This is a genomic window from Psychrobacillus sp. OK028 (assembly GCF_900103605.1).
GTDB lineage: Bacteria > Bacillota > Bacilli > Bacillales_A > Planococcaceae > Psychrobacillus.
In genome coordinates this window covers 115343-230685 of sequence record NZ_FNHY01000006.1, presented here as the reverse complement: position 1 = coordinate 230685, position 115343 = coordinate 115343, and the positions used below count along the sequence as shown (strand labels likewise).

Below are 115343 nucleotides of genomic sequence, written 5' to 3'. Positions count from 1 at the left end.
ACTTATGAAAAAGTGGAGAATTGTCCTTATAAAAATCAGTGTAGTTGCAAAAAGAAAATTTTTAAAATACATACATTGGAGAATGAAACATGAAAAAAATCTTTGGAGCAGCTGTAGCAATCCTCTTATATTCTGCAATTGTATTTTACTTTGGGTGGAGCGTTGCCACTTGGTTAGAGCTTTACTTTCCTATAAATAATTGGTTGTTCGGTATTGTTTGGGGACTAATTACTTTTGGGTATATCATTGGGAAAGTAAGTCATAAGCTACGGATCTTTAGTATCATAGGCTCTTATTGGATGGTCGTAATGGAGTATGGCATTCTCCTTTTTCCGCTTGCGGCAATATTCACATGGATTTTTCCAAAACATTTAAACCTTATAGGCTGGATAGTTACTGGTATTTTTCTCCTTATTTTTATAATAGGTACCTATTATGCATACACACCTGTTGTTCGAGAGCTTGCAATTGTAATGCCAAAAAAGGAATCTAAACTAAAATCTCTAAAGGTTGTAGTTGCATCTGATTTCCATCTTGGTCTATTGGCCAATAAGGCGCATTTAACTCGCTTTGTGAGAAAAGCAAATGCCGAAAAACCAGATTTAATATTGTTAGTAGGGGATTTGGTAGATGATGATCCAATTTGGTTTGTTCAAAAAGGCATGTCCGAAGTGATGAAACAGCTCCAGTCTACGTATGGTATATATGGGGTGCTTGGAAATCATGAATATTACGGAAAGCAAATTCCGCTTTTAGTAGAAGAGATGGAAGCATCGAATGTTCGCATGCTTTTAGATGAAACTATTTTAGTGGTAGATTCGTTCTATTTGACAGGTCGTGAAGACAAAACGAATAAAAACAGAAAGCAATTATTCGAGATAGCTCCAGAAAAAAAGGATTTACCTTGGTTTGTAATGGATCACACCCCTTCTAATTTACTGGTACCTGAGAAGGAAAAGGTTGATTTTCATGTGTCCGGTCATACACATCTCGGTCAAATGTGGCCAAATCATTTATTGACGAAAAGGATATTTGAATTAGATTATGGGTATAGAAAAAAAGGAAGTTTACATGCAATGGTATCTTCGGGATTTGGCTTTTGGGGACCACCTATAAGGATAGGCAGTCAATCGGAGCTATGGTCAGTAAACATTAAATTAGAGGATGGGGACGTATAATGGAAGCATGGATTACAGACTGGATGAATCAGTTTGGTTATCTAGGAGTATTTTTATTAATTTTAGCAGAAAATATTTTCCCGCCGATTCCTTCTGAAGTGATTTTAACACTGGGAGGATATATGACGACTACTACTAGCATGACGAAGATCGGTATTATCATTGCATCCACAGCAGGTTCTGTTATTGGAGCTGCAATTTTATACGGTATCGGTAAACTACTAGATGTAGAGCGTTTGGAGAAAATTATAAGAAAATACGGCAAGTTTCTACGATTAACGATTAAGGATATTCATAAAGCAGACGCTTGGTTCGATAAATACGGAGTCTGGGCAGTATTTTTTGGAAGATTAATACCACTTGTAAGAAGTCTAATTTCGATTCCTGCGGGGATGTCGAAAATGAATTTTGCACTATTTCTTCTATTTACGACACTTGGAACATTAATATGGAATACGGTATTAGTTTCGGTGGGGGCCGCAGTAGGAGATAACTGGGATGTAATTGTTGGATATATGGATATTTACTCCAACATTGTATACGCACTAATTGCTATTGGTGGTATTGCATTTCTTATTTGGTATTTTAAAAAACGAGATTAAGGAGATAATATGGAAATTTTAGAGTTATTAAAAGCACTTATACTTGGATTTGTAGAGGGAATGACAGAGTTCGCACCGGTTTCATCTACGGGACATATGATTATCGTGGATGATATGTGGTTGAAAACAGAGGAATTTTTAGGAATGTATTCTGCTAATACGTTTAAAATTGTTGTCCAACTAGGCTCGATTTTAGCGGTAGTCGTTGTGATGTGGAAACGCCTATTTAGTTTAGTTGGTTTGTATAAAATAGAGAGTGAACAGTCGAGTAAACAGTTCAACTTACTGCATGTAATCGTTGGAATGCTACCTGCTGTTGTTTTGGGATTTGCGTTTAAGGACTTTATTGATGATCATTTATTCGGTGTAGAAACAGTTATATATAGTCTAGTAGCAGGATCCATTTTAATGATTATTGCGGATAAATTGGGACCAAAAAATCCGAAAATAATTAGTTTAGATCAGATTACATATGCACAAGCATTTAAAGTTGGACTCGTACAATGTCTATCGTTATGGCCAGGATTCTCTCGTTCAGGTGCGACAATTTCTGGTGGTGTATTGTTCGGAATGAGCCATAAAACAGCAGCAGATTTTACATTTATAATGGCTGTACCAATTATGGCTGGAGCAAGCCTAGTATCTGTTCTGAAAAACTGGGAACATATTAATATGAATGATATGGGCTTCTATGTCGTTGGGTTTATTAGCGCGTTTGTATTCGCACTTATCTCTATCAAGTTTTTCTTGAAACTAATCTCACGTATTAAATTAATGCCATTTGCTATTTACCGGCTAGTTTTAGCAGCAGTTCTAGCGATTATCGTGTTTCTTTAAATAAGATTGCCAATTTTATAAAGTTATCCATAAAGTGATACAAAAACTATAGGAAAAAAAGCATTGCCAATCGGCAATGCTTTTTTCAAAGCTATTTTTAAGTTTGAAACTCAAGCAAATTCCGGTGATACATTATGAAATGTTCCACTTAAACTTGCGTAATAGGTTAGTCAAAATTATTGTTTTTTATTAAGAGATAGCAAATCCTTTGTTCGATTGAGTATACATGGTAAATTGGTATGATTAAAATGAATGAAATTTAAGAACTTTGTAAGTGTTTAAATGTTTAGTAATTTAATTTTTTCTTCCAGTTTAAAGAGAATAAACTAGAAGAAATAGTAATTATAAAGAGTACAATCACAATAATGAAAACGGTATAGTAAGAACCGCTCGAATCGTAAAGATAACTAAATAATGTTGTGCCGACTGCTACACCTAACGTAGAAGCTGACATAATCGTTGTATAAATTGATGCATAATCGCGTCCGCCGAATACTTCACGGATTACTACTGGAGGGAGTAAGGTAGAACCTGAGAACCCAATACCAAACAATAATGCACCAGCATAAAGCATACCAATTCCGAACGAATCAGAAATAAGCAATGCAACTACACCAATCAAGCCACCGCCAATACCAGCAAATAGAGCTACTTTTATGCCGAATTTATCATTAATTGCCCCAAGTAAGAATTTACCAGCTGTTTGACCAATCGTTACAAAAGTTACTCCAGTAGCAGCCATCGTAGCTGTAAATCCTACTGATTGCACAAAGTTTGGTACATGGAAACTAACCGTTGAAGCCAGACCAAACAATCCAGTAAATAACATAACTAAGTAAAATGCAGGAGATTTCATCGCAACCCCTTTTAAAACTCCTGTTTCAGGTGCTTTTTTTACCTTAGTAGCATTAACTTCAACTTCATCCGCACCATAAGCAGTCATATTTAGTTGTTCTGGCTTTGAACGAATGACAAAAATAGAGAATGGTAAGATTAATATTGCTACAATAATAGCTAATACTATATATGTTGAACGCCATCCAATGGACTCAATTAAGACACCTGTAACTTGAGCGAATATTGCACCACCAACTCCCATAAAAGCCATAGCGATACCTAATGAAGTTCCAACTTTTGCCTTAAACCAGTTGTTCATGATTAATGGAATAGATCCGTAAATTAAGAACGTACTACCAATACCTAATGCGATTCCCGAAATATAAAATGGAAAAACAGAATCATAAGTACCCATTAATCCAAATGCTAACGCGTTAAGAATACCGGCGATTGTTAAAATGTAACGTATATCAAATTTGTTTAATATTTTTCCTGCAAAAGGTAGTAAAATAGTAATCGTTAAATACATTAATGATGTATACAAACTAATATCAGAAACACCCACATTAAAGTCTTCAGCTACTGCACGATAAAGAATCGGTGCGCAGCTAACGATAATACCAACGCTTGCGGCATAAATAGCAGCACTCGCAACCATAATCCACCAAGCATAATGTATTTTGCCTTGCTTTTTCATATTTTCACCTCATTAAAATAGAGAAGCATTAACTATTGCTTCTCTATTTTTTATTTTTAAGTTAATAGAGTTATACAGAAATTATTGAATTGTAAATCCGCCATCAATTGGAACAATTGCACCATTCATGAATTTCGCTTCATCAGATGCTAAAAATACTGCTAAATCTGCTACTTGTTCTACTTGTCCAAATGTACGAGTTGGTACTAGATCTTTAGGAATATCTGCTAAAACATCTTTAGTTAAAGGTGTTTCAATTGTACCTGGGCAAAGGGCATTAATTTTAATGCCATAGCGAGCATATTCGGAAGATAAGTGTTTTGTATATCCAACTACAGCATGTTTCGTAGCGGTATAAGCAGCTCCACCCTTACCAGCAACAAGACCTGCAACTGAAGCAATATTTACGATTGAACCAGTACCACGTTCGATCATGCTTGGTAATACAGCATTTGAAAATTCGAAAACACTTGTTAAGTTAATATTTATCAAGAAATTCCATTGATCTAATGTTGTATTTAAAGATTTCGCGTACTTGTCGAATACACCTGCATTATTTACTAATATATCAACTGGACCAAATGTTTCTTCTGTTACTTTTACGCAATTTAAAATATCTTCGGTTTTCATAACGTTTACTGATATAGCGATAGCTTCGCCACCAAACGCTTTAATTTCTTCCGCAACGGCTTGTGCACCTTCTAAATTTAAGTCAGCTACAATTATTTTTGCGCCTTCTTTTGCAAAGCGGATAGCTTCTCCTTGCCCCATACCTGATGCTGCTCCTGTAATGATAGCTACTTTGTCTTTTAATCTCATATATGACTACTCCCTCTTAGTTTGTTCATATTTTATTCACACTTCTACAAGTTTCATGAAATGTTCACATGTCAGTGACAATTTACATCTTAAACTCGTATTGATATAATGTGAAATACTTATTAATTATCTATATATAACTTAAGGTTATAAGAGGTGAGGCTAATTATGGACTTAAATAAGTTAAAATACTTTTATATAACAGCAAAATTTGAAAATATGTCATTAGCTGCAAAAGACCTTTTGATTTCGCAGCCAGCGTTAAGCAAGGCAATTACAAACCTCGAGGCAGAGCTAGAAATGGACTTATTTTTCCGTAATGGTAAGAACATTTCATTAAATGAAAATGGCAGGTTTTTATATAAAGAAGTAGAGCGTGTTTTCACAGTAATACGTAATTTAGAGCGTGGGTTGGAAGAGAGGCGAGGTGAAGGAGATGGTAATTTATCAATTGTTACAACTCTTCCATATACATTTACAAATATCATTGATTTATTTTTTGATGATTATCCTCATGTGAAATATCAACAAGTTCCGTTATCGAAAGAAAACTTGCAACAGTTTATTGAAAATGGCAAATATGATTTGTGTATTACAACAGAGAAAATAGAACATTCGAATGTTGAGTGGGTGCCATTATTTGAAGAAGAAATTTTTTTAACTGTTCCAAAATCATACAAAGAAGCAAAAAAAGGCACAATTGACTTGACGGAAATGGGGAATATATCATTTATAGGATTAACAGACCAGTATAGTTTTCGTCAATTTACGGATCAATTTTGTAAATCAGTAGGCTATACACCTACGTATCAAGTAGAAGTAGAAGAAGCAACAACGATTTTGCAAATGGTGAAAAATGGACGTGGGGCAGCGTTTACACCTGAAACATCTGTAAATCTATATGAAGATAAAATAAAACACTTAAAAATTGAAAATGGGAAGTTTACACGTACGATTGGCTTATTAAAGCATCGGTATACATACCCGACAAAAATTTCAGAGGCATTCGTTTCGCATTGTCATAGCTATTTTCAGGATATAAAAAAAGATAATTAATATTATATTTATTCTTTCATTTTCTGTGGTGTAGTAATTCTTTTGTTTATCTTAGAGATAGGCCGTGCTAAACCCTATTGTTAAGTACGGCTTGCTTTATTGATTGCAGTGGGCATCGTACGCCTGAAAGGGAAATCAGCGATATCGTTTAAATAGAGCCTATTCTTTAAAAAAATAGAAGCACTGAGTTCTAAGGACACTTATACTTTCATAAAAAAACCCCATAAATGGGGTCTTTAAAAAAAAATTTATTTAGCTTTGTTAAAAAGTTGAACTGCTTCTTTTGATACAAAGAATTTACCATTACTTTGAACAGTTATACTTTTTAGTTCTATTTCTTTGTTGTTGACTTTAATTATATTTTTGTTTACAGGGAATTCTGCAACTTTTTTTCCTTTTGTTACAACAAGTACGGGATTTTGTTTATCAGTTTCATCAATCTTAATTGTTGCCTTATTTGATTTAAATGCTTCTGAAGCTTCCGTATACAATTCTTGGCTTAGCTTTTCCAAATCGAATCCCATAGTTGAAGCCATAATATGAGCAATTTCCGTATTATCTATTAAGCCGACAGGTTTATTTGGACCGTAAGCATATAAGAATACATCCTCACCTGTATGTCCACCAGTTGAAAATCCGATGTTTGCACGATTTGATAATAATTGCACGAAAGTTTTACCAAGGTTTTTTGACTCTAGAAGAGCTGTCTTTTCCGCTTCGGTAGGATTTTCAATACCGTAAAGTGCAGCTACTTCTAATAGATTTGATTTATCAGCATTTAACTTACTTAATGCACCTTCGAGTGTCATCGATGCTTTTTTCAAAGGATTAATATATTCGGAAACAGGAATATTAGAGTAAGTACCAGATGTGTTTACATTACCAATTGTAATTCCACTGTTCCCGTGGTCTGTAACTGCAATAACAAGCGTGTTTTTGTCCTTCTTAGCAAATTCCAATGCTTCCTTAACTGCATCATCAAATGCCAAAACATCACTAATAATACCTATTGGGTCATTTGCATGAGCTGCCCAGTCCACTTTACTTCCTTCTACCATTAAGAAGAAGCCATCTTTATCCTTTGATAACGTACTAATTGCTTTATCGGTCATTTCCGCAAGCGTTGGTTCTTCAGATCTTGTTAGTGGACGATCCATATCATATGCAAGAGCATTCGGAGCAAATGAACCCCATATTTTGTTAGATTTAGTGCTTAAAAATTCATTTCTATCTTCAACGATATCATAGCCTTTGTCATTTAATACATCTACTAGATTTTCTCCATCTTCACGGTTATTTCCTTTAGTGCCAGGCACAAGTGCTTCCAGTCCACCACCGAGTACTACATCAATTCCTTGATAGACCTGTTGTTCGGCGATATTGTCGTAATCACTACGTTGTGTTACATGTGCTGAAAATGCAGCTGGTGTAGCATGCTGAATCTCAGAAGTTGATATCAATCCAGTAGCTTTCCCACTAAGTTTAGCTCCTTCGAGTACATTCGCTACTGGTTTATATGGATTATTTGCTAATGATGGGTCAACCCCAAGTGTATTTACTATTTTAGGTAAGACGCCTACAAATTTATCATTGGTTTTATTTCCTGTTGCTAATGCAGTTCCAGCTGGTGCGGAATCAGTAATAGCAGATTCAGCAGAGTGTGTACTTACTCCGCCTGTCAGAATACTATCTATTGCAAGTGGTTCTCCCTTGTACCATTTTGCTAAGTTTGTAGCTCCAGCACTACTACCGTCCATTACTAGCATAATGACGTTTGTGCCTTTTTTGTTATCGTTTTTAGCTTCAACATGGTCACCTTGACCGTAATAACCTAGTGATCCCAAAGCCACAGCACTTGCGAGAGCGACTCCCATTACTTTTTTGTTTAATTTCATTGTGTATTCCTCCATCTCCATTTTGATAATAAAATTTGGTGAATATTTCACAATCACTTACATAAACGATTATATAGTTGTTAAGTAAATGGGATATTAAGAGAGTGTTAAACTACTAATTACTCTTAGGTTAGTAATATAAGTATGTAACACCTCTTGAAGAGTAACGTCTAATTGTAAAAAAGGGGAGTACATCATGAAAAAGGTCTTTTCACTTTATATTTTATTTATTGCACTCATATTTGGGGGGTGTCAAAACGAAGATAACTCAGCTAATACAGTCGGGGAACATAATAATGTTCCAGACTACACACCTTCATCTGAGGATGTTGAAGATATGCATGGTGAAATAAAAAATAAAGAGAGATTTGAAGAGTTTCTAAATAATGTTGAAAAAGGCAATAAGGATAGTATTAGAGTAGTTAGATATACAGAAGAAGGCGATCCGATGCTTCATGATCTTGAATATGATGGGGAAGTCATAAAATCCACAACAGACACACGAAGAGATAAATTTGGAGCAGGAAGCATTAGCAATGCAACTTGTACTTCAGCAGAGATCGTAGAAACCTCGGAAAGAACTGAATATGTTCTAGAGGGCTGCGATAATACAATAGATAATATTATTTTAGTCACTTGGAAATAGTGGGAGATGGGGTTTCCAAGAGGTTTATTTTTTTAGAATTACAATATCTATTGCTCACACAAACACAATATGTTAGATTATATAAATGAACTGAACACAATATATAGTATGTTAACGATGAAAAGGTACCTTTATGGTTTAAAAGGGAATTCGGTTAAATGCCGAAGCTGTCCCCGCAACTGTAAGTGTGGACGACTGTTGAAACAGCCACTGCGAGCAATCGTGGGAAGGCCAGCAGGAGAATGAAACACGAGCCAGTAGACCTGCCTCTTCATCGGTAAGCAACACTTTCTTCGGGGGTTGAGAGGTGGGAGCGAAGACCGCTATCTCGAACGATTGATATGTCTTGTTGTTTCCTACTTTTAAATCTTGAGCGATGGCTCAGCCGAAGACGGCTGTGACATCGCTTTTTTGTGTTATACACGTTTAAAAATAGGAGGAACTCAAATGACAATCATCTCAAACACAACGAAACAAGAAGTATTACATAATCTAATCAAAGAATTTGGGGAAGAGAAAATTGCTCCGCTTATCAAAACACATGAAAGATGGATACAAAAGCACCCCGAAGGTACAATAGCCGCTTGGTCCAAGTCAATGTCACTGGAAGCTTTAAGCTTTCTAGATGAGCAAGAAACGTACTGGACCTTTGTCGCTGCACGAATCCATTTAGCAGAAGTTTACGAACAAGTAGCTGAACGAAGAAAAACAACTGCCGATGCGGTATACACAAAATTTGCAAAAAATGTACAGGTCTTAAGTGAAAAAGGTATTTACGATAAACGACTTAAAGAAGCGTATGCCCTACCCGAACTTGAACAGCTATCAGAAATCCTCGTACAAGAAAGAGATTATTTATTTACTTATATCGGTGTAAAGACGTTGTTGGATCGCTATGTAGCAAAGGACTTTGATAAAACAATTGTCGAGTTGCCTCAGGAGCGCTGGCTAATAATTGCGATGACTCTTATGAAAGACGAACAAGAAAATCGTATACAGAAAATCAAAGAAGCCTATTGGGCAATGAGCAATCTGTACATGACGGTAGCAACACCAACACTATCTAATGCAGGAAAGCCTCATGGACAGCTTTCTAGCTGTTTTATCGACACGGTAGATGATAGTCTTCAAGGAATATACGATAGCAATACGGACGTAGCGACACTTTCTAAATTTGGTGGTGGTATCGGTGTTTATATGGGGAAAGTGCGTAGCCGTGGGTCTTCGATTAGGGGTTTTGTTGGGGCATCCAGTGGGGTACTGCCTTGGATTAAGCAGCTTAATAATACAGCGGTAAGTGTGGATCAGCTTGGTCAGCGCCAAGGAGCTGTAGCTGTTTACTTAGATGTGTGGCATAAAGATATCTTTACATTTTTAGATTTACGTTTAAATAACGGGGATGATCGCCTTCGTGCGCACGATATTTTTACAGGTGTGTGCTTGCCAGATTTATTTATGGAGAAGGTAAATGCTAGAGAAGAATGGTATTTATTTGACCCTCATGAGGTTCGTCAGCTAAAAGGCTATTCGCTAGAGGATTTTTATGATGAAAAACGGGGGGATGGATCATTCCGCCATAAATATGAAGAATGCGTAAGTGATCACCGTTTGTCTCGTGAAACAGTTCCTGCTATCGACTTGATGAAACGAATTATGCGCTCTCAGCTAGAGACAGGTGTACCGTACATGTTTTACCGCGATGAGGTCAACCGCAGCAATCCAAACAAACATGCTGGGATGATTTACAGTAGTAATCTTTGTACAGAAATCTTCCAAAATCAAAGCGCAACCACATTTGAATCGATTAAACTGGAGGACGATATCATTGTCACTCGACGTAAGCCAGGGGACTTTGTCGTATGTAATCTATCTTCTATAAATTTAGGGAAAGCAGTTCCAGCAGATGTATTGGAAAAGCTGATAAAAATACAGGTTCGAATGCTCGACAATGTGATAGACCTCAATCTGATTCCAGTTCCTCAAGCTCAGCGTACAAATTCTAGGTATAGAGGAATTGGTCTAGGAACATTTGGGTGGCATCATTTGCTTGCACTGAAGAATATTCGCTGGGAATCGGATGAAGCAGTGGAGCTTGCGGATACGTTATATGAAAAAATTGCTTACTTGACGATTAAAGCTTCGGCTGAGCTTGCAATGGAAAAAGGGGCATATCCTTTATTTGAAGGATCGGATTGGCAAACAGGAGTTTATTTTGACCAACGTCATTATGATAGTGAATCGTGGAATGAATTACGTGAGCAAGTAAGCGAAAGTGGAATACGAAATGGTTATTTAATGGCAGTGGCTCCTAATTCGTCGACGTCCATTTTAGCGGGGAGTACTGCAAGCATTGATCCGATTTTCCAAAAGTCTTACTCGGAAGAGAAGAAGGATTATAAAATTCCAGTTACAGTACCGGATTTAAATTCCGAAACTACATGGTATTACAAATCAGCGTATTTCATTGATCAGCATTGGACACTTAAACAAAACGCTGCACGTCAGCGTCACATCGACCAAGGCGTATCGTTAAATTTATATGTGCAAAATACGATTAAAGCGAAAGAATTATTAGATTTGCACTTAGATGCATGGAATAGTGGATTAAAAACAACTTATTACGTGCGTTCTACATCTGTGGAATTAGTGGAATGTGAATCATGTTCAAGCTAATGAAGACAATTATTTGTTATTTAAGCTATAGCGGAAACACAGAAGAAATAGCAGATCTACTAAAAGTGAAATTGGAAACCGATGATATCGACGTAGATATGTACTGCATTGGCTATGGAGTAGTGCCGAATTTATATGAATATGACCTTATTTTTCTCGGAACTTTTACTTGGGATAAAGGAAGTACGCCGGAGGAAATGAAGGATTTTGTAAAAGAGGTTGGAGGCAAGCCCAAAAATGTCTATATATTTGGCTCTGGTGACACACAGTTTGGCGGAGACAATCTGTTCTGTAATGCTGTAAACAAATTAGTTCGTTTTTATAACAGTGAATACCCGGGGTTAAAAATCGAGCAATCACCGAGAGGTAGCCAGGAACAGCTGGTAAGTAAATGGTTAGAAGGAGTTTTGGAGCATGCAAAAGGCAAAAACATTAGAACCTAGAAATCCAAATAAGTCGACGGGAATTTTCAACGGTCAGTCAAGTGGGATATTGAACTGGAACGATATTGCGTATCCTCACTGGCATAAGATGTACAAGCGTTTGCTAGGTAACTACTGGCAGGCAGATGAAATTAATATGTCCAATGATATTAAACAGTTCGCGAGCCTTAGTCATTCGGAGCAGGATGCTTATTTGAAAATAATTGGCTTGCTTGCAACTTTAGATGCACCACAAACACGTACCGCACTGTTATTATCGCTTTACGCAACCGACCCATCGGTTCAATCAATCATGGCAGTAATTGCCCAGCAGGAAGCGGTGCATAATGAAAGTTATTCGTATGTGCTATCTTCAGTAGTATCACTTGATCAACAAAATAAGGCATTCGAGTTTGGGAGAACAGACGAAATTTTACTCAAGCGCAATCAAAATATCGCTAAGTATTATAATAATTTCGTAGAAAAGCCTACGACAGAAAATATAGTAAAAACCTTAACGTATACAACTTTGCTAGAAGGATTATTCTTCTATTCAGGCTTTGCCTACTTCTATAATCTTGCTCGCTATAACAAGATGGTTGGGACTTCTACAATGATTAGCTATATTAACCGAGACGAGCTAGAGCATGGTAGATTTATATCTGAACTGTTTAGAGCTACTCTTTTTGAAAACCCGGAGCTGAATAACCAAGAGCTAATTGGATGGGTATACGAACAATTTAAAGAATCCGTAGAATTAGAAATAGAATGGTCGGAGTATGTACTAGCTGATATTGAAGGAATCGAACTAGATGAAATGCATGGGTATATTAAATACCGTGCCAACAAAATGCTTCGCCTTATTGGGCTGGATGAAATCTACCCAGAATATGTAGAAAATCCAATGAAATGGATACGTGCTTATGCTGATAATATCGATGGTACAAAAACAGATTTCTTTGAGCAAAAATCGCGCCAATACGTAAAAGTAAATGCAATTGATAATGGATTTGATGATCTATAAAAAGGAAAACGCATGGATGGTCGTAAACCATTCATGCGTTTTTGTTTTTGAAATATTTATGTAACATCTAACCATGAGCCTCATTTAATTTATACAGTTGCCTTGACCAAATGCGCTGTTTCTAAGCGACGTCGTATGACAACACCGAACCATGCAGCTAGTACCGCTTTAATAACCCCTACGATAATAAATGGAGCCACACCACCCATAAATGCTGCTGTCCATGTCAAGTCAGCTATGATTTTTAACCAAACTGTACCGAATACCAATGTGACAACCATACCAATTAAGTTTGCTACAATCGCATGTGTGATTGTAATGCCAAACTTTCTCATGTAGATTCCCATAATAATCGCAGATGGCAAGAATCCAACAATATAGCCACCTGTTGGTCCTACTACTATTCCTAGTCCGCCTGACATACCACTGAATACTGGCATCCCTACTGCCCCGATTAAAATATATACGATTACCGATAATACACCTAATCTCATACCTAATATGGTAACGACTAAACCGATTGCAAAAGTTTGTCCTGTGATTGGTACAAGTGGTAAAGGAATCGTCACCTGTGCGAGTATAGCAATAATTGCTGCACCAATTGCTGCTAATACGTATTGATAAGTATCACCCTTTTTCAAAATAAACAGCCCCTTCAAATGTGTTAACTCATTTCAATAAATAGGTTAACACAAAGGTGTGGAGTTGACTAGTGAATTTCCGGATTTTTTTAATGGAACAAAACACTTGATATACTTTTTACACTTGATATAATAAGTATATCAAGTGTAAAGAAAGGAGCAATTTATTTGGCAATTTGCCCCAACTTAGAATATGCATTTCAAATACTAGGGAAAAAGTGGAATGGTTTTATATTGCATTATTTATCAACAAATGAACAAATGGAGTACTCATTTAGTGAACTGAAAAAGGGTATAACAAATATTACTCCTCGCGCATTATCAAGCTGTTTACAAGAACTTATGGAGTATGGATTAGTGAGCAAAGAGGTAACGCTAAGCCCCTCTACTACTATTACCTATCGTTTAACAGATCAAGGAAGTGCATTAGTGCAAGCTTTACGACCGGTACAACAGTGGGCATACGACTATAAAAAAAGTGAAAAGGAGAATTCAAATGAAAAATAATCCAATGGCATGCGATTTAGAGACAGGTATTTGCGGAGTTACAGAAGATAATGAAACAGGTCTAATGGACTTTAGCCGTCCAAATAAAGAGGTGGAGGTATACTTTTTTAGTGATCCGATTTGTTCGCATTGTTGGGCTCTAGAACCCGAAATAGCTAAATTTACTGCAGCTTACGGCGATACGTTTAAAATGCATACAGTGATGGGTGGACTACTGCCTACTTGGGATGGTTTTGCCGATGTTAGCAATGGAATTGGTGGACCGAAGGATGTGGCAGGACACTGGCGAGAGGTAGGCGAACATTACCGTATGCCAATAGATGGTTCTTTGTGGTTGGATAATCCAGTGCACTCATCTTACCCTCCTTCACGTGTATGGAAGATCGTACAATCCGTGAAGGCGGAAGCTGCTGAAATCTTTTTACGTAAATTAAGAGAAGCGGTATTTGCCTTCAATGAGAATATTGCCGAAGAGGAAGTATTAGTACGCCTCGTTAACGAAATAGGATTAGATGGTAAAGAAATTGTAGAAAAGGCGAACAGTGAAGAGGGAGAACGCCTATTACAACAAGACTTTGAGATTGCTCAACGCTTTGGTGTTCGTGGTTTTCCAACGATTATTATAGTTAACAAAGAAAACAAGGGGGTAAAACTGGTTGGTCAACGTAGCTATGAAGATTACACTAATGGATTAATGCAAGCATTAGGACAAAAAGAATTGCTACAAGCAAATAAAGCTCCAGCATTACCAACTTTGCTATCAGATGGAAGACGATTATTCTCAAAAGAGATTGAAACCATTTATGGTATTGAACAAGTGGAAGTAGAGGGGTTTGTTCAACAATCTTTCCCGGAAAACGAAGTTAAATCAGGAACTGTCCTTGGCGAAACATATTATGTACTAGCATAGACAAATTCATAAATGAACAACAAAAAGACCGTATTACTGTGTAATGAAATACGGTCTTTTTGCATGCTAATTTAAGATTTCCACTCTAATACTTCGATGCGATTACCAAATGGGTCATGTACATATATTCGGTCTGCTCCTGGCAGGTCAGTATCTACTACAAAACTTACTTCACTTTTATACAAATGTGCCTTTAATGCATCTAAATTTTCTATTTGAAATGCGGGATGTGCTTTTTTTGCAGGTGCAAATGGTTCTTCAATACCTATATGGATTTGATAAGAGCCAAATGCAAACCAAACACCACCTCGTTTTTTAAGAAGTTCTGGCTTTTCTACTTCTGTAAAACCCAAAACTTCCCCATAAAAATTTCTTGCAGATGACTCTGAACCCTTTGGAGCAGCTAATTGAACGTGATCGATCGATTGAAATACAAATGACATCGTTAATCCCTCCCTATACTTACATTTTACTAAAAAGCTAGTGATAAGGATAATTTATAAAAGTCATCAATAAGTATAAGGAATCCTTATGAAAGCTTGCCTAATATTTTGTTAACCGTATTTTTATTGCGAGCTGTGGAGGGAATACCGAGCTTTCGCTCAAAAAATGCATTTGTAAATTTCGTTTGATGATAATTTTTAGACAGGTTAATAATCACATTTTGTTTTTTCCAAACAACAAACTCATCATCTATTAGGCTTGCAAGCATCTCTTGTTGTTCTTCAGAAATTTCCTGAACTAAAAACATCACATACACTTGCTCTTTCGAGAAGACTGGAAGTTGCACGATTTCCGCTAATTCTTCTTTAGAACGGACAGCGACGGGTATTTCAAATCCATACGATTCTCTGAGAGCTCCTTCTATAAAAGGAACATCAATATCAGGTTGTTCTACAAGTACGTTTCCTGTCTGAATATAGGTTTGTACATTTTTATAGCCCATCTCTATAAAAAGAGACTTCAATGATTTCATGTCTACTTTATTTTTAGCTCCAAGATTGATCCCACGAAGTAATATTACTGATGGCATCCTCATCACCCCTTTGCGAATCTTAATATGCAGCACATTACGTCGTCAATTTCATTCGATCAGTCAGTCACGTACCTGAGTACGCTCCTTACCTCTCACAATTATTTCTTAGTACTGCACTACATCTCAACATTCGTTTAAAATCATAAATCTCTACCTTTATATTAACCAAGCCAGAAGGTATTCGTACAGCTAAAAACTAGCACGAATAAAAACAGTACTATTAGCAAAGCATCCACTTTACCTACTGAAATCACGTGGAAGTAACTACTTCTTCGCTCTCCTGTAAAGCCTCTTGCTTCCATCGCAAATGCAGATCGCTCCGCTTTACGAACAGCACCAGCAAGCAAGGGAATGAGCACTAGACGGGTTGCGAATAGTCTTTGGATAGCGTTTTTCTTTTGGACAACTCCTCTCAACCTTTGTGCTTGTTGAATTTGAATAAACTCGTCCTTTATAACGGGCAAAAACTGAAACCCTACTAAAATGCCATAAGCTATTTTAGGGGATAATTTTAATTGCTGCATTAAACTTAATATGAAAGTAACGGGATTAGTCGTTAAGGCAAATAATAGAGACAAACTAGAAAAGGCTAAAACACGTAGGCTTAAAGATAGTGCATGATCTAACTGGATTTCTGTCACATGAACAAATCCGAATGACCAAATGATAGGACCAGTCGTTTCTTTAGCAAACACAAGTGTCGTCCAAAAATAACCGAAAGCCATGATAAAAAAAGGCAGCATGAACAAAAGCCACTTTTTCCAGTCAATTTGACTGAATAATATTTGAAGCAGAAGTACACTAACCCAAAACACAAGCGGTGTCCATGGGTCAAAGAAGAAAGCCATTGTGAACATGCAAAGAGTAATTACTACAAACTTCACCGAAGGATTCATCCTATGCAAAAGACTTCTCACGTAGCATCAGTCCTTTCGGAGGAAGTAGATGATGTTCAAGCAATAACCGATCGTTTTCCCAAACATCCTTCGCTGGAAACTTTCCGGTTAATCTACCATCATCCATCAATAAAACCGAATCTGCTAAACAATAGGCAAACTCCATATCATGTGTGACGATTAAAAAGGTAGTTCCTTCCTGAGCACGCCCATCGATCAATTGGAATAACTCAGACAAAGCCATAGCATCTTGACCTGAAGTAGGTTCATCCATCAAAATCACTTCTCTACCGTCACAAAGCATTGCGGCAATGGCAACTCTGCGCTTTTGACCGTGACTAATAGCAAAAGGATGAGAGGGGGCAATGTCCATTAGCTTTAGTCGATCCATCAGGTTATCCACATCATATCCACCGCCATATGCTACTTCGTCTTTCACATTTTTCGTTAAAAATAAAAATTCGGGAGATTGTGGAACATAGCCTAGAAACGACGGCTCTACTAAGCCACTAGCAGGTAACAATTTACATAAAGCTTTCAATAAAGTCGATTTCCCACTACCATTTGGACCAACAAGGATTGCAATCTCCCCACGCTGTAATGTAAAGGAGGTAGATTTTAAAAAATTCTTTGTTTCTATTTTAATTGCTTGAAACGAAGTCTCGGACTGCATAGAAGTCATTCTTTTTGAAAGCGCAGATACTTCCTCGCTTTCATTCAAAGGAATAATCCTATCAAAAAAATCTCCCCATAAGTATAAACGATGTTCAATCGCAACAATCGTCAGTTTACGCTTTTGTTGTAGCTGATCTAGCCATTCAATATAATGCTTAGCAGTATAAGGATCTAAATGAGCGATCGGCTCGTCTAACAGCAAAACCTCTGGCTCCATAATAAGTGCGCAGGCAGTAGCAATTTGTTGCTTTTGACCACCTGAGAGCTGTTGAATAATAGAATATCGAAATTCACTCAAATTAGTGAGTGCAAGCACTTCGGTTATTCGATTATCCATTTCTTCCCTCTTCACATGTAAATTTTCCAATGTAAAAGCGAGCTCCTCTTCCACTGTTTGCATGCAAAACTGGGCATCTGGATCCTGAAAAACAGTGGCAATTCGATGATTTATTTCCCCGGGAATGAACGAAGAACTATCCTTCCCCAAAAGCTTAATCTTACCCGTCAAAATACCATCACAATTCTCTGGATATAATCGATTACACAAATAAAGTAGGGTCGATTTACCACATCCACTTGGACCAGTTAACACAACTCTGGTTCCTTTTTGTACTGCAAAAGAAAAGTCATTTAGAATCCATTTTTCCTCATCTGGATACCGAAAGCTTACATGTTCGAAGGATATGACATTATGCACGAACATCACCTTTTTTCGGACGGGAAATAGCATATCCGCGAAGAGAACCAGTTGCCAGTAATCCATCGGCAACCGCTTTACCTCCAACACCCGCGATAAGTGCACCACTTAAAATACGTATGCCTAGCATTAATGCAACATAGCCCATACTAAAAACCGTAAACCCACCTAACAAATATCCATAGACGAAACTAAATATCGAAGATCCTATACCCGCTAGCATTAGAACCCATAGATCAAATCGTTTATACCTTGTAGCAGCAAACACTGCTTCTGCACCTAACCCTTGAATGACACCAGAAAGTATTAATCGTGGACCAACAGCATTTCCTAATAACACCTCGACAGCAGCAGCAATCGTTTCAGAAATGACAGCAGCACCAGGCTTTCGGATAATATACATACAAATTATAGACACGATAAACCAAATACCAAAAATCCACTCATACGCAATCGGTCCAATAAACCCAGCCCAAATATTACCGACATGCAGAAACAATAGATACACAATCCCAAAGACAACCGAAAACAAAGACATAAGAACAATCTCTTTTAGCTTCCATGATTTCAACATATTAGAGACCTCCATGGGAAGGGCTATTAATACTCATCGAAACGGTCATTACTAAATGCTTATATTCTTCAGAGCGAGCATTTGTAAAAGCTTCTTCATAAAAGGCAAATACTTCATGGATATCACCGTGAATACCACTTGCATAATGCATAGATTCATTAAACACACCCATTTCTTTAGCACGATCCACTTCACGATAAATGATGTCCATATAATCCGGGTTATTCATGGGATATAGAGCAAATTGCGAGGAAACATATTGCTTCGTATTATCTATGTTGGCAATTGTATCGTCCTTATCTAGATACACATCACCAGCAGAATCACCTGGGCAACCAGCAGAAAAAGTACCAGACAGAGCAATATGCTCTCCTGTTTTAGCAGCATGCAGTGTAATTGCTTTAGCCACATTGAATACATGAACTTGTTTCCCGCGAATAACCGTTGACACATCATCTGTGTGCATCCACACAGATGATATGTCCGTTTCCTTCAAGGCACCTTTAATCACCTTGATAAAATCATTTGTCATCGGATGTAGCGAAAAACGAAATCCGATAATTGGGCTCAATCCACATTCCATTTAAAAAACCTCCCTATACTTTTTCATAAAAAAAGACCACATCCGTGAAGATGCAGCCACTTATCCAATACAAAAATATTAGGGAAGTCACCGCACTTCCTCACGCAGGTATTATCCTGATCGAGTTGTAAGGGATCGTAGCAAAAAGCTCGCATCTCAGCCAAAGTGGGCACCCCTAGTGCGCAAAACGGTATGTAGTTTTTAATATGCTCAGAGTATAACGTAGCTAGTTGAAGTTGTAAATATGTTTGCAAAATTTCGTACTTTCGTCCATGCTTAATTTAACCCAACAATATGGGGAGAAACACCGGAAAGTTGGAGAGAATCACCTGAATCTAGCTGATAATTATCCGAATCTGCGAGAGAATCACCCGAATCCACCTAACAATCACCGGAACAAATAATTTAAGGAGGAAGAATTTTGGACAAAATATACATAACACGTAAATTACCGGAAGAAATCGTAGAACCGTTAAGAGAAAAATTTGAAGTACATATGTGGCATAGTGAAGAAAAAGGAATGACCTATGAGGAAATAAAAACAAATGCTAAGGACGTACAAGCTCTTTGGACAATGCTGTCTGACAATATAGACCGAGCACTTATAGAAAGTCTACCTAATCTAAAAGTAATTAGTAACTTCGGAGTAGGTTTTAACAATATTGATATAGAAGCTGCAAAAGAACATGGTATTGCCGTAACAAACACTCCGGGAGTACTAACCGAGACAACAGCAGACTTAACATTTGCTCTACTCTTAGCGACAGCTCGAAGAATCACTGAAGTAGAACAAGAAATTCGTTCAGGAAATTGGACTTCTTGGTCACCAATGCAATATACAGGTATGGATGTTTTCGGCGCAACGCTCGGTATTGTAGGTATGGGACGCATAGGAGAAGCTGTTGCAAGACGTGCGAAAGGGTTTGATATGAATGTGTTATATCATAATCGCACTAGAAAATTGGATGCGGAAGAAACATATGGTTTTACTTATGCGGAATTAGACGACTTACTAAAGAAATCTGATTTTGTCATTCTATTAACTCCGCTGACACCGGAAACAAAGGGATTAATAGGTGAGCGAGAACTGAATCTTATGAAGGAAACCTCGGCTATTATTAATGTTGCACGAGGTAGCATTGTAGACGAAAAAGCACTATACGATGCACTAGTAAACAAAAAGATTTGGGCTGCAGGGATGGATGTATTTGAACAAGAGCCTGTTCCGGTTAATCATCCACTGCTAACACTACCGAATGTAACGATGTCCCCTCATATCGGCAGTGCTAGTATACGAACTCGTCTTGCTATGATGCAAATGAACTCAAAAGATATAGAAGCAGTATTGGAAGGTAAACAACCTAAAAATCGAGTAGTCTAATACTTAAGTAGTGGTCCCTTATAGACAAGGACCACTCTTTCTTTTTTATTTAACAATTTAAAAAATCGAATTAATCTTATGGCTCAAATTTCCTCTTATAATTCTCCTTTAAACGATAAAATACGAAAAATTCAAGATTGTGCCATAGTACCTAATGAAGATATTTAAAAACACAATAAATACTATATAAATAGTACATGTAAACTATATATGTAGATATAAATATTCAGTTTTTTAAAATAATTCCCCATGTTTCTTCTTCATTCATTTGCTTCAATCCAAAAACTCTAGTAACATAAAAAACCATAAAATAGACATACCATAATTATGGAAATTTTGGTGGTGTAGGGTATTAAAAAAATGTAGGATTAAAATCTAGAAAAAAGGGTATGTAATTGGAGAGTAGGACTATATGTCTAATTTATTTTAATAGAGAAAAGGGGAAAAAAGATGAGAAAGTTATTGTTGTTTGTTTCAATGTGCACACTTTTAGTACTGGGCGCATGCAGTAGTGAATCGAGCAAAGACAGTATTGAAGTGATTAAATTTGCAGATGCAGGATGGGATAGCATTCGTGTCCACAATAGTATTGCCCAACTAATAGTTGAAGAGGGTTATGGATATAAAACCGAAGTTACAAGTGGAACTACAGCAGCGACGTTACAATCACTTGAACAGGGTGACATCAATGTTTATATGGAAATATGGACAGATAATACAAAGGAAGTTTATGAAAAAGCAATAGATAGTGGAAAAATTGTGAAGTTAGCAACTAATTTCAACGATAATTCGCAAGGACTTTATGTTCCAACTTATGTGATAGAAGGAGATGCAGAAAGAGGAATTGAAGCAGTTGCACCTGATTTAAAAACTGTACAAGACCTTGAGAAATATCCAGAGCTTTTCCAAGATCCTGAAGATAGCACCAAAGGAAGAATAATTGGTGCACCGTCTAGTTGGGTAGTAAGTGAACACTTGGAGACGAAACTTGAAACATATGGTCTTGATGCAAAATACAATTACTTAGCCCCAGGATCAGACTCTGCAATCGTAGCAGACTTAGCAGGAGCATATAAAAAGGGACAACCATGGGTAGGGTATTACTGGTCACCAACTTGGGTAACTGCAAGCTATGATTTAACATTGCTTGAGGATGAACCATATGATGAAGCAACTTGGGAAGAATCTAAAGGAACTGAATTCCCTCCAAATGATGTAGTTATAGCTGTACATAAAGATTTACCAACACAAGCAAAAAATGTTACGGATTTCTTAAGCAAATATGAAACTAGTAATGCATTAACAGAAGAAGCATTGGCTTATATGAACGAAAACGAAGTAGAACCAGATGAAGCCGCACTTTGGTGGATGAAAGAGCATGAAGACCTTTGGACAACATGGGTGTCTGAGGAAGCCGCAGAAAAAGTGAAAGCAGCTTTAAACTAATTCATGATTAAAGTAATCTATCCCAAAAAAGGTGAGGTGAAGGAGACTGTTCTTTTTGATACAGTCCAAAGTGTATGACAGAATTTCCTAATGTACGAATTCCGATTGGGGATGTAGTTGAAAATTTCATAGACTTTTTAGCTATGAATTTTGATGCGTTCTTTGATTTTATCTTTGTTATTTCTTCTTCCATGATTAAGGGGCTAGAAGCTGGTCTTCTAGCCATTCCTTGGTGGATTTTTATCATTATTATTTTTCTATTAGGCTGGTATTTTACTAATTTGTATGGAGGGCTTCTTTTTGGAGCTTTTATATTTCTTATAGGCACTTTCGATCTGTGGCCAGAAACAATGACCACTATTTCGATTGTATTAATTTCCGTAATACTTTCACTTGTTATCGGTATTCCACTAGGTGTTGGAACCGCATTTAGTAAAACGCTGTCCACGGTTATGCGACCAGTTTTAGATGCGATGCAAACAATGCCAAGCTTTGTCTATTTGATACCTGTAATTTTTTTCTTCCCATTAGGAAACGTTCCAGCAGTAATTGCTACTATCATATACGCACTTCCTCCGGTTATTAGATTGACCGAGCTAGGAATTCGTAATGTAGATAAAGAAGTAGTTGAATCCGCACAATCATTTGGTTCTTCCACATCTCAAATGCTCATGAAAGTACAACTACCTCAAGCATTACCGACTATTATGGCTGGTGTAAACCAAACGACGATGATGGCGCTATCTATGGCAGTTGTTGGATCGATGGTTGGTGCTCAAGGTCTTGGAGAACGTGTACTATATGCGATTAATCGAATCGATATTTCGCTTGGATTTGAAGCAGGAATAAGTATCGTATTTTTAGCGATTATTATTGATCGAATTACCGGTGGAATTGCAAACCGCCTTCAGAAACATAGGAGGGATGCAGCATGACAGTAAAACTCAAAGTGGAAAATGTCTCTAAAATCTTTGGACCAAGACCTAAAAAAGTCATTCCAATGGTTGAAAAGGGTGTTCCAAAGGATGAGATTCTAGCAAAGACGGGTCATACCGTGGGAGTTTATAATGCCTCTATGGAAATTATGGAAGGCGAAACATTCGTCATAATGGGACTTTCCGGGAGTGGGAAATCGACCTTAATCCGTTGCTTAAATTTACTAAACAAACCAACGTCTGGAGCTATTTATGTAGATGGAGAAAATGTAGTTGGATATAATAAAAACCAATTAAAATATTTCCGTCAGAAAAAAATTGCTATGGTATTTCAACATTTTGGCTTATTCAGCCATAGAACCGTATTAGAGAATATTGAATATGGTTTGGAAATAAGAGGAATGTCGAAAGCGGAGCGTCGTGAAATTGCCGGGAAACATTTAGAAACAGTAGGGCTCAAAGGATACGAAAATCAATACCCAGATGAATTATCTGGAGGGATGCGCCAGCGTGTAGGGATTGCTAGAGCTCTAGCAAATGATCCAGATATTTTACTAATGGATGAACCGTTTAGTGCGCTCGATCCTTTAATACGTCGTGAAATGCAATTAGAGCTGCTAGACATTCAAAATAAATTACAAAAAACAATTATTTTTATCACACATGATGTAAATGAAGCTTTTAAAATTGGTGATCGTGTAGCAGTGATGAAGGATGGAAAAGTAGAACAAGTCGGTACTCCAGAAGAAATTTTAGAGAAACCGGCAAGCAACTACATTTCAGAATTTATCCGTGATATTGATCGCTCCAAAATTTTGCAGGCTGAACATATTATGTCCAAGCCATACGGTTTAGTTTCCTTGAAGGATGGTCTTAATGTGGCTATCCAGGTTATGAGGGAAAATGGTATTTCCAGCGCATTTGTTACTGATCGCAAACGTCAAATTCAAGGGATTGTAACAGTAGACCAGGCAATTAATGGTCTGAAAGAAAAGAAGACATTACAAGAAGTCATGTCTACAGAAGTGAAAACTGTACGTCCTGACGAATATGTCCAAGACATTATCCCATTTGTCTTAGATTCCAAATATCCTATCGTAGTTACAGATGAAGATCGAACGATTAAGGGAATTATACTGCGGGTTCACGTATTAGCAAGTTTAATCAGCGAGAGTACCGACGAACAAAACGAGACACAGAAACTTTAACAAGTTTCTGTGTTTTTATGAGTGAAAAATCACTTAATTCCTAGCCTTCTTCAAGCCATGGTATAGTAATAAGGATAGAGAGGGGTGGAGAATATATTCAATTTTAATGACGAAAGTTCTATTAATAATGTAGAAATTCACGGAGAATACTCTCTGATTATAGTTATATTATCAATCATTATAGCGGTAGTGGCATCTTATACAGCCCTGTCCTTGAATAAACGTGCAAGTGAAAATAGTTTTTTTCATAAGAACTTTTGGTTATTTCTAGCCTCTCTTTGCTTGGGGTTTGGTATATGGTCCATGCATTTTGTTGGTATGAGTGCTTTTTCATTACCTGTAAGCATGAGTTACAATAATATCATGACAGTTCTTTCAATCATACCTGCGATGTTAGCGTCATTTATCGCGTTCTATTTGGCAAACCTGCCAAGACGAAACTTATGGACATATTTTTTTGCCGGAATAGCAATGGGGACTGGTATTTCTTCTATGCACTATTTAGGAATGTATGGGATGGAAATGGATGTGGTCTATACATATAACCCTATACTTTTTTTAGCATCTATTTGTATAGCGATTGTTGTCTCCGTTATTGCCGTTTACATTTTTTCAACAGTACAAAAATACGAAACGAATTATAAAGTGCAATTAATAATATCTTTAATCATAGGTTTAGCTATTTCTAGTATGCATTACACAGGAATGGCTGCTATGAATTTTTATATCCCAAAAGGATATGAAATGAATTTATCGCATTTCCATTCGACAGAAATGTATGGACTAGCGATTATTGTCACGTTAGGAATGACTATCCTATTAGGTATTTTATTGTTATCCAGTTTTATAGATCGTTTTATCGAGTATCGGGCAAATTATTATGATCCATTTACTCAATTACCGAATCGTCGTTTATTTGAAAAAAAATTGCATTCTCCTAAAGTTTTAGCTGTTTGGCATATACATGATTTGGAACATATTAATAGAGAGTTCAATTATGCTTTCGGGGATGAAGTGATTCGGAGGTTAGTATATATCTTCAAAACATTAACTCCCTCCAAAGTCGAGATTTATCGTATAGAAGGGCATCGAATTGCACTAATTGCTAGAGATGGGGATAGTGCCAAGCAGTTAAAAGGTTCATTGAAGGAAATAGCGACGGTACTTCGCAAGCCTATAATTGTGAAAGGTCATGAAGTTTACTTGTATGGAGTTTGTGCTGTCTCGGATGCAAACCAATATGAAAATACGCCAAATATATATACAAATGTCCTTGCGGTTCTAAATTACCCATCTATTACATATAATCATGATATTGTTTACTATGATTCGAGTATTCATACGTATACATTTGAACGTGAAATAGCAGATGACGTTAATCGAGCAATGAATGATGATGAGCTGTTTCTGGTGTATCAACCGAAAGTGTGTTTAAATCCGAATGAAACGGTAGGACTTGAGGCATTATTGAGATGGAATCATCCAAAGTATGGATTTCTATCACCTGCTGTGTTTGTTCCTATTTTAGAAGAATATGATCGTATGGTTAAAGTAACCGATTGGATAATAGGTCGAGTATGTCAGCAAATAGCCGATTGGAAACTAGAAAACATTTCTTTTAAACAGGTAGCCATTAATATTCCAGGTGAGTATGTTACCTCTCCGTTGCTTTTAAAGTTATTAACACAAAAATTAAATGAGTATGGTCTGGAGTCCTCACAAATAGAATTAGAAATAACGGAGAATAGCTTTGTAAAAAACATGGAAGAAGCTATGCGCGCGGTAGGAGAGTTTAGAAAAGAAGGTTTCTCGGTTGCATTAGATGACTTTGGTACTGGTGTATCTTCACTTTCTTATTTAAAGCAAATGCCCATATCGACCTTAAAAATAGATAAATCATTTATAGATGATGTACCTATCTCACCTAAAGACTCTGCTATTGTTCAGGCTATAGTTACATTAGGAGAATCATTAAATTTAAACGTAGTCATTGAAGGAGTAGAAACGAAGGAGCAAGTAAATTTCTTGAAGGGGGCTAGTAGAAAACCGATTTTTCAAGGATATTATTTTGCAAAGCCGATGCAGCCTCATGAACTTATTCAGTGGTACCGAGAAACCAGAGTGGAAGATTGAATTCTTTCTATTTCTGGTTTTTTATTGTTAAGATTTCCAATGGTTTTAGACACCGAGAGCTTGAAGTATTACTATAAAGATAGGAGGTGCTATTGAAATGTCTAGATATGAGATAGAACATAATCCTACTTCAAGTATCGATATAAAAGCTCTTATCCCGTTAATCAGTAAGGAATTTAGAAAATACTTTACAAAAAATATAAAAGCGTTATATCACTATACAAACTTAGAAGGCGCACAAGGAATTATTAGCAACAAAACCTTTTGGGCTTCCCATATAAAGTTTATGAATGACTCGAAAGAATATAGTCATGGACTAGAGATTTGTGAAAGTATCCTCCAAAAGCTTATTCAAGAATTACCAATAGGTAATCTTAGGAGAACATACTTAGAAGAAGTCTTTACAATTCTCGAGGAGCAGGATACAGATATTTTTGTTGTGTCCTTTTGTGAAAGCGGAGACCTTCTAAGCCAATGGAGAGGCTATAGTCGAAGTCAGCATGGCATTTCGATAGGTTTTGACTTTTCGGCTTTATTTGATGTTTCGTTTCATTTAAGTGAAGAGAACTTTTTCCCTCGAAAAGTAATATACGACCATAAGCTGCAGGAACGAATTATTCGTAGGATTATAAACGTGTCGCTTCTTAGCTTAGAGCTAAGCGGCCAGACGCCTAAATTTTCACCTAAGGAAGTGGCAAGAACAATTGGGTACTTTCTCCCGTTATTTAAGCACGCTACTTTTTCAGAGGAAAAAGAATGGCGAATTATTGTGACGAACTCTAAAAGCATGCCGTATCAGCATGAGCTGAAGTTCCGTGCAAGAGATAATATTATTCTGCCATTTATTGAATTAGAGACACATAACAAAGTTCTCCAAAATGACAACAGACTTCCGGTCAATCAAATCATTATAGGTCCTTCCGGAACCAACGAATTCACTGCCAGAAGTATTAACTACTATTTGAAAAATGTCGGTTATCCCACTGTGCCTATAAAACTTTCTCATATTCCTTATCGATAGAAAGAAAAGCGCAAGCTACTATGTAAGCCTCGAAAAGCGTTGGAAGAATGGCGGTAAAGGCGTCCTTAATAAATTGAAACCTTTCCGAGTGCAAAAGCGTAAAATGGATATCAAAAACAAAGGAGAAGTGTTATGTCATTTTTCAATAAAGTATTGGCGAGTATCGGAGTTGGCGGGGCTAAAGTAGACACAAAACTAGAAAAGTCAGAGTTTACTGCAGGTGAAAAGATGCAAGGTGTAGTGGAGGTCATCGGTGGAAACCTAGAGCAACAAATTGATGCAATTTATTTGACAGTAAATACAACCTATATTCGTGAATCGAATGACCGAAAACACACAGATGTAGCAGCTATCCAAAAATATAAAGTTATCGAACCTTTTACCATTGGGGCGAATGAAAAGAAAGTAATCCCCTTTTCCATGACCCTTCCTGAAGACACGCCAGTTACCTATGGAAGCACGCGTGTATGGGTTAGCACGGGACTAGATATCAAGAATAGTGTTGATCCTACAGACAAAGACTATATTACCGTCCGCCCAACAAGATTAGCTGGAGTTATTTTAGAGGCAGTAGAACAGCTTGGATTTAAATTACGAAAAGTGGAGTGCGAGAAAGCTTCATATAAGTTAGGTAGTCGCTATCCGTTTGTCCAAGAATTTGAATTTGTGCCGATAAGCGGTTTCTATAGAAAGAAACTTGATGAATTAGAAATACTATTTCTATCTCAATCCACTCACTCAGCTGAAATATTAATGCAGGTTGACCGCAGAGCAAGAGGCCTTGGGGGGCTTTTAGCAGAAGCATTGGAAATGGACGAGAAGTTCATTCGAATGAGCCTTAATTCACAAGACATACCAACTATTAAAGACAAACTAAAAAGAGCTATTGGCATTTAGCACATAATTCTTTCTAGGCGCATATAAAATAATAGCACCTCCAACTATTTTTCAATGGTTGGAGGTGTTTTGATGATAAGTGAGGAAACTGTTTATTATTTTCCACTTTTGTGAAGTGCTTCCTGGAGATGATGCACCTCCGCTTGTATTTTAGAAAATCCAATGATATTAGGCATCTCTTTTTTGGATAATATTCGCTCTTGCTCTGCTGATTTCGCTAGCGTTTCAAACACTAGAAGTATTTTAGATAAATCGCTATCCGCTAGTACAGGGCGATTTTTGTATTTAGCAGCTGAATTTAGTAAATATCCAAGGTGTTCGATGGAATGAATTGCAGGAAATAGCAAATCTAACTTTGTATTGTCTCGTGGGATTTCCCCTAATGCTGTAGAATATACAATTTGTAAATTAGATAAGTTTGTTTGCATTTTAATAAGTTCTTTTGAATAATCAGGTTTAACTAATGCTGGTTCCTGTGAGAACAGAGTAAATAGAAATTGCTGTTCACTGCGAATTGTTTTGGCCATCGTATGAGCAAGTAAACTAGCCGCACTCTTTCGATTCATTAAAAAAGCACCTATAAGTCCAATGGCACTCCCTATTAGGACATCTATTACGCGAGCAGAAGCAAAATAGGAAATATCATGAATTTTCGTAGTACTCTCAGCAAGCAGAAGAGCATTAGGTGTGATGAATAAAGCAGCAATTCCATAATTTAATACGATGGCAAGCTCTGTTAGAAAAGTGAGGAAGAAAATAGCAATTGCAATAATATAACCTTCGGGTTGAAAGTATAGAATCGATGTCGCGGTCAAAATCCCAATAATGGTCCCTAAAGATCGTTGAATTGCACGGTGGAAGGTTGCCATAATAGTTGCCCCTGATAGCACTGCTGCGCATGATAGCGTAACCCAATAGGAACGTTCAAAATCAAATGATTGTGAGATAATAGCTGCTATAAACAACACAAATCCATATCGAAAAGCATTTAAAAATACGATTGAATTTTTATCAAAAGCACCGCCTATCACAACACGTAGTGACGGTTTAGAAATAACTATTTTTCTTTGAATAACGGATATTGGCTCGCTTGCAATAATTGCAGTATCTTTAACTAAATCATGAAAAATAGTTAAATCATTAGCACTGTCACCGTCACCCTGTGGAATTTTTATTTTAGATTTAGAGTTATCAATTGACTGTGCAATGGACCTGATTGATTCACTTAGTTCTATAGGTAATAGCTGATCTCTCGATTCCATCTTTTCAATGATATGTAGAAAGATATTATTTGCCTGTTCATTTAGTAAATTAAGTCGTTTATAGGATTCTGTTACCCGCCACGGAATATAGCCAGACTGCATTATATTCCCTGCCAATTTTAATGAGGAAATAATTTTTTGTTTGGACTCATTTAATTCGTCTGTTCCAACTAGTTCTAGGAAGCTAGCTAGTTCAAGATATACTTTTTTCACGGCCATCTTTTCGGGACCATGAGGATTATTTAACCAACCAATCATCCCCATAATCCATGAAAATGCTCCACCTAAGAACACAAGTCCCGCTCGAATAGGGGCTAGTACAGGGTCAATTGGCATACCAGTACCCATTAGAAAGGTTAGTACAATGAAAATAGCAGCTGGTCCAGTTATTCTTAGTGCTCCAAACAAAAAAGTGACAAGGGCACCAATAATAGCTACTGCTATTGCAGATAAGAAGGCATAGGGTGCAAGTAACGTTCCTAGACCCATAGCAAATGATAGTCCTACTAATGCAAACAATAATTTTTTTGCTCTAAAAGCATAAGGGATATTAAAAACATATAGATAGGTCAAGCCGCCGATTCCTGCTATCAGACCGTATTCCAAGTTTCCCAATAAGAATCCGATGAGGACAGGTAGACCTGCACAAACTCCTGCAGTAAAAGCTTTTAGCCATGGAAGAGGGTTTTTATTGACGATAAACGCTTGTTTAATAGTTAAGAGTAGGGTAGCCATAACTGACTCAGTAGGTTTATTTTTCAAATGGATTCCGCCTTTTCACAGTTGCTGAAGGATTATGAAAACTAATTATACTGCTGATATGATGAAAGTTGAAATTATTGGCACTTGCTGGTTGTAGTAGATGAAATGTACAAAGTGAATAATTTATGTGTGCGTATTTTAATGAAGTAAACACTTTTTTGACATTAAACTAACCATTGGTTATAATATAACCAATGGTTAGTTTGGCGAAAGAGGGGTTTTACATTTGAAAAGTAAGATGGAGCAACGTTCAGAAGAAACGAAAAAGTTGATATTGGAATCTGCTGCAAAACTATTTGCTAAAAAAGGATATGATGCAGTTACGATAAGAGAAATTGCAAAGGATGCGGGCTGCTCACATACGACCATTTATCTATATTTTAAAGATAAGGAGACATTGCTGCACGAGCTGTCTGTGCCGTCATTGCAAGAATTGCATCACAAATTGAAGGTTATTTCAAAGGTGGATTCCTTATCAGCAGACATCAAGCTAAAAGAACTTAGTTTAGAGTATATTTCCTTTTGTTTAAAAAATCGAAGCATGTATGATGTTTTTTTCAATGCTAAGTCCTCGAGAGTGGATGAAAAGCCTGAGTTACATATCAACCAACTTCGAATTGAGATTTTTGAACTGTTGAAATCTGTTATCGAGGAAAACCTCTCCATTTCAGATGATGAACAGTTATTAGCGTTTTCTCGTATTTTTTATTACCAACTGAATGGGGTGTTAAGTACATATTCCTATCAGCATGAACCGCTAGAAGTATTAATGGAGAGATTGAAACCAACATTTAACCTAGCAATAGATATTTTACTTTTAGGCTTTCAAGAAAAATTAAAGTAAGGGGTAGTGGGGATGCAGGTAAAAAGGATTTCTGAACATATTTGGAGCTTGAAAACATGGATGATTGTTCCTATTAATGTGTGGGTTGTAGCGGATGAGGAAGGAATCACATTAGTAGATGCGGGAATGCCAATGATGACTAAAGGAATCATCAAATTTATAGAACAACATAATGGCTTATCGTTACAGAGAATTCTTTTAACGCATGGACATTCCGATCATGTAGGAGCGATAAAAGGAATTTTAAAAAAATATGAAGTCCCAGTATACGCTCATTCCATCGAAATCCCTTACATGGAAGGAGAAATTATATATCCAAAACGAAAAAAGTTGGAGAATAATCTTCCGAAAACTTTAACAAAGCCCTTATTAGAAGACGATTCTAATACATTAATGAAAATCGGGGGACTTACCCCTTATTTCACACCAGGGCATTCTCCAGGTCATGTCGTCTATTATCATGAGCAAGATCAAGTTTTATTAGCTGGAGATTTATTCACCTCTAAAAAAGGAAAACTCAAACCTCCTATGGCTGTGTTCACAGCAGATATGAAGCAAGCCTTAGCAAGTGCAAGTATTATAAAACACTTAAAACCAAAACAGCTAGAAGTATGTCACGGAAATACAGTGTACCACCCTTTTGATCAGCTAGAGGAATACGAACAAAGAAAGGAAAAAATTTTAGGGGGAAAATAGAATGCTAGTATTCCAATATATAGTGTTCGGTTTGTTTTTTATGCTGGAATTATGTGCGCTTGGTGCTTTTTCGTACTGGGGCTTCCATATGAACAAAGGAGGGTTCATCAATATCGTTATGGGAATAGGTACCCCACTACTAGTGGCAATATTTTGGGGCGCATTTATAGCTCCAAAAGCCAATTTCCCAGTGACTATTCCTATTAGAATAATCCTTCAACTGATTGTATTTGGACTTGCTACTACTGCGCTATTTGCGTCAAGTAAAGGTACCCTAGCTATTGTATTTGGTTCTATTGTTTTAATAGAAATGATTCTAATGTATTTCATAGAACTTGGATAGTGCATGATTATTTTTTGCTAGTACAAAAAGAAGGATTAATAGATATCTCATTTCGTAACCAATCGGTGTAAGAATTTCTTGATTCCATTATTGGCGTGATAACTTTTAGAAGGGGAAATTGGAAGTTATGGAGAATTAAAGGATATACAATAGACGAAAAGAGGGAATGATTATTTGGTGGAATGTTGAAATTGTTGAACAGATAATGATTTTTTTAGGATGGATTATAACTGGCATAATTGCTTTCCGTCTATATAAAACTCAATTGAAACAGCCTGTCGTATGGAAAGTAGTCTTAATTATCCTCATCGGTCTTTTTACTTTTTCTATTAATTTAGAGTATTTTGGTCGTGTAATACAAATTCCTATCCTTCCCCTTGGTGTATGGTTATTATATTTGTTCCTAAGAAAGAATAAGGAGAAATGGCAAAAGTACCGACCCTTCGCATGGTTAGGTTTTGGTGCTAATTTCATTTTATTAATATCCCTGTTAGTTGGAATACCAATAAATAATTTACTTTATCCCGGAAATGACCCAAGTATATATATTTCAAATGTGGAGGATGCATATATTATTAATACGCATCCAACGGCAAACGAAGTCTCGTTTGTTACGGAAAAATTAGTAGCCTCTCTACAAGGTGCTGAGAAAAAAGATTATTTTAGTGATAGTTGGTACAACGAGATATATTTGGAAACCCAAAAAACTGAACGTTTTCCTTATATACTGGCAAATACCTTTCCGAAATGGGGAAGCGGGATTCGTGCTACTATTTTTCTAGAGAACAATGGAAAAGGAATATTGATAACTTCACAGGAGAAGCAGCTCTATTTTCAAACGAAGCAATCTCTGTTTGAGGAGGGAAATAAGTGAAAAAAACTAAATTAATTATCTCTATGCTCATAGGAGTTATCTTACTTTCCGCATGTTTCTGGTATTACACTTCAGGTCCCACGTCCTTTCCAAATGATGAACAGTTATTTAAAGAGATGACTAATCATTTTTCATATGTTTCTAACGGCGAAATCCAAGATACCATTTTTTTAGATGACCGTCATGTATTTGTTCCTTTTATTGCAGGCGAAAAAATATATGGATTAAGTTTATGGGAGTGGAACAAGCGTAAATGGAATGCGGTTTTTGTTTCGACAAGTGGTGAAATAAAAGTTTGGAAGATCAATAGCAAGGACCCATCAACCTTCCATACTGTTTGGCATTATCCACCCCAAAACCAGGTGGATTATATGAAGCTCTACTTAATAAATGAAAGAGGATTTCAAATTAGTGGTGAGGAAGAACACTATGAACCAGGTGTGCAACTAGAGCAAAAGATAAATCTGGCTGAGAATCCATATGGAACTATGAAAATTTCGAAAGAGTGGATAACAGTCATCAATTCATTAACGGATTCTCTAACAGTACCACCGTATTATTTTGGTTGGAACACATATGATAGCTTAGATAATATTACGTATCCTGATGTAAATGATAACGGAAGTTCTTCCTGGGGCGGAGATACACATATCGAGTTTGCCGTTTACATAGAGAAATCAGAACTAGAGTAGGCGTGCAATTAATTATATTACTGTAAAAACAAATCGTGCAAGCGCTTGCATAATTGTTGCGGGAAGATTAAAATAACTCTATTAAGTTACATTTTAGGGCGGTGGAAAAATGGAGCGACAAATGGAACCTTGGTGGAAGAAAAGTGTTGTGTATCAGATATATCCTAGAAGCTTTATGGATTCGAATGGAGATGGTATTGGGGATATTCAAGGCATTATTTCTAAGTTAGATTATCTAGAAAAGTTAGGGATTGATGTTATATGGTTGAGTCCTGTCTATGATTCTCCTAATGATGACAACGGCTATGATATTCGAAACTACCGAACAATTATGGATGAATTCGGCACAATGGAAGATATGGAACAGCTAATTGAAGAAGCTAAAAATCGAGGCATTCGAATTGTCATGGATTTAGTCGTCAATCATAGTTCAGATGAGCATGAATGGTTTGTAGAATCTAGGTCTTCTAAAAATTCTAAGTACCGTGATTACTATATATGGAGAGATGGGAAAGACGGACAGCCTCCTAATAATTGGGGCTCCGTTTTCTCCGGATCTGCTTGGGAAAAAGACGAGTTGACTAATTCATATTATTTACATTTATTCTCCAAGAAGCAGCCAGATTTAAACTGGGAGCATGAGCCACTAAGAGGGGACGTGTACCAATTAATGACGTATTGGCTCGAAAAAGGGATTGGTGGCTTCCGTATGGATGTTATCAACTTTATATCGAAGGCTTTGGACCTGCCTGATGGTACAATTCATCCGAATAATTTGTATGGAGATGGAAGTCCTTACTTTATTAATGGACCGAAAATTCACCAATATCTTCGGGAGATGAACGAAAAAGTACTTAGTAAATATGATGTAGTCACAGTCGGTGAAATGCCTGGCGCGACTACTGACGATGCTCAAATATACACAAATCCGTATAACAAAGAAGTAAATATGGTATTTACATTTGAGCATATGGACTTGGATAGTGGTCCAGGTGGAAAATGGAATGTACAGCCGTTAAAGCTAGTCGACTTAAAAAGAAATTTTGAAAAGTGGCAGCTTGCACTTCATAAAGTAGGATGGAACAGCTTATATTGGAACAACCATGATCAACCGCGAGTAGTATCTCGTTTTGGTAATGATGGAGAATATCGAGAGCTTTCCGCGAAAATGTTAGCAATCTGTCTGCATATGCTTCAAGGTACCCCGTATATATACCAAGGAGAAGAGCTCGGCATGACGAATGTGGTATTCCCATTGCTTGAGGATTACCGAGACATTGAAACATTGAATATGTATAAGGAAAAAATGGAGCAGGGGATTTCTCACGAAGACATTATGTCTGGTATTTATGCAAAGGGTCGAGATAATGCCAGAACACCTATGCAATGGACATCAGAGGGTGGCTTTACGACAGGTACGCCGTGGATTCGAATGAATCCAAATACCGATGAGATAAATGTCGAACAATCAATAAATGATTCCACTTCTATTTTTTATACGTATCAAAAGCTAATACAGCTTAGAAAACAGCATGACATTATTACCCATGGAAGCTTTCAACTATTATTTGCTGATCATCCGAGCTTATTTGTTTATAAACGGCAGTCGGCTGATGAAGAATGGTTAGTAGTTACAAATTTCTCCGATCAAAGAGAGCAGCTAGAATGGAAAGACTGTGATGTGACTTCAAAATCACGAGAAATTATTATATCGAACTATGATACGCTAAATACAAATGAGAATACAGTAGAAATTCGTCCATATGAAGCCTTTGTGGTCGCATTTAAAAAGGGGATAGAGAATTGAAGAAGATACTAGGAGTAGACATTGGAGGAACTAAAATCCGATTGGGTGTCGTAAATGAACAGGGTGAAGTTCTAGTTGATAAGACTATACCAACTGTATTACCTTTATATCCATATTTAGAGGAGCAGGTTCTTGCTATGAAGAACGAAGTCCCAGACATTGCTGGAATAGGAATTGGAACTCGAGGGATGGTAGATGCGGCAACGGGTGTCATTACGTTTGAAACAGAAATGCCTGGGTGGCAAGGGACGCCAGTCAAAGCTTTGCTTGAAGCAGCAACCGGACTTCCTGTAGAGATAAACAACGATGCCAATTGTGCTGCGTTAGCAGAAGCTAGACTTGGTGCAGCAGCAGGTTCCAAACAAGTCGTTTGCTTAACAGTTGGAACAAAACTCGGTGGGGGCATAGTGCTTGATGGAAAAGTGATGAATGGAACAAATGGTGGCGGTGGCGAGGTTGGTCATTTAATCTTGTATCCAAACGGTATAGTATGTGGATGTGGCAGACCTGGCTGTAGTGAAGAGTACGTTTCTGGAACAGCTATTAAAAGACTAATTCAAGAGGGCAATGTCATCAATGCAGAAACTAATGAATTGGCGAAGCCCCATGATGTTTTCCGTTTAGCTGCAGAGGGAAACACTGGTGCAATAGCAGTTCGTGAGCGTTTCCTATCTGACTTTGCGATAGTTATCTCCAGTCTTCAAGCAGTGCTCGATATGGACTGTGTTGTTATTGGTGGAGGGGTTTCTGACTCTGCAGATTACTGGTGGGAAGAGCTTCTTGCTAAAGTAGAGCCTTTAAAGCTAAAGCCAGTTCAAGTGACCCGTGCAAAATTTGGCAATGAAGCAGGAATGCTAGGAGCAGCGATGCTTGTAATAGATTCAACCAAATAAGCTAAAAAAGTGTGCATAAATTATGCGCACTTTTTTAGAATAAATAAATAAATAATTCTACTGATTTTCGTTACAGGTGGACGCGTTTCGCGGGGTGAGCGATGAGCTATCACCGTCGCTACGCGCCGCTGTGATATCTCATCTGTCTCACTCATCCCGCTGAAGTCGCCACCTTGCACTACAATCAACGAAGCGAGTGGTACTCCCTAACTAAATTGGCCACAGCGTATTGCTTAGATGATAATATTAGGCAAAGTAAAGAAGAAATGAGGATGAAGAAGCAGCATTTCTTTTATACTAGTGGAAAAAATAGTAAGTGTTCTCTAAAAAAAGAAGCGAAATAGCGAACGAAATTGCATCTTCGTAAGCTTCCTTTTTAAATAGGAGAGTATTCTTTTCACTAATTATCAAAACCGCACTAACCTGTTTTTAAGAGTTTTAAGAGGGTGACGGACAGGCAGACGCCATAAGATTACCGGGAGAAGAGATGATAGTCGTGACGTTAGTCACGACTATCATCTCAAAAAATAATCGGTAAACATATGCAAAATGTCTATCCAAAATCCTTCGAAAACCTATAGAAACAGCATTGAAATTTTAAGACTTGGCGTCTTTTTCTCGGATTTTCTTATAATGCAGGTAGAACAGTTCACTCACCGACTTCCTTTCTTCCACATATTCTGTAACAAAGCGAATATGGATGAAGGTGGTTAGTGTGATGAAGACAATTGTATTTATCGGGAGTAATAAATATGGCACAAGTAGAGCAGCATTAACGGTTGCAAAGGAAATGGGATACGCCGTCATATTATTCACGGATAAACACAGCCATCTGGAATTTGCAGAAGTAGATCAGGCTATTCTCATAAAGGACTTGTTGAACGAGCAGCGCATAACATACGAAATATTATTGCTGCAGAAAACAGGTAAACAAATATGTGCATGTGTTAGTTTCATAGATCCGTATGTTGCATACGCAGCCCGTCTTTCCAAACTGCTAGGGTTAAAGGTCGTCTCCTTACAACCATTAAGCATAATGGAAAACAAAATAACATTAAGAGAAACAATAAAGCATCTCCCCATAACTCCTGTATATTGGATAACTCATCCAGAGGATTCCCTTCAAAATATAAATGGTAACTCCCCCCTCCCACTCCCTCTAGTGATCAAGGCACCTGTTTCAAACGGTTCCAAGGATGTGTTCATGGTTACAACGGCTGCCGAGCTGACGAAAGCCATCGGATATTTGAGAGATAAATATCCTAATAGTAGCTTACTAATAGAAGAATTTTTGGAAGGGTCCCAGTATCTCGTTGAATTGGTCGTCCACAACGGTGTACTGAAATTTATGGAGGTATTGGAGCAAGACGTTATCTACAATGGAAAGTTTATTGTCGGTGCTTATCAGTATCCTGCAATATTAGAAGAAACATTGCGTATAAACCTGATAACTCATATTTCGGACATCATGAGGGAACTAGGCTTTTCAAACGGCTCCTGTCATATGGAGCTGAAGCTAGTTCAAAATGAATGGAAGCTAATTGAGATAAATCCAAGAATGTCCGGAGGTGTCATGAACCAAATTATTGAAGAGGGTACTGGCATTAATTTGTTGAAAGAAATATTAAATACTTATTTAGGAGAAGAACCTGCATTCACCAAAACCAAGAGTAAATACGTGAACGCTACGTATTTAACTATTCAATCACGAGGCAAACTACTGAAAGTTAAAGGGAAAGAACAGGCATTAGCGCATCCAGGGGTCACATACGTTTATGTTAAACCATTGAAAGGGACAGTTCTTAAGAAACCTTATTCAATGGGTGACCGCTATGCTTGCATCATCGCAGTTTCTGAAACAGAAGCCCAAGCAAAGGAAATTGCTCAAGCTGCTGCTAAGGAAATAAAATTTTATATTGAGCCATTTTAACGAGAAAGTAGATGCCTTTTACCCGTATCTACCTTGGTATTCTTAATATGATAAGAATACCAAGGTAGGGAGGGAGTGATAAGGAATTGAACAGTGAACGAATAAGTAATCATTGTATTTGTGAAGCACTTTTCGAATTAAAAATACTCCAGGATTTATTACAAAACTCTCAAACAAAATTTTTTGGAAACCTACTCGCTAAAATAGTCGGAACTGATACTATTCCCTTCCTCCTGGTAACACAAAATGGAGAATTCTTGAGCTTACACAGTGTCATGGAGGGTATTGAAACAAAATTTTTCCGAATAGAATCGGTGGACTTAGACAATTGTTGTGCAACCATTTCATTGCTACGTCCTTTAGATATTGAAGGCAGTTTAACTAACTCTCCTTGTGATGTAGTTAAACTAGAGAAAACATCTATCTGTAAGGTTGTAGATGTCAGCTGTATCTGTGCGATACAACCGTTAGATACGGAAATGCTTAAAAGAAAAATTATCATTGAGCCAAAATGGTAATACCAAGCAAAAGGCTGTCTAATAAGTCTCGAAAATAAAACAGATGGAGAAAGATAGTCGTTTTTCTCCATCTGTTTTTGTTTTTTAGGAATTTTCTCGATAGTAGCGTACGAGGGGCTACTACTTCCAGATATTATTTTCCTCATAACACCAATTTACGAATTGTTCCAACAAACGCCCACATCTAATGAATTTTTCTGCACTAAAAAGAATAACTCCTTTTGGGAAATCTCCTTTAAGTTGAAATTTACATAAACTGAACGTTTGTCCATATACAAAGCTTTATCACTGAATTTAATAGATATATAGCTATGTAAAAAATTAAATATAAGGGAGAAAATCAATGACAACAATAGGAATGCTACATCACCGAAGGAATCCAACAACTGTTATAAAGTCTTATGCATATGCAGCAGTTGCTAAGGCGGAAGGAGTCAACTTTTTTTATTTTTCACCAGGCACCGTAAATTTTGTTAATCGAACAATACGAGGGCAAGTATATGAAAATGGAGGCTGGAAGGAAAGAATTATGCCTTTTCCGGACGTAATTTATAATGCAGGAAGTCCCGAAAAATTAGCTAAATCTAAGTTGATTATTAACAAACTAAAAAGTGAAATTCCTTTTACAACAAACTCCATAGGAAACAAGTGGAATATCAATGAACGGCTTAAGGGAGCAAAGGAATTTTCAAGCTACTTAATTCCCTCTGAAATAATAAAGAATGTAGAGGGTTTTCATAAATTCATCTCCTCCTTTCATAAGATTGTCTTTAAACCAATTGATGGAAGAAAGGGGAAGGGAATCTATTTCATCAGTAAAGTAGGAGATACCTATGTAGTGAGAAAGGACTCTCATGATGCAACATATACGAAGCAAGGGATAAATAGCTTTCTCGAAGGAAAACTGTCAGAAGGCACCTATATAGTCCAACCATATATAAATTCCACTACAAAATCTGGTCAGGTATTTGACTTTAGGCTTCATGTTCAGAAAAACGGAGATGGTAAATGGGTAGTCACGACTATTTATCCAAGGATTGCACCAAATGGTTCGATCATTGCCAATATTAATAATGGAGGGTTTACGAATTACTTAGACCCATTTCTTCAGCAGGAATTTAAGGAAGAGGCATTTAATATTAGGCGCCTGCTGGAGCACTTTTCTTTGTCATTAGCTGAACACCTAGATCAAATTCAAATGGAAAAGTACGGCGAGGTAATTGATGAAATAGGAATAGATATTGGATTAGATGAAAATCTAAAAATTTGGATCTACGAGGTGAACTGGCGCCCTGGATGTCCACCAGCCTTCTATTTAGAATTAGACGTCGTGATAAATTCGATAAAATATGCTAAATACGTTGCAGAAAATCAACTGCAAATTAGAAAGGAAATAGCAGCAGCTAAAAAAAGAAATAGTAAGGTCAAAAAGAAATTACCGATCATCGCAATAACAGGGAGTGCTGGAAAAACGACATCTAAAGCTTTTCTTGCATCTATTTTGGCTAAAAAATGGAATATTTTCGAGTCAAAGGATTATTGGAATACAACAGAGCATACAAAAAAACATGCTGAGGAAATTAATCAAACACATGAAGCAGTTGTCCTCGAATATGGGATGGCCTACCCAGGTGTTATTACAGAGCATTGTAGTATTATCCAACCTAATATTAGTGTTGTAACGAATATTGGTCTTGCACATGTTGGAAACTTTGATGGAGATATTAAAGGAGTTGCAAAGGCAAAGTCTGAGTTAATTCACGGCATGGATCAAACGGGTATTCTAGTTATCAATAAAGATGATGATAACTCAAAGCATTTGGAGACGAATCAATTTAAAGGGAAGATTATGACAGTTAGTACAAAATCACCAGCCAATTATAGAGCCTACGGTATTAAATATGTGGATAACGGCATGAGCTTTAAGATTAAGCTACAGCGACAAGAAATAGAGATGTTTATCCCTATTTTAGGGGAGCATCATGTTTATAACGCATTAAACGCTATTGCAGTTGCCGACTACTTAGGGTTTACACCAATGGAAATAAAGGCAGGTCTAATTTTTAGAAAACCACCTAGAAGGTTAACAGTTTATGATTGCAAAGATAACATAACCGTAATTGATGACACGGTTCACTCACATCCCCAAGGCGTAAAAGCTGCCATTGATGTATTAAAAAATATAGGGAAGAATCGTAACATAGCAATTATTGGTCAAATGAGAGAATTAGGAGATTTAAGAGAGCAGGAATATCGTAAGGTTGGAGATTATGTGTATGAGCAGGGGATCGATGTGTTAATCACTTACGGTTATCGGACAGAAGAAATTGGAGCACAAGCAATTGCAAGGGGCTTTCCAGCACAGCATACGTATCATTTTACAGATAAGGATAAAATGCATGAACTTTTAAAGGAAATCGTGAAGAAGAATGATACTATTTTAGTAAAAGGTGCTAGTAAAACAAATATGTTTGATACTGTTCAGTTTTTGGATAGATTCTTTAGAGAATAAATTATACCCAAGTAATAGTGCGCACATATTGCAGCACTGTTACTTGGGTTTATTACGCTTATCATAAAAGTTATTAGTATTATACAAAAAAAAGAGCACCTATAAGGTGTTCTAATTTTCGTATCCTTGTATATGGAATTCAATTTCTGATGCTGCGGTATTTGCATTCGTTTTGGCTTCTGCTAAACTACTTCCGGTTGCAATGATATATGCATATCGATGTCCCATGGATAATGGTGGCATTATAAGAGTCCCTTTTTTAGGCTTAACATAGACGGCTACTACTCCCGGAGATTTGCTTGCTCTCCCTTTTCCAGTCACTTTTTCCAGTATTCCTTTTTGGCTAGAAATAATGTACTTCGTAAATACATGTTTTTTATGTCTTGGTGTAAGGTTCGGCTGTTCTCCTACAAATAGCTTAATTGTTTCTTCGACTAAACTAAATCCATATGCTGCCTCAATCATCTTATTCATTGCTCCGCCCGATATCCTTGGGTTAATCTCGATTAGCTTCCAGCCACTTTCAGATAATCGTATCTCGAGATGCATTGCACCGTTTTCGATGTCAAAAGCAGTAACGATTGAATGAAGTACATCCTCCAATTCCTTTTTAAAATTGTCTGGCACTTCTTGTAGTACTCCGTAGCCAGTAATGATAAATCGTTTTCCTTTCGTAATTTCTTGCTCAATAATTCCAACAATATGTGCACGTTTCTTATAGATAATAGCTTCTACTAAGCATTGCTCTCCTTCAATAAACTCTTCAAGCATAATCGTTTCTTCGGGGTACTTACTGCGTAGCATTTGAATATACTTTTCTAGCTGAGCTTTACCGCGAGCTAAAAGCACATCCTTAGAACCCGTTGATTTTGGAGATTTTACGATGATGGGTAGGTTTATTTCCTGGATCAGTGACTTAGTGGAAATTATATCATCTGGAAGAATAGATATAAATTTTGGTGTGTAAGGTTTATCCGCTAAAAACTTTCGTGTCTCCTCTTTATCTTCCATAATTTTAATGGCATTGGATGAATTATAGTTTTGACAAAATTTATCGCAAAGAATAGAGGCGATATGAACAAATGGGTCGATAAAACTTACAATTGTTTTTATATCTATACCTTTGAGCAATAACTTAGAAATTTCCTCTCCCATCTCCTCTATGCTATTTGTGTTCACAGAAATCATTTTGTGAACTTCCATATATTCTTTTCTTTGCTCAAGTTGTTTCTCATTATTTGTAAAAAGAATTGTATAGTACCCCAATTTTTCAGCTGCTTTAATAGCCTCTCTACTGGAGCCTGACTTATTTGTACTTATAAAAATAATTGATTTCAAACAGTTCACTCCTTTTTTATACAGACTCTCTTTATATGTATGATTGGTCTAATTGTTGCGATGGTTGAATATCACGTAAATTATTTGAAAATTATCCAATCCACTTATAGATATCAACATATGATGAGAGTGAAGGGGGTGTTTAGAAGTATGAAAGCCCATACAGTAAGCAAAATTAGAGGAATTATTGCTGGTAAGTTAGTACAAGGAATGGATGACACGAAAATCTATTTTGGTGCCTACCGTATTAAACAAATTAAGCACAAAAATACAATTCTATTTACAAATAAAAGAATTGTTAACTGGAAAAGTCTGGAGGAGTTTTTTCCTTTAGTGCTAGCGACAGAATGGAACTATAAAGAAAATGAAATTCCTGATAATGTAACGGTCATCTATGTGGCAAATTCGGAACACGCCTATTGGACGTTTATCCATTATTATCGAAGCTTATTTGATATTCCAGTTGTCGCTATTACAGGAACCTCAGGTAAAACAACCACAAAGGAAATGATTAAGCATATTTTGTCCTTTGATCATAAAGTGACTGCTACAAATCTCACGAGTAATTCACGGACAGCCTATTTACAATATCTTTTAAAAATGGAAGAGGACACGGAAGCAGCGATATTCGAAACGGCTGTTGGTGCACCAGGAGACGTTCTAAAAGCTGGAGAATATTTCAAGCCAACCATAGGAATTATTACAAATATAGGTGCTCATCACCTTAATTATTGCAAAACGCTTGAAGGTTATATAGCTGCAAAGGGAGAAATGGTCGATATTATAGATCCTACAGGTGTACTAATTATTAACGGAGATGATATAAATACTCGGAAGATTAATGTAAAACGTTTCTCTGGAAAAATCGTCAAAGTTGGCAAGAAAAGAAATTGTCATTTTAAAGCAATGAATATTCATTACAGAAATGATGGTATGCAATTTAGTGTCCAACATAAAAACAAAAACTATCAAGTATTTGTACCAGGTTTTGGAGAGCATCAAGTATACAATGCGCTATATGCAATTGCTGCTGTTTATGAAATGGGGGTAAGTGTGACGGATGCAGCAAAACGTTTAAGGTCCTTTATAAAATATGAAAAGCAGCTTCAAGTTTTAGAAGGCATCAATGGGTCCCTCATTTTAGATGATACTTGGAGTTTGACGACGACATCTTTGCAAGCAGCGTTGAAGGTACTGAATGAGGTGGGTGCAGAGAAAAAAAAGATAGCGATAATTGGGACGATTACGGATTTAGGGTCCTGGGGTTACATTATCCATAAAGAGGCGGGAAGTATCGTTTACCAAAATGGAGTAGATTTATTAATAACAATAGGATTCCATGCCAAAATAATTGCTGACCATGCAGTGGAACTTGGGTTAAAATCACCTGTCTATAAATTTAATAATGGTACCCTCGCCTATAATTTGTTAAAAGAAATTGTGGATGATGAAACAATTATTCTTATTAAAGGTGATATGTACTCCCAAACCATTAAAGAATTAGCTTTTAAACTACGAAATAAGCCAACTTAGATTTGGAAGATTGAAGTCTAATAAATTTAAATATGCGCTGTATGGACAAACTGCCTTGCCAAAAGAAGTAGATTCTTAATATGTTACAGTATTCTACTTGAAAGGAGGGATAATAATGGGGAATATTTGTCCATGTGGAGTATCTGTAGATGCTTTTTCTGAGGATAATAATGTTAAGTTTGAAGGTCAGAACGGTACGATTGAAGGAAACTTAACGTACTTGGCAGAAGTATGTGTTACGACGCTAGCTGCTTCCACTCTGTCATTAGATTTTGAGGATACAGAAACACCAGATGAAAACAATTTCACTTTTACTGCAAACGAAATTACTTCAGTTGAATGTAAAAGAGAAGGTCAGAACTGTGTCGTAACTGTAACTGGTACAGGACTTGTGAATGGAATGGAATTTCCGTTTGAAGCTGTTTTTAGAGATCAAGTTGCGACAGCAAATGTTGATATTGTGCAAAGCTTCGAAATTACAGGATTCTTTGACCAAAATGGCGCAGCTCCAGTTGAACAAGGTTCAATTGTAGCTTTAGGCTGTCAAGAACTGTAATAGAAAAATGATTAATTAATATAGCGCTCACAAGGCAACATATTCATTCTTCATTACAAACCCAGTTTATAGCAAAGGTAAAGGAGGCCTTTTTAGCGAAATTCTTCCAACGCTTTTCTGGGTTTGGATGAAGTTTGAGTAAGTGAAAAGATGAATTTAAAGGGGGTATACAAATTGGTACTAGGTAGAGGCAGAGTCAGTCAATATAAACTATTGCAAGAAGAAAAAAAGTTGCGAAATCATCTGTTAGAAACTGTTTTATTTTCCAAACAAGCTTTATTTTCTCTTTTAAATCAGTACAATACAGTTGTCATAAAACCCACTTTTGGTCCAGGGAAAATTATCATATCAAAAGAAAATAATTGGTTTAAGATAAACTCCCTGCAGAAGGTGGTAAGAGTCAATAATAGAGAAGAAATGTACGAGTATCTAAAGCAATATGAGTTAACACAAAAATACTATGTCATTCAGCCTTTAAAATTTTCAACTCCTCTATCACAAATCCCTTGTCGTTATTTCGTTACCGTCCATCGACAAAATTCCTCTTCCAAGTGGCGTTCAGTATCTATTACGAATAGTAAAGATTCCTCTGTTTTTATTAAACTTTTCCAAAATCTATTTCTAAACAAATCTAAAAGTCTATCTGTTTTAGTAGCTAAAAAATTAGGGAATTCCTTTCCAAGCTGCAACACGATTGTAGTGGAAGTCATCTACGATTACAAAACAGGCATTTGGATTTATGATTCTATGCTCCATTTTGCCATTAGTAAATGGGATCAATATCAATACCTACGTAAATCGGTAGTTCCCAAGACAGATTTACTTACACGTTTCACGTTTAAAGACTATCTATATTTGTTTAGTGAAGTCATTATAAAGCCATGTGTAGGACAAAATGGAATTGGAGTTGTGCAAATCAAAAGAAAAGGACCACAAGTCTATGAAATCCATTCAGGTATAAGAACTATTGTAAAGAATAATTTAGATGAAACTTATAGATATCTGGAAGATACTTATCTAAACAAAAAAGATTATATAATCCAGCAAAGAGTACCACTAGCTACGATTGATAAATGTCCAATGGACGTTAGGGTCATAACGCAAAAGGATGAAGCTACCTGGAAGATAACAGGTAAAATAGTTAAATTAGCAGGGAAAAAATTCATCATAACAAACGCAGCTCAAAAGCTGCTCACTTTAGAGGAGGCAATTAAGGATTCCACTATCTTATCTAAAAGCAGTGAGCCATTAAACACTATAATAGACGGGCTTTGTCTGTCAGCATCCCAAATGCTTGATAAAAAAAATATAGATCTGAAAATTATTGGCTTTGATGTTGGTGTTACAAACCAAGGAGACATTTGGATTATTGAAGGGAATTATGTTCCTGATCTTAAAATGTTCAAGGAGTATGAAGAACAATACCAAAATATTAAAAAGCTCAGAAACAAAAATAGAAGAAAGTAAAGGAGGTATATTCTTTGAAACAACAACTTGGAAAGTGGAAACAGTACTTATTATTGAGGCAAAACCGCTTAACCGCTAATAGTATTCCAAGGACTGCTTTATACAATATGACTAACTTAAAGGATTTCGTTAATAGTTTTGATTATGCATATGTAAAACACGATACAACTGGACAGGGTAGAGCAATTTATAAAGTATATCAACTGCAGGATGGACGATATTGTTATGATGGCTATTCTATCCAAGGTGTAGCGATTAGTAAATGTGTAAAAGCATTAGAAAATTTCCATCAAATGCTACATCCATTTGAGCGTATGGGCCGAATGGGTAATTATATTGTTCAAGAGGGTGTCCTTAGTTTTACACCACAGGGACTGCCAGTGAGTCTACGAGTTCATATGCAGCTATTAAAAAAGAAATGGCTTGTTGGTGGCATCAATGCAAATATTGGAACAGAGCAAAATCTTGAAAACGGTATTCTCAACTCTCATCGAGGGAGTGCAATAATAACAGTAGATGAATTATTGTCGTCTCATTGGCAAATGGATGAAACAGAAAAGAAGCGATTAATTAAAGAAATAGGGAAAGTGGCTACTTCAGCGGCAAAAGTGATAGCTGAACACGTTCCATCGAGAGAATACGGCATAGATTTAGGACTGAACGCAGAACTTAAACCAATCATATTTGAAGTAAACAATACTCCTGGAATTGGTGGATTTGCAAAGCTTGAGGATAAATCTATATGGAGAAAAATCATTGAAAATAGGAAGCTACAAAATGGAGAATAATTTTCCAAACAGTTTGAAGGAAAGGAGGAATTAGTATGAAGCCTATACTTGTAAAGGACTTACGAAAGTTGCTGAACGGGGAACTAGTTAGTGGTTCTGACACATGGTTTGTCAGAAATGCTATTTATTATAAACGGCATGATCTGACAAAACGAAATACGCTTTTGTTTGTGAGCAGGGGTGATTCTATCAACTGGCAGGAAATAAATAATAAGGGACCAGCACTAGTAATCACAGATAAATCCCATGCAGAGCTTAAAGAAGCGATGTCCAACACAACTGTTCTAAAGGTTAGTAGTCTCGTGCAAGCATATTGGAGTTTCATGGATTACTATCGAAAACTGTTTTCAATACCTGTAGTTGCTATAACAGGTACATGTGGTAAAACAACTACAAAGGAAATGATGAAGCATATTTTAAGTATAGATAGGAATGTTCAAGCTTCCATCAGCAGTAAGAATGAGCCGCGACAATCATTACCCTACTTAACCGGCATCTCTGACCAAACAGATGCTGCAGTATTCGAGCTTGGCTTAGGAAATTCGGGTAATATCAAACATCAATGCCTAATATATCAGCCTACCATTGGAATCATTACAAATATTGGAGTACACCATTTAGACGGCTGTGGCAGTCTGGAAGGATATATTAAAGCTAAGTCAGAAATAGTTAGCGGAATAGAAAAAGACGGAACATTAATCCTAAATGCAGAAGATCTTAACACGAAAAAGGTTTCTTTACGAAAATTTAAAGGAAAGATAATTTATTTTGGGATAAGCAAGAAGGCTGATTTTAGAGCCTCCAATATAGAATTCGCAAATAATGGCATGAATTTCTCCATCCACTATTTAAACAAAAAATATAAAGCTTTCATACCGGGATATGGGGAGCACCAAGTGTATAACGCTCTTGCAGCAATTGCGGCTGTGCATGAAATGGGGCTAGATTTAGATGTTGTCATACCTCGACTAGCAACGTTCCAAAATATGTCTAGACATCTTGAGTTATCGAAGGGGATTGGAGGAAGTACAATTATAGATGATACATGGACAAATAATCCTACTTCCGTAAAAGCAGCATTAAATGTATTAGAATCCATTGGAGCAGGTAAAAATGTTATTTTAGTCTTAGGAGATATTAATCGACTAGGGAGTTTTGAAAAGAAATACCATGCGGAAATTGGAAGTCTTGTTGCCGAAAAAAATATTCATACGCTAATAACCATTGGAAGCAAGGCCGAAGAAATAGCTCGGAAAGCGTTAGCAGATGGAACGAACGCGGACGTGCATATATTCAAGGATACAGAAGGTGTAATGGAAGTCATAATACCAAAGCTGAACGAACAAGCAATATTGTTAATAAAGGGACCTATGTCCAGCCGTTCCATGATTGACTTTGCAAACAAATTAAAAAAGAATGATGAGTAAAAAAGCATTCATCGCAAGTTGCGATGAATGCTTTTATTTTAGCTTATTTTAGAACACGACGTGCAGAAACGTAATTTTGCTTCGCAAAAGTAGAATTTAAATTATCCTTAATGACGCTACCTTTAGTAGTCAGGCTTAAATACTCATTATTTCCAATGTAAATTCCTGTTTGGGTAATCTTTGTTCTACCATTATTAGTAGAGAAGAACAAAAGATCTCCCTTTTGAAGATTAGCTTTTGACACGGCTGTTCCTGCTTGTGCTTGTCTGCTAGCTAGTTTGTCCTTAACATCTATTCCTTGTTTTTTAAATACATAATACGTAAAGCCAGCACTTGTAAAAGTTAAGTTGCTTTCATTATAAGAATAGCCAAATTTTACTTTACTCATTAAACTAGTTGCGAAATTCACAACCTTATCAGCAGACTGAGTAGTAGATGTTGTTGGAGCTGAAACTGTCTCTTTAGGAGCTGGAGCAGCTACACTAGTAGTTGTACCTCCAGAGATCACACGTTTTGCAGTGATATAATGCTTAGCATAATAATCTACAAATAGAACTCGTGTTAAAACACCATTCGAATTAGGGACGATGATACGGTGATCTCCCGCATAAATCCCTACCATTGTTGGTGTACTAGATCCAATAACCCCATTAAAGAAAACTAAATCGCCTTTCTTTAAATTAGCTTTAGAAACAGTAGTACCTTTTTTCATTAATTCTCTTACGTTCGTTGTACCTAAAGTTACGCCATTTGCTTTATATACATAGTCAACAAATCCAGTCGCAGTAAAGCGTAGGGTAGATGCATTATTAGTAGTACCCATTGTTACTTTATCTTTTAAGCTATACGCTTTACTTACAATATTATCTCCTTTTGTTGCAGGGTTAGAAGGAAGTAGTGTAGGTAGAACTCGACGTGCAGTAATATAACTATCATCATAATACGGTTTGCTATCTAGATCTGTAATAACTATCTTTTGAGTAGGGTCTGCCATTTGAATTATTTTATTATCCCCTATGTACATCCCAACGTGATTTGGAACATTTCCGCCTCTGCTATCAAAGAACAGAAGATCGCCTTTTTGAAACTGATCTTTAGCAACGTACGTACCTTGCTTCATCATATAGTCTTCGTTATAAGTGGCAAGATCGACTCCATTTTTCTCGAATATGTACATCAGAAAAGTTGCACATGAGAATTTATACGGATAAGTTGGCTTATAATCTGTGTTACTGTAAGTAGCTTTACCTATTAAACTTTTTGCAGTTTGTATTAATTGGTCAGCCTTTGCTTCCACAGCGACCTGGTTGTTTTGTGGATTTAACGTAGCAGCCGAAGCTTGTATATTTTGCATATCAATAGGGGCAATGCCACCGAATGTGCTTAAACCGATAATCGCTGTTAATGTAGTTGCAACGAATTGTTTTTTCATCGTGTACCTCCTAGTTTTTTTGAGCAACTTGATTTTAGCATGCAAAAGTAAGGGAACTTTGTGGGAAAATATTCCGAAAACCTTCTACATAGCTATAATCCCTTATACTAAAGGAGTTTTGAGTGAAGTTTACAGTTTCGTTACAAATATTACGGTTATTTCTTGATGTGTCCCTTTGTCTGACACAGATTCAACACGATTCTGAATATTTTTCGAATTGTGTGACACTTTGTAGGGACCAAAAAGCCACAAAAAAAAGCTCTCACAAGGAGAGCTTCTATTTATTAATATCCTGGTTTTTTAAGAATCTTAAAGATATTATTCTTATAATCTTCCACACCTGGTTGATCAAATGGATTAATATCTAGTAAATATGCGCTGTATGCGCATGAAATCATATAGAAGTACAACAAATATCCGATATGCTCTTCGTCGATTTGCTCGATGGACAAGGAAACTTGTGGTACGCCGCCGTCTAAGTGAGCGCTAGCGGTTGCTTCATGGCAGGCGTGGTTGAATTCATGGAGTGTTAACCCACTCAAATAATTAAGCTCATCCCCATCGTTTTCTGCTTCAAACACAGTTAAATCCTGATTTGCTTTTTCTACAGTTAAAAATGTTTCGAATAACATGCGTTTTCCTTCTTGAATGTATTGACCTAATGAATGCAAATCGGTCGAATAGACAACAGATGCTGGAAAGATTCCTTTACCTTCTTTGCCTTCACTTTCTCCGAACAATTGTTTCCACCATTCTTGGATATAGCGTAGTTTTTCATCAAACGTAGCCATAATCTCAACCGGGTATCCAGCATCATACAAATGTTTGCGTATAATAGCATACTGAATAGCACCATTGGTTGTTGTATCTAATATGCTGTACTCCTGTTCTGCATTTTTAGCCCCAGCCATTAATTTTTCAATATCATATCCTGCTGCCGCGATAGGAAGTAGACCAACAGCAGTAAACACCGAATACCTTCCACCTATATCGTTTGGCACGATATAACGCTTGTATCCTTTTTCTATTGCAAGCGAAAGAAGTGCACCTTTTTCTTCATCCGTTGTTACGATAATACGAGATGTCGCCTGATCCCCATAGCGTTTTTCCATATATTGCTGCAAAAACCGAAATGCCAAAGCTGGCTCAGTTGTTTTACCAGACTTGGAAATAACATTTAATGACACATCTTTTCCATCTAAGTAAGACATTAGTTGCTTTAAATATTCACCGCTAACCATATGACCAGCAAAAATAACTTCCAAATCATCCTTTTTATCAAAAGGGGACGATAATGCTTCAATAATTGCTTTAGATCCTAAGTATGATCCACCTATTCCTATAACAACAAGCACATCCGAATGAGAGCGTACTTGCTCGGCTGTATTTTGAATATCCTGCAGAAATTCAGTGCTCATCTTACTTGGCCAATCCACCCAACCTAAAAACTCAGCACCTGTTGCTGATTTTGTATGTATTCCGTGATGAATTGACTTTAATTTACTCGTTAATTCTGGTGTTACCAGATTTGCAAAATTTCCTGAAAAATTCACTTTAATATTCATAAGCATCCCCTTTATAAACTATGTGATTAAGACTAATTTTACCATTATATATATAGAAAAACGAGGAGATGGAATAAGAAGATATAGAATAAATAAAATCCCTAAACAAAGTAGTTTTTGTTTAGGGATAGTTCCGATTTAAAAAAATTAGCGCTCACCACGATCGCTTAATGGGAATTGATTTAATCTGTTTTCCACGTCTTCAGCACGAATGGACTCACTTGTTTCACCGAAATCGGTTCCATCATAGGAGGAGTCCGATTGATTTTTCGCATATTCATCGTAAACTGTACCATAATTCTTATCTACATAAAGGAGAATTCCGCCGTTTTTGACTACGCTATAGTAGCGCTCAGATTCTTCATCCGTAAATCCCATTTGACTAAAAGCAGCACGAACAGGCTCATCACCTGTTAAAAAAGCCTTGAATTTATCTAACCAGTTACCTTCAACCGATTCCAACTCTACATCAGTTTGGCCACGAACAATCGAAAGCGATTCCTTATGATTAGTGACTACATAAATATCGTCCTCTACATAGCCTTCTAACTTTAATTCATTAATCTTATTGAGCACCTCTTGCTCTGTTTGGAAAGATCCTACAAATTTTTTATCAGCCATTCTATTTCCTCCTCGCAAATAAATTTACCCGTACTAATTATTACCCTTTCAACAGCAGATAAAACTTAGTAATATTGAGACTATTAATTGGCAAATGAATTAGCTTCATTGTTTGCTAAATTGATAAAGGTTTGTACTAAAAATGAGAAAAAACTGTTGAGCCGGATAAAATACCAAATCTCTTACTAAATCCTCGTTTTAGCCATAACATAAAAGAGAGAATAAAGAATAGAGGGGTAATCAAGTTTCTCCTTTTTGGAATATCCATAAAGCTACCTGTAGAATTAATGAATCCTTGAAATTTCTAACGTCATAACCGGTCTCATCTAAAATCTTATTCAAACGATAAATTAACGTGTTTCTGTGAAGGTATAAATCATCCGCGGTTTTTTGGATATTTAGGTTGTTAACAAAAAAAGCCTCTAGAGTAACTGCTTTATCTACATTGAAATTTTTTAATACTCTCTGAGAAAAACGTTTTGCGACAAAATCATCAACTTGGTAGATTAATGATTTTGCCTCAATTTGAGCAAATGAAACAATGTCACTCTCTAAATCACTAATTTTTAAAGTTAATTCACATTCTTTATATGACTGGTTGAATTTATCTAGTGTACTAAAAGGAAGACTATATGCCATTCTTGTAATTACATTTAATGATTTAAATAGTTGATTAATGGATTCTATTTTTAAATGGGTTTCTTTCTCGTCTATGCCAAATATGGTTATGAAAATCCTGTTAACATTCATAAAACTAACAATTCCATTTTTGCTACCAATTATTTCTTCTAAGTCTTGAATTAATGTTCGGTTTGGCACAGATCTTTCTTTTATCTGGATAATAACTGTCGTGAAAGGTGGCGTAAGATTCAAACCTAGTAAACTGAGACTTTGATCAATACTTCCATTAACTGAAGTGTGTCTGTTTAGCAGTTGTTCGATAATAATTTCTTTAGTACGTTGTTTCCATTCCAACTGTGAGTCCATAAATTCTTGTCTAATCATCAATTCAGTGGTCATTTTAACCATTTCACCAATACTACCCATTTCATTAGGATCCCCTGTAATACCTATGACACCTATGATTTGCTCCAGGAAGACAATTGGCAGATTAATACCAGGCTGGGCTCCCTCCCAATTTTCCTTTTCATTCATGTGAATAATAAGTGTTTTCTTGTTTTTTAGGACTTCCATTGCCCCTTTATGAATAGAACCTATTCTAGTTTTATCTTGCGTTGCAATAATTTTACCTTCCATATTCATAATATTAACGTTTCTATGTAACCTTTTAGATGTCTCTTTCACTATCTCGTTTGCCATTGTCTTTGTTAGCATATGCATAGATTTCCTCACCCTTTAGTCGAAGTAAACAAAAATTAGTAGGATTTCGTATATATTTTTATATGGTATAACTATAGACTAATTGAGTCAAGATTCATATAATTTTGAATACAATATGTAACCGTTTTCAGAAGGAGGGTATTATGAGAATTATTATTGCACCGGATTCATTTAAAGGGAGTTTAAGTGCAGTTGAAGCTGCAAGTTCTATCAATAGAGGTATAAAAAAAGTATTTAGTGATGCTGAAACTATTTTACTCCCTGTTGGTGATGGTGGCGAAGGAACAATGGAAACTTTAGTCGCGGCAACAGGGGGTGAAATAAGAGTGGTACCTGTCATTGGGCCTCTGGGCAATCGTATAGAAGCAGCATATGGAGTACTAGGAGACGGCGTAACCTGCGTTATTGAAATGGCATCTGCATCTGGACTACATCTAGTACCTGAAGGGCAGCTTTGCCCTCTTGAAGCAACTACGTTTGGTACAGGAGAATTGATCTTACAAGCTCTTAATGATGGATTTACCACTTTCATTATTGGGTTAGGTGGTTCTGCCACAAATGACGGAGGAAGTGGAATGTTACAGGCGCTGGGAATGCATCTTTTGGATAAACAAGGAAATGAGATTAGTAGGGGAGGAGGAGAGTTAAATAAGGTTAATCGTATTGACGTGCAATCTTTTGATAAAAGAATTAAGGAAAGTAGATTTATCATTGCTTCCGACGTTCAAAATCCATTAGTTGGTCTACAGGGAGCTTCTCATGTTTTTGGTCCTCAAAAAGGTGCCTCTGTAGAAGAGGTTGATTTCTTAGATAGTAATATGCTTGTTTGGGCGGATGTGATTGCTAAAACAACAGGAATCAAACTTCATAATCTACTAGGTGCTGGTGCAGCAGGTGGATTAGGGGGAGCGTTTCAAGCATTCTTTCCGGTTGAGATGAAACGTGGAGTAGATGTAGTACTTGAGTACACAAAACTAGAAGATGAACTGGAAAATGCTGATTTAGTTATTACAGGGGAAGGAAAAGTGGATTATCAAACAATTTTTGGAAAAACAGCATTAGGAGTCGCTCAACTGGCAAAAAGTAATAATGTTCCAACAATTATTATAGCTGGATCTATAGGAGAGAATATTGAGGCACTTTATGATCATGGGGTTGTAAGTATAAATAGCATTATAAATAGGCCAATGACGTTAAAAGAAGCAGTTGATAATGCTGGAGGATTATTAACTTCATGTGCCGAACAAGTTGTTCGATCTTATTTCTATAAAAGTATAAAAGATAAAGGGAGGTTATTAATTTGAATATTAAAGATGCTGTTGAAAAAGTACCAGGTGGAATGATGGTAGTTCCACTTTTATTGGGAGCTACACTTAATACAATTGATCAATTGCACATTCCAGTAGTTATGAATTTTCTAAAAATGTTAGGAACTGCTCCAACAGATGCTGGTCACTATGAATTTTTAAGAATTGGTGGATTTTCACAAGAACTATTTAAAGATAGTGCATTAGTTCTTATCGCATTATTCTTATTTTGTGTAGGAAGTCAAATGAATTTAAGAGTAGGCGGAAGAGCTTTGAAAAAAGGGGTACTGTTAACCAGTACAAAATATTTTACTGGTCTTGCAGTAGGTATGGCATTCGGCTTTATTTTTGATCCTTGGACAGGAATATTAGGACTTTCCACTTTAGCAATTATTGCGGCGATGACTAATAGTAACAGTGGAATGTACGCTGCTTTAACTGGACAGTATGGAAATAGATCAGATGTAGGTGGATTATCTATTTTAGCTATTAATGATGGACCATTTTTAACTTTAGTATCATTAGGCCTTTTAGGGACAGCATTACCAATAATCGCTTTTGTGGCAGTATTATTGCCAATTGGTATTGGTATGCTTTTAGGTAACCTTGATCCTAAAATACGTGAATTTTTAAAGCCTGGTGAATCATTAACAATTCCATTTTTTGCATTTGCATTAGGAGCAGGAATGAATTTAGCGAATTTCTTAAATCCTGAAGTTTTGGCTGGCGGTTTAGTAATAGCTATTTTAACATTTATACTTACTGGTGGAATGGGTATAATTGCGTTTAAACTAGCTGGAGAGAAAAGTTATATTGCACCAATCGCTGAAGCTTCTACAGCAGGGAATGCAGTAGCGACACCTGCTGCAGTTTTAGCAGCTGCGTCTGTAGCAGTAGGTACAGGGGCAATGAGCGCAGTGGATTTCGAAATGTTACAAACTGTTGTTCCGATAGCTACAGCTCAAATCTCTATATCCACAATAACTACCTCTCTGCTGTGTCCAATTGGAGTAATTTTGATGGATAGACATCAAAGAAAAAGAGGAATTATTGGCACTGCAGAAGATATTGAAATAGGAAACAAGAAAAAAAAGAAAAGTAGTAAAGAGGTATTAAGTAACTAATTCTTTGACTTATAAATTATTAAATTTCTTGTCTCACTAATTTATACTAGATAAGTGATATCTTTAAATAGAAACATAAATTATCAGAAAAGTGTGGTATTCAGAATGATTACAGAATTACTCTATGGAAAAGATGGTATTTCACTAGACGTACCAGAGAGCTCTTTTATCATCGAACCTAAAAACTTGCCTACATTAGAGAATGAAAAAGAGGCAGTTAGACAAGCATTAAGAAATCCAATTGGCGTATTGCCTTTAAAGGAATCGGTAAAATCTACAGATACTGTATCTATTGTAATCAGCGATATTACTAGACCTACTCCTAATCATATATTAGTACCATTATTGATAGAGGAATTGAGCCACGTTCCTTTAGAAAATTTTGTGATTATTAATGGAACTGGAACGCATCGAGATCAAACTAAGGAAGAGTTTATTGAGATGCTTGGTGAATGGGTTGTTGATAACATTAGAATTATTAATAATAACTGTCATGATAAAGAAACGCTCGTAAATCTAGGTCATAGCAAATTTGGTTGTGATGTATATCTAAATAAAGATTATGTAGAATCAGATTTTCGTATTGTCACAGGTTTCATTGAACCTCACTTTTTTGCTGGTTTTTCTGGGGGACCAAAAGGAATAATGCCGGGGATAGCTGGAATTGAAACCATCATGACTTTTCATAACGCTAGAATGATTGGTGACCCCCTTGCTACTTGGGGAAATATGGTCAATAATCCAGTTCAGGACATGACTCGTGAAATAAATGCATTATGTAAACCTAATTTCATGCTGAATGTTACCCTCAATCGTGAAAAAGGGATTACAGAAGTTTTTGCAGGAGAGTTATATGAAGCACATGACAAAGGCTGCGCGTTTGCAAAAGAACACACTATGTTCCGTTGTGAGGAGCGGTTTGATGTAGTTATTACTTCTAACTCCGGATATCCACTTGATCAAAATCTTTATCAAGCAGTAAAAGGAATGAGTGCAGCGCATAAAATTGTGAAAGAGGGAGGATCTATTATTATTGCATCTGAATGTTCAGATGGTCTTCCTGATCACGGAAATTACTCCAAGATTTTTGAAATGGCAGATTCACCACAAGCTTTACTAGATTTGATCAATAATCCTGACTTTAAATTGTTCGACCAATGGCAAGTACAAAAACAAGCGGTAATACAGGTTTGGGCCGAGGTGTATGTATATTCGAAGTTAAAAGACGAACAAGTTTTTGGAACAATGTTGAAACCAACTCATGATATAGAAAAAACACTAGAGGATTTAAAGAAAAAGTATGGTGAAAATATGACAATAGCCATACTCCCACTGGGACCTCTAACTATTCCATACGTTGAGGAAAAGATATTAGCACAATAATATCTAGATTATCTAATACAAAATGAGATGAGGTTAAAAAATGAAAAAATCAACAGAGAAAAATGAAAAGCTTGGTGAAATACTATCTAGTATGAATCGAGTTATTGTAGCTTTTTCTGGTGGAGTTGATAGTACATTAGTTTTAAAAAGAGCGCAACAAGTGTTAGGAACTTCCAATGTACTTGCAGTTGTAGTTGGATCTGAGCTATTTCGTAAAGAAGAGTTTGATGGCGCTGTGAAGCTAGCCAAAAAAATGGGAGCAGTTGTTCATGAGACGGAAATCAAAGAATTAGAAGTAGAAGAAATTGTAGCGAATACGCCTGAGAGCTGGTACTATAGCAAGAAATTATTGTATTCTCATTTAAACAAACTTGCTAAAGAAATGGATTATGACTATGTTCTAGACGGGATGATAATGGATGATTTATCCGATTTTCGTCCAGGATTAAGAGCAAGAACCGAAGCAGGAGCACGTAGTGTATTACAGGAGGCTGATTTCTATAAGCAAGAAGTCCGTGAACTTTCTAAAGAACTTGACCTTCCAGTATGGAATAAACCAGCCTCTTGTAGTCTTGCGTCTAGAATTCCTTATGGAACAAGATTAGATAAACAGAAAATTGAACAAGTTAATCAAGCAGAAAAATTCATTACTAAACTTGGATTTAACATGGTTCGAGTTCGTTACCATAAAAATGTTGCTCGTATTGAAGTAAAATCAGAGGATATCATTGAATTGTTAAAACACAGAGACAGAATCCAGTTGAAATTAACCTCACTCGGATTTAGTTATGTCTCGGTAGATTTACTTGGATACCGCACTGGAAGTATGAACGAAGTCTTACCAGCTGATTTGTTGAAGGCAGAAGGTAATTGATTAGACTCTATAATGTTGTCCAATAATAAGAAAAGTGAATCCTTTCTTTAAACAGATTAGATTCACTTCTCTTTATTTGGAGCCAAAGTATAAGCGTATTGCGCTAATGCAACTAAGTTTAAGAAGAAGGTGAAGGAATGGAGAGTTTTGAAGATTTAGGGTTTAGTAAAGTAGATTTCGACAGGGAGAAACGGCAGGGTTTTCCAGAGGTTATTTATGGCGAAGGAAAAACAACTGAGCAAATCAAAATTATCATGAGCAAGTTAATTGAGAAACATGGAAAAGTGATGGTTACACGAGTTGATGAAGAGAAAGGTCAATCCCTCATTGAAGTATTTCCTTTAGCTAAATACGACACGACCTCACGTATTTTACTTTATGGTACTCCAACACAACAGTTTGGAGGGGAGGTTATGGTGTTATGTGCAGGTACCTCAGACCTATTTGTTGCAGAAGAGGCAGCGATCACAGCGGCATGGATGGGGTGCAAGGTAAATAGATTATATGACGTTGGAGTTGCTGGTATTGATAGGTTATTAGCCTATCGTGAAGAAATCCAAAAGGCTAGTGTGCTAATCGTTGTAGCTGGAATGGAAGGGGCACTTCCAAGTGTAGTTGGAGGATTAGTTCAGAGACCGGTAATAGCGGTACCAACTTCCGTCGGATATGGTGCACATCTACAAGGTTTAACACCATTACTTGCTATGCTCTCTTCTTGTGCTTCAGGGATGAGTGTGGTGAACGTCGATAATGGATTTGGTGCAGGGTACCAAGCTACGCTAATTCTAAAACTTGCTTCAGAGGGGGTAAATAATGAAGTTACTATATCTTGATTGCCAATCGGGAATCTCAGGCGATATGACACTTTCTGCATTGATTGATTTGGGAGCGGATATCGACTATATTAAGGAGCATTTAGAAAATCTTCCAATTGATCCTTTTACAATTAGTGTAAAGCAAGTTGACAAGAGAGGGATTTCTTCAAAATTATTAAATCTACAATTTGATGAAATACCTTTTGAAGAACATACGCATAGTCAAGAACATAGCCACACACACGATCATACGCATAGTCAAGAGCATAGTCACACACATGAGCATACGCATAGCCATCAACATGAGCATACGCATAGCCATCAACATGACCATTCTCATAGTCACGTACATAGTCATACTCACGATGAACATCACCATCACTCCCATAGAAAAGCTTCCACAATCTTGGACATGATTAAAAATAGTAAACTACCTATTCGCGTGAAAGAAAGAAGTTTAGCTGTTTTTCAAGCAATAGCTGAAGCTGAAGGAAAAGTTCATGGTATGGATCCGAACGAGGTGCATTTTCATGAGGTTGGTGCAATGGATTCAATCATAGATATAATTGGTGTTTGTTTAGCTCTTGAAAGTTTGAACGTCTCCAAGGTTGTGGCATCGCCAGTACCGACAGGGCATGGGAAAATAATGATAGCGCATGGACTATATCCAATTCCTGCTCCAGCTACAGCCGAACTATTAAAGGGGGTTCCTTTAGCCGACTTTCATGTTCGTGGAGAGCTAACGACACCAACAGGAGCTGGGTTTTTGAAAGCTTTGGCAAGTGAATACGGTTATATGCCTTCACTTACAATCGAGAATATTGGATATGGAGCAGGCAAAAAAGATTTTGAACATCCAAATGTTTTAAGAGCAATTCTTTTTAATAATATAGAAAATCAGCAAAGAGAAAAGGTAGTAGTGTTAGAATGTCAGCTGGATGATTCGACTGGTGAGACACTCGGGTATGTGATGGAAAAGATATTGGAACAAGGCGCTTTAGATGTTTACTTTACTCCAGTTTCTATGAAAAAAAGTAGACCCGGTATATTAATTACAATCTTAACAAAAGAGGAAAAAGCATCTATATTAGAAGAACTTTTATTACGTGAGACAAGTACATTTGGGGTTCGACGATCTGAATGGTCTCGAAGAATATTAACACGGGAGTTTAAAACGATTGAAACTATTTATGGAAAAATAATTGTCAAAATTGGTATTCTCGAAGGTCAAATACTCAAGGTTTCCCCTGAGTATGAAGACGTAAAAAAAGCTGCTCTTCAAAGTAATGTGCCATTAGTAGATATTTATTTAGCTGTCCAGGAAGCAGCGAAAGAACAGATGTAATTATAAATAACACTGGGGTACCAGTGTTTTTTTATGTATCACAAAAAAATAGTGAATTACAAAGTAAGTTTCAATCTATACGATAAACATGTTTGAGGATTATTATTGATATATGAACTATTAAATCTAGGACTAAAATTAGAGTAATATTATTTAATGGTACGAAAAATTGGAAAAAGAAATTAACTGTATTTAATATTTAGATAGTGGTATCCTTGGTCATTTCTGGGTAACGGAATTCACCTAAAAATTGAAGTAAGAGATAAGTTAGGCTATTTTGAAGTAAATAAAGCTTTGATATTAACCAAACAAACAAAGGAAGCCATAATCAGTGAATTACTATAAGAAACATTAGATCAACTCCATTCATGTTAGGGTGGTCTTTTTTTGTGCTACATTCTGTATGTTAAAATAAACTAAAAGGTAAAGAACCTAGGTGACCCCAAAAAACTCTATATATAAAGGTTGGAAAGGATACGCAATGAACTTTTTAATGAATGAATCAAAAATAAAAAAATTATGTGGTAGTACAGCATTTAAAAAAGGCAAATCATATTATCAAGCTGGAAAAGTACAGGTGCAATCCTTTCAACCAGAAGAATCGCTTATCAAAGCTACAGTGCATGCAGTTGAAGATGTGGAAGTCATGGTGTTAGCAGATTTGAATGGAAAGGTAGGTGCCACTTGTACCTGTCCGCCCATAGGATTTGTCCAAACGTATTGTCAACATATTGCAGCTGTATTATTTGTAATAGAGGAAAAGGAAACAGAAGAACGTCTAGCTAAGAGAATGCTCGATCTATTTGGAAATAGTTCTGTGCAACCTACTGCAAAGCAATTGCATTTTGATAAAAGACAAACCCTTTTAGTGGAATTTATATGTCTTCCCGTATCCCTAGAGAAAGGCGAGTTTGGATTTGGAGTACAGATGAATGTGGGGGCAAATACATTACATCATATTTCTAACGTGAAGGATTTTCTATCTCATCTCGAGAAAAAAGAGCCGTTTGAATATGGTCCTGGACAGTATTATGTGCAGGAAATTTACAGCTTTTCTAAAGAAACGGATGAAGTTCTTCAGCTTTTGCTAAGAGGGCAGCATGAGCAAGCCGGACAAGCGGATACTCTAGTGATATCAGCATCTGATTGGGAGCAAATACTTCCTCTATTAACGAAAGAGTCGTTAGTAAAATTCATGTTCGAAGAAAAAATATATGAAGGTATACAATTTGGAAAAGACCTGCCTCTTCGTTTTACTTTTGACGAAGCGAATACAACAAATTTTCAGCTGAACGTGAAAGGACTCGATCGAATTATCGTGTTCAAAGGCTATGGATACGCATTTTCAGAAGGTATTTTGTATAAACTTCCTCAGGCTGAATGTATCAGGTTAGCCGAGTTAAAGGAAATGCTCGATCAATCCGGAAAGCATGAACTAATCATATCAGAGAGTCAAATCGATCATTTTATGGAGAAAACGATACCTGGACTTATGAAACTTGGTTATGTACATATATCAGATTCGATTTCAAAAAGAATGGGAGAAACACCGCTGCGCATTAAGCTGTTTATAGACCGTGTCAAGCACCGAATACTAGCAGGCCTTGAATTCCACTACGGACATCTTGTTCTCAATCCCAGTGAGGAGATGGAGCAGGAAGCTATGCATTATCCAGGTATTAGACGCCAGCTCGATAAGGAGCAACAGATACTCGATGTACTAATGGACAATGGATTTACTCAAACTCCAGGTGGTTTCTACTTATTCGATGAAGAGGCTGAGTATCATTTTTTATATCATGTACTACCTGACTTGGGGAAATCGGTGCAAATATATGCATCCACAGCTGTTAAAATGCGTATACAAAGAGGATATATCGGTCCGAGGATACGAGTGGAAGTCAAAGAGCGAACAGATTGGCTAGAGTTTAAGTTTGAATTAAAAGAAATTCCAGAAAAAGAAATACAAAGACTGATGGCTTCCATTGAGGAAAAGCGAAAGTTTTATCGTATTCCAGGAGGTAGCTTAGTTTCACTTGAGACTCCTGAATACCAAGCATTATCTAGCTTTATCATCGACATGGGAATTACGACTGAAACGCTCGAAGAGGAAATTCATGTTCCGTTGATAAAAGGAATGCAATTCATCGACTCTTTGGAGCAAAGCGACCTGATGGAACCGGGTGAAAAGTTTGCTAAGCTTATGAAAAACTTGCACAATCCAGAGATCTTAGAGTCAAATACTCCGATTCCTTTAGAAGGGGTACTAAGAGATTATCAAAAGGTAGGGCTTCGATGGTTCCAACTTCTAGCGAAATATAAATTTGGTGGTATTCTAGCTGATGATATGGGACTTGGTAAAACGCTTCAAAGTATTTCCTTCATAGAATCTGTACTTTCCGATGTTCGTGCACGCAATTTACCAGTGTTAATCATATGTCCTGCATCGCTTTTATATAATTGGAAAAATGAGCTCAAGAAATTCACGCCCCATATTCAAGTGCAGGTGATAGATGGAGATAAAACAAATAGAAGTAACTTATGGAAACAGTCTATCCATACTGATGTAATAGTTACTTCATATCCAACACTTCGAATGGATATAGATCTTTATGGAAACCGCCTTTTTCATACATTATTCTTAGACGAAGCACAGGCTTTTAAAAACCCAATGACCAAAACAGCAAAAGCGGTGAAGATGATACAGGCTGAATATCGATTTGCCTTAACAGGAACCCCAATCGAGAACGCTTTAGATGAACTCTGGTCCATATTCCATGTTGTCTTTCCAGAACTATTGCCTGGCAGAAGAGCATTTAGTGAATTAAGCCGTGAAAATATTGCTAAACGAGTACGTCCTTTTATATTGCGCCGGATGAAACAAGATGTCCTAAAGGAATTACCCGCAAAGACGGAAACGATGCTGTATTCCGAATTACAAATGGAACAAAAAACATTGTATGCTGCTTATTTAGCTGAGCTCAAACAGGATGCTTTGAAGCATTTGAAAAAGGGCAGTCTCCAAAGAAACCGGATTAGAATATTAGCAGGATTAACTAGACTTCGCCAGCTATGCTGTCATCCAGCACTTTTTGTAGAAGGATATAAGGGAAGCTCAGCTAAATTTGAACAGTTGATGGAGTTGTTAGAGGAATGCCGTATTTCAGGTAGACGGGTGCTTATTTTTTCTCAGTTTACACGGATGCTAGGTATCATTAGAGGGCAACTCATACGAATGGGAACTTCTTATTTTTACTTAGATGGCCAAACACCATCTGAGGAGCGAGTTGAATTATGCGATCGTTTTAATAACGGAGAAGGGAATCTATTTCTAATATCGTTAAAAGCAGGAGGGACTGGGTTAAATCTGACTGGAGCAGATACAGTTATTCTTTACGACCTATGGTGGAATCCAGCAGTGGAGCAGCAAGCTACAGACCGCGCTCATCGAATGGGTCAGCAAAACGAAGTACACGTCATTCGTTTAATAGCTAAGGGAACTATTGAAGAGAAAATTACTCAACTGCAGAACAAAAAGAAAAACCTTATCGATGAAGTCATTCATTCGGGGAAGGACACTTTGTCTACAATGACAGAGGAGGATATAAAAGAAATATTAATGATTGAATAGGTAGCTCATAGAAGAAAAATCCAAGTTAAGCGTTCACCGTTTAACTTGGATTTTTTATTTACTAGTTTCGATTTTAGTTAACTACTTTTTTAAAAGTAAACAGTTTTAAACTTAGCCCTGCTATTTTGACTGCGAAAAAGCCATTCTAAGTTAATCATTTTTAATTCTTAATACCAGAATGTCTTATTTAGTTTAAAAGCCTTGAAAGACTCTTTAAAGGCTTAAAATAAGAAATAGGTAATTAAAACAATATTACTATCAATTTTTAATAGGACTGTAGGAGCAAAAGCTATTAAGAAACTTATATATTTTTTTTGTTTTCACAATAAAATGAGGTGTATTCAAATTTGTATACAAGTATACAAAAAGAAAACAAAATGTGTGCAATTTAGTAAACAAGTATACAAAGAAGTGTACATATTGATTTATAGGGATGTGTACAAGAATGTACACAAGTGTACAAAAATAGGTTATATGTATGCAAAAGTAGTTTGCATGTGTACAATTTGAATACAACTTTTGGTGGATTGACCGAGCTTTGCCAGTAAGATAATCTTTAAGGGTAGAACATATAGTTGAAGGGATGATTTGATGAACACTTCAAGAATTTGCGCAATCGATGTAGGAAATGACTCAGTTAAAGCTTTATTTGGCAAATTAGATTATGAACTAAATATTCCAAATGTCATAGCAGTATCAACAGAGGATAGACCAGTAATAGGTATAGAGGAACTGAATGATAAGGATCCAATTGAAGGAATTCATATTAAAGTACACTCCCCTGCCTTAAACGAAAATAATGTTATTTACCGTGTTGGTAGCTTAGCAACAAAAAGTGATAATGCGACTGAATTAGACCCTGGTAGCAACAAATCAGAGGAAGATCAAACGTTAGTTATGTTATTTGCTACTCTAGCTTTGGATGCAGTTAGAGGAGAAAACGCAGAAGCTTTTAAAAAGAACAATAATGTAATTGATGCAAACTATACACTAGGAACGGGTCTGCCACTTCGTGAAGTAAAAGAAGGAAAAGATGTAGGCTATCGCTCGCAACTATTAGGGTCAGTTCACCAAGTAGAGTTTTTAGTAACGCCTAAATACCAAGGGTTAAAAGTAAATATCAAGTTTGATGAAGTTAAAATATATCCTGAAGGATTTGCGGCATATATTAACTTAGTAATGGATAATGATTTAAACATTATTAATAGAGATTTAGTAGACAAAAGTATCCTTATACAAGATATAGGTGGCTTATCAACTGATGTTGCGGTTATTAAGAATCGTAATGTAGATGACGATAAAGCACAGGGATTCAATTTAGGTGTTTCTGAAGCACTAGAGTCGATTAGAGAAGAAATTAGATTGAAGCATGGTGTGGAATTAGATAGCCGTAGAGATGTTGTAGATATCATTACCAGAAAAAATGACAGAAATCATATTATGGTGAATGGTAGCCGTACGAGCGTCCATGATATTACCGATCGAATTCTTTTAGACTTAGCGAAAAAAGAATATCGCCATTTGCGTAATGTTTGGCAAAAAAATTCGCAAACAGAAATCTGCTATTTTGTAGGTGGCGGTGCGATTGTATTAAAAGAATATATTAAAACACTAAACAATAACCTAAATGGCTATAATATCGAATTCTTTGAAGATGAGAAGGAAAGTATTTGGATGATGGCAAATGCTTACTACAAATTAATCTCTGATTTTGTTAGAAAGAATAAAAAGGATATAAAAAGCAATGAAGCACCGAAACAAAAAGTAGAAAAATAGGGTGATTTTATGGAAAAATCAAGGAACTCTGGTATCCAAAGGGGTCAAGCAATTACTTTTCGTCTCCCTTCTGACACTCCTGATCACATTTTAAAGCAAATGCAAAAGTTAAAAGAGACTGAGAGAAGAAACTTTTCTAGCAAAATAGCGGAGTTTGTTTTGGAGGGGGTAAGTACCTCCTTATCTAAGGATAGAGAAACTATCACTATTCCTATGCCTAAGCAGTTAAGCAAAGAACAGCGAAACTGGCTCAAACATGCACACTCCGAAGCTATGCTAGGAAATATTGTATACCATTTGTTGTCAGATCCAGTTCGTGCAATGTCTATTCTTGCCTCTCTTAACAGTAATGCCTTAGATATTGACCAAGCCCTATATTTACAACCTGAGCCGACGGAAAAAGTAGAAGATAAGTTTAATTCTAATATTAATTTTTCGACTGAACCAGAGCCAGAGGGGATCCAATCAGATTTTCCAACAGATGAACTTGAAGATGATTTGATGAACTTTGACTGGGAACAAGCAAAACAAGAGCATGTTGCAACGGATGAAGATTCCGTACAGCATGTCGAAACTGAAAGCTTAGATGATTTACTTGGAGACTTTCTTTCAAGAATGAATAAATAAAAGTTGTAAATGTGTAGCAATATTTCAAATCTATTAAAGAAATCAAAATCCCCCTGGAATCAGTGACAACTGCTTTCAGGGGGATTTTGTATTTTATATTTAATCATCATATTCACTGAAAGTGTTCATTACTCAACGTTTCTTTATTTTTTGCCGATAGCGTTTAATCATTTTTTCTTTTATATTGAATATTGTTAAACAACACAATGTTTATTAATTGGAGGGGAAATGATGAAAAACAAATTTTTAGTATTGCCATTTATTGCGGTCATTGTGTTAGGAATTATTTTTTTATCAACACAGATTCCAACAGTTAAAATCCTCTTAGCTACTCAATAGATAAATATTAACCGTTGAGTAATAAACACATTATTTAAACTTGCCGATAGTATATAACTTCATATATTATACCCAGATTGCACTTTATACAACAGTGTGTTCAGAAATGAATTGTATAAAAATGCTAGTTATAATGATATTATTGCAAAAAACAATTAAATTCCTTAAAGATAGAAGGAGTGAGAAGATGACAATCATTTCATTACAACATGTCACAAAGGATTATGGGCATGGACGGGGGATTTTTGATATTTCATTTAATGTTGAAAAAGCCACTGTATATGGCTTTCTGGGACCAAATGGAGCTGGTAAAACGACTGCTATACGTCACATTATGGGATTCTCAAAACCACAACAAGGAATCGTAACAGTAAATGGTCTAAATAGTTGGACAAATGCTAGTACTATACAAGAAAAACTCGGCTATTTACCTGGTGAAGTAGCATTACCTGAACATTTAACAGGTGAGCAATTCATACGAATGATGATGGATTTAAGAAAAGTAAACGATGATACACATTGTAAAAAACTAATAGATTTCTTTGAGCTCGATGCCTCTGGGAGGATAAAACGTATGTCACTTGGTATGAAAAGAAAATTAGCAATTGTGACTGCATTCATGCATGATCCGAATGTTCTCGTACTCGATGAGCCAACAAGTGGTTTAGACCCAATTATGCAGCAACGCTTTATAAATTTCGTGAGAGAAGAAAAAAAGCGTGGCAAAACAATTTTACTTTCAAGTCATATTTTTACCGAAGTCGATGCTACTTGTGATGAAATTTCGATTATTAAAGATGGACACGTAATCTCTTCATTCAACAAACTAGAACTATTAAAAATGACAGAAAAGGTCTTTCATGTGAAAGTCAAAAATGCGTTGGATTATAAGCAGCTTGGGCAGTTGATTGAATCGAATACAGATTTCCATCTGGTTAATAAAAATGAATCCGCATTTGAACTTCAAATTGGCTGTTATCCAAATAATTTATCACGGCTTATCAAACTTTTAGCTGCCATTCCTATTTTGAGCTTCAACGAAGTGCCTTTTAGCTTAGAGAAACATTTCATGGAATTTTACGATAGACGTGTAGGAGGGGAGTTGCCTTGACGATGATTGAATTACACGATGTAACGAAAGATTATGGAGACAGTCGAGGCATTTTCAATATAAACCTTTCCATAGAATCAGGTGAAGCATTAGGATTTGTCGGTACAAACGGAGCGGGTAAAACAACAACAATTCGCCACTTAATGGGATTTTTAAAACCCAATACAGGAACAGTGAAAATTAATACCCTTGATGCTTGGCAAGATGCTGCAGAGATCAAGCGGTGGGTTGGCTATGTGCCGGGTGAAATTGCATTTCCTGATGTATCAACTGGCTGGGATTTCATTCAACAGCAAGCAAATCTTCTACAACTAACAGATTTAAGCTACGCAAACGAATTGATCGACAGGCTCCAGCTTGATCCATCAGCAAATATTAAACGTATGTCTAAGGGAATGAAACAAAAAACTGCGATTGTTGTCGCACTGATGGCCAACTCGCCCATCCTAATTTTGGATGAGCCTACAACGGGACTTGATCCTTTAATGCGGGCGGAATTTATACAAATTATCAAAGAAGAAAAAGCTAAAGGTAAAACGATTTTTATGTCTAGCCATATGTTCGAAGAAATCGAAGAAATTTGTGATAAAGTGGCGATGATTAAGGAGGGTAAGATAGTTACAGTCACACTTGTTTCAACGATTACGTCAACTGAAAATCAACACTTCATCATCGAGTTTAGCAATGAGCAGGAATGTACTCGTTTTATTCAAGAGAAGTTAGATTCGATGGCTATAAGTAATTCAACTGTTTCTGTAAACATTGAAAATAATGCATTAAATGATTTTTTAGCTATTTTGTCAACGTATCAAATCGATAACATAACAGAACAAAAGCATACGCTTCAAGAGCACTTCTATCACCTATATGCAGGAGGGCAATCCTATAATTAATGGCACGATTTTTAAACAAACCTTACGCGCAAATGTAAAGCTTTGGCTAATTTTCACTATTGTTTTAACTTTATTACAAATAGTCATGGTCGCTGTATTTGATGATAGTACATTAGCAGATGTTAGTCATTTGGTAGAAGGTACTGCACTAGCAGGATTACTTGGACAAACGACTTTACTAAGTATGCTTGCTTCAACCTACTATTCGATTCATGGTGTCATTTTCCCAATTATTTATATCATTATGACAGCAAATAGTTTAATTGCCTCTCAAGTTGATCGTGGCTCTATGGCATACTTATTGTCAACACCAACGAAACGATCAACCATTATTGTTACACAGGCTTTTTACTTAATTGTTGCCTTAGTTGTGATGTTCTGTATTGAAACAACTGCTGGTTTTATTACAATACAAGTTATTCATTCTGACATGGATATTGTAGTAGCTGATTTTATTATGTTGAATGTTGGTTTATTTTTATTAATGTTTGCGATTAGCAGTATTTCATTCTTTTTCTCAAGTTATTGCAACTTATCGAAAAACTCCCTTGCTTTTGGTGCTGGTATTCCTATTGCCTTTTTCTTATTTCAGTTGCTAAGTTCTGTTGATGATAGCCTTAATGTATTTAGTTACTTCACAATTAACGCATTATTTGATACAACTGCTATTCTAGAAGGAGAAAACTATTGGTGGAAACTGATCGTTCTTTTAGGTCTTGGCATTGTCCTCTATATAGCGAGTTTAGAAGTATTTAAAAGAAAAGACCTTCCGCTTTAATCTTTATAAAACAGTTTATAAAACCCCAACCATCAATTAATGGTTGGGGTTCATAGTCTATTGGAATTTAGTTATTATATTCTCTCACGTTTATTTAAAGGATCATTGTCCAATCGGTTTTCTTCTAGTGGATCATTGTCTAGTGCCTTATCTACAGTATCATCCGTAATAATCTTCTCCTAAAAAACTAATTATTAATATCGTGCATGTTTAATAGATATCCAGTCGATTTTAATTAAACAAATCCAACTCCAATTAAGGCTAGCAAGAAGTAAATATAAAAGGCAGAAGAAAATTGTTATTACTTATAGAATGTGGGTTTAGAGAGCTAGGAATAGAATTTGTATAAAGAGTATATTCCAATAATGTCATTGATAGTAATCTCGTTATGGCACTAACTAATAACCGAATATTTCTTGAGCATCTCAACAATTCTTTTTTTATGTCTCACAAAGAGTCACAAAACCCCAAATAACAATTTGGGGTTTTATCATGAATTATATTAGTTTTTTGTATTTTCTTTAGAATCCTCTATCTTAGGGACCAAATCGAAAATCCTTTGGTCCTCGAATGCATCTATGACGCGTTCGAGCCAGTTGTAGTAATCTTTCATATACTTCAGCTTAGCGATATCTATTTGAACTACTTCACGTAATTCCTCACTTAAGTCCTGGTCTTTCAAAAGTTCCTCAAGTTCAGCTAATGATTTTTTAATTGCTACTGAATGCAGTGTGACTGATCTTTGCCATTTAATAGAGAACAAATCGATGAAGCTTTGGTGCCAATCATCTGTCACTTTATATAAATCTTTTCGAACACCTTTTTTCCATGCACGCTCAACCAATTTTAGTTCGGACAGTGCTCGGACAGAGGTGCTCATGCTTGTTTTACTCATGCCTAATTTTTCTGTCATATCATCTAATGTTAATGGTTCATTTTGAAAAAACATTGTACCGAATTGTCTACCTGCAGAAGGTACCAAACCGTATAAATGTATATTTTGGGCAATAGTTTCGATGATTCTTTCTCGTGCTTTATCTATTTTTTCATGGTCGTCCATATACGTTCCCTCCACTGAAATTAGCTTTGTTCACATAATCCAGCTAACTAAATTTAAATGTATTATATCTATACCCAAAAAGCAATTTTTTTAAATATTTTTTGAACAGTTTTTACCGTACAAACAATTAATATGGTTTAAACTGTTGAAATTTTATAGAGTTACCTCTATAATAAATTGGGTTCGGGTTTTTCGGACGGTAAGGAGTGAAGACATGAGTGAAGAATACATAAATAAAAAAATAATAGTAAAAGGTGCTACTAAGATTTTTGGTAAAAGTAGCGGCCGTGCTATACAGATGCTGAATGAAGGTAAAACAAAAGGTGAAATTTTAAAAGCAACTGGTGCAACGGTTGGTGTGAAACAAGTATCCTTTGATGTCAATGAAGGTGAAATTTTCGTCATAATGGGTTTATCAGGGAGTGGTAAATCTACATTAGTTAGACTGCTTAATAGATTGATAGATCCAACCATGGGACAAATTTTACTGGACGGTAAGGATATTGTTCAGATGAATAAAGAACAGCTTCGTGATGTAAGACGGAAGAAAATAGGGATGGTATTTCAAAATTTTGCCCTCTTCCCACATAAAACAATCGTGGAAAATACTGAGTATGGCTTAGAAATTCAAGGTGTTTCTAAGAAAGAACGTAACGAAAAAGCAATAGAATCATTAAGACTTGTTGGTCTTGCAGGATATGAGGATCAGTACCCGAAACAACTAAGTGGGGGTATGCAACAGCGTGTTGGACTCGCTAGGGCTCTAGCAAATAATCCTGATATATTGCTAATGGATGAAGCATTTAGTGCATTAGATCCTCTTATTCGAAAAGATATGCAAAATGAGTTACTTCAACTTCATCATGATATGAAGAAAACGATTATTTTCATCACACATGATTTAGACGAGGCACTTCGTATTGGTGACCGGATAGCACTGATGAAAGACGGAGAAATTGTGCAGATTGGATCACCTGAAGAGATTCTGATGAGTCCATCCAACGAATATGTCGAACGATTCGTGGAAGACGTTGACTTATCTAAAGTTCTAACAGCTGGTCATATCATGAAAAAAGCCGACACTGTAAAAGTTGATCGTGGCCCTCGAGTAGCACTAAGACTGATGCAACAATTAGGTATTTCTTCTATATATGTAGTAGATAATGCGAATCGATTATTAGGAGCTGTTACCGCGCAGGATACTGTAGAAGCTATTGAGTCAGAGAAGTCACTGAGTGATGTAATTATTTCTGATCTTCCGATGGTCTCACCAGATACGGTCCTCACAGAATTATTTGATGTAGTGTCAACAGCAAGCATTCCAGTTGCAGTTATTAATGAAGAACAAAAGCTACAAGGAATTATTATTCGTGGTGCCCTTATAGGTGCATTATCTGGTGATAATAAGTTTATAAACACAGATGGAACGATGGATTCCACAGAGCAACCTATTACGGAGGTGGTCTAAGATGGATGAACTATTACCACGCCTACCTTTTGCCGATTGGATTGACACTGGAGTGGATTGGTTAGTAGATACGTTTGGAACTGTCCTAGACGGATTTGCTGAGGTATTAGAAGGAATAGTAGAAGGTTCAGTGGACCTATTAAATTTAGTTCCTTCTATATTACTAGCTTTCATCTTTGCTTTAATAGCTGGGGTTATTTCTACTAGGAAGATTGCCTTCTTTTCATTGATTGGCCTCTTATTCATTGATTATTTAGGATATTGGTACCCAATGCTTCAAATGTTAACGCTTGTATTGACTTCCGTCATCTTCGCATTAGTGATAGGTATTCCTATAGGGATCCTTAGTTCACAAAAAGCAGGTGTTCGAAAGGTCGTAAATCCCATATTGGATTTAATGCAAACAATGCCAGCTTTCGTATATTTAATACCAGCGATATTCTTTTTCAACATTGGGGTTGTACCGGGAGTTGTAGCATCCGTGATTTTCGCAATGCCTCCAACAATTCGTTTAACGATGTTAGGCATTCAGCAAGTACCAAAGGATTTAATAGAAGCAACAGAAGCATTTGGTGCAACAACGTGGCAGCGTTTGTTTAAAACACAAATCCCACTAGCTAAACCTACGATTATGGCAGGAGTGAACCAAAGTATTATGTTATCACTATCGATGGTAGTAATTGCTTCGATGGTAGGTGCACCGGGACTTGGTGAAGAGGTTTACCGGTCCGTTACGCAATTGAAAACAGGAGTTGGCGTAGAAACTGGACTATCTATCGTAATCGTCGCGATTATTTTGGATAGAATTACGCAATACGCTGGAAATAGAAAGAAAAAATTAGGGGGAAATACATTATGACATTAGCAAAAAAAATAACAGGTCTTGGAGCAGTTGCATTACTTTCACTCGGATTAGCAGCATGTGGTGATACAGAAGAAAAAAATGATTCAACATCTACAGACTCAAATGCAAGTTCAGTAGGGGAGTCACTTGACTACAAAATTACCGGAATCGATCCTGGAGCTGGAATTATGGAAGCAACAGAAAGAGCTATTACAGATTACGAATTAGATGAGTGGGATCTTGTTAGTGGTTCAAGTGCAGCAATGACAGCATCACTAAAGAAAGCATATGATGCGGAAAAGCCAATCGTCATTACTGGATGGACCCCTCACTGGAAATTTACTGAATATGATTTGAAATATCTTGAAGATCCAAAAGGCTCATATGGTGGGGAAGAAGAAATTCATACAATTGGTCGTACTGGATTACAAGAAGATATGCCAGAAGCTCATCAAGTCCTTTCCAACTTTAACTGGTCAGAGGATGATATGGGTGAAGTGATGATCGCTATTAAAGACGGTGAAAAACCAGAAGTTGCTGCGCAAGCTTGGGTAGATGCAAATCCTGAGAAAGTTGCCGCATGGACAGATGGTATTGAAAAAGTCGATGGTGATAAAATCAAACTAGCATATGTTGCATGGGATAGTGAAATTGCCAGCACAAACGTTATGAGCATTGTATTAACAGACCTTGGCTATGACGTAACTATGCTTCAAGTGGAAGCTGGTCCAATGTGGACAGCCATTGCCGACGGTAGTGCCGATGCATCTCTTGCCGGTTGGTTACCATTAACACATGCTACGTATGCAGAAAAATTCGATGGTAAATATGAAGACCTTGGTACAAGCATGACAGGCGTGAAAATTGGTTTAGTTGTCCCGGCATATATGGACATTACATCTATTGAAGATTTGAAAGAATAACTAAATAATTAAAACCTAACTCCTTAGAGCGAGTAATCCTTGTTCTAAGGGATTTTTTTATTGTGTTCTGCAAAGAAACATTCTTGTAGAATCAAATAATCGTGAATTTTTGTTGTTTTCATATTATCTATATAATGAGGGAACGGTTCTAAATGAACTGACCATAAGTTAGTAGATTAAAGGTAAATACCAATGTAGTGAGAAATTGAAAGCAACTATTGTGACCAAATGTCATCTGAAGTGAAAGCGATTTCCGTTATAATTTATGTGAGGGGGAGCTAGTGATGTTGGAGAAACGAAGCCTAGATACTTTTTATCAATTGATGAAATTACAGCCGGCGCAACTAAGCTCTTTTATTGACAAGATAAACTTAACTGAACGTCAGTTCCAATATGATGTAGAAAAAGTTAATAGCTTCTTATTCGACGTCGGAGTACCGCCCATTAAAATTTCGGGTGACCGTATTTTGATAGAACAAGCAATTGTCGATTATTGGAAGAAAAATAGAGCAGATTTTGTAGCAAATCAATTTTCTTTTGAGCAGGTAGAGCGTGTAATCATATTCCTATTATATACCTTTATCCGTCAAGAACCTCTTTCCAATTTTCACTTTCAACATTTGTTTGGAGTTAGTAAAAATACCGTTAGTTCAGATGTGAAAAGAGTCAATAAGTTTTGCGTGGATTTCCGTGTGGAAGTACGTTATTCACGAGAACATGGATACCATTTAAAAGGGACAGAAGAAGATAAGCGAAACTTAATGCTCAAGGCGATTTCTATGTTAAAGATTAAATCATATGCTCATGAGAAATTTACTTTTATATTTGAGCAGCAGCAATTACAGAATCAGTACGATAACTATCAACAAGTTTTGAAAGACTTCGAACAGAAATATTCATTTACGTTCACGGAAGACAGATTGGATGAGTTTATCTACTTGCTTCAAATGATACATATTCGCCAACAACAACAAAAACGGGTGCAAGTTTATCCGGATACAGTAAAATTCTTAGAAAATCAACAGGCTTTCATGGTGTCTACATTGATACAGCAACGCTTGGGATATACAACTGATCGAGAAGAAGTTGCTTTTGTAACAATACAACTCCTTGGCATATGCCAAGGAGAGGTTAGCCTTGCTAGGACAGATGCACTGTTTGCTATTACGGAACAAATCATTGTTAACTTTGAACGTTATGCATGTGTTCAATTGTTAGATAGAACCAAGGCAATGGAAACACTCTATTTACATTTTAAACCTGCGTACTACCGGATGCTGTTTAAAATACCAATTACAAATGTATTGCTTGAGGAGATTAAGGAAGGGCATCGAGACTTATTTATTGTTGTAAAGGAAGTACTAAAGCCGATTGAGGAAATGTTAAATATTAAGGTACCCGAAGATGAAGTGGGCTTTCTTACTCTTCATTTTGGAGGGTTACTAAAACTGACTAGTGAAAGCTCAGTAAAGTTATTTAGAGCCATAATCGTTTGTCCAAATGGGATTAGTTCAAGTTTAATGTTGGAAAATCAATTAAAATCTCTTTTCCCGCAATATAAATGGACTTCATCGTTTTCATCCTATGATTTTCAAAATCTTAATGAGACGGAGTATGATCTGGTATTTTCGACTGTTGTACTTAAAACCAGAAAACCATTGTTTATAATTAGACCGATTATGAGTGAAATGGAAAAGAAGGAACTAGTACAAACAGTAGAGGGGCTTACGCTCCAACAGTCATACCATAATCCAACTTCAGATGAATTAATGAAAATTATTCGTCAGTACGCGGATATCAAACAGCCCGAGCTGCTAAAAACTGCATTGCAACAGGCCTTGTTTAAAAATGATGACTTGAATATAGGGAGGAAACAACCAGTGTTAAAGGATTTATTAATCGAAGAAAATATTCAGTTTATGCATGATATAACTGACTGGAAAGATGCAATTAAGAAAGCAGCGGAACCTTTGCTGTCAAATGGCTTTATTACTAATCAATATGTAGGAGTCATGATTGAAAATGTAGAAACAATGGGGCCGTATATCATAATTGGCGAACAAGTTGCAATTCCCCATGCACGCCCCGAATTCGGCGTGAAAAAATTAGGAATGAGCTTATTGAAATTATCAAAACCTACTTATTTGTTAGGTGAGGAGCAAAACAAAGTGGATATATTCATTTGTTTAGCTGCTATTGATAACGAAACACATTTAAAAGCTTTGGCTCAATTGACTACGTTGTTGAGTGATCCAATAAAATTAGAACTTTTAAAGAAGGCACAGACAAAACAAGATATTCTAGATTTAGTTGTAGAGTTCTCAGAGCAATAAGCTGGTGGAGCAAAAAATATAAATGAAATGAATTATAAATAGGAGGAAATAAAAATGAAAATTTTAGCAGTTTGTGGAAATGGATTGGGAACGAGTTTTATTTTATCAATAAATGTTAATAAGGCGCTAAAAGAATTGAATATTGACGGTGAATGCAAGAATATGGACTTAGCAAGTGCAAAGACGGAAGTGGCGGATTATTACATCGGTACTCCAGAAATTATGGAACAATTGCAAGATGGTAACAAAAAAACAATTAGTATTATCAATATGGTGAGTGCAGATGAGATCCAGAAAGCGTTAACTTCTCATATAGTGGAGGAAAAATAATATGTTTGATTTAATCATGAAGGATATTTTAGGGACTCCTGCCATTTTGGTAGGGTTGTTCGCTTTACTTGGTTTGCTTTTGCAGAAGAAGGCAATTACCGATGTTGTTTCCGGAACATTAAAGACGATAATGGGTTTCATTATTCTTGGTGCAGGTGCGACCGTACTAACAGGATCGCTAACTATCTTTGGAGATATGTTTGAAAAAGCATTTAATATTGAAGGAGTTATTCCAAACAATGAAGCAATAGTGGCATTATCACAAAATGCTTTTGGTACGGAAACAGCTATGATTATGTTAATAGGTATGTTAGTGAATATCGTTTTTGCTCGATACTCGAAGTTTAAATATATCTTTTTAACTGGACATCACACTATGTTCATGGCTTGTTTACTTGCTGCAGTCCTTTCCACATCAGGAATGGGGAGTATCCCTCTTGTAATTTTAGGCTCTTTAATTTTAGGTGCTTTAATGGTTTTACTACCTGCAATGTTACAACCTACGGTAAGAGAAATTACGGGTTCAGATGACATTGCTGTAGGTCACTTTGGTTCATTTGGTTATTTCGTTGCTGCTAAAGTTGGTAAATTGACAGGAGACAAAACAAAATCAACAGAAGAGGTCAAAGTACCAAAATCACTCGGCTTCTTACGTGATTCATCTGTAGCACTAGCGTTAACAATGACGATTATGTTCCTTGTGGTTTCTTTATTTGTTGGTCCTACTTACATAGAGGAAAATCTGAGTGATGGTACAAACTTCTTAGTATTCTCATTACTACAAGCTATTACTTTTGCTGCAGGAGTTTTCATCATCTTAGCTGGAGTTCGTATGTTAATCGCTGAAATTGTTCCTGCATTTAAAGGAATTGCAGACAAAATTGTACCGAATGCAAAACCGGCACTAGACGTACCAATTGTATTCCCATTTGCACCAAATGCGGTTATTATTGGTTTCTTATCAAGTTTCGTTGCGGGATTACTAAGTATGTTTTTACTTCCACTTGTAGGATTGGCAGTAATCGTACCAGGACTTGTTCCTCACTTTTTCTGTGGAGCAGCAGCTGGAGTATTTGGTAATGCAGTAGGTGGACGAAGAGGTGCTATAATTGGTGCTTTTGTACAAGGAATCTTAATCAGTTTCCTACCAGCAATGTTACTGCCTGTTCTAGGTTCGTTAGGATTTGAAGGTACAACGTTTGGCGATTCTGATTTCGGTGTAGTTGGTATTATCATTGGTTACATTATTAATCTTTTTAGTTAATAATAGTAAGTCTTCTTATCAAACTATAATTGAAAGTAAAACAGTCATGGACGATAATTGTCCAGGGCTGTTTTTTTGTGATGTGGAGTAATCATTAATATAAGGTTCTACTGCTCATTTTTAAAAAACAGGTTATATATTAGGCTCTATTGTACATTCATTCAACAAAACCCCGTAGGAACAAATAATACTTGTTTCTACGGGGTTTTATTTGTTTCTTGATGTACAAGTCCTACCTTGTTAATAACTTGAGATGTAAGTTTATTAGATTATCTGATAATAAAAGCCAGTCCTTTAGAATACATTGTTTGAAAGGGAGATAGTTTAACAAATTTATTTGGGAAACTTCTCAATGTTTTGAATGATAAAGGGGGACAAGCTTTGAAGAAGAATGTAGTTTTGAGCCTTATTACTTTAATTGTCATGAGTATTGTTGCAGGTTGTGGGTTTGGAGGAGGAAAAGTACTAGATCGTATGGAAAAATCGGAAGTGCTGAATGTTGCATTTGAGGGTACGTATCCACCATTTAACTACTTAGACGACAATGGTGAATTAACAGGTTTTGATGTAGATATTTCCAATGAAATTGCAAAAAGATTAGGCGTGAAAGCTAACTTTATAACATCAAAATGGGAAGGCTTGATAGGTGGTTTAAAGGCTGACAAATTCGACATTATTATTGGGCAGATGACTGTAACAGAGGAAAGGAAAAAGAGTGTAGACTTCACTGATCCATATGTTATTACAGGCTCGGTGTTAATCACTCGAGAAGAAACAAATGATATTAGTAAACTGGAAGATATTAAAGGTAAAAAAGTTGGTGTTGGTGGTGGAACTACCTTTGAAGAAATCGCTAACAGTGTGGAAGGTGCAGACGTTAAATTATATAAAGCATTTAGCGACTATCTAGAAGATCTTAAAAATGAAAGATTAGATGTCATTATTAATGACCAACTATTAGTAAGCTATAACATCAAAGAAAATAATCTGCCGATAAAAGTTGCAAGTGATATTCTCAAAGTTGATGAAATCGGAATGGCAGTTAATAAAGGTAACGAAGACTTTGTTGAAAAGGTAAATGAGGCTTTAAGTGAAATGAAAGAGGACGGAACTTATAAAGAAATTTACAAAAAGTGGTTTGGATCAGACCCAGTTGAAAAGTAGAGCAAATAGTATAGACATAGAGTAGGGAGGGAAAAACTTGCATGTAGTTGTTTTAGGTACCGGGATGATTGGAACCACGGTCGTAAGTGAACTTGCTAAATTTACTGAAATAGACTTAATCACAGCTGTGGATGTGAGACAAGAAAGTATTGATAAGTGTTTAGAAATCTCCAATAGTCCAAAAGTTATTGGGAAAGTTGCTTCATTAGAAACAAAAGAAGATATAGCTGATGTGTTGATTGGTGTCGATGTGGTGGTCGCTTGTCTTCCTCATTCTTTAAGTCTGGTTGCCATAAAAGCGGCGATAGAATCCAAATGTCATTTGGTAGATTTAGTAGGGTCTATGTTTAAAGAAAAAGTAGAATTACATGAGGCAGCCAGGGATGCAGGTGTAATTATCGTTCCAGGCTGTGGAGTAGCTCCTGGAATAACGAATTTTTTGGCAGCTCAAGGAATTGAGATGCTAGAAGAAGCAGAAGAAGTGGTTATGATTTGTGGGGGAATTCCGAGACATCCAGTACCCCCATTGTGGTATCAAGTCGTTTTTCGACTAGAAAGTGTGCTGGGTCTTTATACAAAACCAGCTATTGCAGTTGAAAATGGGGAGCTCGTAGAATTAGCTCCTTTATCAGGATTAGAAAAGATGACATTTCCTCAACCTGTAGGTAACTGTGAAGCTGTTATTACGGATGCGCATAGCACTGCATACATTCTAAAAGATAGAGTGAAAAACCTATACGAAAAAACAGTTAGGTACCCTGGACATTGGGGCAAGATGAATGTTTTAGGAGAACTGGGATTTCTCGATAATAATCCTGTTACAGTAGCAGGAGTTACAATAACGCCACGAGCATTTGCAGAACAAGTTTTGGGACCTAAAATGCTTGGTGCATCCCATGAAGATGTAACTGTGCTAAGAGTAGAAGCTAGTGGCTTAAAGGATGGTATATCAACCAAATTTACATGGGAAATGGTTGACTTATACGATCATGAACGAAAAATCACGTCTATGGCTAAAACTACGGCCATTCCTGCAGCAATCATGGCGAAATGGATTGCTTGTAAAAAAATTATAGAGACAGGTGTTGTACCGATAGAGAGCTTAATCGTTAAGGAAAGGTTCCAACCATTCATGGGGGAGTTAAACAATCTAGGAGTTCAAATTGATTTTAAAGAAGAAATTATACTATAAAGTGGAGTCTCAACCTTGTAATTCGTCGGAAAGGAGGTTGATGTATGGATGTTACGATAATTATTGATTCATTGCCATCCTTACTTAAGGCAACTCTAATGACTATATTATTGGCTGCGATATCTATAGTAATTGCACTCGTTATTGGGTTTTTCGCTGCGATTGTAAGAATAATAAAATTAAGAATATTAAACGAAATTGCGACAGCGTATGTTTCAATTATTCGTGGAACTCCTCTTCTTGTTCAGATTTTTGTTATTTACTACGGTTTACCGCAGATCGGCATTTCTTTAGACCCGATATCTTCAGGTGTAGTGGCGTTGAGCTTAAATGCTGGTGCTTACTTATCCGAATCATTTCGAGCATCTATACTTGCTGTGGACAATGGTCAAATGGAAGCATCACTATCAATGGGAATGACGTATTCACAAGCACTCAGGAGAATTATTCTCCCACAGAGTCTTCGAATAGCTATTCCCACCTTATCAAACACATTTATTGTACTTATCAAAGATACCTCCCTTGTTTCCGTTATAACCGTAACCGAACTATTACAAATGTCGAGTTTAATCATTGCAAAAACATTTGAACCACTCACAATCTATTTGCTAGCAGCCGCTATTTATTGGATTTTAATAACTTTCTTCACAACCATTTTAGATAAACTAGAAGTTCGTACATCAAAATACTTGGTTCGATAAAGTGTAATATTTTAATACGAATGATAGGAGATGTCCATGAGTATCATTCAAATTAACAATTTGAAAAAAAGCTTTGGAACGAATGTGGTATTACAAGGCATTGATTTAACAATTGCTAAAAGTGAAGTGGTTGTAGTTATGGGACCAAGCGGCTCTGGGAAATCAACCCTATTACGCTGTTTGAATTTCTTAGAAGAGCCAACGGAAGGTAATATTCGTATTGGTGACTTCCAAGTAGATTCAGGTGGCAAAGCCAATCGTAAACGAAAAAAAGAAATAAGAGAACTAAGGAAGAGAACCGGGTTCGTATTTCAATCGTTTAATTTATTTCCCCATAAAACTGCCATTGAAAATGTTATGGAAGGACCAATAATAATACATGGAACCAAAATAGAAGAAGCTAGAATATTAGCGAAGGCACTTCTTACAAAAGTTGGTCTTGGAGAAAGATGTGATTACTACCCCGCTCAGTTGTCAGGCGGACAGCAGCAAAGAGTAGCAATTGCACGGTCGTTAGCACTAAATCCAATGGTGATGCTCTATGATGAGCCTACTTCTGCATTAGATCCAGAGCTAGTGAAAGAAGTTTTACAGGTTATAAAAGATTTAGCGCGAGAAGGAATGACGATGATCATCGTGACACATGAAATGAGTTTTGCAAAAGATGTTGCGGATCGAGTCATTTTTATGGATAAAGGAGTAATAGTGGAACAAGGAACATCAGAAGAAATCTTCCTTAATCCAAAAGAAGAGAGAACCAGACAATTCTTGTCGATAGTAGAATAAAAAACATTGAAGCAGGTGTAGAAAACCGTAACTTTTCTACACCTGCTTCAATTTTAGGAAGTATTTAACTCATATATCTGCTATCTTTTTAAAATCGTTTCCGGTTGGATTCTGGAAAACTTGAATTCCAAACTCCGGTGCTACGGCAAATAGGTGATCAAAAATATCGGCTTGCACCGTTTCATACACAGCCCATTGTGTATCATTGGTAAATGCATATATTTCTAGTGGTAACCCGTTCTCGGTTGGAGCTAACTGTCTAACCATTAAGGTCATTTCCTGATTGATACCAGGATGATGACGAAGATAGTTGCTAATATACGCTCTAAATACACCGATGTTCGTAAGAGCCCTTCCATTCACTCGATTGCTGTGATTAATTTTATTTCTTAAATTGAATTCTGCAATTTCACTTTCTCTGTTGGTTATATATTCCGAAAGATAGTGGATACTTTTAAAGTTATTAATCATTTCTTCCGTACAAAATGAAATACTGTTCTTATCAATAAATAATGGACGCTTGATCCGTCGTCCTCCAGAGTTTTGCATCCCTCGCCAATTGATAAAAGAATCGGATATTAGGGCATAACTTGGAATCATCGTAATCGTTTTATCAAAATTTTGTACCTTTACTGTATTTAAGGAGATATCAATAATGTCTCCGTCTGCCCCGTACTTCGGCATTTCAATCCAGTCACCAACCTGAACCATATCATTGGTCGATAACTGAATACCCGCAACAAGGCCTAATAACGAATCTTTAAAAACCAACATGAAAACGGCAGAGAGAGCACCAATTCCACTAAGAAGAATAAGTGGGCTCTGTCCTATCATGTTCGCAATCAGCAGAATGACCCCAACCGTTATGATAACAATTTTAACAACCTGAATATATCCTTTAATAGGCTTGGTTCTAGATACTTGATAGGTTTGATAAATATCATTCATTGCATTTAATGCGCTACTTATAATTACTAACCCCATAATTATTAAATATGCTATTGCAATCTTTTGTATTAATTCTTCAAAAGATTCTGGAAAGACGGAAGCTAAATAGTAAATAATAATAGCTGGAACTATATGTGATAGCTTATGAAAAACCTTTCTTTCTAAAAGCATATCATCCCATCTGAATTTAGTTTTTTTCACAACATTAGAGATTAACCTAATTACTACCTTTTTAGTGATGAAATTGGCCACAATACAGATAAGTATTATGAAAAGAAATATAATAATATATGAAAGATACCCAGCTAAGGTAAAATCCATGTCTAATTTTAAAAGTAGGTTACGAATGTAATTACGAATGTAATCCATATATTTTTAATTCACCTCATTGGACGTATTATTGTTGGTATCAGTATGCCACTCATATTTGTAATAAGTGAAACGAGATAATTACCATTGTATCAGAAAAAATTAATCTTCACTTTCTTCGACACTTCTGGGGTTAAAAAGAGCGATCTGGAAGGGTCGCAAGGTTGAGTCAGTTCACTAATCCTGTAGACTGAGTTTATATCTTTAAATCGTTTTTTTTGTCGATTTCCCGGGAAATATTTCGAATCATGTCTCAACGCTTTCCTTCGACATATCAAAAGTATATGCCATTTCCTTCATTATTTTGTGAAAAGAAACTCTCCATTTACAGAATAACAAACTGTTTTTTTAAAAAAACTTTGATAATGAATTTGATGACTACTATAGTTAAAGTGAGAAGTAGGCCGAATAATTAACAACATGAAACACATCCTATTCCTGTATCTAGGAGGTGAATTTATGACTAATCAAGGAAATAATCAAAATCAAAGAAATAACAGTAGTGTCGCAAAGAGCATCAAAAACACAGCAGGCTCTGCATTTGAAACAGCGCATAATGCTTTAGAGGCTACAGAAAATATTGCAATGAACACTGTTGATGCAACTGAAAATGCTACTAAGAAATTAACAGGGAAAAATAAAAACAATCGTTAAAAAAGAAATGTGAAATTCTTTTATTTGAAGAATGTTGAGATAAAAACGCCCACTGGGCGTTTTTTTATTCAATGAGCTACTTTGCATTAGACCGCGAACTTATGAAAGAAGTTCTTTAAGAATAATTAAAATCCTCATGGATGCAGTATTAACTGGTTTTAGGGGGATTTCTTATATATGTCATATGGATTAATAGTATTGAAGTGTCATGATAAAGGTTCAGAAAATATGTAGGCTATGGTAGGTATTTATAATTTATTCAGCAAACTAAATTAATACATTAGTAGTAATTGGTTATGTGTATATATCCTCCTTAAGAATTATTTTCTGGAAATACTGAATTCTACCTTTACCTTCCATTTAAAAAATGGAATATTATAACTAATAGTGTTTAGGAGGAGTTTAATGATTCAAGAAAGGGAGATATCAAATAATAGAGTATACAGATGTTACTTCGGTTTTCATAGACAAGAAGAAACTAAGGTGTTCCTATGAAAATACTAGACGTTGATTTGTTTCAAGATGGATTAAAAGAAATATAGCAATGTTGGACAGGCTTGGAAATGAAGTAGAAGCAATCCATCGTGCAGTAGAAGGATTAGTAGGGATAGAAGACGAACTTAAAGGAGAAGGAGGAAGTGCCATTCGTGCTTTCTATGCGGAATGCCATCTGCCATTACTCCAACAATTCCTCGTTTCTACTGCTAGTTATAAGCTAGTGCTTCAACAAATGGAAAGCGCTCTATATTCCCTCGAACCAGATATGTCCGGTCATATTGTGGAACAATTTCTAGAAGGTGAGGTAGAGCAGGGACTTACCACAATTGCACAGCTGACCGAAAATCTAACGAATGAGTCAAACAGTGTTATGGACCAGGTCAGCGATATCGTGGCCCTTCCGCATCTGGATGATAGTGGAGTACAAGAAGGCGTTCTAGATGCAAAAAGAAAACGAGACGATACATTAAATCGGCTTCAAGAATTTGATGCAACACAGACAGCAGCCTTACTACCTTTCGAGCAAGACTTGCAGGCAATGGATACGTGGATCCATAACATGGAAGAGATGTTCACAAGTAATCTCACGGATATCCACTTTCAAACAGAACGTTGGGCGGAGCTGGTTGCATGTAGTCCCCCGTTAACCATTTCTACGCCAACAATTGAAGGAGAAATGTGCCTACGTGAAGAAGAGGAAGAAAAGTCAGTTGTAGATACTGGTTTAGAAATAGTAGATGGAATTTTAAGTGGTCTATTTGATGTAGGGAAAGATTTTGTTACCGGTATCGTAGATATAGTCCAGGACCCGAAAGCCACACTGGAAGCTACGGTAGAGGCAGTAACTAATCCTGAGGAGACATTTAACGCTATAAAATCGGCCATCACCACTTCCTATGAACGCCATATGGTCAACGGAGATGCCAATTCCCGTGCTCACTGGGTAACCTATGCATTAGGCACAGTTGTCATTTCAGTTGTTGGAACAAAGGGTGTCGGTGCACTGACCAAATCAGGGGTTACGGTCGCAAAGACAGCTGTTCCAAAAGTGGCTGGAGCTGCAAAAAATACATCGACATCATTAGCTAATATATTACCTTACGGACCCCGTCCGCAGTTTGCGTTCGCAGGTGAAGTTCCTTATAACACAGTGAATGCAACAGGCTTGAGGGATCAGATGATTTCTATAGCTAGGGTTGAAAGTGGAGTTAAGGGTAAGGTTAATACTGTAAATGATTATACTAATGATATTATTGTAAACGGGAAAGTAGATTCCGCTAAGATGAATAAGCTTAAAAATGCTATTCAGAATAATACTTTTAGTGTAGATGAGCTTTCTGAAATTAGTAAAAAAATGTTCGAATTAGGCATTACTAAAGTATATGATGAAGCATTAATTAAAATAGATTTTGGTAAGTATCTTCGAGGATTAATAGGTAATCCACCTACTGCTATGATAAATCCACATGCGCACCATATTCTCTTTAAAAAAGGTCTTGGTCAGAAGCAGCAAGAACTGGTTCGAGAAGGTCAGGAAATATTAAGAAGGTATGGAGTTGATCCAATAATTGGGAAAGAAAACCTTGTTTGGGCGCCAAATGCCGTAATAGGACAACATAGTCTTGATACTTTAGAGGAAGTAGTGAATCGGTTAAGGACTGTTGAAGCAATGGACGGTGACTTTGATGATATTGTTGAAGCTCTTGAAGATTTAGGAGACATAGCTAGTACAAGATAGTAGAAATACAGGAGGTAATGTTATGGATGAAAAAAATCTAAACAAAACTATAAGAAATGCTATTAAGCTTGGTGATATTAATGAAGTAAAGCGTTTAATAGACGATAATCCAGAATCTTTACATTCAATGACACCTTTTGGTACGTGGCTACATGTTGCAGCAAAAAAAGGACATTCTGGAATAGTAGAATATCTGATTGATAAAGGAATTGATGTTAATACAAAAGGTGATATATTTGATGCATCTCCTTTAAGATTAGCTGCAGGAGCCGGGCATTTGGATATAGTAAAGTATTTAATAGAGGCAGGCGCAGAGTTAGATGTGACCTTAGCAAAAAGAAACCCACTATTTGGTGCAATTTATGGAGGGCATAAAAAAGTTGTTGAGTTTTTAGTTGAAAAGGGTATAGATATTTCAATTAGATACACTGGAGAAAATATTAAGAATATGGATGCTTATGAATATGCTAGAGAATTTGGACAAACAGAAATTGCTGAATATCTAAAGCAAGAGATGGATAAAAAAGAATAAAAAGTATTACAAAGAATAATCCTAACTTTAAATAAATAGGCTCGTTAATTTAAAGTAGGATTAGCAGTAGATAGTGTTAATAAGATTAAGGTACCAGGTTTTAATACAAATCTAAATTGTATTAAAACCTGGTACCTTTCATTATATTGGAGTACTAGCAGGCGTTCTTGATGCAACACAGACGGCTGCTTTACTACCTTTCGAGCAAGACATGCAGGCAATGGAAACGTGGATCCATAACATGGAAAAGATGTTCACAAGTCATCTCACGGATATCCACTTTCAAACAGAACGTTGGGCGGAGCTGGTTGCATGTAGTCCCCCGTTAACCATTTCCACGCCAGCGATTGAAGGAGAAATGTGCCTACGTGAAGATGAGGAAGAAAAGTCGGTAGTGGATACCGGTTTAGAAATAGTAGTTGGAATTTTAAGCGGTCTATTTGATGTAGGGAAAGACTTTGTTACTGGTATCGTAGATATAGTCCAGGACCCGAAAGCCACGTTGGATGCTACGGTAGAGGCAGTTACTAATCCTAAAGAGACATATAACATGCATTAGGCACCGTTGCCACTTCAATAGTGGGAACAAAGGGTGTTTGTGCACTTACCAAATCAGGAGTTACGGCCGCAAAGGCAGCTGTTCCAAAAGTGGCTGAAGCCGCAAAAAATGCCTCGGACTCATTAGCTAATCTATTACCCTACGGACGTAGTTTTCTCTATACGTTTTACTGATGATATAATATGCTACCATTAGTAAAGAGTATCAGATATTCACGCATGGAGGATTTAAATGATTGAAGTAATAACGGTAGTAAATATGTTAGTGGAAGTAAAAAACACGAAAGAGTATGAAAAAAGGGTAGAAAAAATTTTGCGGTCAAAGACTCGGTCGATTCAACATATAGAGACGATTAGTATGTCTGAACCAAATGAAAAAATGATCGTAAGTGCTTTGGTGAAGTATAGAGTCCTCATAGAAGAGAGAATGGAAAACAAGTTTATAGATGATTATGTGGGTCTCGTTCTCCCGATGTTTTATAATCGTTTTAAAGCGATGCCAGTAAGCAATCAAATTTATAAAATTTCGAGGATCAAAAAAGAATATGGCGCTCGGCGTTAATATTTGTTTGGCACGTAGGGAATCTAAACAGACATTTTAACAATTAAAAATAGACTTGTAATCGAAAATGAGACAAGTCTATTTCATTTATAAGTTTTTGGGGCTTATTAGCTCATAACAAGTTCCTTCTCTGCTTCCTTTGTTTCTACCGCTTCTAACAAAGTAGATGATAAGGAAGGGAACTTAAATTCAAATGTCGTTCCTTTTCCAATGCTACTCTCTACATGAATTGTACCATTCATAGCACGTACGATACTGTACACTACCATGATGCCGAGACCTGTTCCTTTGTTTCCTTTTGTTGAATAATAGGGCTCACCTAAACGGGTCACTTGTTCAAGTGTCATACCTGAACCAGTATCTTTTACGAGAATGCTTACAGTTGTTTCTGTGCTCTCCGTTTCAACCGTTAATATTCCTCCTTTTGGCATTGCTTCTATAGCATTTTTCATGATATTTACAAAGCATTGATGAAATTTTTGTTTGTCTCCTATAATCTTCTCTCCCATTGAATAAATAGAAACTGTTTTGACCGAATTTTGCTTTGCCAAAGGTTGTAGCATTTGAACTACTTGTTCTAGTTCTTCCTGAAGAAGTAGGGGTTCCATCGATTTAATTTCAGGATTAGAAAAATTCAAATAATCTTGAATGACTCTTTCAGCTGATTTCAGCTCGTTTTTAATTATGGAGAGGTATTGAGTATGGTTTTCTTTTGAAATAGCATCATTTTGCAAAAGTTGAACAAAACCAATTGCTGTTGTCAATGGGTTACGAATTTCATGACTAATAGCTGCACCCATTCGCTCAACAGCCTCTAACCGTTTGGTTTTCATAGTACGTTGGCGCAATTGAATAGTCATAATAATTTCTTCAATAATATAAGAAATAATTCCTACTCCAATTGGTTGAATGACTAAAAAAACAAACCAAACTGTGGAACTACTCTGAGGTAAGTGCCATATTCCGAATGAAAAAGTTTGGGCAAAACTGAACAGAAATGTTACGCCTACCGAAAAAAGAATTCGCTGCTTAGGAGAGCACTTTAAAAACCAAGGAGAGATTCGCCAAAAAAGAATAGCAAGTCCTCCATAATAAAGAACGGTCATCCAAAATCCATAATCAATTCCCAAAAAACCTCTTACGAGCATAATGAATGCAGCCAAAAAAGGGCCTAAGCCCATATACAAACTGCCGATAACGAACGGAACTTTTCGTAAATCAAAAACGACATTAATGCCTTCTAGTTGGTATGTAAATAGAAAACAGAGGATTAAACTAATTATTAAATAGATGATGAAAATAGGTTGGTAAGACCAAAACCTTTTCGACTTTTCTGCTAATAAAACTCCTGAAAATAGTAATACGATTAACAAGGATAAGTTGAAAAAGAAATATACTGTTAATTCCAAGATATTATTCCTCCAATACTACTTTATGCAAAAAAGATCTATCTTTTCTTTACCTTAGTTTTATGTAGCTTAAAATGAAATCGGGAGATGGTACCTTTGCCAATCTCACTTTGAACTTCAATTGTTCCTCTCATAGCACGTAATATACTGTAAGCAACCATCATACTGAGACCAGTTCCCTTGGGACCCTTCGTAGAATAATATGGTTCTCCTATATGTTTAATTTGTTTTTTACTCAGTCCAATTCCTGTATCTTGTATAGAAATAATTATCTTGTTCTGAGTAGCAATCGTCTTAATTATTAAGTCACCGCCAAAGGGCATGGATTCGATCGAATTTCTTATAATATTAATAAAGCATTGATGGAATTTAGATTTGTCTCCTTGGATCGTTCCATAGGTAGAGAAATCAGTAGAAACCTTTACTGAATGATAATTAGCCAGAGGATGTAGTAATTTTAAAATATGCGTTAGTTCTTTCTGAATATCCAGTTCTTCTATTGATTCAATAATTGGTTTAGAAAAGGTTAAGTAATCTTGTATGACACTTTCTGCAGAATCTAATTCATTTTTGATAATGGAGAGATATTTTGTTCTTTTATTATTATCAAGTGAAACTTGATCGAGGAGCTCGATAAATCCAATTGCTGTAGTTAATGGATTTCTAATTTCATGAGATATTGCAGCCCCCATTTGTTCGACTGCAGCCAACTTTTCTTCGATTATTAACTGTTGTTGCAACTGCTGATTCTTTTCTCTTATTTCAATGAGGGAAGAAATCATGGCAACCCCAAGTGGTGGGACTATTACGTAGGCGATGAATATGTCTATAAATTGTTCAGGTGATACTTTGTTGAATGCTATAAATAAAATTCCGATACTTACCAGTAAAGTAATACCGGTGGAAAAAAGTATTCGTATATTAGAAGTGAGTTTTAAAAACCATGGAGAAATATACCATATAAAGAAACTAAACACGGTATAAAATGCAACTCCTATAAAGAATCCTACGTCTATTCCGTGGAATCCACGAAAGAAAATCACCAAAAATCCTAGTATAGGACTGAACCTCAAATAGAGACCGCCCAATATAAAAGGAATTATCCTCAAATCTAGAGAATAACTACTTTGTATGGGATAAGAAAATAGAGAACAGAGTATAAGCGAAAAAACAAAATAAAATAAGCTTGCTCGTTTGTGTATATGGATACTACCGATACTCTTATTTAATAGAAAAAAAATAAAAAATAAAATCATTAATAAGGAAAGATTAAATAGAAAATGCATTGTTATAGTTCCCAATATATACCTCTTCTAATAATTTTTATAAATTTATAGTAACGAAAAAATATGGAATATACAATACTTGTTTGGTGAATATTCAGAAGATTCTTCAGGAAATTTGTTTAAAAATGGCAGAAAATAATTGGTGGAAGGTACCAATTTCAAAAAAACAATTCTGATTTTATGAGGAACTGGTATCTATTCATTGTCCACAAGCGAAAAGGTGAGTAGGCAAGAGGGGTAACCAATGAAATTATATTTTTAGAGTCAGAAGTATCATCTGCGCCTAGCACCAGTAAAAGTTCTGTAATAACTCAAAAAAGTGACACCAGATGCAATTTCTGATGTCACTTTTACTATCAATATAAGCTTTTCAATAGAGTTTCTAGCATGACCGGCATTTCGACGAATGCACTGTCTACATGTAGTCTTTCTGTTCTTTGATGTGCATCTTTACCGAATGGACCTACATTTAAGACAGGACCTTTTAGCTGTGCCATGTCTTCAAATGGAATGCTATATTTGTCTCCCCAAACGGGCGTGTTGTTTTCGAATGCCGTCCAGCCATTGCCGTCATCTTCATAGTTCAAGTAGCTTAAATCACATATTCCATTAAAATAGTGAATTTGGTCAATTTTATTCTCAAACGATTGAGCTGATTTCTTCATCAACTTTACCGCTTCTATAATTAGCGGATCTTCGGATGTATTAACGGCTGGGTAGTATGGAGGTGCAAATAGAATCACTGTCGCAGGTGCCAGTTCTTGGCATTGAATCATTAAGTTATCAACAATTCTCAATGATTTCTCGCGATCATCCCAATCATCCTGTACAAGTGCTTCTTGTTTCAAGCGTTCTACTTCCTCAGCACCGAGCTTTGTATTTGCATATGAGAGCAGTTGTTCATAACGTAGTACTTTGACTGTCCCTACGCCTTTTACTTTCTCCCGTTGGCAAATTTCCTGGTAATCGGTATTTAGAGCATCCATCGCCTCGGTTGCAACTTGTTCAAAAAGATCCATTATTTCTGATGCAGTACGTTTAAATAAAAACACATTATACAACGACACAGCACGATAAGGGGTTTGGGTCGAATAAGACATCTTCAAATCCTTTTGCTGCAAAGAGACTGGAAGAGGAGTACTTTCCCCGTGATCCGTCTCACGAAATAAAGAATTCCACTCCATACGTTGCGTCAAATAGGATGCAATATAGTTCGCCGTCATTCCTTTCATCGGCTCCCCAACATGCGTCTCTTTCCCATAAAATAAAGCAGCAGGCATAATTTTACCGATAGTTCCCGAATAAATATACTCTGCAATATCTGTAGGGTTTTGAGAAAAGGATGGTTCACTATTCAAAAACAATTTATAAGTTAACCCAAATTCCTCACGAAGACGTACTAACTGGGTTACCGCTGCACGCATTCCAGCAGAATTCACTTCCTCGTCTGGAACAGTAGTCAATACTAGATTGATTGGCCATTCCTCGACACTCGCTTTTTCTAATAATTGCATATGAAGCGCTAGACCCATTTTCATGTCCATCGTGCCTCGACCAAATAAATATTTACCAGTTTCTAGATCGATACGAGCGGATTCTGGTAAATCACTTGGATTTTCCATTAACTTCTGTGTAAGCTCTTCAGGAAAATAAGCGAGTGGTTGCAAAGATCCATACTCCTCTGTTTGAACAGTATCAAAATGACTGATTAACACAACTGTTTCCACTGCATCCGAGTGTTTATACAATGCAGTAACTGCATGGCGTCCCAGTCCTGCATCGTGCAGCTGTAGATGGCTCGGGTGTTCCTGAAAATACTTCAATTCTCTCAACTTATCTAATACTCTGGGAGCAAAAGTAGTTTCGCCTTCTGTTAATGTAATACTATCCCAACTAACAAGTTCGCATAATAGCGCTCTTAGTGATTGTGGTGGACCCCATAATAATTTACTCATTTTAATTTCTCCTTTATTACTGACACAAACAAAAAACACGAAAGATTCAGATATATTTACTTTTAACTCTCTTGAATGACTTTACTACTCGCTACAGCTGCTTGTTTGTTTTTCTTCTCTAACCTAAATTTATAAAAAAGCATACAAGCGATGAAAAAGCCTACTCCATAATAGAGACCAACTCGCTGTGTTGGATCGAACGCTAAAAATACTAATATCAGTAAACAAAACGCAATACAAAATAGCGGAATAAACGGATAGAAGCGAACTTTATAACCCAAGTCTTCTAGTTGACCACCGTTATTCACATATTGACGACGGAACATTAATTGGGAAGCTGCAATCCCCATCCATGAAATCGTGACAGAAATTCCTGCAATCGACATTAACAGCACGAAAACTGTATCCGCCTCCATTACACTTGTCAATAAGGACAATAAAGAGAAAGCCATCGTGAATAGTAAAGCGTTAAGTGGAACTTTTCGTTTAGATAGACGACCAAACACTTTCGGAGCCATGCCTTCTTTAGCCATCGACCATAATAAGCGTGTGGATGCATACAAACATGAATTCCCTACGGACAAAATGGCAGTTAAAATAACAAAATTCATAATACTACCAGCGTACGGTATTCCAGCTAAATTCATTAAAGTAACAAACGGACTTTCAAGCAACCCGAGTTCAGATGCTGGGAAAATAGCTGATAATACAATAATAGAGGCAATATAAAACACAACGATTCTAATAATAATAGTTCGAATAGCTTTTGGAATGTTCTTTTCTGGGTTTTCTGTTTCTCCCGCTGCAATACCGACTAACTCTGAACCTTGGTAGGAGAAGATAACATTCATCATAGTCACGAAAACTATAACAATCCCAGCTGGGAACAATCCTGCAGGTGCCAAATTAGTCGCAAAAGGTGTCACTCTTTCTTCCAACGGTATAATTCCAAAAATTGCTGCAGCCCCAATAATTATAAACAGAACTACCGCAACTACCTTAATACCTGCAAACCAAAATTCCGCCTCGGCAAAAGCTCTTGTTGTAAGCGCATTCAAAGCAAATAATAAAACCATGAAAATTGCACACCATATCCAGATTGGAACGTCTGGAAACCAATGCTGCATCAGTATTCCAGCAGCTGTAAATTCCACACCAGCAGTAGCGGCAGAACCTACAAAATACATCCATCCAAGTGAAAACCCTGCAGATGGACTAATAAAACGGGTCGCATAAGTCTGAAAAGAACCGGTTACCGGCATATAAACAGCAAGTTCGCCCAGACATACCATTACCATATACAAGATTAAACCACCGAATAAGTAACCAAGCATAGCCCCTCCCGGACCAGCCTGATTAATCGTATAACCTGCATTTAAAAATAATCCGGTCCCAATTACTCCACCAAGTGACAGCATAAATAAATGACGACTTTTCATCGAGCGATTTAATAGATTTTGTTGTGTTGTATCCCCAATATTAGACAAAAATATTCCCTCCCCCATACAATCTATTTAACTAAACCAACGCTACCTCACTGTTAATCAATTATTATGAAATCATTATGGGTGCAGGGCATCCGTAATGATTTTGAAATACTAGTCTTTAATTTTTTTTTTAAGTTAAAATCTCAAGGATAAGCAACTTAGACCACCATCTTGTTTGCGAACCTCTGACATATCCAACTCAATAGTCTCGAAGCCAGCTTCGTTGATTTTGCGTTTCGTTTCGCTATAACCTGCTGGAATAATGACATAATCATTAACGCGAATACAGTTCGCTGAGTATTCATCCTCTGCAGATATAACAATTTTGTCATAAGAATCAAAGTCTGGGTGATCAACAAATTCACCGGCAACTACCATTTTATTGTTTCCTAAATAAGCGATACCTGTTTTTAAATGGAAGAATTTTTGTAACGGAATGATAGTTGCTTCAAATCCTTCGCTTTCAAGAATTTCTTTTAACTGACGCGCTCCTTCTTCGTTTGTACGCTCAGAAATACCGATATAAAATTTATTATCTGCTTGTAAAATATCCCCCCCATCAAGTGTTCCAGGTGATTTAATGTAATGAAATTTTTTATAAAAATCTTTTAAAACGCTTTCAATTTCAACAATTTCACCATTTCTAGATTCAGCGCCGGGATTTGTAATTACAGCAAATTCGGATGTTAGCACGGCAGCATCTTCCACAAACGTCGAATCCGGAAATTCTTCACTTGCTGGTAGTAGTGTTACTTCAACTCCACATTTTTTCAACGCTTCCACATATGCCTCATGCTGAACTAATAGTTTTTCATAATCTGGGTTTCCAAGATCTGACGTTGTTAATCCCTCTACATAGCTTTTACCAGGTGTTTTTGCGATTACTTTTGTAAATTTACTCATTTTATTTCCCCCTTAATTTCTAATAACTGGACTTGTTAGACATGTTGGACCACCAGTGCCTAATACACTGATTTCACGTCCTTTGTATTCATAAACTGTTGCGCCTGCATCGAGCAACTGTTGTTTAGTCAATTCATTTCCTTCCACTATTACACAAACACGCGGTGCAAGCGCTAGTACATTACATCCAAGATTATCGTACTCTGCTTTTAGTACCTCTACTAATTGAATACCACGACTTATTAGTAACTGACGGAAGAATACGGGCATCAGTGGTGAATGCACCACCGCCAAGTCTTTATCAACCATGCTTATGAAAGACATCAAATGTAAGCATTCTGCCTCTCCCTGATCATGCGGAAGCTGTACAACAATAAACTCATCTACATACGGTGCTGTTATTTCTTTGAGTTGGCGAATTGCTTCGTCGTTTGTACGGTATCCTCGGCCGACAACGATTGTTTTATCATCTAACCAGACGATATCTCCACCATCTGATACTGCTTCTCCAGTTAACTCTCCAATAATAGGAATCTCTTTTTCCTTGAGAAATTCTTTGTAAACGGCTGCTTCAGGCTGTCTTAATTTCTTCCCTGATTTTAAGATAATGGCACCAGCTGGCGTAAATTTTACCGGGTCATGCGCATAGATAGAATCTAAACCTACTTTGTCTGACGCTGGAAGATAGTCGATTTGAGGTACATGCTTTTCTAAAATTTCAATGAAAGTTTTATATTCACGCACCGCTTCTTCAAAATCTGGTTCCTCTAGATAATTGAACTTTTTCCACTGCTCCGATAAATGTTCTTGACTAATAAATGCATCGTTTGGATGCTTTACAATTACTCGCTCTAAATGTTTATACATGGATGAGTTATAAACCATTACCATTCCTCCTTTTCCGCATATCGGAAAACATTTCCGTATAACGGAAAGATTATATTTAAAATATATGTGTTTCATGATATGATGTCAATATATTTCGAATATTTAAATGCTATTATTTTTGAATAATAAAAAGGTGGTTACTTACATGCAATCTATTACCCGTGCTATGACTGTCGCTAAAGTTTTGGCAAACAATACCAATGAAAAAGGAATAAGTATATCCGAGCTTTCTAAACAATGTGAGCTCCCACTTAGCACGATGCATAGATTATTGCAAGCTATGATTAAACACAGCATGGTCGAGCAAGATGAGCAGTCTAAGTTGTACCGTCTTGGAGTAGTTTGGCTAGAGTATGGTTTAAAGGTGTACGATACAATTGACTATGTCAGCAAAATCAGACCAGAGCTGGAACGCTTATCAAGAGAGGTAGAAGAGAGTGTCTATTTAAGTAAGCCTATTAGTACAGAAGCAATGATTGTAGAGCGAATTGATAACGAAAACAATTCAATTCGAATCTATGATCAACTAGGATTACGTATTCCAATGCATATCGGTGCTGCCAATAAGTCTATGCTTGCAGCTATGCCTAGATCCCAATCTGAAAGTATTTTGTCACAGCTATTACCACCCGAAAAAATGCAAGAGTTTCTACAAACACTCGACCAAATTTCAAAACAAGGTTATGCAACTAGTCACTCTGAGAGAACGGAAGGCACATCTTCTATTGCAGTTTCTATTACAGATAGTTTGGGACAAGTCATTGGTGCTGTCAGCGTTGGCGTCGTCAGTTTTAATCTAACGGAAGAACGTCTCGCATTCCTAACAAGTAAGGTAATCGAGACAGGTAATAATATAGCTTTGAGGCTAAGGTCTAATAACTGAAACAGCTAATGAAAGAAATGTTGTTTGCCCTTGTTTATTTTGTATGGTAATAAAACCGACATTAAGACACAACTCCGAGAGAATTCTGAATAATTTATAAATGCTTTAATATATCGATATTAAACTCAAACACAATCCCTTAGTTCAAGTAACTAAGGGGTTGTGTTAATTTTTTTATTTGAACTACTACTCTCTATGATCTACCATTGTGATTTCTGAATCATAGTTATATTTTTAGTTCAGAACCTTTTAGATAATTTTAGTAAACCTTAAGTTTTATTTTTACGGTTCAGATACCCTAATCGACCCACAAACAGGAGACTACCTACATACTTTTGAAGGAAAGAGAAAAGTAGTTGGTGGGAATGGACCAGGAGCACCGGATGGGTTAGCTCCAGTTAGTATGTTTACCTTCGACTTCTTTACAGAGGATCTTGCCACTTTAATTAGTCATGAATCAATAGTAAATGAGAAATTAGCTGCAGATGTTTTTACCTTTGGTAAACCATTAAAGATTGTGGATAGTGGCCATGATTTGTTGAAAGCTGGGGAAAAAGCTAAGAATCTTGATAAGGGTACGGGTAAAGTTAGTCCTGATATAATACGTAAAGTAGACAACGATATTCTTGATAGAATGGAAACTGTTGGAGGACATACATTAGAAAGGCATGTTGGTAAGACCAACGATGAGCTGATTAAGAGGGCGATACAAGAGAACGTTGAAGCAGCTACATCATTTACTGATAAAAGTACAGCAATTAAAGGTATTCAAGAAAATTTGCGTAAGAATGCAGATGATATTGCAGAATGGTTAAATGAATCTGATACAGGGAGAAAGATGTTTGACGTTTCACATAAAAATCCAATAGGAAAAGGAGCTCTGGAAGATAAAAAGCAGGTTATTTACGACCTAACTAATTCTAGAGTAATCTTAATTAGAGATACAACCAATGAACTGGGGTTTAGAATTTTAACTGGTTTTCCAGTTATTAAATAAGTTTAACAGGTGGGGTTATTTTGAATAAAGAATTGAAATTTGAAACGTTTAAATATTTTCTTGAATGTTATTTTAACGTTAGTGCAAACTATGATGAATTAGGGGAAATTATTAGTGATTTTAATTCATTCGAAAATATTAAATATCGCAAAAAACTTCAGGCAGAGTTAGAGCTAATTTTGCAACTTGAGGATTGGGATATTGTTCAGAGGTTCGTTAAAAAATATGGTATGAGAAAGATGAATGAAGAGAAACTAAAATCTTTAATTCAGGCTATTTCGGAGAATTTAAATTCTGAATGAATATAGTGTAATAGATGACAAATATAGCACTTAATTGCCACTTAAGGCAATAGGTGTTTTTTTTTATGAGATAATTATGTTTTGGACAACATGATTATGCTTATCTGATATTCATAGCTCATGAAGATAGGGAGTGGTATAGATTCCGTGCCCCTGTGTTAGGAACATTCGCATTGTTTTTAAAGCAGCATAAATCTTTGATTATAAGAGAGTTGATCCTAAGTTTAGGGTATCAGGTTCTAAAGCAATTCTAAAATGTATTAGACCCTGATACCTTTTATTGATTATAAATATGAAAATGACCGAGTAACTCTTTTTTATTGGTTTTCTTAGGATGTATTCTGAAATGAGAAAGAACATGAGGAATGAAAGGGAACTAATAGAAGTAAAAAAAGTAAATTAACTCTAAGTGAATTAAAAAATAACTGAAAAAATACGATTAAAACACTAAACGCAATTAGCAGTAGATTTTATAAACTTAATGAGGATGTAAAAAAAATTAAGAACTTGTTCAAAGGGGAAGAGGTAATCATCGAATTGTTTGCAGTAGAAAAGGAACAGAAAAATGATGGTTTTTCCTTGAACGTGGTTTTGGAAAATGAGCCTCAGTGAAGTAAAAAACGCTATCTCGAAATTTAAAAACCTATCAGTTATTACCATGCTGGTCTAGGAAATAGAGGTATGAAAAAATCGAGCAGGGGTTCTGAAATTAACCCTTGCTCGATCTTTTTTGGCTTAATCCTAATCTCATCAAATAGGATTAATTATTAAGAAGGTCTACTAGATGTCAGTGGAATCTTTTCATAATCTTCCGGATTCAATTTTTCGACTGATTCGTCTGCAACTCCTTTGATAATTGCTTCGAGTCCAAGTTCAACTGATTTAACAAGTTGTCCTTTTTCCTTCTGTCCCATCATTTGTGTTTGTCCTCTCACCTCAAAAAGTACAGTTCCACTTCCATTCAGTGCATAACTTCCAAGTGCTGTACCTGGAAGATCAAGCCCTTGAGAATAGAGTGAAATATTCGTGAACTTTGAGTTTCCATAAGATTGAAGTTCGTTATAAGCTGCTACGTTCAATTGTCTTGAAAAATCATAGTTGTAGTTATCAGCGAATTGGGCATATTTTGCTCCTTTAGGAGTGTTCGGATCTGGTACGAACTGTGCAGATAGTGACAGGGTTACTTCATCCGAAGTGCCGTCCACATAGTACATCCCTTGATGATGTAAATCCACGAAAACATCTACATTTCCATATTCCGCTTTTAATGCTTTGTATACATCACGAGAAGTTTGCGATTCAGGTGTGATAAACCATCCAGGCATATTAGATGCTCCTGGGAAATCTTGTGCTGTTGGAACATAGTTGAGATTTGGATTAAAATCTCTATTAACATCGAAACCTGGGTTCTCCCCGTAGTTATAGCTTTGACTAATTCCCCGGTCTAAATAGTTCCAAGAAGGTTTAGCGCTTGCCAGTTGCGGGAAATCTTTCACCACTTCATCCCATGTCATGCTATTGCGTCGTTTATCGCCTTCGGATGCATCTGGATTCATCATTGGCATTAAGACAAGGGTAACTTCTTCACGTATTTTCTTCGCTTCTTTTGAATTTGTAGAAAGGTTTTTTAATAGATTTAAAAGGGCGACCGTCCCAGTTTTTTCGTTTCCATGAATTTCACTTTGAATAAGAATAACCTTGTCTCCTGTTCCAACTATTGCCGTGTAAATATCCAAACCTTTATTTGATTGCCCAACGACCTCTAACTGCACAATACCATTACTTGATTTTTCAATCTGTTTAAGGCTTTTTTGGAGCTCACTGTGACTGATAAAACCAGAGATAGAGTACTCATGGTGATGCGTTTCTTGATTTACAGTACTCACTGCATAAGCGGGAAGAGCCAAGCTTGTACATAATCCTAAAATACCAATGGTACTAACTATTTTTTTCTTCAATACGTATCCTCTCCTTCTTATTCTTAGAATCGTTAATAGAATAACAAAGTAATTTTTAATAGTAAATATATTATGAATATTTGAATAATTAGTAATGCAATACCTTCGCTCCGCAAGAAATATATGTATCTTTAGTGACACGAAGGAATAATTATTTCGCCTACCAAAACAATTAATTTTATAGGTCAAAAATACTATCCGGAAATTACTAAAAAGTATAGGGATAATAAAGACTCGCATGCTTTCTGGGTTAGGTATCTTCAAAATTAGTGAAAGAGTTTCCTTGAGAACATTCACCTGGATCATAGGGAGTGGGGTGCAGCAATTTTCGGTTTGACCTAATTGGATTCTAAAGTTAGTGTACTGCGGGTAAACCGACGAAATAAATAGGGCTAAAATTTCATCGCCATATGTTACGCTCGAATCTACTTCTTCTTTTTTATGATAGGTTACAAAAACTAGACAAGTGCCATGCTTTACACGATAACCATACATGGAGGAGGAATCGTCCTTTGCACAATTTAACAAACGACAAGTATCTCTTCATGAATTTTTTTGTAGAGTCAATGACCATCTTCGATTATATTGTTTATTTTTGATTTGAACACAGGGAACTAGTTAAAGTACCAGATTCTGAAACGATTTTGAATTATATTAGAACCTGTTACTATACTAAATTTGACAAAGACTTATTTGTTTTATGTTCCTCTGAATCCTCGGAACAAGGTGCTGTCACTTGGTTTGGGGACTTTTATGAGTGTTTTTATCGATGATTGACTATAATAGAGGAAATATTGACTTTAATAGAATAATGTTTAATTAAAATTAGTGAGTGCTCGACTTATTATGAATAATAACTAGTGTAATTCTGGGAGAAAGTCATGATTTAGAACGCATTTAGATAAGATTTTTACTAATGAATACTTTGCTAAATATAGAAAGCTCGATGAATGTCCTTTTATATTCTACCTACAAAACAAAAAAAGGAATGTTTACTGCTTTTTCTTTTCATCTACAAAATATTCAATTGTTTTTACTACCCTATCTAAATCGTTTTTAACCTCGTGTTCCCAGAAACGCAGAAGTGTCCAACCTTCTTCAGAGTAGTGACTTGAAATATCATAGTCCCTTTCGATATTTCGATTAATTTTTTGATGCCAAAAAGAAGTGTTTGTTTTCGGCATTTTAAAATGAGTAGGACAACCATGCCAATAACAAGAATCCAGAAATACTACAATCTTTAAATTTGGAAAAGATATATCTGGTGTCCCCAATAACCTTCTATTGTTTTTTCTATACCGATATCCATCTTTCCATAATGCATGGCGGACCATTAATTCTAACTTTGTGTCTTTTCCTCTATTACCACTCATTGTTTTAAAAACAGCCTGACTCGAAGCTTTAGGTACATTTTTCGACATAATAGCACCTCCTCTAATAATAATTCCTTCTATTAAGTTATTTAAAACTAATTTCTAAAAACGAGTAAAAGATCTTGATCTTTTCTTCAAAATGTTGTATAATAGATTGAAACTACGAAAGGGTGTTCGTATATGCAAAATTCTAAAATTAAAGTAATTGAATTGTTTGCGGGTGTGGGCGGATTTCGCTTAGGGCTACAAAAAGCGAACCCCGAATTATTCGAAGTAGTTTGGGGTAACCAGTGGGAGCCTGCTCGAAAAGCACAAGATGCTTTTGAGTGTTATGTGCATAACTTTGATTCAGGAATACATTCAAACGAAGATATAACAACAGTTTCAGACGAGACTTTTGTAGATTTAGAGCCAAATTTAATAGTTGGTGGTTTTCCATGCCAAGATTATTCTGTTGCACGTACTCTTTCTGGAGAAAAAGGTCTACAAGGTAAAAAAGGTGTTTTATTTTGGGAAATCAAGAGAGTAATTGAAAATACACAGCCAAAATATGTTCTATTGGAAAACGTGGATCGTTTATTAAAATCACCATCTTCTCAACGTGGACGAGACTTTGCTGTAATGTTGGCTACGTTTAGAGATTTAGATTATACCGTTGAGTGGCGCGTAATAAACGCAGCAGAGTACGGGTTTGCTCAAAGAAGAAGAAGAGTTTTTATTTTTGCATATAAAAATGGAATTGCTTTTGATAAACAACAAAGTAACCATTCAGAAGACCAAATTGTTTTTAATGAAGGGTTCTTTGCAAAACCTTTTCCAGTAGAAAATGAACCATACCAGGATAGAATAACTTCAGTTACTCTTCCTACTGATATAGTTTCATTGTCGGATAGCTTTTCTTTTGGTTTCCACACTGCTGGATATATGAAAGACGGGGAAGTTTTTACTACTCATGTGATTCCAGTGGAACGTAAACCAATTACTTTAAGAGATATTTTAATTGAGGAAACGGAAGTAGAAGAAAAATTTTATTTGTCTGAATCGCAAATAGAAAAGTTCGCTTACCTACGTGGACCAAAGAAAATTGAAAGAATAAGTGCTGAAGGGCATGTATATCAGTTCTCTGAAGGAGGGATGTCTCCTACAGATGATTTGGACAAGCCTGGAAGAACCATGCTGACAAGTGAAGGTTCAACCAATAGAAGCACTCATATAGTGGAGGTGAATGGACGGAAACGTTTTTTAACACCTTTAGAATGTGAGCGACTCAATGGGTTTGACGATAATTGGACAAACACTATGTCTGATCGTATGAGATATTTTTGTATGGGTAATGCGTTAGTTGTTGGGTTAATAGAGCTTATGGGAAAAAGGATTGAAGAAATAGAGAAAGCTAATATTCAAACCGAAGTTCAATTGGAGTTGTCATTACAGGGCTGATACTAAATGTATCAGCTCTTTTCTTATTTATATGGTAAAATTATGTTAATAATCTGTGAAAGAAGAAGGGGTGTTTTTATGATTTATGAAACTGAAGAAGCACTTTTATATAAAGCGAAGGAAGCGGAAGGGAGAACTTTTGGTGAGATTGATCAAAGTGGTAGAATCTCTAATCCTAAATCGAAGGGACAACTTGGTCAAATAATTGAAGAAAGTTTCTTTGGTTATGAAGTAAATTCTAAGGCAGAAGCAGATTTTGCAAATTTAGGAATTGAATTAAAAGTAACTCCACTTAAATTAAATAAAAATAAAACAATTTCAGCAAAAGAAAGATTAGTCTTAAACATCATAAACTATCAAAAGGAAGTTATGACTACTTTTGAAACCTCAAGCTTTTGGAAGAAAAATCAAAGAATCTTACTGATGTTTTATCAATGGCATCCAGAAATCCAAAGATCAGAGTATCAAGTCATTAGAAGTCATCTTTTGACTTATAGTGAAGAGGACTTACTTATTATTAAGAAAGACTGGGAGTTTATAGTTAACAAAATAAAAATAGGGAAAGCTCATGAACTTTCTGAAGCAGACACTGTCTATTTAGGAGCATGTACGAAAGGTAAAAATAAAGAATCATTGAGAGCACAACCCTTCAGTCCTATTTTAGCGATGCAGAGGGCATATAGTTTGAAAGCTAGTTACATAACTGGAGTAGCAAGAAAAATAATTAAGAACGATGATTTAGTCTCAATTTCAACTAAAGAAGAACTAAAAAGTAAAACCCTTGAAGAAATTCTGCAAGACAGATTCCAACCTTACATTGGGAAGTCTCTTCTTAATATTGCATATGAAAAAGAAATTAAGATTAATAAGTCCAAGAGCTTTGTTGCAGAATTTGTTAGTGCCTTGCTAGGTATTAAAGGAACTAAATTAAATGATATTGAAGAGTTTTCCAAAGCCAATATTCAGTTTAAAACTATAAGATTGGAACCAAATAGTTTACCAAAAGAACACATGTCATTTAAAAATATAGATTTTATAGAGTGGTCAAATGAAGATTGGGATGAAAGTTGGTTAAAAAACCATTTTGAACAGACTAAATTTTTGTTTGTTATTTTTGAATTTAAAGAAACTGAAAGAGAAAATAAGAATAGGGAATTGTATTTTAAGGGGATAAAGCTTTGGAATATGCCTATAAATGAAATTGATGGTAGATTAAAAGATTTTCATCTGAATCTTCAGCAACAATTGCTATCAGGTGTACATATAGAGTTGGTGCCAAGAGGGAAAATAATCGTGGCTAAGAATGACTTGCCATCGTCGGGTTCAAACGGGTTATGTCATATTCGACCAAAAGGTAGGGATGGACAAGATAAGACCCTCCTACCTGATGGACAAATGATTGCCAAACAAGCATTTTGGTTAGATAAGGAATATGTTACATCAGTGATAAATAGAAAGGAATAAATTTGATGGCAGGCTATATTTTTACGCTCAATAGTATAGATTCATTAAACGAAATAATATCCAATGGGGTATATAGTACAAATTTAAATATTCCATTAAAGAACATTTGGGGAATCTCTCACGAAGGTACACTCACTGATTATTTATCAATGACCGAAGGAGACAATGTATACTTTTTTATTAAAAGAAAGATTTATGGGATTGGAGAACTTATAAATATTAATGGTGACTGTAAGCATTTGAATTTCCCGGGTGCAGATATACCGATTGCTGAAAGCTATTCCAAACTAAAAAATAAAATGGTATTAAATAAGTCGTCATTTAATCTGGGGAATCGTTTTATTTGTACTTTTAAAAGTTCCCCTAATTTTTTTAAAAACGGAATTGATATGGATGATGTTCTCTCTTCGAATCCAAGTGCTTTCAAAATGATAAGAGTGCTTTGGAAATTATCATTCATCAAAATTGATGATATTGAAAATAAAGCCTTATTTGATATTATCCTTAAAACGAATGAGGAAGATTTAGATAATCCACATAATATCTTTGCATCATCAAAAAAATTACATAAACGGTCAGAAAGGTTGATAAATGAAGACTATAAGATGAATTCCTTTAATATTTTAAATTTGGCTTCTGTAGGAACCAAAATTAAACATGAAATGGCTATTGAGGCAGGAATAGTGGATTATATTAAAAACACACCAACTGGAATTTTTGGTAGATGGGATTATATATCTCATCAAGTAGTGGCCTCTCCTTTTAAACCAGTTGAGTACATGGACAAAATGGATGTCTTTGGTTACAGATTTATTTCTCCTTATTCAACGGTTTCAAAGTATTTAGCAATTGAGATAAAAAAAGATGTAGCAGATTTAGAAGTGATTAATCAAATTATGAAATATGTTGATTGGGTCAATCAAGAATACAGTTTTGGTGATTATTCCATGATAGAGGCATATGTAGTTGCACAAGATTTTCCGGAAAGTGTCTTAAAGTTAAAGGAGGATGTTGGTAAACGGAACTTTGTTATAGGTAGGCGTCCTGCTGTTACTAAATATTGGGCTAATTTGAAGCTCATTAAATATGTTTTTAATGAGAGTAAAAAGGAACTTGAATTTAGTGAAATTGTAAAATCAAGCGATAAAGCTATAATGTAGACCAAAAGAAAAATGAATCAAATATTTCGCTGTTGCTTAAGAAATAACAAAAAGTAGATATCTCTACATAAGTAGAGGTATCTACTTTTCTATGTTTCTGAATCTCTTTAATAATCTAAATCTCTCCTAGGCTAAGATAGTTTGTAGTATTAGCTTCAATAACTCTTCTGTTGTTTCTGGTAATTGTTCAGGTAAGCTTAATGGATTTTTCATTGCTGTTCCTCCTTTAATCTCGTATTCTATTAACAATATAGTCAATCTAGTTCAAATTTATGCATGATATTATAAAAAAGTTTTGGAATCTCATAATAGGAGATTTGGAAGTTCGTTTGACTAGAATGCCTATTTGACGTTTTGGCCAATATTCTATATTATGGTTGAGTACCCGTACTTGACCGGGAGAGGTTCATAGCTTATACCCTCTATAAAAAACTATGGATACATGACTATTCGCCATGTCCATATTATTTGGACGTGGCTTTTTTGTTCTTATCCTTTTGTTTGCATAGATTAGTTTGTGAAGCCTCTTTTGAAAGTGTTGGGAAACATTTTTTATAGGAGGTTTTTTATTATGTCTGGAAGAAGTCATGATGAAGGTTTGAAGGATTTAACGTTATTAGGTAATCAAGGCACAAAATATTCATTTGATTATGCACCTGAGGTGTTGGAGTCTGTGGATAACTTACATTCTACTCGAGACTATTTTGTTAAATTTAACTGTCCAGAATTCACAAGCTTATGCCCAATTACAAATCAACCGGATTTTGCGACGATGTATATTTCGTATATTCCGGATAAGAAGATTGTAGAAAGTAAATCGTTAAAATTGTATTTGTTCAGCTTCAGAAATCATGGTGATTTCCATGAGGACTGTGTAAACATTATTATGAATGACCTAATTGAATTGCTAGACCCAAGATATATTGAGGTTTGGGGGAAATTTACTCCACGTGGGGGAATTTCGATCGATCCCTGGTGTAACTATGGTAGACCAGGTACGAAGTATGTAGAGATGGCGGATTTCCGTTTGATGAACCATGATCTATACCCAGAAAAAATTGATAATCGCTAAAATTTAATAAGAGGTTAATTAGCTACCCTCTTAAGAAATGCGGAAGAGCCTATGCAAGCCCCGACTAGCGCTGGAAGGATTTCACGTAAAGATGTCTTCATGCCTTTACTGAAAGCCTGAAGCGACTCGAGGGGCTAGGCGCTGGAGCTAGACAATCTTAAAAAAACTAAGAAGACAACAGCACTCCTTCTTAGGGTGCTGTTTTGTCGTTATAAGGGAGTTTTAACGGATGAAGCAGGAAAAAGCAATTATTGTGTTTAGTGGTGGACAGGATAGCACAACCTGTCTGTTTTGGGCGAAGGAACGTTTTAAAGAGATTGAAGCAGTGACATTTGATTATGGTCAAAGACATAGTATTGAAATCGAATGTGCACAGGAAATAACTAAGGAGCTCGGTGTAAAGCATCACATACTGGATATGTCGCTTTTAAATCAACTAGCACCGAATGCATTGACACGAGATGACATAAAAGTAGAGGAAGGTGAAGATGGTCGATTGCCGTCAACTTTTGTACCTGGTCGAAATCTGCTGTTTCTATCTTTTGCCGGTGTTTTAGCAAGCCAGGTAGGAGCGAAGCATATCGTGACTGGCGTGTGTGAAACTGATTTTAGTGGCTATCCGGATTGCCGAGATATTTTCGTGAAGTCCTTAAACGTAACATTAAATCTTTCAATGGATACTACCTTTGTGCTTGATACACCGCTCATGTGGTTGAACAAAGCGCAAACTTGGGAGCTTGCCGATCAGCTTGGGGTTCTGGAGTTTGTTCGTAAGAAAACATTGACCTGTTATAACGGAGTAATAGCGGATGGCTGTGGGGAGTGTCCAGCGTGTAAGCTGAGAAATAAAGGACTGGATGAGTATTTGAGTTCTAAATCTACTGGAGGAGTAACATCGTGAGAATTCTATTTTATTTAATATCTATTGTGACCGCCAATGTCGTGACAGCGGCCTTTGCGCCATTACAGTTTGGCATGTTTATCGTACCTATGGGAACGCTGTTAATAGGAGCGACTTTCATCTTCCGAGATCTTGTACAAAACAAATATGGAAGGAAAAAGACTTACTTATTCATTTTTATAGCATTAGGACTTTCCGCATTAGCTTCTTTTATGTTGGGGGATACTCTATTAATTGTGCTTGCTTCAGCAATTTCGTTTGTTGTCGCAGAAACAGCGGATACAGAGATTTACACAAGATTGAAACTACCAATGGCTTGGCGTGTATTCTATAGTGGGATTGTTGGTGGATTCCTAGATTCAGTCATTTTTGTTGTGATTGGGCTAAGTCCGCTTGGAGCGAATTTTCTTCCATGGGAGGCAGTACCAGCTGCTATTGTAGGACAAATAATTGTGAAAACCGTTATTCAAATGATCGGTGCACTTATTTTGAACCAAGTTTATATAGTGAAGGAAAAGCGTCTTCTATCTGAATGATTATAAAAAAAGTGAATTAACATAATTTAGCCTTCCGTACATTTGGAAGGCTATTTGCTGTTTTAACTTTTAAGTATACGACTCACTTAGTGCCAATCGAATGTATATATTCATTAATAGAATTAATACAAATACGGGGTCAATCAGGCATTGGATGTTATATGTAAATACCGTATAATAAAAATAGATTAATAAAAATACTTAAAATACCAATAGTTAAAGTACATAGGTACACTAGTCAAGAAGGTCCATTGATATAGTATTTTATAAATGTATAAGGATATAGGTGGAGGTAAGGTAATGTATTGTTCCAAATGCGGAGTAAAAAACAATGACAAAGCAAACTTTTGCGCTGGCTGTGGCGAAAGTGTAAATCCCACTAAAAATGGGGTTAAAAGTATACTGATTGCTGGAATCATCTTTTTTTTGATAGCGCTTGGTGGGGTTGGCTATGGGTTTAAGGAACTTGTCTTTACAGAAAAGGAAGTGGTGGGAGAAGTTGAAGGAGAAAGTCCTCCAATTGAAACCACAACAGCATCGCCAGTTACAGCTAAGGCTAAGGCTAAAGTAAAGGAAAAAGAAACAGAAACAGAAAAAGTAAAAGAAAAAGAAAAAGATAAGACACAAGTAATACAGGAAACAATGCCAAAAGTGTTTACGATTCTCACGGAGGAAGGTCAGGGTTCTGGATTTCTATATGGCAATGGAGGACACATTGTCACTAATGCACATGTTGTAGCAGGATACACCAATGTAATCATACGGAATTCTGCTGGGAAAGAAGCCGAAGCACAGGTTATTGGTATCTCGGATCGGTCGGATGTAGCACTCCTTTTATCGAAAGAGTATGCACAAGTAAAACCACTTATTACGGAAGCTGAAGACTCAATTATTGGCACAGAAGTCATTGCTCTTGGAAGTCCTCAAGGGTTTGAGAATTCAGCTTCCATCGGCTATTTAACGGGAATTAATCGAGACATGGAACTAGGTTTTGTTTACGAACATTTATATCAAATTGATGCACAAATCGACAAAGGGAGTAGTGGAGGTCCACTAATAGATGCGAAGACTGGAAAGGTAATAGGCATTAACTCACTAATCTATAAAGAAAACAATTTGTTTGGGTTTTCTATTCCTATGAACAGCGTGGCAGGTCTAGTGGATAGTTGGATCTCTAATCCTATGAGTGGTCAACAGGTCGCTTCTTTGTTTGGTGTTTATGAAGAATATACATATAGTGAAGAAAATGTTTCAGATGAAACGTATGAAGATGATTACACTGAAGATGAATGGAATTATTTCACTTTTGAAACGGATTCTTTGGCCAATTTCATTATTTCGTTTAGAGAATATTACGAGATGGCTCTCGATGCCGAAGATTTTTATTGGATTAGTGATATGTTACAACCAGATAGTATTGCCTATAATGATTTAGAAATATATATACAAGATATTGCAGGACAGGGAATGACCTTTGACTTCACTAGTAATACTATTACTGGCGTAGAGATGTACGATGATTATGCACTAGTTTCCACTAATGAGGAATTCGATTTTATAAATGCTGCTGGAGAATATATGTATTATAATCGGAATAAAGTGTACACGGTAATAATCGATAGCTCCGGTTATTATCAAATCAAGAACATAGAAATTTACGATTGAAAAATAACTCTTTCATTTTAACCATAAAAAATAACCCTTCCTTGAGTTAGCGCTCGATGGGATATACTGTAAACCATTAGCCGATCCCCGGGAGGGAACGTCTATTAGCTTTGACCGCTTAGTGATAGAACATTAAGCGGTCATTTTCATTGTACTCAGTGCGACTGTATTATTTGTATTTCAATAAATCTTTATTGCCTGATGCAGCCATCCAGCTTATGGTGAAAGATTGTTGACAGCAAACTCCAAGAAGACATAAGCCGTTCTATTCTCCTTAACTGAAAATATAGATATTCTTATTCTCACTTATTTCAAGTATAATTTAACTAATCTGTTTTTAAAAAATAAGGTGGGATTCCGTTGTTGGACTTGCTTGTAATAATGCTTGAGAGAGTTGGTATGATTGTTACAGTAGCTTTCATTTTGACTCGTTTTCAGTTTTTTAAAAACTTAATATATCGTGATAAATTGAATCGCAAGCAGGAGATTACGGCGATTTTGTTTTTTGGATTCTTTGGTATTGTAGGAACTTATTTTGGAATTGCACTCGATACGAATACACTGCATTTTAATAGTGTATCCCAAGTATTAACATCTGAGGAGGCAATCGCAAATTCGCGTGTCATCGGCGTAGTCGTTGCGGGTCTATTGGGTGGCTATCGTGTGGGGATTGGTGCAGGTCTGATTGCAGGTATACATCGAATGACATTGGGTGGATTTACAGCTATCTCCTGTGGTGTTTCAACAATCATTGCAGGATTGATTGCGGGTGTTTTTTACCGGAAAGGGAGAGCGCTTAAGCCACTCACTGTATTTGCTATCGGGGCATTAACAGAAGCGATGCAAATGTCTATGATTTTGTTGGTATCTAAACCATTTGAGCAAGCACTTACACTAGTTAAGGTCATTGGTATCCCGATGATTTTAGCGAATGGTGTGGGTGCTGCGTTATTTATATTAATCGTACAGAATGTGATCAGCCAACAAGAGAAAGTAGTAGCATTGCAGGCGCAGAAAATGTTACGCATTGCCAATCAGACGCTAAGCTACTTACGTACAGGTATGAACACGGACACGGCACAAGCCGTTTGTAATATTCTGTTTCGTGAATTACAACCAAGTGCTGTTGGCATGACCAACCAAACGGATATTCTTGCTCATATTGGACTAGAGAGTGATCATCATAAAGTCGGTAGCTCGATACGAACCGACGAGACGAAAGATGTCATTCACCATGGACAGGTGGTAGTTGTTAAAGATGGCACTATTCACTGTGATTATCCTGGTTGTAAACTAGGAGCAGCAGTCATTGTCCCACTCGTTCGACGGGGGGAAACGATTGGTACACTTAAGTTGTACTATCCATCTGAAAAAGTTATCACAAATGATAATATCGAATTAATCGTTGGATTGAGCTCGCTATTAAGCAACCAACTGGAAATGGCCGAAACTGATTATGCTTATCAGTTGGCAAAAGAGGCTGAGATAAAAGCGTTACAGGCACAAATTAACCCCCATTTCTTGTTTAATTCGATGAATATTATTGTGTCATTAATACGTACAGATCCTGATCAAGCTCGTAAACTACTGACGTCCTTATCCTACTTTTTGCGTCAAAATGTTACGGGGACAACTGCTTCTCAAATAACACTAGAGCAAGAGTTGTTGCATGTTAAAGCTTATTTAGAAATTATAGAAGCTAGATTTATAGATAGACTAACCATTTTATACGATGTGGATGATCTTTTATTGTGTGAAAAGATTCCTCCGTTTACATTGCAGCCAATTGTGGAAAATGCTATCAACCATGGTATTAAAGACATGGAGAATAATAGTGTTGTTCAAATGACGGTGCGAGACATTGATGGAAAAATTGAAATTAAGGTGGAGGATAATGGGAAAGGGATTTTACCTGAGCGACTCGCCGTTTTAGGCAATATGGAGCTTGAGTCTGAATCGGGAACTGGTGTTGGACTATTTAATATAAATCGTCGCTTGCTCATGACGTTTGGCGACTCAGCAGCTTTAACGATTTCAAGCAAAGAGAATGTAGGGACAGCTATTTCCTTTAGAATTCCTAAATTGGGGGTAGACGTTTAATGGGAACGATTAATGCGTTAATTGTAGATGATGAACGATATGCACGGGAGGAATTAAAGTATTTACTATCTAAGTTTCCGAACGTACAGGTGTTTGCGGAGGCTGAGAGTGGGGAGGCTGCTGTTTTAAAGGCACTACAGCTTCAACCGGATGTTGTGTTTCTGGATGTCGAGATGCCTAAAATGAACGGAATAGAAGTAGCTAAAACTTTAGTGAAATTAAAAAAAGTACCACTCATCATTTTTGCGACAGCTTATCCCCAATTTGCAGCGGAGGCTTTTCGAATTAATGCAGTCGACTATTTATTGAAACCGTATGATGAAAGACAGCTTAATCAAACGATTGAACGAATTGAAAAGATGCTATCTCCTGCACAAACGGTTGACAATCTAGAGAAGCTTGGTAAATTGGCAATAGAAACAGGTGGCGATATTCATTATATTCTGCCGCGAGAGATTTTGTATATATATCGAGATGACAAAGTAACGAAAATCGTTACGCAAACTGAAAATTATGATGTTCGGACAACGTTGAAAGAGTTAGAAAGTCGTTTATCACCATTTTCGTTTTTTCGGATTCATAAAGGATATCTCGTAAATCTGAAGTACGTCAGCCGATTAACTCCATGGTTTAACGGTGCATATCAACTTGAATTAGAAGGGTTAGATCAGAAGCTTTCGGTTAGTAGAAATTACGTGAAGGATTTACGGAAGCGTTTGGAATTGTAAGAACCTGTTATCCACCGCTATTTGCATGTTAAACTCTTAAAATTGCATGTTAGCCCGAAAAAGTCCTATTTTCGAATATTTAATCTAAACTAATTACATAGGGGAGAAAAAAGAGATTAAAAGAGGGGGATTCACATGATTACATTTTTTGGTGCAATTATATTATTAATTATTGCCTACTTTACGTATGGGAAATTCATTGAAAAGATATTTGATCCTACAGATGCTCGAAAAACACCTGCATATGCAAATGCAGATGGAGTCGACTACGTTCCGATGCATAAACAAAAAAATGCGCTCATTCAGCTTTTAAATATAGCTGGAACAGGTCCAATATTTGGACCAATTATGGGTGCTTTATTCGGACCAGTAGCTTTCTTATGGATTGTGTTCGGAGCAATTTTTGCAGGAGCTGTGCATGACTATTTAACGGGTATGATTTCTATTAGAAACAAGGGTGCCCATATTCCAGAGCTTGCTGGAAAGTTCTTAGGTAATGTTTCGAAACATATTGTAAACGTTTTCGCTTTATTGCTTCTTTTATTGGTCGGAACTGTATTTGTGACGACGCCAGCTTCATTACTAGCCATTTTAATGGACGGTAAAGTTGCACTATGGATATTGATTACAGTTATTTTTATTTATTATTTCTTATCTACGATTCTTCCGATTGATAAAATTATCGGTAGACTTTACCCATACTTTGGCGCAATACTATTGATTGGTACTGTTGGAGTTGGTGTTGCTTTACTGTTCTCTGATTATAAAATTCCAGAATTGTCGTTAACGAATATGCATCCTGATAATGTGCCGATTTTCCCGATTCTATTCTTTACTATTACTTGTGGTGCACTATCTGGTTTCCATGCGACGCAATCACCAATTATTTCTCGAACAGTCGAAAAAGAATCCCAAGGTCGTTATGTATTTTATGGCATGATGATTACGGAAGCTGTCATTGCGATGATTTGGGCTGCTGCGGCAATGAGTTTGTTGGACGGACAAACTTTAAGTGAGTTTATCAAAACAGGGACACCTTCTGCAGTTGTCAATGAAGTGTCTATGACCTTATTAGGAGCTATTGGTGGAACAATCGCAGTACTAGGTGCAGTCGTACTGCCGATTACTTCAGGTGATACAGCTTTCCGTGCTGCACGTTCGATCATTGCAGATTACTTAAAAATAGATCAGAAAAAAATTGCAAAACGTTTGATGATTGCAGTTCCATTGTTTGTTATATCGGCTGCTCTAACGCAAATTGACTTCAACATTTTGTGGAGATACTTCTCTTGGGCAAACCAAGCGACAGCGGCAATCGCCTTATGGATTGCGACGATGTATTTGTTCATTAAAGGGAAGAACTATTTTGTGTCTCTAGTCCCAGCACTCTTTATCACTTATATGGTTTTTGTCTATATCTTAAATGCTAAGATTGGATTTAGCTTAGACTTGAAGCTCTCATTCTACGGGGGAATCGTATTAACGGTTATTTTGACAATCATGTTCTTTATTAAGGCAAAAAATAATAAAGCGAATAAGATTGAAACGGATGTTGTTGTGGATAATGTAGACGTGAATAACAGTAAAATGGCTTAAGAGCAATTTTCATTGGAAACTTCTTTCTTACCTACAATCAACTATGACAGCAAAAAAAGAGTGGTCCCATGGGATCACTCTTTTTGCATATATGTCAGATTACTTCAGTTAGAAACTGTCACTTTAAAGTCGTTAAAATTTTCATCTCTTTCCTAGCCCTATTGTTACGTTTTATTTTTCGTTTGAAGTGATATGGAAACGCCTATTACAATCACAAAAGCGCCAATAAGTTGTAGAAGTTGGATGCTCATACCTAATAGGAGTAGACCGAACACCATTGCAACGAATGGTTCAAGGTTTAGCAAAAGTGCAGCTTTTGTAGCACCAACTTTATGAATAGAGTTATTCCATAAATACGTACATAAACCATGCATGATGATTGCAGTAATTATTAGTAACAACCAATAGGAGAATGGTACCGAGAATATAATATTGGTTTTATGCCAAGGTACAAAAGGTAGTATACCTATTAAACCGAAGACATTGCTATACCAAGTGATGCTTGAAGGATGTATTGTTTTCGATAAATGTTGTACAAATACTAAAAACACTGAAAAAGAAAGCATCGTTAAAGTGATTAATAACTCTCCTTTACCAAAGTTTGGTACTAGAAAAGATCCTTTTGTAATGACTAACCACACACCTATTAAAGCAACAAATGAGCCAATCCAAAATTGAAGTTTCTTTCTCTCATTAAAATAATAAGAGGAGAGTAGAGCGGTTACTATTGGTGATAAAGCGAGGATTAATGCTGCGGTAACTGGCTCCGTATATTGAAGGCTTGCGTAGAAACTCCACTGGTTTAATGATATTCCTACAAAACCAGCTACAGCTAACCATATATAGTCATGGAAATTAAGTTTTTGGTTTTTTATATTTCTAAATGTCATAAAAAATAGGAATATAAGAATAAATATTAATCGAATAAATGCAATGATGCTTGGATCAAATACATCGACTAAAATAGAGCCGAATACGAAATTGCTTCCCCATGCAATAACGCAGAGTATGAGAATGAAATAAATAAACCACTGTTTGTTCATATATATTAATGTATCTTCCTTTCTTTTGGATAAAACTCGGAAAGAGAATTACATTCTTTCTGGTCTATTCTATCACAGAAATAGCCATCCTTTAGACTCTGCTAACATTTGCTATTACTTAATGTAGAGAGACAGATTATATAAATTCTCGGGTAACGGGTGCTAAAGGAATTGAAACATCCTTTCTTCGCTTCCTTTCAGCTATGGTAGCACAAAAAAGAGTGATCCGTTGGACCACTCTTTTTTAAACTATCTATTTAAATCTCTTCCAAAATTCCTTTAACTAATCCAACAAATTTAACTCTAACTTTCCCAGCAACGTCAATTACTTCCTCGTGATTTAGTGGTTGATCTAATATTCCGCTTGCCATATTCGTTATGCAGGAAATACCAAGTACTTTCATACCACCGTGGGTTGCTACAATTGCTTCTGGTACTGTTGACATACCTGCTGCGTCCGCTCCTAATGTGCGGAACATACGGATTTCTGCCGGAGTTTCGTAAGTAGGTCCACTCCACCAAGCATATACTCCTTCTTGCAATTGCATGTTTTGTGCATTCGCTACCTTAGTTGCTATACTACGTAGCTCTTTGTTATATACCTCTGATAAATCAGGGAAACGAGTTCCTAATTCGTCATTATTTGGACCAATTAATGGATTGCTCCCTACTAAATTAATGTGGTCCGTAATTAACATTAAGTCACCTGGCTTAAAACTTGTATTCACGGCACCACAGGCATTTGTAATAATTACATTTTCTATACCAAGTGCTTTCATGACACGTACTGGGAAGGTTACTTCATCCAAAGTAAAACCTTCATAATAATGAAAACGGCCTTTC

General features: G+C 36.3%; 101 protein-coding genes, 1 pseudogene and 2 riboswitches (1 of these 104 cut by a window edge). Of the genes and pseudogenes, 72 read left to right on the top strand and 30 right to left on the bottom strand.

The features are described from left to right. Positions 1-89 precede the first annotated feature (89 nt). Genes BLR36_RS12145 through BLR36_RS12135 form a run of 3 tightly spaced genes read left to right on the top strand, consistent with a single transcriptional unit; the run spans position 90 to position 2617 of the window. Entirely contained in the window at positions 90-1178 is a 1089-nt protein-coding gene (locus BLR36_RS12145; protein ID WP_093061997.1) for a metallophosphoesterase, read from the top strand. Beyond that, positions 1178-1780, top strand: a complete 603-nt coding sequence (locus tag BLR36_RS12140; RefSeq protein WP_093061996.1) for a DedA family protein — start codon at positions 1178-1180, stop codon at positions 1778-1780. The genes BLR36_RS12145 and BLR36_RS12140 overlap by 1 nt, the downstream gene beginning before the upstream one ends. A gap of 9 nt (positions 1781-1789) precedes the next feature. Beyond that, a complete protein-coding gene (locus tag BLR36_RS12135) occupies positions 1790-2617 on the top strand; it encodes an undecaprenyl-diphosphate phosphatase (RefSeq protein ID WP_093061995.1) in 828 nt (275 codons plus the stop codon). A 286-nt stretch (positions 2618-2903) separates the two neighbouring features. Here the strand turns inward: BLR36_RS12135 and BLR36_RS12130 are convergent, their stop codons facing one another. Together BLR36_RS12130 and BLR36_RS12125 are read right to left on the bottom strand one after the other, a co-directional pair. After that, positions 2904-4151, bottom strand: coding sequence for an MFS transporter (locus BLR36_RS12130; RefSeq protein WP_093061994.1), 1248 nt, complete (start codon positions 4149-4151; stop codon positions 2904-2906). An 81-nt stretch (positions 4152-4232) separates the two neighbouring features. Beyond that, on the bottom strand, positions 4233-4970 hold the full coding sequence (locus BLR36_RS12125; protein WP_093061993.1) for an SDR family NAD(P)-dependent oxidoreductase: 738 nt from the start codon (positions 4968-4970) through the stop codon (positions 4233-4235). A gap of 168 nt (positions 4971-5138) precedes the next feature. Here BLR36_RS12125 and BLR36_RS12120 point away from each other — a divergent pair, with 168 nt between their 5' ends. Further along, positions 5139-6026 carry a LysR family transcriptional regulator gene (locus tag BLR36_RS12120; protein WP_093061992.1) on the top strand — a complete coding sequence of 296 codons (888 nt, stop codon included), beginning with the start codon at positions 5139-5141 and terminating at the stop codon, positions 6024-6026. A gap of 248 nt (positions 6027-6274) precedes the next feature. Here BLR36_RS12120 and BLR36_RS12115 read toward each other — a convergent pair whose 3' ends face one another. Beyond that, positions 6275-7921, bottom strand: coding sequence for an alkaline phosphatase (locus BLR36_RS12115; RefSeq protein WP_093061991.1), 1647 nt, complete (start codon positions 7919-7921; stop codon positions 6275-6277). Positions 7922-8117: 196 nt separating this feature from the next. Here BLR36_RS12115 and BLR36_RS12110 point away from each other — a divergent pair, with 196 nt between their 5' ends. From BLR36_RS12110 to BLR36_RS12095, 4 genes are all read left to right on the top strand, one after another. Continuing rightward, positions 8118-8567 carry a DUF4362 domain-containing protein gene (locus tag BLR36_RS12110; protein ID WP_093061990.1) on the top strand — a complete coding sequence of 150 codons (450 nt, stop codon included), beginning with the start codon at positions 8118-8120 and terminating at the stop codon, positions 8565-8567. A 106-nt stretch (positions 8568-8673) separates the two neighbouring features. Beyond that, a riboswitch (cobalamin riboswitch) is annotated at positions 8674-8853 on the top strand. A gap of 161 nt (positions 8854-9014) precedes the next feature. Then, positions 9015-11240, top strand: a complete 2226-nt coding sequence (locus BLR36_RS12105; RefSeq protein ID WP_093061989.1) for a ribonucleoside-diphosphate reductase subunit alpha — start codon at positions 9015-9017, stop codon at positions 11238-11240. Then, positions 11228-11683 carry a flavodoxin gene (locus BLR36_RS12100; RefSeq protein ID WP_093061988.1) on the top strand — a complete coding sequence of 152 codons (456 nt, stop codon included), beginning with the start codon at positions 11228-11230 and terminating at the stop codon, positions 11681-11683. The genes BLR36_RS12105 and BLR36_RS12100 overlap by 13 nt, the downstream gene beginning before the upstream one ends. Further along, positions 11655-12686 carry a ribonucleotide-diphosphate reductase subunit beta gene (locus BLR36_RS12095; RefSeq protein WP_093061987.1) on the top strand — a complete coding sequence of 344 codons (1032 nt, stop codon included), beginning with the start codon at positions 11655-11657 and terminating at the stop codon, positions 12684-12686. The genes BLR36_RS12100 and BLR36_RS12095 overlap by 29 nt, the downstream gene beginning before the upstream one ends. 89 nt (positions 12687-12775) lie before the next feature. Here BLR36_RS12095 and BLR36_RS12090 read toward each other — a convergent pair whose 3' ends face one another. Then, complete coding sequence (locus BLR36_RS12090; RefSeq protein WP_093061986.1) at positions 12776-13327, bottom strand: biotin transporter BioY; 552 nt, start codon at positions 13325-13327, stop codon at positions 12776-12778. A 168-nt stretch (positions 13328-13495) separates the two neighbouring features. On the opposite strand from BLR36_RS12090, the gene BLR36_RS12085 reads away from it, so the two are divergent. Next, on the top strand, positions 13496-13834 hold the full coding sequence (locus BLR36_RS12085; protein WP_093061985.1) for a winged helix-turn-helix transcriptional regulator: 339 nt from the start codon (positions 13496-13498) through the stop codon (positions 13832-13834). Further along, positions 13824-14744: a DsbA family oxidoreductase gene (locus tag BLR36_RS12080; RefSeq protein ID WP_093061984.1), complete on the top strand. Its 921-nt coding sequence runs from the start codon at positions 13824-13826 to the stop codon at positions 14742-14744. The genes BLR36_RS12085 and BLR36_RS12080 overlap by 11 nt, the downstream gene beginning before the upstream one ends. 71 nt (positions 14745-14815) lie before the next feature. Here BLR36_RS12080 and BLR36_RS12075 read toward each other — a convergent pair whose 3' ends face one another. From BLR36_RS12075 to BLR36_RS12050, 6 genes are all read right to left on the bottom strand, one after another. Beyond that, complete coding sequence (locus tag BLR36_RS12075; RefSeq protein ID WP_093061983.1) at positions 14816-15187, bottom strand: VOC family protein; 372 nt, start codon at positions 15185-15187, stop codon at positions 14816-14818. A gap of 86 nt (positions 15188-15273) precedes the next feature. Continuing rightward, positions 15274-15777 carry a DUF1697 domain-containing protein gene (locus BLR36_RS12070; protein WP_175454066.1) on the bottom strand — a complete coding sequence of 168 codons (504 nt, stop codon included), beginning with the start codon at positions 15775-15777 and terminating at the stop codon, positions 15274-15276. A 164-nt stretch (positions 15778-15941) separates the two neighbouring features. Next, entirely contained in the window at positions 15942-16664 is a 723-nt protein-coding gene (locus BLR36_RS12065; protein WP_371326721.1) for an energy-coupling factor transporter transmembrane component T family protein, read from the bottom strand. Between the two features lie 13 nt (positions 16665-16677). Then, complete coding sequence (locus tag BLR36_RS12060; RefSeq protein WP_093061980.1) at positions 16678-18054, bottom strand: ABC transporter ATP-binding protein; 1377 nt, start codon at positions 18052-18054, stop codon at positions 16678-16680. Continuing rightward, entirely contained in the window at positions 18041-18622 is a 582-nt protein-coding gene (locus tag BLR36_RS12055; RefSeq protein ID WP_093061979.1) for an ECF transporter S component, read from the bottom strand. Before BLR36_RS12055 ends, BLR36_RS12060 begins: the two co-directional genes overlap by 14 nt. A 1-nt stretch (position 18623) precedes the next feature. Further along, complete coding sequence (locus BLR36_RS12050) at positions 18624-19205, bottom strand: YkoF family thiamine/hydroxymethylpyrimidine-binding protein (RefSeq protein WP_093061978.1); 582 nt, start codon at positions 19203-19205, stop codon at positions 18624-18626. Positions 19206-19285: 80 nt separating this feature from the next. Further along, positions 19286-19392, bottom strand: a riboswitch (TPP riboswitch). Between the two features lie 231 nt (positions 19393-19623). Between BLR36_RS12050 and BLR36_RS12045 the strand changes: the two genes are divergently transcribed. From BLR36_RS12045 to BLR36_RS12015, 7 genes are all read left to right on the top strand, one after another. Continuing rightward, positions 19624-20586 carry a 2-hydroxyacid dehydrogenase gene (locus tag BLR36_RS12045; RefSeq protein WP_093061977.1) on the top strand — a complete coding sequence of 321 codons (963 nt, stop codon included), beginning with the start codon at positions 19624-19626 and terminating at the stop codon, positions 20584-20586. 450 nt (positions 20587-21036) lie between these two features. After that, positions 21037-22032, top strand: coding sequence for an ABC transporter substrate-binding protein (locus BLR36_RS12040; protein WP_093061976.1), 996 nt, complete (start codon positions 21037-21039; stop codon positions 22030-22032). A 74-nt stretch (positions 22033-22106) separates the two neighbouring features. Further along, positions 22107-22967, top strand: a complete 861-nt coding sequence (locus BLR36_RS12035; RefSeq protein ID WP_093061975.1) for an ABC transporter permease — start codon at positions 22107-22109, stop codon at positions 22965-22967. Further along, positions 22964-24175 (top strand): quaternary amine ABC transporter ATP-binding protein, encoded by a 1212-nt coding sequence (locus BLR36_RS12030; RefSeq protein ID WP_093061974.1) that lies wholly within the window; start codon positions 22964-22966, stop codon positions 24173-24175. The genes BLR36_RS12035 and BLR36_RS12030 overlap by 4 nt, the downstream gene beginning before the upstream one ends. 84 nt (positions 24176-24259) lie before the next feature. Then, positions 24260-26308 carry a bifunctional diguanylate cyclase/phosphodiesterase gene (locus BLR36_RS12025; protein WP_093061973.1) on the top strand — a complete coding sequence of 683 codons (2049 nt, stop codon included), beginning with the start codon at positions 24260-24262 and terminating at the stop codon, positions 26306-26308. 97 nt (positions 26309-26405) lie between these two features. Beyond that, the gene (locus tag BLR36_RS12020; protein ID WP_093061972.1) at positions 26406-27329 is read left to right on the top strand and encodes a DUF2971 domain-containing protein; all 924 of its coding nucleotides are present in this window, start codon (positions 26406-26408) and stop codon (positions 27327-27329) included. A 132-nt stretch (positions 27330-27461) separates the two neighbouring features. After that, positions 27462-28226, top strand: coding sequence for a sporulation protein (locus BLR36_RS12015; protein WP_093061971.1), 765 nt, complete (start codon positions 27462-27464; stop codon positions 28224-28226). 95 nt (positions 28227-28321) lie between these two features. On the opposite strand, the gene BLR36_RS12010 is transcribed toward BLR36_RS12015, so the two are convergent. Continuing rightward, a complete protein-coding gene (locus BLR36_RS12010; RefSeq protein WP_254771398.1) occupies positions 28322-30250 on the bottom strand; it encodes an FUSC family protein in 1929 nt (642 codons plus the stop codon). Positions 30251-30476: 226 nt separating this feature from the next. Here BLR36_RS12010 and BLR36_RS12005 point away from each other — a divergent pair, with 226 nt between their 5' ends. The 10 genes from BLR36_RS12005 (at position 30477) to BLR36_RS11960 (ending at position 41359) form a co-directional block, all read left to right on the top strand. Beyond that, positions 30477-31094, top strand: coding sequence for a TetR/AcrR family transcriptional regulator (locus BLR36_RS12005; protein WP_093061970.1), 618 nt, complete (start codon positions 30477-30479; stop codon positions 31092-31094). Positions 31095-31106: 12 nt separating this feature from the next. Then, positions 31107-31790 carry an MBL fold metallo-hydrolase gene (locus BLR36_RS12000; RefSeq protein ID WP_093061969.1) on the top strand — a complete coding sequence of 228 codons (684 nt, stop codon included), beginning with the start codon at positions 31107-31109 and terminating at the stop codon, positions 31788-31790. A gap of 1 nt (position 31791) precedes the next feature. Beyond that, on the top strand, positions 31792-32133 hold the full coding sequence (locus BLR36_RS11995) for a YrdB family protein (protein ID WP_254771397.1): 342 nt from the start codon (positions 31792-31794) through the stop codon (positions 32131-32133). Positions 32134-32299: 166 nt separating this feature from the next. Next, on the top strand, positions 32300-33007 hold the full coding sequence (locus BLR36_RS11990; RefSeq protein WP_093061968.1) for a hypothetical protein: 708 nt from the start codon (positions 32300-32302) through the stop codon (positions 33005-33007). Beyond that, positions 33004-33699: a hypothetical protein gene (locus BLR36_RS11985; protein WP_093061967.1), complete on the top strand. Its 696-nt coding sequence runs from the start codon at positions 33004-33006 to the stop codon at positions 33697-33699. Before BLR36_RS11990 ends, BLR36_RS11985 begins: the two co-directional genes overlap by 4 nt. A gap of 109 nt (positions 33700-33808) precedes the next feature. Continuing rightward, the gene (locus BLR36_RS11980; protein ID WP_093061966.1) at positions 33809-35506 is read left to right on the top strand and encodes a glycoside hydrolase family 13 protein; all 1698 of its coding nucleotides are present in this window, start codon (positions 33809-33811) and stop codon (positions 35504-35506) included. After that, positions 35503-36399, top strand: a complete 897-nt coding sequence (locus tag BLR36_RS11975) for an ROK family protein (RefSeq protein WP_093061965.1) — start codon at positions 35503-35505, stop codon at positions 36397-36399. The genes BLR36_RS11980 and BLR36_RS11975 overlap by 4 nt, the downstream gene beginning before the upstream one ends. A 718-nt stretch (positions 36400-37117) precedes the next feature. Further along, positions 37118-38329: an ATP-grasp domain-containing protein gene (locus BLR36_RS11970; RefSeq protein WP_175454065.1), complete on the top strand. Its 1212-nt coding sequence runs from the start codon at positions 37118-37120 to the stop codon at positions 38327-38329. An 86-nt stretch (positions 38330-38415) separates the two neighbouring features. Next, on the top strand, positions 38416-38847 hold the full coding sequence (locus BLR36_RS11965; RefSeq protein ID WP_093061963.1) for a CotY/CotZ family spore coat protein: 432 nt from the start codon (positions 38416-38418) through the stop codon (positions 38845-38847). Between the two features lie 343 nt (positions 38848-39190). Next, positions 39191-41359 (top strand): YheC/YheD family protein, encoded by a 2169-nt coding sequence (locus tag BLR36_RS11960; protein ID WP_093061962.1) that lies wholly within the window; start codon positions 39191-39193, stop codon positions 41357-41359. 111 nt (positions 41360-41470) lie between these two features. On the opposite strand, the gene BLR36_RS11955 is transcribed toward BLR36_RS11960, so the two are convergent. Further along, the gene (locus tag BLR36_RS11955; protein WP_371326720.1) at positions 41471-42697 is read right to left on the bottom strand and encodes an ATP-grasp domain-containing protein; all 1227 of its coding nucleotides are present in this window, start codon (positions 42695-42697) and stop codon (positions 41471-41473) included. Between the two features lie 150 nt (positions 42698-42847). On the opposite strand from BLR36_RS11955, the gene BLR36_RS11950 reads away from it, so the two are divergent. From BLR36_RS11950 to murF, 5 genes are all read left to right on the top strand, one after another. Next, positions 42848-44230 carry a Mur ligase family protein gene (locus BLR36_RS11950; RefSeq protein WP_093061960.1) on the top strand — a complete coding sequence of 461 codons (1383 nt, stop codon included), beginning with the start codon at positions 42848-42850 and terminating at the stop codon, positions 44228-44230. A 115-nt stretch (positions 44231-44345) separates the two neighbouring features. Next, a complete protein-coding gene (locus tag BLR36_RS11945; RefSeq protein WP_093061959.1) occupies positions 44346-44786 on the top strand; it encodes a hypothetical protein in 441 nt (146 codons plus the stop codon). 174 nt (positions 44787-44960) lie between these two features. Further along, positions 44961-46253 (top strand): YheC/YheD family protein, encoded by a 1293-nt coding sequence (locus BLR36_RS11940; protein WP_175454064.1) that lies wholly within the window; start codon positions 44961-44963, stop codon positions 46251-46253. Positions 46254-46267: 14 nt separating this feature from the next. Next, complete coding sequence (locus BLR36_RS11935) at positions 46268-47041, top strand: YheC/YheD family protein (protein WP_093061957.1); 774 nt, start codon at positions 46268-46270, stop codon at positions 47039-47041. Between the two features lie 35 nt (positions 47042-47076). Beyond that, positions 47077-48468, top strand: a complete 1392-nt coding sequence (gene murF, locus BLR36_RS11930; protein WP_093061956.1) for a UDP-N-acetylmuramoyl-tripeptide--D-alanyl-D-alanine ligase — start codon at positions 47077-47079, stop codon at positions 48466-48468. Positions 48469-48511: 43 nt separating this feature from the next. On the opposite strand, the gene BLR36_RS11925 is transcribed toward murF, so the two are convergent. The 4 genes from BLR36_RS11925 to BLR36_RS11910 all read right to left on the bottom strand — a co-directional run bounded on the left by BLR36_RS11925 (position 48512) and on the right by BLR36_RS11910 (position 53427). Then, the gene (locus BLR36_RS11925) at positions 48512-49900 is read right to left on the bottom strand and encodes a C40 family peptidase (protein ID WP_093061955.1); all 1389 of its coding nucleotides are present in this window, start codon (positions 49898-49900) and stop codon (positions 48512-48514) included. A 284-nt stretch (positions 49901-50184) separates the two neighbouring features. Further along, positions 50185-51471, bottom strand: a complete 1287-nt coding sequence (locus tag BLR36_RS11920) for a glucose-6-phosphate isomerase (protein WP_254771396.1) — start codon at positions 51469-51471, stop codon at positions 50185-50187. Positions 51472-51612: 141 nt separating this feature from the next. Next, positions 51613-52086, bottom strand: coding sequence for a YflT domain-containing protein (locus BLR36_RS11915; RefSeq protein ID WP_093061953.1), 474 nt, complete (start codon positions 52084-52086; stop codon positions 51613-51615). 240 nt (positions 52087-52326) lie between these two features. Next, entirely contained in the window at positions 52327-53427 is a 1101-nt protein-coding gene (locus tag BLR36_RS11910) for a CdaR family transcriptional regulator (RefSeq protein ID WP_093061952.1), read from the bottom strand. A gap of 143 nt (positions 53428-53570) precedes the next feature. Between BLR36_RS11910 and BLR36_RS11905 the strand changes: the two genes are divergently transcribed. The 12 genes from BLR36_RS11905 (at position 53571) to BLR36_RS11850 (ending at position 69430) form a co-directional block, all read left to right on the top strand. Then, a complete protein-coding gene (locus BLR36_RS11905; RefSeq protein WP_093061951.1) occupies positions 53571-54731 on the top strand; it encodes a glycerate kinase family protein in 1161 nt (386 codons plus the stop codon). After that, complete coding sequence (locus BLR36_RS11900) at positions 54728-55858, top strand: 2-keto-3-deoxygluconate permease (protein WP_093061950.1); 1131 nt, start codon at positions 54728-54730, stop codon at positions 55856-55858. The genes BLR36_RS11905 and BLR36_RS11900 overlap by 4 nt, the downstream gene beginning before the upstream one ends. A gap of 105 nt (positions 55859-55963) precedes the next feature. Continuing rightward, positions 55964-57241 (top strand): nickel-dependent lactate racemase, encoded by a 1278-nt coding sequence (gene larA / locus BLR36_RS11895; protein WP_093061949.1) that lies wholly within the window; start codon positions 55964-55966, stop codon positions 57239-57241. Between the two features lie 40 nt (positions 57242-57281). After that, on the top strand, positions 57282-58115 hold the full coding sequence (larE, locus tag BLR36_RS11890; protein ID WP_093061948.1) for an ATP-dependent sacrificial sulfur transferase LarE: 834 nt from the start codon (positions 57282-57284) through the stop codon (positions 58113-58115). A 137-nt stretch (positions 58116-58252) separates the two neighbouring features. Beyond that, positions 58253-58948: a nickel pincer cofactor biosynthesis protein LarB gene (gene larB / locus BLR36_RS11885; protein ID WP_093061947.1), complete on the top strand. Its 696-nt coding sequence runs from the start codon at positions 58253-58255 to the stop codon at positions 58946-58948. Continuing rightward, positions 58929-60275: a nickel pincer cofactor biosynthesis protein LarC gene (larC, locus tag BLR36_RS11880; RefSeq protein WP_093061946.1), complete on the top strand. Its 1347-nt coding sequence runs from the start codon at positions 58929-58931 to the stop codon at positions 60273-60275. Before larB ends, larC begins: the two co-directional genes overlap by 20 nt. Positions 60276-60756: 481 nt before the next feature. Further along, positions 60757-63906 (top strand): DEAD/DEAH box helicase, encoded by a 3150-nt coding sequence (locus BLR36_RS11875; protein ID WP_093062056.1) that lies wholly within the window; start codon positions 60757-60759, stop codon positions 63904-63906. 591 nt (positions 63907-64497) lie between these two features. Further along, positions 64498-65682, top strand: a complete 1185-nt coding sequence (locus BLR36_RS11870) for a ParM/StbA family protein (protein WP_093061945.1) — start codon at positions 64498-64500, stop codon at positions 65680-65682. Between the two features lie 9 nt (positions 65683-65691). Beyond that, entirely contained in the window at positions 65692-66309 is a 618-nt protein-coding gene (locus BLR36_RS11865; protein ID WP_093061944.1) for a hypothetical protein, read from the top strand. Between the two features lie 526 nt (positions 66310-66835). Continuing rightward, the gene (locus BLR36_RS11860) at positions 66836-67759 is read left to right on the top strand and encodes an ABC transporter ATP-binding protein (RefSeq protein ID WP_093061943.1); all 924 of its coding nucleotides are present in this window, start codon (positions 66836-66838) and stop codon (positions 67757-67759) included. Positions 67760-67761: 2 nt separating this feature from the next. Further along, positions 67762-68652, top strand: a complete 891-nt coding sequence (locus BLR36_RS11855; RefSeq protein ID WP_254771404.1) for an ABC transporter ATP-binding protein — start codon at positions 67762-67764, stop codon at positions 68650-68652. Continuing rightward, positions 68627-69430 carry an ABC transporter permease subunit gene (locus tag BLR36_RS11850; protein WP_254771395.1) on the top strand — a complete coding sequence of 268 codons (804 nt, stop codon included), beginning with the start codon at positions 68627-68629 and terminating at the stop codon, positions 69428-69430. Before BLR36_RS11855 ends, BLR36_RS11850 begins: the two co-directional genes overlap by 26 nt. 502 nt (positions 69431-69932) lie before the next feature. On the opposite strand, the gene BLR36_RS11845 is transcribed toward BLR36_RS11850, so the two are convergent. Continuing rightward, the gene (locus BLR36_RS11845; RefSeq protein ID WP_093061941.1) at positions 69933-70490 is read right to left on the bottom strand and encodes a GbsR/MarR family transcriptional regulator; all 558 of its coding nucleotides are present in this window, start codon (positions 70488-70490) and stop codon (positions 69933-69935) included. A gap of 214 nt (positions 70491-70704) precedes the next feature. On the opposite strand from BLR36_RS11845, the gene BLR36_RS11840 reads away from it, so the two are divergent. The 10 genes from BLR36_RS11840 (at position 70705) to BLR36_RS11795 (ending at position 81495) form a co-directional block, all read left to right on the top strand. Beyond that, complete coding sequence (locus BLR36_RS11840) at positions 70705-71958, top strand: quaternary amine ABC transporter ATP-binding protein (RefSeq protein WP_093061940.1); 1254 nt, start codon at positions 70705-70707, stop codon at positions 71956-71958. Position 71959: 1 nt separating this feature from the next. Then, complete coding sequence (locus tag BLR36_RS11835; protein WP_093061939.1) at positions 71960-72817, top strand: ABC transporter permease; 858 nt, start codon at positions 71960-71962, stop codon at positions 72815-72817. Continuing rightward, positions 72814-73725 (top strand): glycine betaine ABC transporter substrate-binding protein, encoded by a 912-nt coding sequence (locus tag BLR36_RS11830; protein WP_093061938.1) that lies wholly within the window; start codon positions 72814-72816, stop codon positions 73723-73725. Before BLR36_RS11835 ends, BLR36_RS11830 begins: the two co-directional genes overlap by 4 nt. 284 nt (positions 73726-74009) lie before the next feature. Then, positions 74010-76058 carry a BglG family transcription antiterminator gene (locus BLR36_RS11825; RefSeq protein ID WP_093061937.1) on the top strand — a complete coding sequence of 683 codons (2049 nt, stop codon included), beginning with the start codon at positions 74010-74012 and terminating at the stop codon, positions 76056-76058. 54 nt (positions 76059-76112) lie between these two features. Further along, positions 76113-76388 carry a PTS sugar transporter subunit IIB gene (locus tag BLR36_RS11820; protein ID WP_093061936.1) on the top strand — a complete coding sequence of 92 codons (276 nt, stop codon included), beginning with the start codon at positions 76113-76115 and terminating at the stop codon, positions 76386-76388. Position 76389: 1 nt separating this feature from the next. Continuing rightward, the gene (locus BLR36_RS11815; protein WP_093061935.1) at positions 76390-77652 is read left to right on the top strand and encodes a PTS ascorbate transporter subunit IIC; all 1263 of its coding nucleotides are present in this window, start codon (positions 76390-76392) and stop codon (positions 77650-77652) included. 381 nt (positions 77653-78033) lie between these two features. Then, positions 78034-78816 carry a transporter substrate-binding domain-containing protein gene (locus BLR36_RS11810; protein ID WP_093061934.1) on the top strand — a complete coding sequence of 261 codons (783 nt, stop codon included), beginning with the start codon at positions 78034-78036 and terminating at the stop codon, positions 78814-78816. 37 nt (positions 78817-78853) lie between these two features. After that, entirely contained in the window at positions 78854-80008 is a 1155-nt protein-coding gene (locus tag BLR36_RS11805) for a saccharopine dehydrogenase family protein (RefSeq protein ID WP_093061933.1), read from the top strand. A 44-nt stretch (positions 80009-80052) separates the two neighbouring features. Continuing rightward, a complete protein-coding gene (locus tag BLR36_RS11800; RefSeq protein WP_093061932.1) occupies positions 80053-80709 on the top strand; it encodes an amino acid ABC transporter permease in 657 nt (218 codons plus the stop codon). A 36-nt stretch (positions 80710-80745) separates the two neighbouring features. Beyond that, on the top strand, positions 80746-81495 hold the full coding sequence (locus BLR36_RS11795) for an amino acid ABC transporter ATP-binding protein (protein WP_305775337.1): 750 nt from the start codon (positions 80746-80748) through the stop codon (positions 81493-81495). A 69-nt stretch (positions 81496-81564) separates the two neighbouring features. On the opposite strand, the gene BLR36_RS11790 is transcribed toward BLR36_RS11795, so the two are convergent. Further along, positions 81565-82812 carry a mechanosensitive ion channel family protein gene (locus BLR36_RS11790; RefSeq protein ID WP_175454063.1) on the bottom strand — a complete coding sequence of 416 codons (1248 nt, stop codon included), beginning with the start codon at positions 82810-82812 and terminating at the stop codon, positions 81565-81567. A gap of 459 nt (positions 82813-83271) precedes the next feature. On the opposite strand from BLR36_RS11790, the gene BLR36_RS11785 reads away from it, so the two are divergent. The 5 genes from BLR36_RS11785 to BLR36_RS11765 all read left to right on the top strand — a co-directional run bounded on the left by BLR36_RS11785 (position 83272) and on the right by BLR36_RS11765 (position 87354). Then, the gene (locus tag BLR36_RS11785; protein ID WP_093061931.1) at positions 83272-83466 is read left to right on the top strand and encodes a hypothetical protein; all 195 of its coding nucleotides are present in this window, start codon (positions 83272-83274) and stop codon (positions 83464-83466) included. 526 nt (positions 83467-83992) lie between these two features. Continuing rightward, positions 83993-85702: a T7SS effector LXG polymorphic toxin gene (locus BLR36_RS11780; protein WP_371326723.1), complete on the top strand. Its 1710-nt coding sequence runs from the start codon at positions 83993-83995 to the stop codon at positions 85700-85702. 22 nt (positions 85703-85724) lie between these two features. After that, the gene (locus BLR36_RS11775; protein ID WP_093061929.1) at positions 85725-86234 is read left to right on the top strand and encodes an ankyrin repeat domain-containing protein; all 510 of its coding nucleotides are present in this window, start codon (positions 85725-85727) and stop codon (positions 86232-86234) included. A 220-nt stretch (positions 86235-86454) separates the two neighbouring features. After that, positions 86455-86793 carry a hypothetical protein gene (locus BLR36_RS11770; RefSeq protein WP_139185093.1) on the top strand — a complete coding sequence of 113 codons (339 nt, stop codon included), beginning with the start codon at positions 86455-86457 and terminating at the stop codon, positions 86791-86793. Positions 86794-87024: 231 nt separating this feature from the next. Further along, entirely contained in the window at positions 87025-87354 is a 330-nt protein-coding gene (locus tag BLR36_RS11765; RefSeq protein ID WP_093061927.1) for a hypothetical protein, read from the top strand. Between the two features lie 107 nt (positions 87355-87461). Here BLR36_RS11765 and BLR36_RS11760 read toward each other — a convergent pair whose 3' ends face one another. From BLR36_RS11760 to BLR36_RS11735, 6 genes are all read right to left on the bottom strand, one after another. Continuing rightward, positions 87462-88763: a sensor histidine kinase gene (locus BLR36_RS11760; RefSeq protein ID WP_093061926.1), complete on the bottom strand. Its 1302-nt coding sequence runs from the start codon at positions 88761-88763 to the stop codon at positions 87462-87464. A gap of 38 nt (positions 88764-88801) precedes the next feature. Further along, positions 88802-89836: a sensor histidine kinase gene (locus tag BLR36_RS11755; RefSeq protein ID WP_254771394.1), complete on the bottom strand. Its 1035-nt coding sequence runs from the start codon at positions 89834-89836 to the stop codon at positions 88802-88804. Between the two features lie 569 nt (positions 89837-90405). Beyond that, complete coding sequence (locus BLR36_RS11750) at positions 90406-92004, bottom strand: M20/M25/M40 family metallo-hydrolase (RefSeq protein ID WP_093061925.1); 1599 nt, start codon at positions 92002-92004, stop codon at positions 90406-90408. Positions 92005-92066: 62 nt separating this feature from the next. Continuing rightward, positions 92067-93443, bottom strand: a complete 1377-nt coding sequence (locus BLR36_RS11745) for an amino acid permease (protein WP_254771403.1) — start codon at positions 93441-93443, stop codon at positions 92067-92069. Positions 93444-93626: 183 nt separating this feature from the next. Further along, a complete protein-coding gene (locus BLR36_RS11740) occupies positions 93627-94394 on the bottom strand; it encodes a dimethylarginine dimethylaminohydrolase family protein (protein WP_093061923.1) in 768 nt (255 codons plus the stop codon). A 12-nt stretch (positions 94395-94406) separates the two neighbouring features. Then, a complete protein-coding gene (locus BLR36_RS11735) occupies positions 94407-95279 on the bottom strand; it encodes a dimethylarginine dimethylaminohydrolase family protein (protein ID WP_093061922.1) in 873 nt (290 codons plus the stop codon). Positions 95280-95427: 148 nt separating this feature from the next. Here BLR36_RS11735 and BLR36_RS11730 point away from each other — a divergent pair, with 148 nt between their 5' ends. The 3 genes from BLR36_RS11730 to BLR36_RS11720 all read left to right on the top strand — a co-directional run bounded on the left by BLR36_RS11730 (position 95428) and on the right by BLR36_RS11720 (position 97464). Then, positions 95428-96165 carry an IclR family transcriptional regulator gene (locus BLR36_RS11730; RefSeq protein ID WP_093061921.1) on the top strand — a complete coding sequence of 246 codons (738 nt, stop codon included), beginning with the start codon at positions 95428-95430 and terminating at the stop codon, positions 96163-96165. A 403-nt stretch (positions 96166-96568) separates the two neighbouring features. Continuing rightward, entirely contained in the window at positions 96569-97162 is a 594-nt protein-coding gene (locus tag BLR36_RS11725) for an RNase A-like domain-containing protein (protein ID WP_175454062.1), read from the top strand. A 20-nt stretch (positions 97163-97182) separates the two neighbouring features. Further along, a complete protein-coding gene (locus tag BLR36_RS11720) occupies positions 97183-97464 on the top strand; it encodes a hypothetical protein (RefSeq protein WP_093061920.1) in 282 nt (93 codons plus the stop codon). Positions 97465-98231: 767 nt separating this feature from the next. On the opposite strand, the gene BLR36_RS11715 is transcribed toward BLR36_RS11720, so the two are convergent. The 3 genes and pseudogenes from BLR36_RS11715 to BLR36_RS11710 form a co-directional block, all read right to left on the bottom strand. Further along, positions 98232-99422 carry a M14 family zinc carboxypeptidase gene (locus BLR36_RS11715; RefSeq protein ID WP_254771393.1) on the bottom strand — a complete coding sequence of 397 codons (1191 nt, stop codon included), beginning with the start codon at positions 99420-99422 and terminating at the stop codon, positions 98232-98234. Between the two features lie 405 nt (positions 99423-99827). Beyond that, positions 99828-99953 (bottom strand): annotated as a pseudogene (locus BLR36_RS19245) (DUF3427 domain-containing protein); the annotation flags it as partial. Between the two features lie 461 nt (positions 99954-100414). Beyond that, entirely contained in the window at positions 100415-100843 is a 429-nt protein-coding gene (locus BLR36_RS11710; RefSeq protein ID WP_254771392.1) for a very short patch repair endonuclease, read from the bottom strand. Between the two features lie 132 nt (positions 100844-100975). On the opposite strand from BLR36_RS11710, the gene dcm reads away from it, so the two are divergent. The 3 genes from dcm (at position 100976) to BLR36_RS11695 (ending at position 104859) form a co-directional block, all read left to right on the top strand. Further along, positions 100976-102235, top strand: coding sequence for a DNA (cytosine-5-)-methyltransferase (dcm, locus tag BLR36_RS11705; RefSeq protein WP_093061918.1), 1260 nt, complete (start codon positions 100976-100978; stop codon positions 102233-102235). 78 nt (positions 102236-102313) lie between these two features. Next, on the top strand, positions 102314-103699 hold the full coding sequence (locus BLR36_RS11700) for a Sau3AI family type II restriction endonuclease (protein WP_093061917.1): 1386 nt from the start codon (positions 102314-102316) through the stop codon (positions 103697-103699). 5 nt (positions 103700-103704) lie between these two features. Further along, the gene (locus tag BLR36_RS11695; protein ID WP_093061916.1) at positions 103705-104859 is read left to right on the top strand and encodes a PDDEXK family nuclease; all 1155 of its coding nucleotides are present in this window, start codon (positions 103705-103707) and stop codon (positions 104857-104859) included. 126 nt (positions 104860-104985) lie between these two features. Here the strand turns inward: BLR36_RS11695 and BLR36_RS19155 are convergent, their stop codons facing one another. Continuing rightward, a complete protein-coding gene (locus tag BLR36_RS19155; protein WP_256371029.1) occupies positions 104986-105108 on the bottom strand; it encodes a hypothetical protein in 123 nt (40 codons plus the stop codon). A gap of 322 nt (positions 105109-105430) precedes the next feature. Between BLR36_RS19155 and queF the strand changes: the two genes are divergently transcribed. The 7 genes from queF (at position 105431) to BLR36_RS11660 (ending at position 113457) form a co-directional block, all read left to right on the top strand. Next, complete coding sequence (queF, locus tag BLR36_RS11690; RefSeq protein WP_093061915.1) at positions 105431-105931, top strand: preQ(1) synthase; 501 nt, start codon at positions 105431-105433, stop codon at positions 105929-105931. A 229-nt stretch (positions 105932-106160) separates the two neighbouring features. Then, the gene (queC, locus tag BLR36_RS11685; protein ID WP_093061914.1) at positions 106161-106832 is read left to right on the top strand and encodes a 7-cyano-7-deazaguanine synthase QueC; all 672 of its coding nucleotides are present in this window, start codon (positions 106161-106163) and stop codon (positions 106830-106832) included. After that, complete coding sequence (locus BLR36_RS11680; protein ID WP_093061913.1) at positions 106829-107368, top strand: VUT family protein; 540 nt, start codon at positions 106829-106831, stop codon at positions 107366-107368. The genes queC and BLR36_RS11680 overlap by 4 nt, the downstream gene beginning before the upstream one ends. Positions 107369-107668: 300 nt before the next feature. Then, positions 107669-109033 carry a S1C family serine protease gene (locus BLR36_RS11675; protein WP_139185092.1) on the top strand — a complete coding sequence of 455 codons (1365 nt, stop codon included), beginning with the start codon at positions 107669-107671 and terminating at the stop codon, positions 109031-109033. A 360-nt stretch (positions 109034-109393) separates the two neighbouring features. Further along, the gene (locus tag BLR36_RS11670) at positions 109394-111133 is read left to right on the top strand and encodes a sensor histidine kinase (RefSeq protein WP_093061911.1); all 1740 of its coding nucleotides are present in this window, start codon (positions 109394-109396) and stop codon (positions 111131-111133) included. Then, the gene (locus tag BLR36_RS11665) at positions 111133-111861 is read left to right on the top strand and encodes a LytR/AlgR family response regulator transcription factor (protein ID WP_093061910.1); all 729 of its coding nucleotides are present in this window, start codon (positions 111133-111135) and stop codon (positions 111859-111861) included. Before BLR36_RS11670 ends, BLR36_RS11665 begins: the two co-directional genes overlap by 1 nt. A gap of 135 nt (positions 111862-111996) precedes the next feature. Next, positions 111997-113457 carry a carbon starvation CstA family protein gene (locus tag BLR36_RS11660; protein ID WP_093061909.1) on the top strand — a complete coding sequence of 487 codons (1461 nt, stop codon included), beginning with the start codon at positions 111997-111999 and terminating at the stop codon, positions 113455-113457. A gap of 164 nt (positions 113458-113621) precedes the next feature. Here BLR36_RS11660 and BLR36_RS11655 read toward each other — a convergent pair whose 3' ends face one another. Both BLR36_RS11655 and BLR36_RS11650 read right to left on the bottom strand, forming a co-directional pair. Then, the gene (locus tag BLR36_RS11655) at positions 113622-114500 is read right to left on the bottom strand and encodes a DMT family transporter (RefSeq protein WP_093061908.1); all 879 of its coding nucleotides are present in this window, start codon (positions 114498-114500) and stop codon (positions 113622-113624) included. Positions 114501-114757: 257 nt separating this feature from the next. Continuing rightward, positions 114758-115343, bottom strand: the 3' portion of a protein-coding gene (locus tag BLR36_RS11650; RefSeq protein WP_093061907.1) for a purine-nucleoside phosphorylase. 233 nt of this gene lie beyond the right edge of the window; only the last 586 of its 819 coding nucleotides appear in the window; the start codon falls outside the window, past its right edge — the gene reads right to left on this strand; its stop codon occupies positions 114758-114760.

What these genes read in the sequence shown, in the direction of transcription:
- BLR36_RS11960 (WP_093061962.1), top strand. Translation starts at nt 39,191, where the DNA reads ATGACAACAATAGGAATGCTACATCACCGAAGGAATCCAACAACTGTT.
- larC (WP_093061946.1), top strand. Translation starts at nt 58,929, where the DNA reads ATGAAGTTACTATATCTTGATTGCCAATCGGGAATCTCAGGCGATATG.
- BLR36_RS11840 (WP_093061940.1), top strand. Translation starts at nt 70,705, where the DNA reads ATGAGTGAAGAATACATAAATAAAAAAATAATAGTAAAAGGTGCTACT.
- BLR36_RS11875 (WP_093062056.1), top strand. Translation starts at nt 60,757, where the DNA reads ATGAACTTTTTAATGAATGAATCAAAAATAAAAAAATTATGTGGTAGT.
- BLR36_RS11745 (WP_254771403.1), bottom strand. Translation starts at nt 93,443, where the DNA reads ATGAAAAGTCGTCATTTATTTATGCTGTCACTTGGTGGAGTAATTGGG.
- BLR36_RS11815 (WP_093061935.1), top strand. Translation starts at nt 76,390, where the DNA reads ATGTTTGATTTAATCATGAAGGATATTTTAGGGACTCCTGCCATTTTG.
- BLR36_RS11915 (WP_093061953.1), bottom strand. Translation starts at nt 52,086, where the DNA reads ATGGCTGATAAAAAATTTGTAGGATCTTTCCAAACAGAGCAAGAGGTG.
- BLR36_RS12080 (WP_093061984.1), top strand. Translation starts at nt 13,824, where the DNA reads ATGAAAAATAATCCAATGGCATGCGATTTAGAGACAGGTATTTGCGGA.
- BLR36_RS12110 (WP_093061990.1), top strand. Translation starts at nt 8,118, where the DNA reads ATGAAAAAGGTCTTTTCACTTTATATTTTATTTATTGCACTCATATTT.
- BLR36_RS11735 (WP_093061922.1), bottom strand. Translation starts at nt 95,279, where the DNA reads ATGGTTTATAACTCATCCATGTATAAACATTTAGAGCGAGTAATTGTA.
- BLR36_RS12020 (WP_093061972.1), top strand. Translation starts at nt 26,406, where the DNA reads ATGTCTAGATATGAGATAGAACATAATCCTACTTCAAGTATCGATATA.
- BLR36_RS12105 (WP_093061989.1), top strand. Translation starts at nt 9,015, where the DNA reads ATGACAATCATCTCAAACACAACGAAACAAGAAGTATTACATAATCTA.
- BLR36_RS12050 (WP_093061978.1), bottom strand. Translation starts at nt 19,205, where the DNA reads ATGGAATGTGGATTGAGCCCAATTATCGGATTTCGTTTTTCGCTACAT.
- BLR36_RS11945 (WP_093061959.1), top strand. Translation starts at nt 44,346, where the DNA reads ATGGGGAATATTTGTCCATGTGGAGTATCTGTAGATGCTTTTTCTGAG.
- larB (WP_093061947.1), top strand. Translation starts at nt 58,253, where the DNA reads ATGGAGAGTTTTGAAGATTTAGGGTTTAGTAAAGTAGATTTCGACAGG.
- BLR36_RS12140 (WP_093061996.1), top strand. Translation starts at nt 1,178, where the DNA reads ATGGAAGCATGGATTACAGACTGGATGAATCAGTTTGGTTATCTAGGA.
- BLR36_RS12100 (WP_093061988.1), top strand. Translation starts at nt 11,228, where the DNA reads ATGTTCAAGCTAATGAAGACAATTATTTGTTATTTAAGCTATAGCGGA.
- BLR36_RS11865 (WP_093061944.1), top strand. Translation starts at nt 65,692, where the DNA reads ATGGAAAAATCAAGGAACTCTGGTATCCAAAGGGGTCAAGCAATTACT.
- BLR36_RS12035 (WP_093061975.1), top strand. Translation starts at nt 22,107, where the DNA reads ATGACAGAATTTCCTAATGTACGAATTCCGATTGGGGATGTAGTTGAA.
- BLR36_RS11995 (WP_254771397.1), top strand. Translation starts at nt 31,792, where the DNA reads ATGCTAGTATTCCAATATATAGTGTTCGGTTTGTTTTTTATGCTGGAA.
- BLR36_RS12055 (WP_093061979.1), bottom strand. Translation starts at nt 18,622, where the DNA reads ATGTTGAAATCATGGAAGCTAAAAGAGATTGTTCTTATGTCTTTGTTT.
- BLR36_RS11910 (WP_093061952.1), bottom strand. Translation starts at nt 53,427, where the DNA reads ATGCATATGCTAACAAAGACAATGGCAAACGAGATAGTGAAAGAGACA.
- BLR36_RS11920 (WP_254771396.1), bottom strand. Translation starts at nt 51,471, where the DNA reads ATGCTTATGAATATTAAAGTGAATTTTTCAGGAAATTTTGCAAATCTG.
- BLR36_RS11795 (WP_305775337.1), top strand. Translation starts at nt 80,746, where the DNA reads ATGAGTATCATTCAAATTAACAATTTGAAAAAAAGCTTTGGAACGAAT.
- BLR36_RS11655 (WP_093061908.1), bottom strand. Translation starts at nt 114,500, where the DNA reads ATGAACAAACAGTGGTTTATTTATTTCATTCTCATACTCTGCGTTATT.
- BLR36_RS12130 (WP_093061994.1), bottom strand. Translation starts at nt 4,151, where the DNA reads ATGAAAAAGCAAGGCAAAATACATTATGCTTGGTGGATTATGGTTGCG.
- BLR36_RS11730 (WP_093061921.1), top strand. Translation starts at nt 95,428, where the DNA reads ATGCAATCTATTACCCGTGCTATGACTGTCGCTAAAGTTTTGGCAAAC.
- BLR36_RS11775 (WP_093061929.1), top strand. Translation starts at nt 85,725, where the DNA reads ATGGATGAAAAAAATCTAAACAAAACTATAAGAAATGCTATTAAGCTT.
- BLR36_RS11695 (WP_093061916.1), top strand. Translation starts at nt 103,705, where the DNA reads ATGGCAGGCTATATTTTTACGCTCAATAGTATAGATTCATTAAACGAA.
- BLR36_RS12095 (WP_093061987.1), top strand. Translation starts at nt 11,655, where the DNA reads ATGCAAAAGGCAAAAACATTAGAACCTAGAAATCCAAATAAGTCGACG.
- BLR36_RS11660 (WP_093061909.1), top strand. Translation starts at nt 111,997, where the DNA reads ATGATTACATTTTTTGGTGCAATTATATTATTAATTATTGCCTACTTT.
- BLR36_RS11770 (WP_139185093.1), top strand. Translation starts at nt 86,455, where the DNA reads ATGGAAACGTGGATCCATAACATGGAAAAGATGTTCACAAGTCATCTC.
- BLR36_RS12115 (WP_093061991.1), bottom strand. Translation starts at nt 7,921, where the DNA reads ATGAAATTAAACAAAAAAGTAATGGGAGTCGCTCTCGCAAGTGCTGTG.
- BLR36_RS11785 (WP_093061931.1), top strand. Translation starts at nt 83,272, where the DNA reads ATGACTAATCAAGGAAATAATCAAAATCAAAGAAATAACAGTAGTGTC.
- BLR36_RS11990 (WP_093061968.1), top strand. Translation starts at nt 32,300, where the DNA reads ATGATTATTTGGTGGAATGTTGAAATTGTTGAACAGATAATGATTTTT.
- BLR36_RS11855 (WP_254771404.1), top strand. Translation starts at nt 67,762, where the DNA reads ATGATTGAATTACACGATGTAACGAAAGATTATGGAGACAGTCGAGGC.
- BLR36_RS11710 (WP_254771392.1), bottom strand. Translation starts at nt 100,843, where the DNA reads ATGTCGAAAAATGTACCTAAAGCTTCGAGTCAGGCTGTTTTTAAAACA.
- BLR36_RS12000 (WP_093061969.1), top strand. Translation starts at nt 31,107, where the DNA reads ATGCAGGTAAAAAGGATTTCTGAACATATTTGGAGCTTGAAAACATGG.
- BLR36_RS11675 (WP_139185092.1), top strand. Translation starts at nt 107,669, where the DNA reads ATGTATTGTTCCAAATGCGGAGTAAAAAACAATGACAAAGCAAACTTT.
- BLR36_RS11750 (WP_093061925.1), bottom strand. Translation starts at nt 92,004, where the DNA reads ATGAGTAAATTATTATGGGGTCCACCACAATCACTAAGAGCGCTATTA.
- BLR36_RS12030 (WP_093061974.1), top strand. Translation starts at nt 22,964, where the DNA reads ATGACAGTAAAACTCAAAGTGGAAAATGTCTCTAAAATCTTTGGACCA.
- BLR36_RS11830 (WP_093061938.1), top strand. Translation starts at nt 72,814, where the DNA reads ATGACATTAGCAAAAAAAATAACAGGTCTTGGAGCAGTTGCATTACTT.
- queC (WP_093061914.1), top strand. Translation starts at nt 106,161, where the DNA reads ATGAAGCAGGAAAAAGCAATTATTGTGTTTAGTGGTGGACAGGATAGC.
- murF (WP_093061956.1), top strand. Translation starts at nt 47,077, where the DNA reads ATGAAGCCTATACTTGTAAAGGACTTACGAAAGTTGCTGAACGGGGAA.
- BLR36_RS11820 (WP_093061936.1), top strand. Translation starts at nt 76,113, where the DNA reads ATGAAAATTTTAGCAGTTTGTGGAAATGGATTGGGAACGAGTTTTATT.
- BLR36_RS11925 (WP_093061955.1), bottom strand. Translation starts at nt 49,900, where the DNA reads ATGAAAAAACAATTCGTTGCAACTACATTAACAGCGATTATCGGTTTA.
- BLR36_RS11870 (WP_093061945.1), top strand. Translation starts at nt 64,498, where the DNA reads ATGAACACTTCAAGAATTTGCGCAATCGATGTAGGAAATGACTCAGTT.
- BLR36_RS12060 (WP_093061980.1), bottom strand. Translation starts at nt 18,054, where the DNA reads ATGTTCGTGCATAATGTCATATCCTTCGAACATGTAAGCTTTCGGTAT.
- BLR36_RS11845 (WP_093061941.1), bottom strand. Translation starts at nt 70,490, where the DNA reads ATGGACGACCATGAAAAAATAGATAAAGCACGAGAAAGAATCATCGAA.
- BLR36_RS11850 (WP_254771395.1), top strand. Translation starts at nt 68,627, where the DNA reads ATGCAGGAGGGCAATCCTATAATTAATGGCACGATTTTTAAACAAACC.
- BLR36_RS12015 (WP_093061971.1), top strand. Translation starts at nt 27,462, where the DNA reads ATGTCATTTTTCAATAAAGTATTGGCGAGTATCGGAGTTGGCGGGGCT.
- BLR36_RS11825 (WP_093061937.1), top strand. Translation starts at nt 74,010, where the DNA reads ATGTTGGAGAAACGAAGCCTAGATACTTTTTATCAATTGATGAAATTA.
- larA (WP_093061949.1), top strand. Translation starts at nt 55,964, where the DNA reads ATGATTACAGAATTACTCTATGGAAAAGATGGTATTTCACTAGACGTA.
- BLR36_RS11800 (WP_093061932.1), top strand. Translation starts at nt 80,053, where the DNA reads ATGGATGTTACGATAATTATTGATTCATTGCCATCCTTACTTAAGGCA.
- BLR36_RS12040 (WP_093061976.1), top strand. Translation starts at nt 21,037, where the DNA reads ATGAGAAAGTTATTGTTGTTTGTTTCAATGTGCACACTTTTAGTACTG.
- BLR36_RS11740 (WP_093061923.1), bottom strand. Translation starts at nt 94,394, where the DNA reads ATGAGTAAATTTACAAAAGTAATCGCAAAAACACCTGGTAAAAGCTAT.
- BLR36_RS12135 (WP_093061995.1), top strand. Translation starts at nt 1,790, where the DNA reads ATGGAAATTTTAGAGTTATTAAAAGCACTTATACTTGGATTTGTAGAG.
- BLR36_RS12145 (WP_093061997.1), top strand. Translation starts at nt 90, where the DNA reads ATGAAAAAAATCTTTGGAGCAGCTGTAGCAATCCTCTTATATTCTGCA.
- BLR36_RS11765 (WP_093061927.1), top strand. Translation starts at nt 87,025, where the DNA reads ATGATTGAAGTAATAACGGTAGTAAATATGTTAGTGGAAGTAAAAAAC.
- queF (WP_093061915.1), top strand. Translation starts at nt 105,431, where the DNA reads ATGTCTGGAAGAAGTCATGATGAAGGTTTGAAGGATTTAACGTTATTA.
- BLR36_RS11725 (WP_175454062.1), top strand. Translation starts at nt 96,569, where the DNA reads ATGTTTACCTTCGACTTCTTTACAGAGGATCTTGCCACTTTAATTAGT.
- BLR36_RS11970 (WP_175454065.1), top strand. Translation starts at nt 37,118, where the DNA reads ATGAAGACAATTGTATTTATCGGGAGTAATAAATATGGCACAAGTAGA.
- BLR36_RS12075 (WP_093061983.1), bottom strand. Translation starts at nt 15,187, where the DNA reads ATGTCATTTGTATTTCAATCGATCGATCACGTTCAATTAGCTGCTCCA.
- BLR36_RS12125 (WP_093061993.1), bottom strand. Translation starts at nt 4,970, where the DNA reads ATGAGATTAAAAGACAAAGTAGCTATCATTACAGGAGCAGCATCAGGT.
- BLR36_RS11950 (WP_093061960.1), top strand. Translation starts at nt 42,848, where the DNA reads ATGAAAGCCCATACAGTAAGCAAAATTAGAGGAATTATTGCTGGTAAG.
- BLR36_RS11665 (WP_093061910.1), top strand. Translation starts at nt 111,133, where the DNA reads ATGGGAACGATTAATGCGTTAATTGTAGATGATGAACGATATGCACGG.
- larE (WP_093061948.1), top strand. Translation starts at nt 57,282, where the DNA reads ATGAAAAAATCAACAGAGAAAAATGAAAAGCTTGGTGAAATACTATCT.
- BLR36_RS11980 (WP_093061966.1), top strand. Translation starts at nt 33,809, where the DNA reads ATGGAGCGACAAATGGAACCTTGGTGGAAGAAAAGTGTTGTGTATCAG.
- BLR36_RS12120 (WP_093061992.1), top strand. Translation starts at nt 5,139, where the DNA reads ATGGACTTAAATAAGTTAAAATACTTTTATATAACAGCAAAATTTGAA.
- BLR36_RS11700 (WP_093061917.1), top strand. Translation starts at nt 102,314, where the DNA reads ATGATTTATGAAACTGAAGAAGCACTTTTATATAAAGCGAAGGAAGCG.
- BLR36_RS11905 (WP_093061951.1), top strand. Translation starts at nt 53,571, where the DNA reads ATGAGAATTATTATTGCACCGGATTCATTTAAAGGGAGTTTAAGTGCA.
- BLR36_RS11835 (WP_093061939.1), top strand. Translation starts at nt 71,960, where the DNA reads ATGGATGAACTATTACCACGCCTACCTTTTGCCGATTGGATTGACACT.
- BLR36_RS11790 (WP_175454063.1), bottom strand. Translation starts at nt 82,812, where the DNA reads ATGGATTACATTCGTAATTACATTCGTAACCTACTTTTAAAATTAGAC.
- dcm (WP_093061918.1), top strand. Translation starts at nt 100,976, where the DNA reads ATGCAAAATTCTAAAATTAAAGTAATTGAATTGTTTGCGGGTGTGGGC.
- BLR36_RS11860 (WP_093061943.1), top strand. Translation starts at nt 66,836, where the DNA reads ATGACAATCATTTCATTACAACATGTCACAAAGGATTATGGGCATGGA.
- BLR36_RS12070 (WP_175454066.1), bottom strand. Translation starts at nt 15,777, where the DNA reads ATGCCATCAGTAATATTACTTCGTGGGATCAATCTTGGAGCTAAAAAT.